This is a genomic window from Photorhabdus kayaii (genome assembly GCF_025384895.1).
Classification (GTDB): domain Bacteria; phylum Pseudomonadota; class Gammaproteobacteria; order Enterobacterales; family Enterobacteriaceae; genus Photorhabdus; species Photorhabdus kayaii.
This window is the reverse complement of the sequence record NZ_JAJAFZ010000008.1, coordinates 1-115,343: the sequence shown is the minus strand read 5'-3', so window position 1 is coordinate 115,343 and position 115,343 is coordinate 1. Positions and strand designations below refer to the sequence as shown.

The 115,343-nt window shown below is 41.2% G+C and carries 101 protein-coding genes, 4 pseudogenes and 1 CRISPR repeat array (1 of these 106 running past the window's edge); of the genes and pseudogenes, 48 read left to right on the top strand and 57 right to left on the bottom strand.

The features are described from left to right. The 4 genes from LGZ98_RS05245 to LGZ98_RS05230 all read right to left on the bottom strand — a co-directional run. Positions 1–703, bottom strand: partial view of an Insecticial toxin gene (locus LGZ98_RS05245; RefSeq protein ID WP_229015781.1) — the 5' portion only. The gene continues 140 nt to the left of window position 1, outside the view; only the first 703 of its 843 coding nucleotides appear in the window; its start codon is at positions 701–703; its stop codon lies beyond the left edge, outside the window. Positions 704–920: 217 nt separating this feature from the next. Then, complete coding sequence (locus LGZ98_RS05240) at positions 921–1,823, bottom strand: Pvc16 family protein (protein ID WP_113043172.1); 903 nt, start codon at positions 1,821–1,823, stop codon at positions 921–923. A 21-nt stretch (positions 1,824–1,844) separates the two neighbouring features. Further along, positions 1,845–3,929 carry an ATP-binding protein gene (locus tag LGZ98_RS05235; protein WP_113043171.1) on the bottom strand — a complete coding sequence of 695 codons (2,085 nt, stop codon included), beginning with the start codon at positions 3,927–3,929 and terminating at the stop codon, positions 1,845–1,847. 9 nt (positions 3,930–3,938) lie between these two features. Continuing rightward, complete coding sequence (locus LGZ98_RS05230) at positions 3,939–5,891, bottom strand: contractile injection system tape measure protein (protein ID WP_262977797.1); 1,953 nt, start codon at positions 5,889–5,891, stop codon at positions 3,939–3,941. A 23-nt stretch (positions 5,892–5,914) separates the two neighbouring features. On the opposite strand from LGZ98_RS05230, the gene LGZ98_RS05225 reads away from it, so the two are divergent. Then, complete coding sequence (locus LGZ98_RS05225; RefSeq protein WP_262977796.1) at positions 5,915–6,073, top strand: hypothetical protein; 159 nt, start codon at positions 5,915–5,917, stop codon at positions 6,071–6,073. Between the two features lie 106 nt (positions 6,074–6,179). Here LGZ98_RS05225 and LGZ98_RS05220 read toward each other — a convergent pair whose 3' ends face one another. From LGZ98_RS05220 to LGZ98_RS05075, 32 genes and pseudogenes are all read right to left on the bottom strand, one after another. Continuing rightward, positions 6,180–7,217 carry a phage tail protein gene (locus tag LGZ98_RS05220; RefSeq protein ID WP_262977795.1) on the bottom strand — a complete coding sequence of 346 codons (1,038 nt, stop codon included), beginning with the start codon at positions 7,215–7,217 and terminating at the stop codon, positions 6,180–6,182. A gap of 165 nt (positions 7,218–7,382) precedes the next feature. Next, positions 7,383–7,607 carry a hypothetical protein gene (locus tag LGZ98_RS24115; RefSeq protein ID WP_315901984.1) on the bottom strand — a complete coding sequence of 75 codons (225 nt, stop codon included), beginning with the start codon at positions 7,605–7,607 and terminating at the stop codon, positions 7,383–7,385. Beyond that, the gene (locus tag LGZ98_RS05215) at positions 7,564–9,093 is read right to left on the bottom strand and encodes a baseplate wedge protein (protein WP_315901983.1); all 1,530 of its coding nucleotides are present in this window, start codon (positions 9,091–9,093) and stop codon (positions 7,564–7,566) included. Before LGZ98_RS05215 ends, LGZ98_RS24115 begins: the two co-directional genes overlap by 44 nt. 35 nt (positions 9,094–9,128) lie before the next feature. Beyond that, positions 9,129–9,689, bottom strand: a complete 561-nt coding sequence (locus tag LGZ98_RS24110) for a baseplate wedge protein (protein ID WP_315901982.1) — start codon at positions 9,687–9,689, stop codon at positions 9,129–9,131. After that, a pseudogene (locus LGZ98_RS05210) lies at positions 9,672–12,151 on the bottom strand (hypothetical protein); the annotation flags it as partial. The pseudogene LGZ98_RS05210 and the gene LGZ98_RS24110, both read right to left, overlap by 18 nt. A gap of 58 nt (positions 12,152–12,209) precedes the next feature. Continuing rightward, a pseudogene (locus tag LGZ98_RS05205) lies at positions 12,210–12,458 on the bottom strand (hypothetical protein); the annotation flags it as partial. Then, complete coding sequence (locus LGZ98_RS05200) at positions 12,455–12,901, bottom strand: GPW/gp25 family protein (RefSeq protein ID WP_113043168.1); 447 nt, start codon at positions 12,899–12,901, stop codon at positions 12,455–12,457. The gene LGZ98_RS05200 and the pseudogene LGZ98_RS05205, both read right to left, overlap by 4 nt. Positions 12,902–12,913: 12 nt before the next feature. Beyond that, positions 12,914–14,515: a phage baseplate assembly protein V gene (locus tag LGZ98_RS05195; RefSeq protein ID WP_113043167.1), complete on the bottom strand. Its 1,602-nt coding sequence runs from the start codon at positions 14,513–14,515 to the stop codon at positions 12,914–12,916. Further along, complete coding sequence (locus LGZ98_RS05190) at positions 14,512–15,195, bottom strand: CIS tube protein (protein WP_046975698.1); 684 nt, start codon at positions 15,193–15,195, stop codon at positions 14,512–14,514. The genes LGZ98_RS05195 and LGZ98_RS05190 overlap by 4 nt, the downstream gene beginning before the upstream one ends. Continuing rightward, on the bottom strand, positions 15,182–15,361 hold the full coding sequence (locus LGZ98_RS05185; RefSeq protein ID WP_113043166.1) for a DUF5908 family protein: 180 nt from the start codon (positions 15,359–15,361) through the stop codon (positions 15,182–15,184). Before LGZ98_RS05185 ends, LGZ98_RS05190 begins: the two co-directional genes overlap by 14 nt. Beyond that, positions 15,358–15,816 (bottom strand): phage tail protein, encoded by a 459-nt coding sequence (locus LGZ98_RS05180; protein WP_046975700.1) that lies wholly within the window; start codon positions 15,814–15,816, stop codon positions 15,358–15,360. Before LGZ98_RS05180 ends, LGZ98_RS05185 begins: the two co-directional genes overlap by 4 nt. 18 nt (positions 15,817–15,834) lie before the next feature. Then, a complete protein-coding gene (locus LGZ98_RS05175; RefSeq protein WP_113043165.1) occupies positions 15,835–17,010 on the bottom strand; it encodes a phage tail sheath family protein in 1,176 nt (391 codons plus the stop codon). Between the two features lie 63 nt (positions 17,011–17,073). Then, a pseudogene (locus tag LGZ98_RS05170) lies at positions 17,074–17,550 on the bottom strand (phage tail sheath family protein); the annotation flags it as partial. Beyond that, complete coding sequence (locus LGZ98_RS05165; protein WP_113043164.1) at positions 17,525–17,974, bottom strand: phage tail protein; 450 nt, start codon at positions 17,972–17,974, stop codon at positions 17,525–17,527. The pseudogene LGZ98_RS05170 and the gene LGZ98_RS05165, both read right to left, overlap by 26 nt. Positions 17,975–18,427: 453 nt before the next feature. Continuing rightward, positions 18,428–18,706 (bottom strand): type II toxin-antitoxin system TacA family antitoxin, encoded by a 279-nt coding sequence (locus LGZ98_RS05160; protein WP_113043163.1) that lies wholly within the window; start codon positions 18,704–18,706, stop codon positions 18,428–18,430. Positions 18,707–19,038: 332 nt separating this feature from the next. Further along, entirely contained in the window at positions 19,039–19,977 is a 939-nt protein-coding gene (locus tag LGZ98_RS05155) for a hypothetical protein (protein ID WP_262977794.1), read from the bottom strand. A 65-nt stretch (positions 19,978–20,042) separates the two neighbouring features. Continuing rightward, on the bottom strand, positions 20,043–20,945 hold the full coding sequence (locus tag LGZ98_RS05150; RefSeq protein ID WP_113043160.1) for a Pvc16 family protein: 903 nt from the start codon (positions 20,943–20,945) through the stop codon (positions 20,043–20,045). A gap of 24 nt (positions 20,946–20,969) precedes the next feature. Then, entirely contained in the window at positions 20,970–23,036 is a 2,067-nt protein-coding gene (locus LGZ98_RS05145; RefSeq protein WP_262977793.1) for an ATP-binding protein, read from the bottom strand. Between the two features lie 9 nt (positions 23,037–23,045). Next, positions 23,046–24,695, bottom strand: a complete 1,650-nt coding sequence (locus tag LGZ98_RS05140; protein WP_262977792.1) for a contractile injection system tape measure protein — start codon at positions 24,693–24,695, stop codon at positions 23,046–23,048. Positions 24,696–24,758: 63 nt separating this feature from the next. Continuing rightward, a complete protein-coding gene (locus tag LGZ98_RS05135) occupies positions 24,759–25,982 on the bottom strand; it encodes a tail fiber protein (protein WP_113043157.1) in 1,224 nt (407 codons plus the stop codon). A gap of 196 nt (positions 25,983–26,178) precedes the next feature. Then, entirely contained in the window at positions 26,179–29,073 is a 2,895-nt protein-coding gene (locus LGZ98_RS05130; RefSeq protein ID WP_262977791.1) for a baseplate wedge protein, read from the bottom strand. Beyond that, complete coding sequence (locus LGZ98_RS05125) at positions 29,070–30,896, bottom strand: baseplate J/gp47 family protein (protein ID WP_262977790.1); 1,827 nt, start codon at positions 30,894–30,896, stop codon at positions 29,070–29,072. Before LGZ98_RS05125 ends, LGZ98_RS05130 begins: the two co-directional genes overlap by 4 nt. Positions 30,897–30,938: 42 nt before the next feature. Next, positions 30,939–31,355, bottom strand: a complete 417-nt coding sequence (locus tag LGZ98_RS05120; protein ID WP_113043154.1) for a contractile injection system spike tip protein — start codon at positions 31,353–31,355, stop codon at positions 30,939–30,941. Then, positions 31,352–31,873: a GPW/gp25 family protein gene (locus tag LGZ98_RS05115; RefSeq protein ID WP_113043153.1), complete on the bottom strand. Its 522-nt coding sequence runs from the start codon at positions 31,871–31,873 to the stop codon at positions 31,352–31,354. The genes LGZ98_RS05120 and LGZ98_RS05115 overlap by 4 nt, the downstream gene beginning before the upstream one ends. A 12-nt stretch (positions 31,874–31,885) precedes the next feature. Beyond that, positions 31,886–33,487, bottom strand: a complete 1,602-nt coding sequence (locus LGZ98_RS05110) for a phage baseplate assembly protein V (RefSeq protein ID WP_262977789.1) — start codon at positions 33,485–33,487, stop codon at positions 31,886–31,888. Further along, the gene (locus LGZ98_RS05105) at positions 33,484–34,167 is read right to left on the bottom strand and encodes a CIS tube protein (RefSeq protein ID WP_113043151.1); all 684 of its coding nucleotides are present in this window, start codon (positions 34,165–34,167) and stop codon (positions 33,484–33,486) included. Before LGZ98_RS05105 ends, LGZ98_RS05110 begins: the two co-directional genes overlap by 4 nt. Then, positions 34,154–34,333: a DUF5908 family protein gene (locus tag LGZ98_RS05100; RefSeq protein WP_113043150.1), complete on the bottom strand. Its 180-nt coding sequence runs from the start codon at positions 34,331–34,333 to the stop codon at positions 34,154–34,156. The genes LGZ98_RS05105 and LGZ98_RS05100 overlap by 14 nt, the downstream gene beginning before the upstream one ends. Further along, positions 34,330–34,788: a phage tail protein gene (locus LGZ98_RS05095; protein ID WP_113024977.1), complete on the bottom strand. Its 459-nt coding sequence runs from the start codon at positions 34,786–34,788 to the stop codon at positions 34,330–34,332. The genes LGZ98_RS05100 and LGZ98_RS05095 overlap by 4 nt, the downstream gene beginning before the upstream one ends. A 13-nt stretch (positions 34,789–34,801) precedes the next feature. Next, the gene (locus tag LGZ98_RS05090; protein ID WP_113043149.1) at positions 34,802–35,995 is read right to left on the bottom strand and encodes a phage tail sheath C-terminal domain-containing protein; all 1,194 of its coding nucleotides are present in this window, start codon (positions 35,993–35,995) and stop codon (positions 34,802–34,804) included. Positions 35,996–36,043: 48 nt separating this feature from the next. Then, positions 36,044–37,441 carry a phage tail sheath family protein gene (locus LGZ98_RS05085; RefSeq protein WP_113043148.1) on the bottom strand — a complete coding sequence of 466 codons (1,398 nt, stop codon included), beginning with the start codon at positions 37,439–37,441 and terminating at the stop codon, positions 36,044–36,046. Positions 37,442–37,452: 11 nt separating this feature from the next. Beyond that, positions 37,453–38,529 (bottom strand): phage tail sheath family protein, encoded by a 1,077-nt coding sequence (locus LGZ98_RS05080; RefSeq protein ID WP_113043147.1) that lies wholly within the window; start codon positions 38,527–38,529, stop codon positions 37,453–37,455. 53 nt (positions 38,530–38,582) lie between these two features. Beyond that, positions 38,583–39,032 carry a phage tail protein gene (locus LGZ98_RS05075; protein WP_113043146.1) on the bottom strand — a complete coding sequence of 150 codons (450 nt, stop codon included), beginning with the start codon at positions 39,030–39,032 and terminating at the stop codon, positions 38,583–38,585. 405 nt (positions 39,033–39,437) lie between these two features. Here LGZ98_RS05075 and LGZ98_RS05070 point away from each other — a divergent pair, with 405 nt between their 5' ends. The 15 genes and pseudogenes from LGZ98_RS05070 to LGZ98_RS05000 all read left to right on the top strand — a co-directional run bounded on the left by LGZ98_RS05070 (position 39,438) and on the right by LGZ98_RS05000 (position 55,326). Continuing rightward, positions 39,438–39,593, top strand: coding sequence for a hypothetical protein (locus LGZ98_RS05070; protein WP_158536578.1), 156 nt, complete (start codon positions 39,438–39,440; stop codon positions 39,591–39,593). Between the two features lie 1,613 nt (positions 39,594–41,206). Next, entirely contained in the window at positions 41,207–42,490 is a 1,284-nt protein-coding gene (locus LGZ98_RS05065; RefSeq protein ID WP_262977788.1) for a glycosyltransferase family 4 protein, read from the top strand. After that, positions 42,491–43,564, top strand: a complete 1,074-nt coding sequence (gene cobT, locus LGZ98_RS05060) for a nicotinate-nucleotide--dimethylbenzimidazole phosphoribosyltransferase (RefSeq protein ID WP_113043200.1) — start codon at positions 42,491–42,493, stop codon at positions 43,562–43,564. It begins immediately after the preceding gene. A 362-nt stretch (positions 43,565–43,926) separates the two neighbouring features. Further along, the gene (locus tag LGZ98_RS05055; RefSeq protein ID WP_113043201.1) at positions 43,927–44,592 is read left to right on the top strand and encodes an HAD family hydrolase; all 666 of its coding nucleotides are present in this window, start codon (positions 43,927–43,929) and stop codon (positions 44,590–44,592) included. Beyond that, on the top strand, positions 44,585–46,030 hold the full coding sequence (locus tag LGZ98_RS05050) for a class I adenylate-forming enzyme family protein (RefSeq protein WP_158536581.1): 1,446 nt from the start codon (positions 44,585–44,587) through the stop codon (positions 46,028–46,030). Before LGZ98_RS05055 ends, LGZ98_RS05050 begins: the two co-directional genes overlap by 8 nt. 15 nt (positions 46,031–46,045) lie before the next feature. Further along, a complete protein-coding gene (locus tag LGZ98_RS05045; protein ID WP_113043203.1) occupies positions 46,046–46,303 on the top strand; it encodes an acyl carrier protein in 258 nt (85 codons plus the stop codon). Beyond that, a complete protein-coding gene (locus tag LGZ98_RS05040) occupies positions 46,278–47,036 on the top strand; it encodes a WbqC family protein (RefSeq protein WP_146748109.1) in 759 nt (252 codons plus the stop codon). Before LGZ98_RS05045 ends, LGZ98_RS05040 begins: the two co-directional genes overlap by 26 nt. A gap of 889 nt (positions 47,037–47,925) precedes the next feature. Further along, positions 47,926–48,900: an ABC transporter ATP-binding protein gene (locus tag LGZ98_RS05035; RefSeq protein ID WP_113043205.1), complete on the top strand. Its 975-nt coding sequence runs from the start codon at positions 47,926–47,928 to the stop codon at positions 48,898–48,900. Between the two features lie 40 nt (positions 48,901–48,940). Then, positions 48,941–49,753 (top strand): ABC transporter permease, encoded by an 813-nt coding sequence (locus LGZ98_RS05030; protein ID WP_229015774.1) that lies wholly within the window; start codon positions 48,941–48,943, stop codon positions 49,751–49,753. Position 49,754: 1 nt separating this feature from the next. Then, entirely contained in the window at positions 49,755–50,543 is a 789-nt protein-coding gene (locus LGZ98_RS05025) for an ABC transporter permease (protein WP_113043207.1), read from the top strand. 28 nt (positions 50,544–50,571) lie between these two features. Next, positions 50,572–51,483 (top strand): glycosyltransferase, encoded by a 912-nt coding sequence (locus LGZ98_RS05020; RefSeq protein WP_113043208.1) that lies wholly within the window; start codon positions 50,572–50,574, stop codon positions 51,481–51,483. A gap of 14 nt (positions 51,484–51,497) precedes the next feature. Beyond that, the gene (locus LGZ98_RS05015) at positions 51,498–52,532 is read left to right on the top strand and encodes a glycosyltransferase family 4 protein (protein WP_113043209.1); all 1,035 of its coding nucleotides are present in this window, start codon (positions 51,498–51,500) and stop codon (positions 52,530–52,532) included. Positions 52,533–52,536: 4 nt separating this feature from the next. Continuing rightward, on the top strand, positions 52,537–53,403 hold the full coding sequence (locus LGZ98_RS05010; RefSeq protein ID WP_113043210.1) for a hypothetical protein: 867 nt from the start codon (positions 52,537–52,539) through the stop codon (positions 53,401–53,403). 317 nt (positions 53,404–53,720) lie between these two features. Continuing rightward, complete coding sequence (locus LGZ98_RS05005; protein WP_113043211.1) at positions 53,721–54,410, top strand: PIG-L deacetylase family protein; 690 nt, start codon at positions 53,721–53,723, stop codon at positions 54,408–54,410. A 106-nt stretch (positions 54,411–54,516) separates the two neighbouring features. Continuing rightward, positions 54,517–55,326, top strand: a pseudogene (locus tag LGZ98_RS05000) (helix-turn-helix domain-containing protein). A 62-nt stretch (positions 55,327–55,388) separates the two neighbouring features. Here LGZ98_RS05000 and LGZ98_RS04995 read toward each other — a convergent pair. Continuing rightward, positions 55,389–55,739: a hypothetical protein gene (locus tag LGZ98_RS04995; RefSeq protein ID WP_113043212.1), complete on the bottom strand. Its 351-nt coding sequence runs from the start codon at positions 55,737–55,739 to the stop codon at positions 55,389–55,391. Between the two features lie 600 nt (positions 55,740–56,339). Here LGZ98_RS04995 and LGZ98_RS04990 point away from each other — a divergent pair. The 11 genes from LGZ98_RS04990 to LGZ98_RS04940 all read left to right on the top strand — a co-directional run bounded on the left by LGZ98_RS04990 (position 56,340) and on the right by LGZ98_RS04940 (position 67,749). Next, entirely contained in the window at positions 56,340–56,912 is a 573-nt protein-coding gene (locus LGZ98_RS04990) for a type 4 pilus major pilin (protein WP_113043213.1), read from the top strand. 157 nt (positions 56,913–57,069) lie between these two features. After that, a complete protein-coding gene (locus LGZ98_RS04985) occupies positions 57,070–57,864 on the top strand; it encodes a prepilin peptidase (RefSeq protein WP_113043214.1) in 795 nt (264 codons plus the stop codon). Positions 57,865–57,901: 37 nt separating this feature from the next. Then, on the top strand, positions 57,902–59,497 hold the full coding sequence (gene pilV / locus LGZ98_RS04980) for a shufflon system plasmid conjugative transfer pilus tip adhesin PilV (protein WP_113043215.1): 1,596 nt from the start codon (positions 57,902–57,904) through the stop codon (positions 59,495–59,497). A 68-nt stretch (positions 59,498–59,565) separates the two neighbouring features. After that, positions 59,566–60,090 carry a hypothetical protein gene (locus LGZ98_RS04975; RefSeq protein WP_113043216.1) on the top strand — a complete coding sequence of 175 codons (525 nt, stop codon included), beginning with the start codon at positions 59,566–59,568 and terminating at the stop codon, positions 60,088–60,090. A gap of 85 nt (positions 60,091–60,175) precedes the next feature. Continuing rightward, entirely contained in the window at positions 60,176–60,517 is a 342-nt protein-coding gene (locus tag LGZ98_RS04970) for a toxin co-regulated pilus biosynthesis Q family protein (protein ID WP_113043217.1), read from the top strand. Between the two features lie 4 nt (positions 60,518–60,521). Continuing rightward, positions 60,522–62,126: a PilN family type IVB pilus formation outer membrane protein gene (gene pilN, locus LGZ98_RS04965; protein ID WP_262977787.1), complete on the top strand. Its 1,605-nt coding sequence runs from the start codon at positions 60,522–60,524 to the stop codon at positions 62,124–62,126. Between the two features lie 3 nt (positions 62,127–62,129). Next, positions 62,130–63,422: a type IV pilus inner membrane component PilO gene (gene pilO2 / locus LGZ98_RS04960; RefSeq protein ID WP_262977786.1), complete on the top strand. Its 1,293-nt coding sequence runs from the start codon at positions 62,130–62,132 to the stop codon at positions 63,420–63,422. Then, positions 63,409–63,951 carry a type IV pilus biogenesis protein PilP gene (gene pilP / locus LGZ98_RS04955; protein ID WP_113043220.1) on the top strand — a complete coding sequence of 181 codons (543 nt, stop codon included), beginning with the start codon at positions 63,409–63,411 and terminating at the stop codon, positions 63,949–63,951. The genes pilO2 and pilP overlap by 14 nt, the downstream gene beginning before the upstream one ends. 21 nt (positions 63,952–63,972) lie before the next feature. After that, positions 63,973–65,535 carry a GspE/PulE family protein gene (locus LGZ98_RS04950; RefSeq protein WP_113043221.1) on the top strand — a complete coding sequence of 521 codons (1,563 nt, stop codon included), beginning with the start codon at positions 63,973–63,975 and terminating at the stop codon, positions 65,533–65,535. A 12-nt stretch (positions 65,536–65,547) separates the two neighbouring features. After that, on the top strand, positions 65,548–66,639 hold the full coding sequence (locus LGZ98_RS04945; RefSeq protein ID WP_229015575.1) for a type II secretion system F family protein: 1,092 nt from the start codon (positions 65,548–65,550) through the stop codon (positions 66,637–66,639). Between the two features lie 15 nt (positions 66,640–66,654). Beyond that, the gene (locus tag LGZ98_RS04940) at positions 66,655–67,749 is read left to right on the top strand and encodes an ATPase, T2SS/T4P/T4SS family (protein WP_113043223.1); all 1,095 of its coding nucleotides are present in this window, start codon (positions 66,655–66,657) and stop codon (positions 67,747–67,749) included. 343 nt (positions 67,750–68,092) lie between these two features. Here LGZ98_RS04940 and LGZ98_RS04935 read toward each other — a convergent pair whose 3' ends face one another. Continuing rightward, a complete protein-coding gene (locus tag LGZ98_RS04935; RefSeq protein ID WP_113043224.1) occupies positions 68,093–69,406 on the bottom strand; it encodes an FAD-dependent oxidoreductase in 1,314 nt (437 codons plus the stop codon). 160 nt (positions 69,407–69,566) lie between these two features. Here LGZ98_RS04935 and LGZ98_RS04930 point away from each other — a divergent pair, with 160 nt between their 5' ends. Continuing rightward, positions 69,567–70,241, top strand: coding sequence for a TetR/AcrR family transcriptional regulator (locus tag LGZ98_RS04930; RefSeq protein WP_113043225.1), 675 nt, complete (start codon positions 69,567–69,569; stop codon positions 70,239–70,241). A 115-nt stretch (positions 70,242–70,356) separates the two neighbouring features. Here LGZ98_RS04930 and LGZ98_RS04925 read toward each other — a convergent pair whose 3' ends face one another. Then, entirely contained in the window at positions 70,357–70,626 is a 270-nt protein-coding gene (locus LGZ98_RS04925) for a hypothetical protein (RefSeq protein WP_146748110.1), read from the bottom strand. Positions 70,627–70,672: 46 nt separating this feature from the next. On the opposite strand from LGZ98_RS04925, the gene ldtD reads away from it, so the two are divergent. The 3 genes from ldtD to LGZ98_RS04910 all read left to right on the top strand — a co-directional run bounded on the left by ldtD (position 70,673) and on the right by LGZ98_RS04910 (position 73,718). Next, the gene (gene ldtD, locus LGZ98_RS04920) at positions 70,673–72,397 is read left to right on the top strand and encodes a L,D-transpeptidase (protein WP_113043226.1); all 1,725 of its coding nucleotides are present in this window, start codon (positions 70,673–70,675) and stop codon (positions 72,395–72,397) included. Between the two features lie 79 nt (positions 72,398–72,476). Beyond that, the gene (locus LGZ98_RS04915) at positions 72,477–73,025 is read left to right on the top strand and encodes a peptidoglycan L,D-endopeptidase MepK (protein ID WP_113043227.1); all 549 of its coding nucleotides are present in this window, start codon (positions 72,477–72,479) and stop codon (positions 73,023–73,025) included. A 45-nt stretch (positions 73,026–73,070) separates the two neighbouring features. Next, positions 73,071–73,718 carry an MBL fold metallo-hydrolase gene (locus tag LGZ98_RS04910; protein WP_113043228.1) on the top strand — a complete coding sequence of 216 codons (648 nt, stop codon included), beginning with the start codon at positions 73,071–73,073 and terminating at the stop codon, positions 73,716–73,718. Between the two features lie 416 nt (positions 73,719–74,134). Here the strand turns inward: LGZ98_RS04910 and LGZ98_RS04905 are convergent, their stop codons facing one another. The 5 genes from LGZ98_RS04905 to pncB form a co-directional block, all read right to left on the bottom strand. After that, complete coding sequence (locus tag LGZ98_RS04905) at positions 74,135–75,325, bottom strand: amino acid aminotransferase (protein ID WP_113043229.1); 1,191 nt, start codon at positions 75,323–75,325, stop codon at positions 74,135–74,137. Positions 75,326–75,559: 234 nt separating this feature from the next. Further along, a complete protein-coding gene (ompC, locus tag LGZ98_RS04900) occupies positions 75,560–76,714 on the bottom strand; it encodes a porin OmpC (protein WP_271859138.1) in 1,155 nt (384 codons plus the stop codon). Positions 76,715–77,219: 505 nt separating this feature from the next. Then, positions 77,220–78,365, bottom strand: a complete 1,146-nt coding sequence (locus LGZ98_RS04895; protein ID WP_113043230.1) for a porin — start codon at positions 78,363–78,365, stop codon at positions 77,220–77,222. Between the two features lie 337 nt (positions 78,366–78,702). Further along, a complete protein-coding gene (gene asnS / locus LGZ98_RS04890; protein ID WP_113043231.1) occupies positions 78,703–80,103 on the bottom strand; it encodes an asparagine--tRNA ligase in 1,401 nt (466 codons plus the stop codon). A gap of 204 nt (positions 80,104–80,307) precedes the next feature. After that, on the bottom strand, positions 80,308–81,522 hold the full coding sequence (gene pncB / locus LGZ98_RS04885; RefSeq protein WP_113043232.1) for a nicotinate phosphoribosyltransferase: 1,215 nt from the start codon (positions 81,520–81,522) through the stop codon (positions 80,308–80,310). Between the two features lie 346 nt (positions 81,523–81,868). Here pncB and pepN point away from each other — a divergent pair, with 346 nt between their 5' ends. The 5 genes from pepN to LGZ98_RS04860 all read left to right on the top strand — a co-directional run bounded on the left by pepN (position 81,869) and on the right by LGZ98_RS04860 (position 87,205). After that, positions 81,869–84,481 carry an aminopeptidase N gene (gene pepN / locus LGZ98_RS04880; RefSeq protein ID WP_262977785.1) on the top strand — a complete coding sequence of 871 codons (2,613 nt, stop codon included), beginning with the start codon at positions 81,869–81,871 and terminating at the stop codon, positions 84,479–84,481. Between the two features lie 214 nt (positions 84,482–84,695). After that, on the top strand, positions 84,696–84,965 hold the full coding sequence (locus tag LGZ98_RS04875; protein ID WP_046396460.1) for a CCDC90 family protein: 270 nt from the start codon (positions 84,696–84,698) through the stop codon (positions 84,963–84,965). A 367-nt stretch (positions 84,966–85,332) separates the two neighbouring features. Next, positions 85,333–86,343: a quinone-dependent dihydroorotate dehydrogenase gene (gene pyrD, locus LGZ98_RS04870; protein WP_113043234.1), complete on the top strand. Its 1,011-nt coding sequence runs from the start codon at positions 85,333–85,335 to the stop codon at positions 86,341–86,343. Between the two features lie 204 nt (positions 86,344–86,547). Beyond that, entirely contained in the window at positions 86,548–86,670 is a 123-nt protein-coding gene (locus LGZ98_RS04865; RefSeq protein WP_262405170.1) for a hypothetical protein, read from the top strand. Further along, entirely contained in the window at positions 86,660–87,205 is a 546-nt protein-coding gene (locus LGZ98_RS04860; RefSeq protein WP_113043235.1) for a cell division protein ZapC, read from the top strand. Before LGZ98_RS04865 ends, LGZ98_RS04860 begins: the two co-directional genes overlap by 11 nt. A 472-nt stretch (positions 87,206–87,677) precedes the next feature. Here the strand turns inward: LGZ98_RS04860 and LGZ98_RS04855 are convergent, their stop codons facing one another. From LGZ98_RS04855 to LGZ98_RS04845, 3 genes are all read right to left on the bottom strand, one after another. Continuing rightward, positions 87,678–88,973: a glycosyltransferase gene (locus LGZ98_RS04855; protein WP_113043236.1), complete on the bottom strand. Its 1,296-nt coding sequence runs from the start codon at positions 88,971–88,973 to the stop codon at positions 87,678–87,680. Between the two features lie 226 nt (positions 88,974–89,199). Continuing rightward, on the bottom strand, positions 89,200–90,498 hold the full coding sequence (locus LGZ98_RS04850) for a glycosyltransferase (RefSeq protein WP_228899377.1): 1,299 nt from the start codon (positions 90,496–90,498) through the stop codon (positions 89,200–89,202). Between the two features lie 275 nt (positions 90,499–90,773). Beyond that, a complete protein-coding gene (locus LGZ98_RS04845) occupies positions 90,774–91,889 on the bottom strand; it encodes a YcbX family protein (RefSeq protein WP_113043238.1) in 1,116 nt (371 codons plus the stop codon). Positions 91,890–91,990: 101 nt separating this feature from the next. Here LGZ98_RS04845 and rlmKL point away from each other — a divergent pair, with 101 nt between their 5' ends. The 6 genes from rlmKL (at position 91,991) to rmf (ending at position 100,005) form a co-directional block, all read left to right on the top strand. Then, a complete protein-coding gene (gene rlmKL / locus LGZ98_RS04840; RefSeq protein WP_113043239.1) occupies positions 91,991–94,108 on the top strand; it encodes a bifunctional 23S rRNA (guanine(2069)-N(7))-methyltransferase RlmK/23S rRNA (guanine(2445)-N(2))-methyltransferase RlmL in 2,118 nt (705 codons plus the stop codon). 5 nt (positions 94,109–94,113) lie between these two features. Then, a complete protein-coding gene (locus tag LGZ98_RS04835) occupies positions 94,114–96,030 on the top strand; it encodes an ABC transporter ATP-binding protein (RefSeq protein WP_113043240.1) in 1,917 nt (638 codons plus the stop codon). An 83-nt stretch (positions 96,031–96,113) separates the two neighbouring features. Beyond that, on the top strand, positions 96,114–97,361 hold the full coding sequence (gene pqiA, locus LGZ98_RS04830) for a membrane integrity-associated transporter subunit PqiA (protein ID WP_262977784.1): 1,248 nt from the start codon (positions 96,114–96,116) through the stop codon (positions 97,359–97,361). A 20-nt stretch (positions 97,362–97,381) separates the two neighbouring features. Continuing rightward, the gene (gene pqiB / locus LGZ98_RS04825) at positions 97,382–99,031 is read left to right on the top strand and encodes an intermembrane transport protein PqiB (RefSeq protein ID WP_113043242.1); all 1,650 of its coding nucleotides are present in this window, start codon (positions 97,382–97,384) and stop codon (positions 99,029–99,031) included. Further along, positions 99,028–99,591: a membrane integrity-associated transporter subunit PqiC gene (pqiC, locus tag LGZ98_RS04820; RefSeq protein ID WP_191214914.1), complete on the top strand. Its 564-nt coding sequence runs from the start codon at positions 99,028–99,030 to the stop codon at positions 99,589–99,591. Before pqiB ends, pqiC begins: the two co-directional genes overlap by 4 nt. A gap of 246 nt (positions 99,592–99,837) precedes the next feature. Beyond that, positions 99,838–100,005 (top strand): ribosome modulation factor, encoded by a 168-nt coding sequence (gene rmf / locus LGZ98_RS04815; RefSeq protein WP_112876661.1) that lies wholly within the window; start codon positions 99,838–99,840, stop codon positions 100,003–100,005. 465 nt (positions 100,006–100,470) lie between these two features. On the opposite strand, the gene LGZ98_RS04810 is transcribed toward rmf, so the two are convergent. From LGZ98_RS04810 to LGZ98_RS04800, 3 genes are all read right to left on the bottom strand, one after another. Continuing rightward, entirely contained in the window at positions 100,471–100,809 is a 339-nt protein-coding gene (locus LGZ98_RS04810) for a hypothetical protein (RefSeq protein ID WP_113043243.1), read from the bottom strand. A 549-nt stretch (positions 100,810–101,358) separates the two neighbouring features. Then, on the bottom strand, positions 101,359–101,877 hold the full coding sequence (gene fabA / locus LGZ98_RS04805) for a bifunctional 3-hydroxydecanoyl-ACP dehydratase/trans-2-decenoyl-ACP isomerase (protein WP_113043244.1): 519 nt from the start codon (positions 101,875–101,877) through the stop codon (positions 101,359–101,361). Between the two features lie 83 nt (positions 101,878–101,960). Continuing rightward, on the bottom strand, positions 101,961–103,691 hold the full coding sequence (locus tag LGZ98_RS04800) for an AAA family ATPase (RefSeq protein ID WP_113043259.1): 1,731 nt from the start codon (positions 103,689–103,691) through the stop codon (positions 101,961–101,963). Positions 103,692–103,897: 206 nt separating this feature from the next. Between LGZ98_RS04800 and matP the strand changes: the two genes are divergently transcribed. After that, complete coding sequence (matP, locus tag LGZ98_RS04795) at positions 103,898–104,353, top strand: macrodomain Ter protein MatP (RefSeq protein WP_113043245.1); 456 nt, start codon at positions 103,898–103,900, stop codon at positions 104,351–104,353. A 139-nt stretch (positions 104,354–104,492) separates the two neighbouring features. Here the strand turns inward: matP and ompA are convergent, their stop codons facing one another. The 3 genes from ompA to LGZ98_RS04780 all read right to left on the bottom strand — a co-directional run bounded on the left by ompA (position 104,493) and on the right by LGZ98_RS04780 (position 106,780). Next, the gene (ompA, locus tag LGZ98_RS04790; RefSeq protein WP_228899383.1) at positions 104,493–105,593 is read right to left on the bottom strand and encodes a porin OmpA; all 1,101 of its coding nucleotides are present in this window, start codon (positions 105,591–105,593) and stop codon (positions 104,493–104,495) included. A 550-nt stretch (positions 105,594–106,143) separates the two neighbouring features. Further along, positions 106,144–106,587, bottom strand: coding sequence for an SOS-induced cell division inhibitor SulA (gene sulA / locus LGZ98_RS04785; RefSeq protein ID WP_113043247.1), 444 nt, complete (start codon positions 106,585–106,587; stop codon positions 106,144–106,146). Next, positions 106,568–106,780, bottom strand: a complete 213-nt coding sequence (locus LGZ98_RS04780; RefSeq protein WP_262977783.1) for a hypothetical protein — start codon at positions 106,778–106,780, stop codon at positions 106,568–106,570. The genes sulA and LGZ98_RS04780 overlap by 20 nt, the downstream gene beginning before the upstream one ends. Before the next feature lie 201 nt (positions 106,781–106,981). Between LGZ98_RS04780 and LGZ98_RS04775 the strand changes: the two genes are divergently transcribed. Further along, positions 106,982–107,584 carry a TfoX/Sxy family DNA transformation protein gene (locus tag LGZ98_RS04775; RefSeq protein WP_113043248.1) on the top strand — a complete coding sequence of 201 codons (603 nt, stop codon included), beginning with the start codon at positions 106,982–106,984 and terminating at the stop codon, positions 107,582–107,584. Positions 107,585–107,649: 65 nt separating this feature from the next. Here the strand turns inward: LGZ98_RS04775 and yccS are convergent, their stop codons facing one another. Continuing rightward, the gene (gene yccS / locus LGZ98_RS04770; RefSeq protein WP_262977782.1) at positions 107,650–109,785 is read right to left on the bottom strand and encodes a YccS family putative transporter; all 2,136 of its coding nucleotides are present in this window, start codon (positions 109,783–109,785) and stop codon (positions 107,650–107,652) included. Here yccS and LGZ98_RS04765 point away from each other — a divergent pair. Together LGZ98_RS04765 and helD are read left to right on the top strand one after the other, a co-directional pair. Beyond that, positions 109,695–109,997 carry a hypothetical protein gene (locus tag LGZ98_RS04765; protein ID WP_191214916.1) on the top strand — a complete coding sequence of 101 codons (303 nt, stop codon included), beginning with the start codon at positions 109,695–109,697 and terminating at the stop codon, positions 109,995–109,997. The two genes, yccS and LGZ98_RS04765, sit on opposite strands and share 91 nt — an antisense overlap. Before the next feature lie 31 nt (positions 109,998–110,028). Beyond that, positions 110,029–112,083 (top strand): DNA helicase IV, encoded by a 2,055-nt coding sequence (gene helD, locus LGZ98_RS04760; RefSeq protein ID WP_262977781.1) that lies wholly within the window; start codon positions 110,029–110,031, stop codon positions 112,081–112,083. A 123-nt stretch (positions 112,084–112,206) separates the two neighbouring features. Here the strand turns inward: helD and mgsA are convergent, their stop codons facing one another. Beyond that, the gene (mgsA, locus tag LGZ98_RS04755) at positions 112,207–112,665 is read right to left on the bottom strand and encodes a methylglyoxal synthase (RefSeq protein ID WP_113043251.1); all 459 of its coding nucleotides are present in this window, start codon (positions 112,663–112,665) and stop codon (positions 112,207–112,209) included. 123 nt (positions 112,666–112,788) lie between these two features. Here mgsA and LGZ98_RS04750 point away from each other — a divergent pair, with 123 nt between their 5' ends. Beyond that, the gene (locus LGZ98_RS04750) at positions 112,789–113,202 is read left to right on the top strand and encodes a CoA-binding protein (protein ID WP_113043252.1); all 414 of its coding nucleotides are present in this window, start codon (positions 112,789–112,791) and stop codon (positions 113,200–113,202) included. A 422-nt stretch (positions 113,203–113,624) separates the two neighbouring features. Continuing rightward, positions 113,625–113,893: direct repeats of the CRISPR family, unit length 29 nt; unit sequence AGTGCACTGCCGCACAGGCAGCTTAGAAA. Between the two features lie 37 nt (positions 113,894–113,930). Here the strand turns inward: LGZ98_RS04750 and hspQ are convergent. After that, the gene (gene hspQ, locus LGZ98_RS04745; RefSeq protein WP_011146062.1) at positions 113,931–114,251 is read right to left on the bottom strand and encodes a heat shock protein HspQ; all 321 of its coding nucleotides are present in this window, start codon (positions 114,249–114,251) and stop codon (positions 113,931–113,933) included. A 222-nt stretch (positions 114,252–114,473) separates the two neighbouring features. Here hspQ and yccX point away from each other — a divergent pair, with 222 nt between their 5' ends. After that, the gene (gene yccX / locus LGZ98_RS04740; RefSeq protein ID WP_113043253.1) at positions 114,474–114,752 is read left to right on the top strand and encodes an acylphosphatase; all 279 of its coding nucleotides are present in this window, start codon (positions 114,474–114,476) and stop codon (positions 114,750–114,752) included. A 13-nt stretch (positions 114,753–114,765) separates the two neighbouring features. On the opposite strand, the gene tusE is transcribed toward yccX, so the two are convergent. Further along, positions 114,766–115,095, bottom strand: a complete 330-nt coding sequence (gene tusE, locus LGZ98_RS04735; protein WP_036783230.1) for a sulfurtransferase TusE — start codon at positions 115,093–115,095, stop codon at positions 114,766–114,768. Positions 115,096–115,343: the final 248 nt, after the last annotated feature.

Sequence of the window (115,343 nt, the reverse complement as noted above, 5' to 3'; positions counted from 1 at the left end):
TATTGGCAATTGTCCATTTCCCTTTACTGACAATAGCAACCGGAAATTCCCCTGGTTCAGCAACCGCTTTGACAATTCCCCCGTGTTTCTTTATCTCTTCTTGTTCTTTATCCATCGCAAAAGCAGGGTAGCTTACTTGAGGACCATGCCTGATAACATTGTGCTCTATATCTTCAAATGGCCGGTTTGAATCAGATTTAGCGATATATTTGTTAATGCGATCGATGATTTTCTTTTCTTCTGATGAATTGGATGGCACTGAATGTGGTTGCGTTGTAAAACTAATCATGTCGTGCATATCATAATCACCGGTGAAAGGCAGTGCAGCCCAATTCTTTTTTTCTTTCAAAGGAGCCAGACTTGCTTCGAGATTGTTTAAATCTATGGGATAAATTTTCCCATTGACCTGTTTATCTGATAAACCGTGACCGCTGCTCATATAAATACCCTTGAGACGTCCCGTTTCTTTATTCCAGTGACCGACATAGCCTTCAATACCCGCCTCCTGCACTTTCTTTATCACATCTGAAGCTTCGTCTATGGGATAAGCTTTGTTAATTGAACCGGGTTTAATGGTTTTTTCCAGAATATCATGCCCCTTGGCCGCGGCGCCTTTACCCAAGGCTCTGAGTGTTGGTTCACCTGCTGCCCGAAAACTGACAGCAAAATTACCTATTCTGGACGCTTTTTCAATTGCCTCCATATGGCCTTCCCAGATAAATTGTCTCTTAACTTCTTGGCGAACGGAGGAGTCGCTAGTCAGATTATTTGAAAGTGAAAGATGTCCATCGGAAGGGGGTGGTAATGGAAATGTTCTACGGCTATTTTTACTATTCTGTATGGGTATTCTCTGAGAATTAGAATATTTTGGCATATTTATAAATCCTTTATTATTAGTTTGATTTATTATCTGTATAATTTTATATTGACATTAAATTATCAGAATTTTCTTTAGCGATAATAATACCTGTCCCATTTACTTTAACCACGATTTCTTGGCTATTTACCCATGTAGAAAGAATATCTTTTATTTTAGCTAAATAGGTTGAGAGAGTAATACCCGAAACTTCAAGAATAACACTTTCATTTTCCTGATTATAATTATTATCTGTTGTGGATTCGGTTATCAGATTCACTTTAGCTATGGCAAGGCGAATATCTTCGGTACCGCCTAAATCTGCACATAATTTATCTGCCAGAGCTTGGCTTATTTGTGAATTATCCAGACTGGGTTTTTGAACCACAGAAGTGGATATTTGGCTAATTGGTTTAATATTGTCTTTAATATCTTGCAGTTTCATCGGTACAGTAATGGAATACATTAAAGAGAGGCGAGGGCGATTACCAAGAGCTTGCCAAAAATTACCTAAACTATTTAAGTTTTCCTGCTGGGGAATAACTTGGGTATAGGCACCGGGAATACCGGTTAATTGACGATTATTGATTAATGCATTTAAAACCCGTGTCATCACTTGTGCGGCTTGATTATTGGGTTGACTGTCCGGGCTGGAGCTATCACTAGAGGGCTTACTCGCATCCCAGTAGGTAATTAAATAATTACAATTGATATTGACCCATCCCGGCAATAATGTGCTGCTCATCGGGTTATAACGTCTTGGTTCCGCAGAACGTAATTGTAGATCTTCATGTATATCATAAAGAAATACACTGACCGTCGGTTCCGATTGAATAGAGTTAATTTCAGGTAGATCAAAACGAATATTAATTTTCTGACCGGAAATATCTAAATATTGAGATAAAATAGTATTTAATGCTTGATTAATTTCGATAATCGCATTGTCAGAAGCAATGATGGTTGTCATATTTGTTCCTATTCTATTTTTTTAAAAAGCTAATCGGCCCGTTTTATTTAATTCAAGTATCACGGCTCGATCTATATGTTTATTTTCGATTTGTTTGCAGTTATCATCTGCGGATAATAGTGATGATAATAGAGCAATATTTCTAATATTCGCTCCGGTCAAATCGGATCGTTTAGCCAGATGCTCAAAATCAATTTCGTTGGACAATGTTAGTTGCTTAGGCCAAATTTTTTGCCACATTTTTTTACGTAATGCTTCATCAGGGTAAGTAAAGCGGGTAATAAAGGTAAAACGGCGGTTAAACGCGCTATCTAAATGGGTGCGGTTATTGGTGGCTAAAATGACTAATCCCGGATAATTTTCCAGTCGTTGTAGCAGATAAGAAACTTCAATATTAGCATGTCTGTCTTGGGCGTCTTTGGTTTCACTGCGTTTGCCAAATAGGGCGTCGGCTTCGTCGAAAAATAGTACCCCGGAATCGGCTTCGGCCAGATCGAAAATACGGGAGATATTTTTTTCGGTTTCACCGATATATTTATTTACCACGGTAGAGAGATCGACTTTAATTAGATCAACGCCAAGATGTCCGGCAATCACCTCAGCGGCCATGGTTTTACCGGTACCCGATTCTCCGTAAAATAGTGCACTAATACCGGTGCCATAACCGATTTTTTCCTGAAAGCCGGTAGCCAGAATTTGATCACGGTGATAAATGGCGGCAATAATTTCTTTTAATTGTTGCGCTAATACGTCTGAAATGACTAAATCATTAAGGCTGCGTTTGGGCGTTATTCGCTGAGCTAATTTACCGAAATTCTGTTGAGCGCGGAAACTTAATGCTTTACGCAGATCGATTTCTTCCAATTGGCCTTCTGGTTGTCGGATCATTTGATATTGATAAGCTTCTTCAACAATGAGCGGTAATGTTTCCGCAGTAAATGAAAAACGCTGACATAGCTGAGTAATATTAATTTTTTGAGCGATACTCTCCGGTAAACTTGCTTTTAGCAAGGTTTTTTTATCCACCAATGTTGCAACGGGCATATTAATTTGCACTATTGGCAGGTGTTTAATCCAGATGAATGCCTCTCCCGGTTCTACCAGACAAACTACGCGTAATTTTGGCTGATTCAGTAAAATAGATAAATCACGGTGTAATATTTTCTTTTCTTCTATGAGCAAAGAAAAATTGCGAATTAATAAACAAGCGTTATGTAGCCGGGTTTCTCGTATTGCATCCGCCAGCAGGCCGGATATTTTGGTTGTATTTTCTTCATCGATTAGGTGGGTTAAATCAAGCGTTAAGGTATGAATACCATGAGATTCCATAATATTGCTGACCGCTAATTCTCTGGCGCTGCCTTCTTTACCTCTGAGTATTATTAATGGTCGTATTTTGTCGGTTTCATTCAATAATATCTTCTCAAATGAGTGATAAAGGGTTTGCGGATACCCGTTATGTAAGGCAGGTGTTTGCCAGTTAGCACAGGTTATCAAGGGGGATAAAAGGGTTCGTTGTCCCGATAAAAAATGCCAGACCGCATTGTGAGTTAAAAATTGCGTTTGTAACCAGATAGATTCTTCGTGATTATTGAGTCGTAATAATTGGTTACTGATTAACGGTGTTTGCGGTAAAAAGCTATTTTGCAGTAATTGCCGATCACTTTGACGTTGGCTAAATAATTCAATGGCTAAAGCGAAGCTGGGCCACTGTTTTTTACTGCTACCATTTAGAGTAGCAAATAATGCATGATAACGGCCATCGAAATGGGGTAATAGACCTAATAATAAAACATCACGCTCAAATTCAGTCAGTTCAAAACGTTCGACCAACAATGATAATGCATCAAGGGCAGGGCTTGCCTCGATTTCTGGATGAAGAATAGGATTATTCGTTGTAGCCAGCCAATGAGGTATACCTTGCGGTGATATTAAACACTGTTCTATTTCCTCTTCGGTCAGTAAAAAGCTTTCCGGTAATGCATCGTACTGATCTCCCTTTTGATAATAGTATTGCTGTAATAGCAGATCGATACGTTCAAAATGGGGATAAATCCAGCGTAATTCAGCTCCGTTACAGGGGTTATTTGTGAGTAGGTAGTCCATATAAACCTTCTAAATATTTTTCCAGTCAATTTTTAAAGGGTGATTCAGCCAGGGAAGCTTGGCGATATTTAATGGCCACGGCCAATCGGTTAATAGCATATCGAACGGCTGATGCTCTACCATGATTTTGATTTCCTGTTCATTTATCAGCAATTCACCGGGCCGTTGTAAAAACAACTGACGAGCGTCATTGCGGCTTAACTTTTTCCAGCCGGGAAGTTGGCTAATAATGGCATCTAGCCATTGATCTATGATCAATTGTTTTTCTGGTTCAAGAGGGGTTAATTCAATCACTTCGTCAGCCATTAATCCACACAGAACGTTATTCAATATATTTTGCTCTGTCTGTATTTTTTCGTTTCCCCAAATTAGATAGTTAAGGAAATTAACCGCGCTAAATTGGGCTTGACGATGAATAAATTTTTGCTCTTCAAGTAAGCCCAGTTGATTAAATAATGCGGGTAGCATCGGCCATAAAATCAATATTCCAGCGTTATTCACCTGATATGAAAGAATTTGTCTGGATAATAAAGTTGATTCAGGCGGTACTTTTCTGATAGTTCGGAATTGGCTACATTTATTATCTTTAACAGATAGATTATTTGATGCTGCTGATATCTTATGGTTTTTTGATATTAATTCTTGATTTGTCGAATGTTGATATTTATGAATATTTTGAATGTCAACGTGAGTAAAGACTAATTTCTTATTAGATTTGTTTTTATCTGCATGGTCTGAAATAAAATGTTCAGGTAAATATTGCTTTTCCTGAATATTGATGCTGTCATGATTGGTAATAATTGATTTTTTACCAAGTATATCTTTATCCGTATGATTTGAAAAATAATGCTCAGGTAAATATTGATCTTCCTGAGTATTAATGTTGTCATAATTAGTAATAATTGATTTCTTACCGAGATCCATATGATTTGAAAAATAATGCTCAGGTAAATATTGATTTTCCTGAGTATTAACGTTGTTATGATTAGTAACAATTAATTTTTTACTGAGTATATCTTTATTCATATGATTTGAAATAAAATGCTCAGATAAATATTGATATTCTTTAGCTGATAGATATTTTTTACTGAATGTTGCAACAGTAATAGTTTGCCATAACTGTTTTAACCAATTATTTAATGGAATATTGTGAGTGATAATCTGACGAAATAACGTAATAATAGATGTTGCATTAAGTGTACCATTATCTAATTCAGTGGTGAGATGTGATAGCACTTTCGCATCCAGTTTAGGTATCTCCTGTGTATGATTTAGCTGTATATATTGCAACGCATTGAGTATTAGTTGTCCGGGGGAGGCAGGCTCCCCCAAATATTGTGATTTGTTTATCCTTTCGGATAGTTTGTGGTTAATAGCGCTTAATAAAGTGGGTTGCTTGAGCGCTAATAACCGTTGTAGACTTGGTTCAGATAAACAGCTTTTTGCTAAAAATAAAGCTAATTTATCTTCTATTCCAGCTAATTGATTAACTAATTCTTGGATATTGATGTCAATATTTTGATGATGAGTTTTAATCTCTATTGAATTCAATGCGGAATTCTTTTGATTTAAATAATGAATGAAATCTTCAACATTAATTGAATTGTTGACATATAATAAAGAAGGTTTGTTGGTTATTTTTTGCGATTTTGATTCTATTAGGGGTGTTTTTTTCTCCTGATGATTAATTTGATAATGGCTTAATGCTTTATTTAGTGCAGTATTAAGCTTTACAGGGAATAGTGAATTAAAGTTATGTAAATTTATTTCACCAAGATCCAGAGTTAATGTTTCTAAATAGATATCCTGATTAATGGGATGTTGAGTAAAGAATGTGTTAAATAACTTATTGATATCAGTTTGATTAAGCAGGGAGCCATGCAATACCTTTTTAGCCACCTGTTGATTATTAGCCTCAATAGTAATGATAATCCGGTTTAACAGATTTGGCTCCTTAGGCATATTAATATTTCCTCTGTCGTGAATTGATATATACTCTATGGATTTCAAGATGCATCGCGACGGCAAGGGAGCGAATCCCCGGGAGCATAGATAACGATGAGACCGGGGTGAGTGAGTGCAGCCAACAAAGAGGCAACTTGAAAGATGACGGGTATAATAAATGTGAGGTGGGTTTTATATAGAATATATCACTATGATTAACTAATTTATTTTTTCATAATGTATCTCATAAAATATATATTTGCTGCTACATGTGTTCCATAATCTAACTGCCAATAATTAGTCCTTTTATCTCCCCCACCTGAAATTAATATAGTCAACTGAGTCATGATGATTACTATTAGTATTTAAGTCAGGCGTGCCATTACTTCCATCACACCATACCCAACCAGAAGGGGGACTATTATAATTGCCATAAAATGGCACAATTGTTCCTGGTGGAATAATTAGGTCAGCGAGTGCTGATGCAATTGATTGTATATCAATGCTTACGCCATCACTGTCTACTTTAATACCATTACCAGCCTTAGCTTTTACAGAGACGCCATTACTATCAACGTGAATACCATTGCTGGCCTTAACATCTAATCCATCACCTATTTTTATTCCCCAACCAAGTCTTACTGATATCCCTGTAGATTCGACGTTTATTGTATTATCTTTGGCTTTTACAGCGACACCATTACTATCAACATTAATACCGTTACCTGCTTTAACTTTTACACCTTCGTTAACTATTTCAATCCCGTCATGATTATCCACTTCAAGTTTATCGTTATTAATCCACAACCCTCTGCCGGTATTTACCGCTAATCCACCAGCGTCAGTCAGTAGGCTTTTATCTTTGACTTTTACAGCGACACCACTACCATCAACATTAATGCCATTATTTGCCTTAATTTTTACACCGTCTGAACCCAAGCTTAATCCACTTACACCACTCCAACCATTACCGGTATTGCCCCCTGCTAATTTTAAATAAAGACCAGAACCGTCAGTGACTGTAATACCACCGCTCGGCCAACATTTAACAGCTATGCCACTCGAATCAACGGAAATACCGCCGGTAGGGTTAGTTTTCACTGATAATCCATGATTATTATCCAGTTCTAGCCCTGAATTTGGATTGTCCGTCTGATCCGGTGCTTTGCCTACTGCCCGGCGACCGATATCAGCAATATCAATCAGGTCTGAATAATCGGTTTGTAGGGGAATACTGCCTTCTTTAAAACGATTTTTTAGTTCATCTGCTGAAGGTCCTATTGATTTAGGATTGGTATTTTCTGTATTGGATTGCGAAGTAGACAGATTATGTTTTTTTTCCATTTTAATGACCTTGTATATAATATTGAATTATTCTGTTTTAAATATCCTGTCAATATTGCCGTATAATGAAATGGCAATCAGGGAGAATATTTTATTTAACTCTGAAATCGATATTATTCAACTAATCTATTTTTGCTATTATGTTTACTCAAATGTAGTATTAATTTAAATTTTTGGTACATATAGTAACTGATTATCTTCTATTACCTTTTCGTTCCATTCAGTTCCAGAGTCGCCAATAACCTCTTTGCGCTGCTGTTCGGTGGCAATGCGCATATTACCTGTACCCGTTGCCGTTGAAGGTAGACGTCCTAACGTTAAGGTTTCTAAAATATTATAGGCTTCATCACCCAAGGGAGCGCCATTGTTCTGCCAACGCGTATTTTTCATTGGAAAAATACCAACGATAGCGCCATGCATCTTCTGGTTTCGGGAAATCATATTGTTGGCCGGATATTTTTTTAAGTAATATTCGGCCTTGAATACTATCGAACTTCACTACCTGTGCTTTAAGTTCATAACCGGCGGGAGAATCACTGTTAGCTAATATTGTTGTCGGCGGCCTATCGGGGGTAATGACATATTTCAGGGTGATTTCATCATGTTCTTCGATCATAGCAGGGAAGGGACTTTGGGTGCTGGAGGTGATCCAGCGTTCATCTTCTGTTCCCGTTTGATATGTCTCACTGGCATAAACCAGTTGATAATCCATATCTTCCATCCATACCGGGCTATTACACCAGCGTAAATTACCTTGTTCAAACGTGGTTTTCACACGGTCTAAATTACGCTCTAGATCAGTGCTATTACGGGTGTCAAGCGAGAAGGCGTCTCCTGTAATATCGGTGATCATTTGGCCCCGTAATGTGAATTTTCTGTCGCCCTCAATAATAATTAGATTAATCACTTGACCATGCAATAATTGGCCTGCCGTTCCTTTCTGGGTAATGACTAATTGATGATTTTTAGCATTGGTTTCACTGTTTATTGCCAGATTATCGGGCTTTTGCTCACTATCGAATTTTTTGTCAGGTTTTACCGGTAATAGCTGACGATGTTCAATCAGATAGAAAGGCAAATTAGCCAAGTTGGGGTTGTCTTTAAAACACTCTCCACCTAAGCCAATACGGGCGGCAATTCGTTTTTGCAGCGCTGACACTTTATCAATACGAATATTATTACGCTGGTAGGTCAATTCAGGTTGTTGAGCCAAATAACCGCGCTGAGTAGAGAGAAAATCCAATGAATCCAGAGTGAGTGGTCTGGCCGCGCGATGGGTACCAAAATATTCCAATAAGTCATTCAGGATTGATAATTCTTTTGCATAATTTTGTGGATGGATACCGTTACCATTATTAATAATAATTTGGGAGTCATCATTTAGTTGTTTGATTATATCAGGCATGATTTCCTGATGGACTTTCTGACCGACAGTATTGGCTTTAAAAGGCCATTGTATACCGTATATTGCATTTCCCCGTTGTTTAAAGGCTAGTAATTTCGGTAAAAGGTCGAGTTCGGCGCAGCCGTTAGCCAGCATCTGTTCAAACGGCAACATAAATTGGTGCAAGTGTACTTGCTGTTGAGTCTCGGCGTAGGTCTGTAATCCATAGCAGGCGGGTAATTTATTGCTGACTGGATAGTAATCCAAAACTTTACGATGTTTGCCCCAGTTTAATAATTCGGCCTGTGTCTCAATCAATGGCTCAGCAATAATTTTGCTCGCTATATCTTGTTTAGAAACAGCGACTTTTACTCCACCTTTGGCGGTAATAATGAGTGGGCTTGCTGGTGAGGAAATTAAGCTTAAGGGATCGTTACCCCATAGCCTGGGATAATATCCTTGAGTGATTGTCCAGGACCAATTATCGTCCACCAGCGGAGAAATGTTTTCATCGTGTTGGCCTAATGCTAATCGGGTAATTCAGGTATCCAGCCGTGATGTAAATAAGGTCCCGCGAATATTTCTTCATTGCTGTAGCCTGATTCTTTCATGGCTTGAGTGGTATAACGTAATGGTGTTGCCAGTACCGTCTGTGCGGTTGTCATATAGACTTTGGCGAAGATGTCATCAATATCTCTCACATCATCATCCAGCTCAATATTAAGCTGCAATAAGAAATCCGTGGGTTGTAGCCAGATAATTTTACTGACGGATTCCCCCAGATTACGGTTGTTTTTTAAGAAAGCCGTCAGACTTTGCTGCACTAATGTCTTATTGATCTCAGTTTCCCGACTAGGAAGTAGATAAAGCCAGTAATTGCCTCTCAGCGTTAATTGTTGGCTATCTGGCGTTTTAATAAAACTATATTCACGTTTCTGTTTGTTATACCAGTATTCATAGCGTTCGCTTTCAGGCTCACGAACTAGCTGTACATCGTTAAAGAAAAAATAATCTGCATTGTTGTCGTTATTGTTATCGCTACTGTGCAAATCCAGTAAGGCGCGGCGATAATCTTCTGCCCACGGCATATATTTTCGGCTGAGTTCCTGCTGTAACTGATGACGGCCATAGTCAGGATTAACCCCTGTGACAAACACCGTTGATAGCTGATCAGCACGTCAACATAGGTGGGGTTGTCGATTTTGAGGGTGGTCCAGGGACTGCTGAGTTGACTTATCCAGTGGACCATTTCTGCCAGTCGGGCCGGGTTCAGGATCGGGCGCAGTGCATCATCGTTGTCTTTGTAACGACTGTCAGGGATCACAATCAGTTGTTGCGTTTCCGGGGCCGGGATTTTGGTTAATTCATTGGCGGAAGGGTATTTGACATCAAATATACTCGTAAAATTCTCTTTCAGTAGCGTGACAATGTTATTCCAACTTAAAGCACGGTTACGATGGGACAACCGAGGTGGAATTCGTGTGAGAAACGCGGGTTCTGTTTCTTTCGGACGCCCATTCCAGGAAGCCCAAGGTTGCGTCACACGGCTAATGGCGGCGGATGTGCTGACTGTCTGCTTGATACTGTCGGCAACCAAGCCATTGATAAAGTGATCATTTTCAATGCCTGCCGGGTTGATTAATGTGGCGGTGGTGGCGTTGTACAGTATGCCTTGCATTCTTGGGTAATCTTGAGGGGCGGTCTGCTGAGTTATCTCTGTTTTCAGCCAGTATCGTCCTGCCGGCATCAAGGCTGCTTGATTTGATGCATCCTGTGGCAATAATGTACTCCATATCCCCCGGTCAAACAGATTATGAGTTTGATCATGAACCAGTTGATTTAATGGTTGCCAGATGTTTTGTTGATTCAGATAAGACCAAGATAGCGTGAGTTCTTGAGTACCGACCAATTGCCAGTATAGGGATAAGGTTTGTCCCGGTAACACGTTGGTGAAGCCCAAATAGAGTGTGTCATTGGCGAATGAAGGGAGTTCTGCGTTTGGGTTTCCCCAACCAAAAGGCGTCAGGGGATAAACGGTGTATTGCTCAGTTTTTACTTTAGCGCTGAATATGATTTGCAACGCACTGATTTGTGGGGTGTAGGGTAAATTTTTACCGGTCGGATCTTTCCAGTATTGGGTGTGCATAAAATCTTGTTCAGTCAATTCTATGCGCACTGACGCAGGCCAGTCATTGGGGGATGGGCTATCAGTAACGGAATAGTCCATTGCCGGTAAGGTAAAACTCAGGCTTTGCCTTTGAGGTGCATCGGTTCCGCCAAATAATGATGGGGTGCCAGTGAGCTTCTTTCTTTCCTGAGACGTGACTAAATAGCCTTGGACTTTAAACGCGCTATTATCAGGTTCAGGGGTGTACCCTTTATACCACGCTTTAAAATTCATTGTGGGTAAACCAACCCATTGTGGCGTCAGGGTAAGCGTCGCGTTTTCAGAACCGTACCATTCAGGGGCGATCAGATTAAAGCCGGAACCCAACGAGGGAAATTGTCCGAAGGGGAAACTGGTTTTATCTGTTTGTTCAGTTCCGCCATCGGAAGCATAGCGCACACTGCGGTTACCGTTAATCTTGATTTCAACGCCGGTAATTTTGGGCAGTGTGGGTTGCTGAGTTGTGCCTAATTTTAATACCGGCACGTCGAATGTCATACCATCAAGGTTATCTGGCGGGCTGATAGGATCAGCCGTGGATGATAATCCCAGTTCAATATTCTTTTTGTCGATAAGTTTTACCGACAACGATAACCAGTGATCTTCTGCACTGATTTTAGCGGTGAGATGTTCAGCTTGACCTGCCCAATCGTTTTCCAGCGTCAATGTGATGTGACGTTCTCCAGCGGACATAGCAAATAAAGATGAAGTAATCAGATAACCGGATAGCACCGCCACATCATTGGCTGTTGGGCTAAAAAGTTGAATGCCGTTTTCGGGTAATGCCATGTTATCCGAAAGGCTAAAGGGGATTGCCGATTGCCAGCCATCCTTATCTTTTCGGTACCAACGCAGGTCGGTCAGTGCTCCTTGATTCGCCAATAAATCCGCGTCTGACGCATACTGTAACGAATTACCGGCGCTATCTTGCCCGGCATCAAACAGCGTGCCTTGTGCTACCAGAAATTCTGCGTTATCCGTATTCAGGCTAACGCTGATGGCAACGCTATCCGCTTGGGCGTTTTTGGGGTTTAGTCCCAGTAATTCTCGATAATAAAGATCACGGTGTCGCGCTGGGAAAGTGTTTAATAAGCGTTTGGTTGTTTCTAATAGTTTTAAAAAAGCCAATATAAACGCCTGATGTGGCGGTAAAAGGCCATTGGCTTGATTAACTTGTTGGTAAATACAAGCTAATTGCTGAGGATTATTTGCCTGAATAAAGTAAAAACTGTCCCAGAACTGTTTTTTATCTTGATCGAAAGGAATGATGGCGGCGTATTTTTTAAGCCAGTTTAAAATATCCAGCGTACTTCTTTCATCAAGTTTAAAAGCAGTATTTGGCACGATAGCGGAGAGTTTATTATCTAACTCGGCTTGTCCCATATTTATACCACCTGTTATTTAAAAATAAGGTTGAAAAGGTTATTTATCCGACACTGACGATATATTGGCTGGCATCCAATTGAGCAATGGTGACCATTCCCATACCGGGTATTGGGTGGCTCGGAGTAATATATTGCGCTTGAAATTGGACCTTTTTTTCGTCACCCACAATGGCGATCTTTTTGCCTTGGATCTGGGCGTGCCCACTGCCTCTAATGGTTGCCGGTCCCAGAAGGGTGACTTGCCGGTTGCCGAATAACGGTTCAAATAGCAGATTGTCGCCATCCACCACACATTGTTTACTCATAGGTTCACCCACACCTGGCCTTCGCTAACCTCAAGGATGCCATCAATTTGTTGGTTGATTTCGCTGCCTCTCAGGGCGTAAGTCACCTGAACATGCAGGGTATTGGGTAAGTCTGTTCTTTGATTTACCTGAATCATCGTGATTTGCGCGCGCGGTTCATAGCGCAGTACCCGTTCTTCAATTCGAGTTTGGATTTCTGCTATCAGTGCATCATTAATATTGGCAAACAGATAATCATTCAGGCCACAACCGTAATCTTCACGCATAATGCGTTCACCGGGTTCAGTGAGAAAAAGAATTTTCATGCTTTGGCGAACATTCTCTGCACCTGATGCCATTTGGACTCCGGTAGGTATTTCTGGATGCGTATTATCTTTAATAAAAAACTGTGGCGGAAAAGCCCAACCCCGGCCATAAATATCGGCTAATATGTTGTTTGTCATTTCGCTGTCCTATTATTGTGTTAAGTTAATTTTCGCACCTTTAATATCGACGCCGGACTTTCCAGTGGCTGACAGGGATTTTTCAGCCTGTAGGTTAATTTCCTGAGCTTTGGTGATAATATTCTTCGCTGAATTTATCGTAATATCTTTATCCTGTTGCAGTGATAACGCATGTTTTCCGCTATTAAGGGCGGCGATTTTATCTTGATGATTGAACACTAATGCTTGTTGATTATCCCCTTGTTTAATGATCAGGGTTTTTATTGGATTTTTTTCACTGGGTTCTATTGGTGTTTTATTTTTCGGGTTGTGCATAGCGCCTAATATCACCGGGAAGCGGGGATCGCATTCAAAGAAACCGATAATCACCTCATCCCCCGGTTCCGGGTAGAAACAGAACCCGCTTTCATGACTGGCATAAGGTTTACCCAGTCGGGCAAAAAGTACGCTGTTGGTTAAGTTTAACGCCGGTATCCTGACCGGAATTCTGTCCAGTGACTGCTTGTCTTGTTGGTATTTTTCCACAATCCCCACATGTAGTTCTTTAACCTGCGGAACAGGCGGTTCTGTTTCCGGCAACAGGCCCAGAGTTAACCGGGTGCGCCAGCCTTGCCGCTGATTGATGGTCTGACTGACGCCGGTGATAACGCTTTTACCATCCATTGCCTGACCAAAGCCGCTTAACGTCAGAACATCCCCCGGTTGATAGCGGCTATTCCCTGCAACTTCAACATTGCCGGAGACGTTATGACTGCGTAGGTTATTCATCATGCCTTGAGCAAGGTATTTGGCTTGTTCATTATCTTGCGGATAGCTAAAAACCCATTGCCATGTCTGATCAGTTAAGGTTGCCAGACTGTCTGGCGCGAGTTGACCACTGCCAAGCCGACTGTTTTTTGCCTGAGTGGCTTGAGACAGTTTTTGTTGTGCGATATCCCAGGATTGTACGCTCACCGTTTTGGGGCTGTGCCGGTTATCCCATTGCAGATCTGCCTCAAACAGCACAGTGTCTTGATCGCTGGCACGTTGTTTAATGGTGTGCATGGTTGATTGATTAAGTGATTCTGGCGTCGTCAGCGTGACCGTCTCGTTACCGGGTAATAACCAGATATTGGTAGCGGCCAGCCGGTTTTTTAAGAATTTCCAGTCATGGCAGCGAAACTGGACCATCTGCTCATGTTCAGTTTTAAGCTGAGGTGCCTGTTTTATCGTGACCGGTATACCCGCCTGACTGAATAGTTTTCTGATAATGGCTTCGTCACTTTGTTGGCTGAATAGCTGTGAATGGAAATTGTCAGTGAGTTTTTGCAGTGGATGTTTCGCTATTAGGGTAACCAGACTGTCCTGACCTTTGAACTTAAGCGCTTGCCGAACAATGATCCCCTTAAACAACACGGTTTTTTGCAGTTGCACGATCAGTTCTTGATTGGGCCGACAGCTTGTGAGTTCAGCTTGCGCTTTGGTGGCAAAAATCGCGTTGGCGTCACCGGCTACGCTAAGCGTGATATTGGCTGTGGGGATACCGTTGATTTGGTGGTTTACGGTCAGACTAATGACAGAAAATTGGCTGAGTGTTTTTCCCGCTATTTTAACCTCTATCACCGGTATCTTCATGCGTCCCCCTGTGCCTGTAGCGTTTGCCCGGGGGTGAAATCATCAAGATTATCCAGATTGTTTTGCCAGGCGAGGGTGAGGTAATCAATGCCGCCTGCCAGAGAAGCCCCGGCGCCTAAGGCGATTAACGGCAGAGAGAGCATATCGGTCACGCTGACTGCGGTGATCGGCGGTGATTTTAACTGCTGTTCAGTGGCTTGAATAACAAAGCTTTCATCCGCGATCAGCGATAAAGTCGCGCTGGCTCGCAGCGGAGTGGCGTCCCGATCAAACAGGGTGTAATTGATGGTGAGATCACTGGCCCGGCAAGCGAAATAACCTTTGTTTTCCCAACGCATTTTGCCCCATTTGATTTTGAGGAAGTGGGGCACGTTGGTGCTGGCATCCACCGTACACAGGGCTTTCAGGGTTGCGAGTTGGGTTTCTACCGGGATAGTGTTGCCCGGCATAGTGGCGTCAAATAGCAGGACTAACGTCAAACCGGCGGGTTGTGATAGTACATAGCGGCTGCTTTGGCTGGTATTGTTAACGCTTGCATCCTGTTGGTAGCGGGTTTGATAATCGAGCTGAATCCCATCAGGGTTATACATCGCCTGTAAGCTGCCTACGGAGATTTTCCCCTCCCGGTCTTTAAAGGCGGTCAGGGTGAGTTTGGACAGGCTGCGTTCAATTAAGCTCATGATAGCCTCCTGTTTCACGCAACGCCTCTAACACTTCCCGTTTGACTATCTCGATCAGGCGGGCGTTATCCAGCGTCTCTTGGGCTAATGACGGCGGCGTGATGGGATTACGCTCGGGATCAGTGACTTTGGCCTGAATAATCAGCTGCTTAATTTCGACGGTCATATTTTCACTCCTAACCAGCGCATATCTTGATAACGCAACTCAAGTGAATTCACCAAAACGGCGTTGCTATTGGCGTCAAAGTCGCCGGTGGACCAGCGCACCGGTAGCGCGTTGCTTAATGTCCAACTTGCCACGGGTAATGAATTTTCATTCAGTAACATAATCACGACATCGGCATAGACCGCTTTTTCGCCACGCAGGACACGATCAAACACCAATGTGAGGGGGGTCACTGTCATCACGCCACGCTCTAACATCAGACTGCCATGTTGGATTTTTTCGGCCAGCCAGGTATTTCTGGCGTTTTCCCCGCCCTGGCTGTGTTGGCTAGTTTGCAACTCACGGCTCAGGCCCGATATCCGTTGAAAGGCGATATCCAGCGGGCTGGGAATGTTGTTAAAAAGAAAACTGGCGATAAAACGGTGCGACACTGCCGGGGTGTAGAGGTTGTTCATATTTTGCCTCTGTTTAACTTAGCGGGTGATACCGATATAGGTATCGAATGTCAGGTTTAGCTCAATAAATTCTGCTGGAATTAAGACCGCAAGGCTGATTTTGATGATCATTTTTCCGGCCTGTATATCGGCTTCACTCATTGATTCACCCACACCCAATAACACCTTGAACGCTTGATCTTCTTGGGTTCCTCGTAGCCCGCCGTTTAACCATAACTGGCGCAGCCAGTTATAGGCTTGCCCTTTAAACTTCATCCAGGTGATGGCGTTATTGGGTTCAAAAACGAAAGCCCGGCCGAGTTGAGTCATATGGGTTTCGATATAAGAAACCAGACGACGGATCTGGATATAACGCCAGAGGGAACCGGGGGTGTTGTCCAAAGTTCGGCATCCCCAGATCCTGATGCCTTTGCCGGGAAAACTGCGGACCAGATTCAACGAGGCGCCATCCGGGTTAAAGAATGCATTCGCTTCAATATAAGCGCGTACCGGGCTAATCACTTTGGCTAACGCGATGTTGGCCGGAGCGGTCCATACGCCTTGTTGATTATCGTTGCGCTGGATGACGGCAGCCACTGCGGCGGTCGGTGAAAGTACGATAGGATTTTGCGCATTATCCTGATAGGCGCTTTTTAGTCGCGGCCAGTATACGGCACCCCATTGTTGATCTGCGGAAGAAAACTGTTTTAAACATTCAGCGGCTAATGTGGGGTTGTCCGGGGCATCCAATAACCCGATGATACCGCGTCGGCTCTTGCAAAGATTGAGTACCGATTGCCAAAATTGTAACCAGAGATCTCTTTGAGTATAGGAAATATCTGTCTGATTAAAGCGGATAACATCCGGGGTGATAATCAGGGTAATGTCGTTTTCTGCGGAAATCGTTTGTGTCAGCCACGCTTGTTGCAGAGCGGTGATCAATGACGGAAAATCGCTCAATTGTTTTTCGGTACCCAGTGACAGCACATAAGCTTGTTGACCGCCGTTTTCAAAGAAATGGCGCACGGAATAGTACATTAATCCTGACTCAGGAAATGACCGGGCAAAATCGGCCAGACTGTTAAGTTTGATAGCCGTTTTATTGACCATCGATAAGGTATAACCAATAAAAACCGGTATACCGATAAACGTGTCATCTTGCTTTGGGGATATCAGGTTTTCTGTGACGGTGACGCTCGGCTGTGTTATCTCCATTTATCGTCTCCTTAACGACTGAATAGACGCGGTGTTTAACCGCGTCTCAGTACGATTACTGGAAGTGGCAGTATCTTGGGGATTCGCAACCGGCAGGATATAACAAGGTCCACCGCCATTTTGAAAATAAAGTTTTACCGCATCACTACTTGTTGTGTAGGTACCGACAGCTACAGCGTAATTGTAACCGGAGCTTGTATCACCCGCGTTAAGAGCGATATTGGTTGTAGCAACAACTGTTGTATCGCCCACAACTTTCCCGGAAGGCGGAGTGGGAGGCGGTGGCGTTGGTTTGGTCGATGTGATGGCGATTGACGTAATACAACCGACATTAAACAGATTGGTAAAATCCAGCCAGCTACTAACACGTATCGCTTTTGGTGTTGCGCTGGTTTTTTTAGGCTGGAAGCGGCCAATAAAAACAGGTATTGCGGTGTTCCCGTGGCTGATAGAGAGCGATAGTGACGCATCTTCTTCAATATAAACGCCGGGATAGGTCGTTATTGTCGATCTATTAAGGTGCTTGAATGGTGACTCGATCCGCGACCAGCGCGATTTCTTGAATGGCAATATCATTGCTGGTGGCGTCAAAAGAAGGGGAGGTGAATGACGTTGGGAAGGCATTTGTCACATTCCAGGTCATTAGAATTTCGGTGCCGGCTTCGTTGGTCAGGCTAATGGCGATATCTTTTTTCTCAACTTGATTAAGTTGAATAGAATTAATCCAGTCAAAAAGCTTAGTGTCGCCGGAGAAGACTCCTTTACGCAGGGTAATATTGATCGATTGACGTTGGCCCGGCATTTTATAGTAATTACCGGTACCATCTTTATATTCGATGACGTCATGAGAAATATCGAGCCCGGAAACGTTGTTAAAAGGGATCTTCTCATCACCAATAGAGACAACAAACCGATAAGCAGGAATGGGATAGTCAACAGTAATTTGTTCTGGAGTTATAGCCATGATTTTTTCCTTGATTGTTTACATTTGAAATATAAGGAAAACGTCTATTATTTTGTTTTCCTTAGTACCTAACGATTGGGTATAGCTACCGCAACAACCTGATTTAGAGAGGTTATTTTTTATATAAAATAATTTAAAGCCTATTTCTCTTCATTACAAAAAGGCCAAGTAAAATAGCCTCAATGTGCTAGGTAGTTATTTGACGATTATTTAAATCACCTCTCGTGAAACGAAATAATTATAGATACGGAATTTCCAAGTGCGATTATCAATTAATAATAATAAAGATTGTTAATTGATATAGCAGGTTTTGATAATTTTATGCATCAGCATATCTTGATTGATTTCTATAAACAGGGAAATAAAAACGCCCGTAACTTTAATCTGGATTAATACTTCAAATCCATAGGGTATATCACTATTTCATTTTGGTACAATTGACGCTATGTAACGTCATGGCAGTTCCGGCAAAGCAAAGGCAACAGCCATGAGCTTATTGTTGGGAGCCGGTGGATTATCCAAAAGGTCCAGTACATATAAACTGTCTTTCTCTGTCAGTTCAAGCCGTTCGTTCTCATCGATAATCTTCCGCGCTGCCGAGACGACGTTGCGGATCACAAATTCGGTCAGATTGGTGTGTTGTATGGCTGCTGCACGCATCAACAGTGATTTTTCTTCAGAGGCAATACGCAACGATATACGGTCATTGGTTTCTACTGGGATTTGAGGCATGATTGAAGTTCTCCATTTTGTACGCATTAAAATAGTACATTAGATGTGGGTATATATCCTATGGATTTCAAGTTGCCTCTTTGTTGGCTGCACTCGCTCACTCCGGTCACATAGTTACCTATGCTCCCGGGGATTCACTCCCTTGCCGTCGCGATGCATCTTGAAATCCATAGGGTATAATTAATTAAATTTGCTACGTTTAAGATTTATCTGAAAATAATTATTCAGATGATCTGATGCTATGAGTTTGAAATCCATAGGGTATATGTATTTAATCATAAATTTGAAGAGTAGGTATTTAATTGAGATCTATTTTCAGATTTGTCTTATTTTTACCACCAATAATACCCAGAGACTTTCATATCTTTGGAGGTAAAGGTGTTTGCTTCAATTGAGGGCTTATTGAATGGCAACCAACTAGATTTAGTTTTTATATTTATGATATTAGGGGCTGCGGCTATTTTCTGATAGTGAAGTTGCCATTGATTTTCCTCTGGGTTAAATTTTAAGAATGCAAAACCATAGGTATTTTCCATAACTTTGTCATCAGCTTCGTGATATCCATAATCGCGGAATTCCATTGCCGTAATCATACCCATCCCGTGATCAATATTTTGATTATTATATTCAACGTCTTCTTGACCACCTTGTACGTGCCGAACCCGGAGAGTATCTTTATTCATTTTATCGACCACAAATGAACATCCACTGAAATTTGGGGTAAATACATATTGTGGATGGCGACTGAGATTGGGTTGTACCGGGATATCAACATATCCTCCTTGTGGTGCCCAATAAGCTGAAATAGACATCTCTTTATCCGGCATTTCTTCTTGATAGGTATCGACAATTTTTAATGCGTTGAATGGCAGAGTTTCATCCGATGGTTTAATTTGTAGTGCCTTGAACACCAGATCTCCGCCTCCTTCTTTGTTATTTAAAATATCTTTTACTCCTTCTGACATTTTTATTTTTTGCGGATTAATTAAATCGGTAATAATCGGTTGTGAAGTCAGTGTGCTTTCACTTAATATATCAGACATTGCTATGGAATTGGCGCTATATTGTTTTTGTTTCGCGGGGGATGGAATAAAAGGTTGTGCGCCTTTTATATTTCGTTCATTCCCTGTTCTTAATTTTTTCTTTAACGGTAAATCTAATCCTAATCCCAATGTGCAACTATTCATATTATATTGGTTAGAATGTGTCGAATATTTTTTCGATCTGTTTCCTGAATGGTTAACTTTTTCACTATATTTGCTGTTTGGCATATTATTACCTGTTAGTTTTTGGTGAGGGATTTATTTTATTATCATATGATTGAATGGAAATAAAATTAAATACCAATTAATTTTTCAGAATTTTCTTTGGAGATAATAATACCGACGCCATTTATTTCAATAACAGTACTCTGGCTATTTTGCCATTTTGAAAGAATATCTTTTATTTGTGGTAAATAATTTGAATAGGTAATGCCTGAAACAGCAAGTGTTATATTTTTGTTTTCCTGACTTTCATTATTGACTGTAGCGAATTCAGTAATCAGATTAACTTTAGCCAAAGCAAGACGAGCATCTTCTGTACCACCTAAATCGGCACATAATTTATCTACCAGAGCTTGGTTGATTTGTGAATTATTTAGGTTGGGTTTTTGATCTACAGAAGCGGAAATGTGGTTAATTGGTGTAATATTGTCTTTAATATTTTGCAGTTTCATCGGTACGGTAATGGAATACATTAGAGATAGGCGAGGGCGATTACCGAGAGCTTGCCAGAAATTACCCAAGCTATTTAAATTCTCCTGTTGGGGAATAATTCGAGTATAGGCACCGGGAATGCCGGTTAATTGACGGTTGTTAATTAATGCATTTAGAACACGAGTCATCACTTGCGCCGCTTGATTATTGGGTTGGCTATCCGGGTTTGAACTGTCGCTTGATGGTTTACTGGCATCCCAGTAAGTAATTAAATAGTTACAATTGATATTGACCCAACCCGGTAATAATGTGCTGGTCATTGGGTTATAACGTCTTGGTTCGGCAGAACGTAATTGTAAATCTTCATTGATGTCATAAAGAAATACACTGACCGTCGGTTCCGATTGAATAGAATTAATTTCGGGTAGATCAAAGCGGATATCAATTTTATTGCCATTGATATTTAGATACTGGGATAAAACAGTATTTAATACATTATTTACTTCAATAATCGCATTGTCAGAAGCAATTAGGGTTGTCATGTTTATTCCAATTTTGTTAAATGTTTAAAAAACCAATCGGCCAGTTTTATTGAGTTCGAGTGTAACGGCTCGATTTATATGTTTATTTTCGATCTGTTCACAGTGGTCATTTTTCGCTAACATTGATGCTAATAGCGCAATATTTCTGATATTAGCCCCGGTTAAATCAGCTCGTTTAGCCAAATGGGTAAAATCAATGGTATCGGATAATTTAATTTTTTCCGGCCAAATGACTTGCCACATTTTTTTACGTAATGTTTCATCAGGATAAGCAAAACGGGTAATAAAGGTAAAACGGCGATTAAAGGCGCTGTCTAAATGGCTACGATTATTGGTGGCTAAAATCACTAATCCCGGATAATTTTCCAATCGCTGTAATAAGTAAGAAACTTCAATATTAGCATGTCGGTCTTGAGCATCTTTGGTTTCACTGCGTTTGCCAAATAGCGCATCCGCTTCATCGAAAAATAGCACGCCGGAATCTGCTTCGGCCAGATCGAAAATACGGGAGATATTTTTTTCCGTTTCACCGATATATTTATTCACCACGGTAGAGAGATCCACTTTAATCAAATCAACGCCAAGATGCCCGGCAATCACTTCGGCGGCCATGGTTTTGCCGGTACCTGATTCTCCATAAAATAGTGTGCTAATACCGGTGCCATAACCGATTTTTTCCTGAAATCCGGTAGCCAGAATTTGGTCGCGGTAATGAATGGCGGCAATAATCTCTTTTAATTGTTGCGCTAATGTGTCTGAAATGACTAAATCATTAAAGCTGCGTTTGGGGGTTATTCGTTGCGCTAATTTACCGAAATTCTGTTGAGCACGGAAACTTAATGCTTTACGCAGATCGATTTCTTCCAATTGGCCTTCCGGTTGTCGGAGTATTTGGTATTGATTCGCTTCTTTAAGGATTTGCGGTAATGTTTCTGCGGTAAATGAAAAACGTTGGCATAATTGAGTAATATTTATTTTCTGGGCGATATTATCCGATAAATTGGCTTCCAGCATGGTTTTTTTATCTGCCAGAGTCAGGGCTGGCATATTAATTTGCACTATTGGTAAGTGTTTAATCCACACTAATGAATCTTGTGGTTCTGCCAGACAAACCACGCGTAATTTGGGCTGATTCAATAAAGTGGAGAATTCGCTATGCAATATTTTCTTTTCATCTTTTAGCAAAGAAAAGTTGCGAATTAATAAACAGCCATTATGTAATCGTGCTTCCCGTACAGCATCTATCAGCAAGTTAGGGTTATTTTCTTCCGGCAGTTGAGCTAAGTCTAGAGTTAATGTACTGATATCATGAAATGCCATGATATTGCTTACCGCCAATTCTCTGGCGCTATCTTGTTTTCCTCTGAGTATGACTAGCGGGCGTAGTTCATCGGTTTTATTTAATAATATCTTTTCAAGTGAAGAGTAAAGGGATTGTGGATACCAACAGTGTGAGGCAGGAGAATGCCAATAAGCACAAGTTGTCAGGGGGGGTAAAATAACCCGTTGGCCTGATAAGAAATGCCAGACAGCACTGTGAGTTAGAAATTGAGTTTGTAACCAAATAGATTCTTCGTGGTTATTAAGCCGTAATAGTTGATGACTGATTAATGGTGTTTGCGGTAGAAAGCTATTTTGTCGTAATGGCCGATCACTTTGGCGTTGGTTAAATAATTCAATGGCTAAGTCAAAGCTAGGCCACTGTTTTCTACTGTTACCGTGCAGAGCCGCAAATAACGCATGATAACGGCTATCGAAATGGGGTAATAAACCTAATAATAAAACATCTCGTTCAAATTCAGTGAGTTCAAAACGTTCAACTAATTGTGATAATGCATTGGGGTTTTCGTCGATTTCAGGGAAATTAATAATATCATCCTGTTTGGTGACCCAATGAGGAATGCTTTGTGGTTTTGCCAGCCGCTGGTTTAATTCATCTTCGGTAAGGAGAAAATTCTCCGGTAAATAATCGTATTTTTCTCCATGTTGGTAATAGTAATATTGTAATCGTAGATCAATACGTTCCAGATGGGGATAAATCCAGCGTAATTCTGTTGCCATGTAATGGTTGTTTTTAAGTAGAGAATTCATATAAACCTGTTAAATATTTTGCCAGTCGATTAATAAAGAGTGATCCAGCCAGGGAAGTTTGGCGATATTTAATGGCCACGGCCATTCAGTCAGCAATGCATCAAATGGCTGTTGCTGGATGGTGATTTTAATTTCTTGCTCATTTGCTAATAATTCACCCGGTCGTTGTAAGAATAATTGGCGGACATCATTGCCGCTTAATTTTTTCCAGCCGGGAAGTTGAGCAATAATGGTATCCAGCCATTGCGAGGTGATTAATTTTTTTTCTGGTTCAAGCAAGATTGATTCACTGTTTTCATCAGCCGTTAATCCACATAGAACGTTATTGAGTCTATTACGTTCTATCGATGTTTCTTCGGTTTCCCAAATCAGATAGTCAAGGAAATTAGCAGCATGGTATTGGGCTTGTCGATGGATAAATTTTTCCCCCTCAAGTAGACCAAGTTGATTAAACAACGCGGGTAGCATCGGCCAGAGAATTAATATTCCGGCATTACTGATTTGATATGGAACGGTTTTTTCTGGTAATAAAACCGATTCAGATTGTGGCTTGTTGATAGTTTGAAGTTGATTGCGGCTATTGCTTGTAATATGTGTATTATCTGATGTTGATAGTATTTTCTGATCTTCGGTCATGACCTTCTGATTTACCAGAGATTGATGTTGCTGAACGTCTGAAAAATTAACATTATTCGTGGCTGATTTTTTACCGGGTGTATTTTTATCTATGCGGCTTGGCATAAAGCATTCCAATAGATATTGGTATTCCTCAACCGACAGATGTTTTTGGCAAAGCTGTGAAACAGAAATGGTTTGCCAGAGTTGTTTTAGCCAACTATTTAATGGCGTGTTTTGGCTCATAGCTTGGCGAAATAGCTTAATAATAGGATCGGTATTAAGTACGCCGTTATTAAGTTCAGTGATAATACGTGAAATGATTTTAGCATCGGGTTTAGGTATTTCCTGAATATTATGCCGCTGTAGATATTCCAAAGCGTTGAGTATCAGTTGTGCGGAGGAGGCAAGCTCCTCCTGATGTTGTGGTTTGTTTACTTTTTCGGATAATCTACGGTTAATGGCAATGAATAAAGCGGGTTGTTTGATAGCCAAAAGTCGTTGTATACCGTGTTCAGATAGACAGCTTTTTGCCAGTAGCAATATCCATTTGTTCTCTATCTGTGTTAATTGGTGAATGAGTTTATTAATATGAATGTCTTTATTATGTGTTATTGTCTCTAGTGTATTTGGTTGGGAATCTTTTTGATATAAAAAATGAATGAAATTCTCCGCATCAATTAAATAATTATCGCAGAATGCGGAAGAATTATCGGTAAATTTATTAAATGTTGGTTTATTCAGTAGAGTTTCTTCCTGATGGTTGTTTATCTGATATTGGTTAAGTGCTTTATTCAGCTCAACCTTGAGGCGAGCAGGGAATAATGAATTAAAGTCATGGAAACTTATTTCACCAAGGTCCAGAGTTAATTTCTCTAAAGAGATATCCTGATAAATGTTATATTCATCAAAGTATGAATTAAGTAATTGATTTATATTGGCCTGATTAAGCACGGAGCCATGCAATACTTTTTTAGCTAGCTGTTGATTATTAGCTGAAATAGTAATGGTAATCCGGTTTAACAGATTTGGCTCCGAAGTCATATTAATATATCCTTGGTAATGAGTAAATAATAGGTAATTTAAATCTGTGTTCGTGGAATGAAATTAAAGTTTCATAATAAAGGCTAATAGATAATAAGGCGGAACTACATCAACGCTATGATAATGTGAAGGGGATGATGCTGTTGCTTGGTGATTATGTCCTTGTCCTCCCCCTGTGTCTGATGTGTATGCGTAATAAGGATTACTATCTTCAGTCATTATTCCAGAATTAATGTGATTATTTATTTCTTTTGTTTGGCTCCACCATTGTGAATAATTATATCTTATTCCATCACCATACCGATAAGCCATACCTCCAATATGTTTATGACTAGGTATTTGTGACTCTGTTAATGTTGTATTTTGCACATTAACAGTGACAGAAACTTGAGTTGATTTTGTATTTTGGGGATATTCTTTTTTATCACCTCTACCTCCGGCACAATAATAGCTTTTTCCTTTATCAGAAAAATCATTTCCACACATGACAAAACGATTTCTTAAGTCTGGGGTTCCATTATTACCATTACAGAAAGCCCATCCAGTAGGAGCGCTATCACCAGAAAACATCACAATCATTCCTCTGGGAAGTACTTTAGTGGGATCAATACTGACACCATTGGAATCAACGGTAATACCATTACCTGCTTTGACAGCCACATAATCGTAACCTACATCAATGCCATTACCATGGCAAATTGATATTCCATTGTCTCTGTCAACCAAACCATCACCCATCTTTACAGATAAAACATCATTTTTAGGTTCTAATATTAATGGAGAATAGGCTACGTTGATAGGTTTTCCCATTTTCAAACTGACACCCTTATCGTCTACCTTAATTCCCTCACCAGCTTTAACTTTTACACCTTCATTAACTATTTCAATACCGTGATAATTACCGACTTCAAGTTTGTCGTTGTTAATTCTCAATCCTCTGCCAGCATTGACTGCTAATCCGCTATTATCAGCTAACAGGCTTTTATTCTTGATTTTTACACTTAATCCATTTTCATCTGCCTTTAAACCGCCGTTGTCGTTAAGTTTTACTGCTAGTGCATCGTTATTATCCAGTTTCAGGGCTGAATTTGGGTTATCCGTTTGACCCGGAGCTTTACCAACAGCCCGGCGACCCATATCAGCAATATTAATCAGATCGGCATAATCGGTTTGTAATGGAATACTGCCTTCTTTAAAGCGTCTTTTTAAATCATCTGCTGATGGGCCATTTGATTTGATATTTTCCATATTGGATTTTGCATTAGATAGATTAGATTTTTTTTCCATTTTTATCATCCTATGTGATGTTAAATTATTATGATTTAAATATCTTGTAGATGTTTCTGTATAATTAAGCATAAAAAAATATTTAATCTTAAAATAAGCCTTTTGTGGTGCTATATTAATTCGTTTTTATATTGGATAAATTAGTTTCTATTTTTGCTACTGTCTTTATTAATAATTGCATTGAGTTTAGTTATGCCTACGGCTTAGGCACATATAATAATTGATTACTTTTTATGACTGCTGCATTCCATTGATCGCCAGATTCACCAATGACCTCGATACATTGCTGTTTAGTGGCAATTCGCATATTACCAATACCGGTTGCATCAGAAGGCAGGCGTCCCAAGGTTAAGGTCTCTAAAATATGGTATGCTTCGTCTCCTAAAGGGGCGTCATTGTTCTGCCAGCGTTTATAGGTGCTGGCAAAATCTTTAAAATGCTCCGGTGATAACCAGTGAATAATCATTGAAATATGTGCGGGGAATTCAGCTAATATTTCTGTTTTCACCCAAGATTCCAACTTATAAGGATCAACTTTGTCATTCTCAATTAACTGACGATTCACTACCACGCTAACCACAAATGAAAAGCGGTCAGCCAAGGCATATTTTTCATTGGAGAAGTACCAGCGATAACGCCATGCTTCGGCCTCTTTTGGAAAGTTTTTATTCGGTGAGTCTTGGTTGCGTTTAATTAATATCTTGCCTTGAATACGATCAAATTTAACCACCCGCGCTTTGAGTTCATATTCGGGTGGTTCCGTGAGAACTGTACGAGCTGATATTTTTAGGTCTGGCTCAGAGGGGGTAATCACATATTTCAGCGTGATTTCGTCACCTATTTCAATCATGGCCGGGAAGGGGCTTTGAGCACTGGAACTAATCCAACGTTGATCTTCGGTAGCATTTTTAAACTTTTCATCGGCATAAACCAATTGATAATCCATATCTTCCAGCCACACCGGGCTATTTTGCCAGCGCAGATTACCATCATTAAATTTCTGTTTTATTCTGTCCAGATTGCGTTCCAAATCGCTGCTGTTACGGGTACTAAGGGAAAAGGTATTTCCTGTTACTGCGGTGATCATTTGGCTCCGTAATATAAACTCTCTATCACCTTCAATAATAATCAGATTAATTACCTGACCTTGTAATAACCGACCTGCAATACCTTGCTGTGTGATGATGAGTTGATGATTATTAGAGCCTGAATTCTCTTCAATTATCTTTAGAGCATCAGGTTTTTGTTTATCGTCGAATTTCGTGTCGGGTTTTATCGGCAAAAGTTGACGATGTTCAATTAAATAAAAAGGCAGGCCATCCAGATTAGGTGTTTTACTGAAACATTCCCCGCCCAAACCCAATCGGGCAGCAATTCGTTTTTGCAGTGCCGACACTTTATCAATCCGAATATTATTACGTTGATAGGTCAGTTCCGGTTGTTGAGCCAGATAGCCGCGTTGGGTGTTTAGAAAATCGAGTGTGTTTAGTGTCAATGGTCTGGCTGCGCGATGAGTACCAAAATAGCCTAATAGGTAATTCAGAATTGTCAGTTCCTTGGCATAGTTTTTATCTTTATTATTGCCTTTATCATAATGGATTTGAGAATCATTATTGAGCTTTTCTATTAAATCAGTTTTTATGTTTTGATGGGCTTGTTGGCTGACAGTATCGGCTTTAAAAGGCCATTGAGCACCGTATACGTCATCTCCCCGTTGTTTAAAGGCTAATAGTTTTGGTAAAAGGGCGAGTTCGGCACAGCCGTTAGCTAGCATTTGCTCGAAAGGCAGCATAAATTGATGCAACTGTATTTGCTGTTGGTTGCTGGCATAGGTCTGCAATCCATAGCAAGCCGGTAATTTATTGCTTACCGGATAGTAATCCAGAACTTTACGATATTTACCCCAATGCAGTAATTCAGGTTGTGTATTAATCAGTGGTTCTTCAATTATTTTTTCTTCCACCTGTTGTTTGGAAACGCTAATTTTAACGCTGCCTTTGGCAATAATGGTAAGCGGGCTGTTTGCTGAGGTAATTAATGCCAGTGGATCGTTACCCCATAATCTGGGGTAATATCCCTGAGCGATTTTCCAAGACCAATTATCATCCGACAATGGCGTAATAGTTGTGTCGTGATGAGCTAATGCCAGCCGGGTGACACTCTGAATGCCTTTAATCGCTAATAATCGGTTAACCAAATGACTGAGATTTAATATGGTAGCGCTGGTGTAGTTTTTGGCTTGAGGTAAGGTCGGTATCCAACCGTGATGTAAATAAGGGCCGGAAAATATCTCTTCATGACAGTGACCCTGATCTTTCATGGCCTGAGTGGTATAACGTTCGGGCTTTGCCAGTACTATCTGTTCCGCCGTCATATAAATTTGGGCGAAGATATCAGCAAAATCGATGACGTTATCTTCAAGTTCAATATCAATCTGCAAGGGGAGATCGGCAGGTTGCAGCCAGATAATGTTACTGACGGATTCTCCTAAATTTCGGTTGTCTTTTAGGAAAGTTTTCAGCCTCTCCTCAGCCAGTGTTTTATTCGTTTCAGTTTCCCGACCAGGCAGTAAATAGAGCCAGTAATTTCCTCTTAGTGTTAATTGGCTATCTGATCCGGAGTTTTTAAAACTATATTCACGTTTCTGTTTGTTATACCAATATTGATAACGTTGATTTTCAGGTTCACGAATTAATTGGACATCATTAAAGAAAAAATAACCTTCGCTTGTTTCATTAACCGTGTCGCTGCTATGTAAATCCAATAAAGCCCGGCGATAATCTTCCGCAGTGATCGGGCCACAGGTCAGCGTTTGTTGTGGGCCGAACTCCTGAGGAAAAATACCGTCGCCGGGTGTTTGGTCCTCTGGTCTTGGCGTTAGAAGGTCTCTCAGTGGTAATGTGTGGCGATAGGCCAGATCGGAGGCGCCATAACAACAGGCTTCTAATAAGGTGATACCGGGATCATTTTCACTGGTATTGCTCCAGCATTGGCCGGATTGCTGCTCAATCACTGTTTTGGCCTGAGCGAGTAAGGCATCGAAGGTAATATCGTCTTTGACGATGGGAAACAGGGCATCCTGATGATTCATTGGTTAACTCCTTGGTTTGAGGGACGCTGCTCTGACCAGACTAAAATTAGCACTTCATTATCGGCGGCTTCGATACTTTTACCCACGGCACCTGTGGTTCGGTTAGCGATGGTTAGGCTTAAATCGGTGACACGTTCCACCAGAGGCGATTGTTGGATGGTGGCTAACAACTGGTAGTAGTCAATGTGATTACCGACTGTCACGCCGATAGCCCTATTTTCGCCCCACGGCATATATTTGCGGCTTAACTCCTGTTGTAGCTGATGATGGCCGTAGTCGGGGTTAACGTCAGTGGTAAAAGTCACTTGGTAGTTCACATTAACGTCAACGTAAGTGGGATTGCTGATCTCAAGGGTTGCCCAAGGGCTGCTGAGTTGTTTGATCCATTCGACCATCTCTGTCAGCCGAGCGGGGTTTAACGTTGGACGCAGCGCATCATTGTTATCTTTGTAACGGCTGTTAGGGATCACAATCAGTTGTTGCTTTTCCGGTGCCGGGATTTTGGTTAATTCACCGGCAGACGGGTATTTGACATCAAACAGGCTGACAAATTGCTCTTTTAATAAGGTGACAATGTTGCCCCAACTCAGCGCCCGGTTACGGTGAGATAAACGGGCCGGGAGCCGCGTCAGGAAGGCTTGCTCGGTTTCTTGCGGCTGACCATTCCAAGAGGCCCAAGGTTGAGTTACGCCACTGATTGCAGGGGATGTATTGACCGGCTGTTTAATGTTGTCGGCAGCTAATCCGTTGATAAAGTGATCCTGTTCAACGGTTTCTGCGTTGATCAACGTCGCCGTGGTAGCGTTATACAGTAGACCTTTAATGCGTGGGTAATCTTGGGGGGCAGTCGGATGAGTTATCTCAGCTTTCAGCCAGTAGCGGCCCGTTGGCATCAGAGCCGCCTGATCTGCCGCATCCTGTGGCAATAAGGTGCGCCAGATACCCCGGTCAAACAGGTTATGGGTTTGATCGTGAACCAGTTGATTGATTGGCTGCCAGATATTTTTCCGATTTAGATAAGACCAAGATAAATTAAGTGCTTTAACACCTTCTGACTGCCAGTATAAAGATAAAGTTTGTCCCGGTAATACATTGGTAAAGCCTAAGTAGAATGTGTCATGGGTTAATGACGATATATTTGCTTCGTCCCAATTCCGGTGGCCAGATTGAACTTCAAGATCATTGGATGTTTCGCTAAAAAGTTGAATACCGTTTTTGGGGAATTCAATGTTGTCTGAGTCGCTTAATAGTATTGCTGATTTCCAGACATTACCAACTTTCCGATACCAACGCAGATCGATTAACTTTCCCTGATTCGCCAGTAAATCCGTATCTGACGCATAGTGTAACGAGTTACCGGCGCTGTCTTGCCCCGCATCAAACAGTGTGCCTTGGGCTACCAGAAATTCTGGGTTGTCAGTATTCAGAGTAATTTCGATAGCAACTTTATCCGCTTGCGCTTTTTTGGGTTTCAGCCCTAATAATTCCCGATAATAAAGATTGCGATGCCGGGCCGGAAAGGTATTTAATAATCGATTAGTTGTTTCTAATAACGTTAAAAAAGCCAAAACAAAAGCTTGATGGGCGGGTAATCGACCATCGGCTTTATTCACATTTTGGTAAATATCCGCTAGTTGTTGAGGATTATTTTCTTGAATAAAGTAGAAACTGTCCCAGAACTGTTTTTTCTCTTGATCGAAAGGAATTTCTTTAGCGTAAGCTTTAAGCCAATTTAAAATATCTAGCGTACTTCTTTCATCAAGTTTAAATGCAGTATCCGGCACAATAGCAGAGAGTTTATTTTCTAACTCGGCTTGTCCCATATTTTTACCACCTGTTATTTAAAATAAAGTTGAAGAGGTTATTTATCCGGCAGTGACCGCATATTGGCTGGCAATAAACCGACCTTTGCCCATACTGGGGGCTGTCACATCCGGGCCGCTCGATGGATTATTGGCTGGTTGTGTCGGGGTAAAACGGGCGATAAATTGTTGCCCGACAACAATCACTGTGACTGGACTACGGCAGAAGTTGACCTGCTGGCTGGCATCCAATTGAGCAATGGTGACCATCCCCATGCCAGGAACCGGGTGGCTTGGGGTAATATATTGCGCTTGAAGTTGCACCTTTTTTTCATCACCGACCACGACAATCTTTTTGCCCTGAATTTGAGTGTGTCCGCTACCCCGGATGGTCGCCGGCCCCAGAATGGTGATTTGTCGGTTGCCAAATAACGGCTCGAACAGCAAAGTGTCGCCATCCACCACCAGTTGTTTGCTCATAAACTCACCTGTACCCGGCCTTCATTAACTTCAAGAGCGCCTTCAATCTGCTGGCTGATTTCGCTGCCTCTCAGGGTGTAAGTGACCTGAATATGCAGGGTATTGGGGACATCCATTCTCTGGTTGACTTGGATCTCGCTGATATCGGCGCGGGGTTCATAGCGTAATACCCGTTCTTCAATCCGAGTTTGAATTTCTGCCATCATTTCGTCACGGATATTGGCAAACAGATAATCATTCAGGCCGCAACCATAATTCTCTCGCATAATTCGTTCGCCGGGTTCGGTGAGAAAGAGAATTTTCATATTTTGGCGAACGTTTTCTGCCCCTTCCGCCATTGTGACGCCGGTGGATATTTCAGGATGCGTGCTATTTTTATACGTACTATTTTTATACGCACTATCTTTATACGTACTATCTTTAATAGAAAATTGCAGCGGAAAGGACCAACCCCGACCGTAGATATCGGCTAATACTTTATTAGCTAATGCTTTATTGGCTAATGTTTTGTTTGTCATCTCATTACCTTATTATTGGGTTAAGTTAATCTTCGCACCTTTAATATCAACCCCTGATTTCCCGGAGGCGGCCAGAGACTTTTGCGCCTCTATTTTAATTTCCTGAGCATGGGTAATAAGATTCTTAGCGGAATTAAGCGTGATATCTTTATCCTGTTGCAGAGATAAGGTATTTTTTCCGCTATTCAATGCGAGGGTTTTATCTTTATTATTAAATAGTAATGCTTGCTGATTTTCTCCCTGTTTAATCACTAAGGTTTTCACCGGATTTTTTTCACTCGGTTCTAACGGCGCTTTATTTTTAGGATTGTGCATCGAGCCTAATATCACCGGGAAGCGAGGATCACATTCAAAGAAGCCGATAATCACCTCATCCCCCGGTTCAGGGTAGAAGCAAAATCCGCTTTCGTGGCTGGCGTAAGGTTTACCCATACGGGCAAAAAGGGTGCCGTTGGTTAAGTTTAACGCCGGTATTTTGACCGGAATACGGCCTAATGATTGGCTATCTCGCTGATATTTTTCCACGATCCCGATATGCAGCTCTTTTGCCTGCGGTATAACTTGCTCTGTTTCCGGCAGTAGCCCCAGCGTTAGCCGAGTGCGCCAGCCTTGCCGTTGATTGATGGTCTGACTGACACCGGTGATCATCGCCTGACCATCCATCCCTTGACCAAAGCCGTTTAACGCCAGAACATCCCCCGTTTGATAACGGTTATCGCCTTCGACCTCAAAATTGCCGGAGACGTTGTGACTTCGGCGGTTGTTCAGGATGCCTTGAGCAAGCTGTTTGGCTTGTTCATTGTCCAACGGATAGCTGAAAACCCATTGCCATTGTTGGTTGGTTAATGATGTCAGGTTGTCTATGGCGAGTTGATTGTGACCAAGACCGCTGTTTTTTACCTGATGAGCAGGAGACAGTTTTTGTTGGGCGATATCCCAAGACTGTACACTCACGGTTTTGGGGCTGCGTTGGTTATCCCATTGCAGATTCGCTTCAAATAACACCGCATCCTGATGGTTGGCTCGCTGGTGGAGGGTATGCACGGTTGACCGATTAAGGGATTCCGGGGCGACCAGCGTCACGCTATCGTTGCCGGGCAGCAGCCAAGTATGGGTCGCGAACAGCCGGTTTTTTAGAAAAGCCCAGTCATTGCAGCGAAATTGCACCATTTGCTCATGCACCGTTTTAAGCTGAGGGGCTTGTTTTATCGTGACAGAGATACCCGCTTGGCTAAACAACTTCTTGATAATCGCCTCATCACTCTGTTTGTTGAACAGTTGCGAGTGAAAGTTGTGAGTTAATTTTTGCAATGAATGTTTGGCGGTCAGAGTAATGATGCTGTCCTGACCCTTAAGCCCCAATGTTTGCCGAACGATGATCCCCTTAAACACCACGTTTTTTTCGATCTGCACGCTAAGTTGGTGATTGGGGCGGCAACTTGCCAGTTCAGCTTGCGCCTTGGCATCAAAAATATGGCTGGCATCACCGGCGATCCCTAGCGTGATGTTAGCCGAGGGGATGCCATTAATATGATGGTTTACTGTCAGGCTGATAACCGTAAAGTGGTTAAGCGTTTTGCCGTCTATTTTGATCGTTATCGTCGGTATCTTCATGCTTTCCCCTGTGCTTGCAACATTTGTCCGGGGGTAAAGTCATCAAGATTATCCAGACCGTTTTGCCAAGCCAGCGAGAGATAATCAATCCCCCCCGCCAGAGAAGCGCCGGCGCCTAAGGCGATCAACGGCAGGGAGAGCATATCCGTGACGTTAACCGCAGTAGCCGGGGGCGATTTTAATTGCTGCTCGGTGGCTTGAATCACAAAGCTTTCATCTGCCACCAGAGATAGGGTAGCGCTGGCCCGCAACGGTGTGGCATCCCGGTCAAACAGGGTGTAATGAATGCTGAGACCACTGGCCCGACAGGCAAAATAGCCTTTGTTTTCCCAACGCATTTTGCCCCATTTGATTTTAAGAAAGTGGGGAACGTGAGTACTGGCATCCACGGCACACAAGGCTTTTAGCGTTGCTAATTGCGTTTCTACCGGGGTGTTATGGCCGGGCATGGTGGCATCAAATAACAGGACTAATGACAGGCCCGCCGGTTGGGATAACACATAGCGGCTGCTTTGGTTGGCACTGTTAACGCTTTCATCCTGCTGATAACGGGTTTGATAATCGAGCTGGATGGCATCGGGGTTATACATTGCCTGTAAACTGCCTACCGAAGTTTTCCCCTCACGGTCCTTGAAAGCGGTGAGGGTGAGTTTGGACAGGCTGCGTTCAATTAAGCTCATAATGACCTCCTGTTTCACGCAATTCCTCTAATACTGCTTGTTTCACCTTTTCAATCAGGTGGGCGTTATCCAGCGCTTCCTGCGCCAGTGTTCGTGGCGTGACCGAGTAACTGGCTGAATCGGTCACTTTAGCCTGAATAATCAGCTCCTTAATTTCAACGGTCATGCTTTCACTCCTAACCAGCGCATATCCTGATAACGTAATTCCAGCGCGTTCACCAGCACCGTATTGCTATTGGCATCAAGGTCGCCAGTGGACCAGCGAACCGGCAACGCGTTACTTAATGTCCAGCTTGCCACGGGAATTGAATGTTCATTCAGTAGCATGATGACCACATCGGCATACACCGCTTTCTCGCCGCGCAGGACGCGATCAAACACCCAAGTCAGCGGCGTGACGGTCATAACACCACGTTCCAGAACCAAACTGCCGTGCTGGATCTTCTCGGCTAGCCAAACATTTCTGGCATTTTCTCCGCCTTGACTGTGTTGGGTGGTTTGCAGTTCACGGCTGAGTCCCGATATCCGCTGGAAAGCAATGTCGAGTGGGCTGGGGATATTGTTAAACAGAAAACTGGCGATAAAACGGTGTGACACCGACGGGGTGTATAAATTGTTCATATTTTGCCCCTGTTTAATGGGTGATCCCGGTACGGGTATCAAATGTCAGATTCAACTCGATAAATTCCGCCGGAATGAGTAGTGCCAGCCTGATCTTCATGATCATTTTCCCGGCCCGTAGATCTGCTTCGCTCATCGATTCATCAACCCCCAGTAGCACCTCGAAAGCTTGATCTTCCTGCGTACCGCGCAGTCCGCCATTCAGCCATAACTGACGTAACCAGTTGTAAGCCTGACCTTTCAACTTCATCCAGGTGATGGCGTTATTCGGTTCAAACACAAAGGCTCGGCCCAGTTGAGTCATATGGGCTTCGATATAGGAAACCAGACGGCGTGTCTGGATATAGCGCCAAGGGGAGCCGGGGGTGTTGTCCAGCGTGCGGCATCCCCAGATCTTTATCCCTTTGCCGGGGAAGCTGCGAACCAGATTCAACGAAGGGCCATTCTGGTTAAACAGGGCATCGGCTTCAATGTGAGAGCGTATTGGGCTTATCACCTTGGCTAACGCGACATTCGCGGGTGCGTGCCAGACCGCCATTTGGTTATCGTTACGCTGAATAATGGCGGCCACCGCCGCAGTCGGCGAAAGAACAATAGACCGATCTTGTTCCTGATAGGCACTGTTCAATCTTGGCCAGTATACGGCGCCCCATTGCCGATCACTGGAAGAGAGCTGCGTTAAACATTCCGCGGCCAGTGCGGGATCATCGGGGGCATCCAGCAATCCCATGATGCCACGTCGGCACCGGCAAAGGTTAAGTACTGATTGCCAAAATTGTAGCCAGAACTGAATCTTGTCGTATTGATCGATTTCTGAATCGGGAGCATCCATCTGATTCAGATAGACAATATCGGGGACCACAATCAGCGTGATAGCACTCTGTGCCGAAATCGCTTGTTTAACCCAATTTTGTTGGAGAGTAGAGCTTAATGATTGAAAATTGCCGCGTGGTTCATCAGATCCTAACGACAGTACATAGGCTTGCTGACCGCCGTTGTCAAAAAAGTGACGCACGGAATAATATGTTAATCCTGATTCACCAAATGACAGGGTAAAATCGGTCAGGCTGTTTAACTTGACGGAGGTTTTGTTGTCTGGACTTTTTTCGGTATAACCAATAAAAACCGGTACACCGATAAACGCCTCATCTTGTTGCTGGGATATCAGGTTCTCCGTGATGGTGACGCCGGGCTGTGTGATTTCCATTCTCGGTTCCTCAATAGAACAGGCGCGGCGAACCGCGCCTCAGTACGGTTACTGTGTTACATTTTGCGAAAATTGCAGGATGATAAATTCAGCCGGACGGACTGCCGCCATCCCAACCTTAACCACCATTTTGCCTTGTTTAATGTCAATATCGGATAGGGTGACACCTTGACCAATCTGGACAAAATAGGCTTCCTGCGGGCTATTACCGGCCAGTGCCCCTTGCTGCCAGAGTTGATGGAGATAGTTGTCAATGGCTGACCGGACCCGTTCCCAGGTGGGCTGACTGTTGGGTTCAAAAACGGCAAATCGCATGGCTTGCTTGATATCCCGTTCTGCCGCATTAAATAAACGTCGAACCGGAATGTAGCGCCAGTTGTCATCATCTTGCAGAGTACGTGCGCCCCAGACGACAAATCCTTTGTTACTGAAATAACGGATGGCATTGATACCTTTTCGATTCATGGTACTTTGTTCATTGTCGCTGAGCCGATCCGCTACATCATTAATTCCGCTGAGAACAACATTCGCCGGTGCTTTCCAGACGCCACGACGAGCATCGGTAGCACAGTACACGCCTGCCATGACTGCACTGGCGGGAATGATATTTTTGTTATCAGCAATTTTTTGTTTTATTGCCTCGATAACTTGCTTATAGAGTCCTGAGTTTTGCTGTTTGAGTTCTGCCAGATGGGTAACTTTTGCATCCTGATAACCTGAAACCGTGACGCTACTCTCCTCCATCTGAATAAGTTGTGAGACTTTCACTGCCGGATAATAAGTCGCGGTTTGTGATTGCAGGCTAACGTTAAGTGTGGTTTCTTTATCCTGATTATCCGCGATAAGGAAATAGCCCTCATTTAATAATGAAGATGTCAGACTGTTATATATTTTGCTCTGGTAATGAGAATCTTGTTCAGGGCAGACGATCAAGGTAATTTCTAAAGCCTGCTTAATTAACGCAGGGATTAATGCCAGCATATTAGGATCTTCTGGATTAGAAATTGGCAGGATATAACAAGGACCGCCACCATTTTGGAAATAAAGCTTTAAGGCATCACTGCTTGTTGTATAGGTGCCGATAGTTATATTGTAAGAATCACTGTTATTTTTATCGTCTGTATCAAGCGTAATATTTTGGGCGGCAAAAGTTTTTACATTATCTTTGGCTTTTGCATTGCCTTCGTTTTTCTCAGGATCGGAAGGGGCAGGTGGTGGAGTAGGTTCCGTTAATTTGACTGCTACCGACGTAATACAACCCACATTGAACAGATTAGTGAAATCCAACCAGCTACTCACGCGTGTTATTTGTGGCGTTGCGCTGATTTTTTTCGGTGAGAAACGGCCAATAAAAACTGGGATTGCCGTATTCCCTTGGCTAACGGAGAGAGCCAGTGATGCATCTTCTTCAATATAGACGCCAGGATAAGTTGGTGTTGTTGGCATGTTGCCTCCGATTATTGAGCGATGTTCTGCGTAAACTGCAAGATAATAAATTCGGCTGGACGAACTGCCGCCAGACCCACTTTGACAATCATTTTGCCCTGCTTGATATCGTCATCGGTCATGGTGAGACCTTTACCGATTTGGACGAAATAAGCTTGTTCGGCTTTATTGCCCATCAACCCGCCTTGCTGCCACAAAGTATGGAGATAGTTATCGATAGCGCGGTGGACGGCTTTCCACGTAGGTTGGCTGTTGGGTTCAAATACCATAGCACTCATGGCATTTTTAATATTTTGCTCTGCACTGTTAAACAGGCGGCGAACCGGGATATAGCGCCAGTTATCGCTGTCCTCAAGTGTACGAGCCCCCCAAACCAGCGTACCGCTCTTAGGAAAGGTACGGATCATATTCAGTGCCTTGCCTTGGTTATATTGCGTTTGCAGATCATCGGTTACCGGGTATTTAGGTTGTAATCCCCCTTGAATAGGAACGTTAGCGGGTGCTTTCCAGACTCCTCGGCTATTATCGACACTGGCATAAATACCGGCCATAACCGCACTGGGTGGAATATCAATGGCGGCTTTATTTTCTCCCCATTCAGCGGTTAGCCAAGGGTAATAAACTGCGCCATAAGCGGTAGGGGAATAAGGCTTGAGAGCTTTTTCTGGTTCTTTTATATCGGTATCACTTTGTGGGCCATCAAAAATGGCAAATAATCCTTTGCCCGGCTGACAAAGTTTTCCTGCCACCTCGTTGATCTCTTCTCCGGCGGCAACCAGTAATGTCACATCGTCAAGTTTTGGCACTTGTGTTTCTAACTCTTGAGTTTTGACGAGATAGCAATATCCACCACCGTTAATAAAATAAGCACGCAGTGAAACGTCAAGGATATTCTTGGGATTAAATGGTTCGCCTTTTAGTGTCAAATAGTTCATCCAACTACTAACACGAATATAGGGTTTATCTGATATTAATGAACCGTTGTTTGTAACAGCAAAGACCGGCACAGCCGTTGCACTGGAACGAACGGAGAGTGCGGGTGAAGCGTCCTCTTCAATATAAACGCCGGGATAAGAATATGTTGGCATGTTGCCTCCAATTATTGTGCAATATTCTGAGTAGATAGCTTGATAAATAAGTCTTAAGCCGCTTGAATAGTGACTCGATCTGCGGTCAGGCTAATTTCCTGAACCGCAACTTCATTGCTGGTGGCATCAAAAGCAGGAGCGGTTAATGAAGTTGGGAAGGCATTTGCCACGCTCCAGGTCATTAAAATTTCAGTACCGGCTTCGTTAGTTAGGCTGATTGAAATATCTTTTTTCTCGATCTGATTAAGTTGAATAGAATTAAGCCAGTCAAAAAGTTTAGTATCACCGGAGAAGACACCTTTACGTAGCGTAATATTGATCGCCTGACGTTGGCCGGGCATTTTATAATAATTGCCTGTACCGTCTTTATATTCGATGACGTCATGAGAAATATCGAGCCCGGAAACGCTGTTAAAAGGGACTTTCTCATCACCGATTGAGACAACGAAGCGGTAAGTAGGGATCGGATATTCAACAGCGATTTGTTCAGGAGTTGTAGACATAATTTTTCCTTGATTGGTTATTTACGTTTAAAAGATAAACAGGGTGTTATTGCCTTGTTTTGATTAACACCGAGGTTTTGATTAGCTCCGAGCTATGGCTATAGCTACCGCAGCAACCTGCCTTATGGCGGTTATTATTTATGCTGAAAAAATTTACTTCGCGATTATTTAGTTCGCTTTTAATAAAGCGGCATGATTATAAGTAATGAATCTTTTGAGGGAATACTAATTAATAGTGAGTGATAATTATTAATTGGTATGGCATAGGTTACTCATTTTAGGTATTAGAGCCGTTTTATTTGGTTTTAGGGGATAGGAAAATTATGAATGGATAATTATTTTCTCTTTTATCGATTAATTGATGATCAAAAGAGTGGGTAGAGAAGATCGTGTTGAGCCTATGGTTTGATTTTTTATGAATATACCCAATGGATTTCAAGATGCATCGCGACGGCAAGGGAGAGAATCCCTGGGAGCATAGGTAACTATGTGACCGGGGTGAGCGAGCGCAGCCAACAAAGAGGCAACTTGAAAGATGAAGGGTATAGTCAGTATTGGTGATTTTATGTATTAGCATTCTTTATTGCTTGTTTTTTGCCAGGTGATTTTGTTTGATTTTTTTGGGTGTTTGTTTTTTAGAATAATAAAGTCAGAGATTGGGGGAATTGCTTTATGTTTTATTTGTCAGTAATCGACCAATCAATAGATAAATGGTTGTTATTATATTGAATTTGATCATAAGAAATTGATTAATACAACCACCTGAGTATCAGTAATGAATATGGGATATTAGAGATATTAGGAGCAGATATTATCTTGCCTAAACTGGTAGTACAGTAATGAAAGGAGTGAGAAAGAAAGTTCAGAGCCAGCTTTGACAGTTATTGGATTACAGGCATGAATATATTGGTGCTACATATCTGGATCTTAAAACCCATTTTATGTGAAATTTATAACCAAGTGGAGTTATTGCATTGGTTTTTATTAAATGATAGTAATTTACTATATTAAAAGTGTTCTAAATTTCGATAGCATCTCGAAGAAGAATATATGGATAAGAACAGAATTATTGTCTTTGAAATAAAGAAGTTCCAAGCGAGTAAGAAGTCTATAGGTTTTTTAGGAGTGCTTTAGTTAGCAAGGGCGGTAGCGTTAATAGTTTAATAACCTCAATCTTCTAATGAGTTATCATTAAAATATAATTTCAACGTGTTTTTAAAGGAGAATCAAGCAGCTTTTATAAAGTTGTAGCTTTGATATTATGTGTTGTAGATGATGAATACCTTATTGTTTATTCTGAATATGGAATAGCTTGTATTCTAAGAGAATACTATGAATGTTAAGTATAGGTATGAACTTACTTTGTTTATAAAATAAAAGTTCATTCTTTGTAAATTATTAATGGAGAAATCTCTTCAGTACAATCGATTATAATTAACTATAGGAACTATCCAATGGTTATACTCTATAAATTCAATAGATATAATTAGGCATGATGTTATTGTACAATGATAGGCAAGAAATAAGTGTTGGTTCCTTGAGAAAGGTAGTTTGTATTGCACGATTTTCTATCATAGTTTGGAGCCTATAATTTGATTTTGAGAGAGGTAGAGTGTTAGACAATCACGGTCTGAGATAATGATTGATACAGTGTTCGAGTAGTGAATCAATCTTATCGTATTTACATAGAGATAGTATTTAAAATTTGGTTAAATATGATTCTGATATTCTAATAATTATTGAAGAATGATTTTATTCAGCAACTGAGATACAGTTTTGGTCCATATATTCGATTTAATACGCGGTTTTTTATATTTGGCTAATTAATTATGAAATAATCCACAAGAATATCGAGGCTCATGGAATTCTGGTTCTTTTCCGAATAAAACTAATAATGTTCATCAATTTTGTAAAGCGGTCGTTTTAGCGTGGGGTGTTGGTGAACTTCGAATAGAAGCTGTTGAAGATTTTCCATTTGAACATGGCATTCTACATTTAAACATCGATAAAGCGAACTTAAAGCTTGGGATAGAAACCGTATTTTTATTTTAAAAGAGCGATTTTTAAAACGGTTACTTGGTATAAACGTGTGTATCAAGATGAAAACGCATATCAGGTATCTAATAAACAAATAGAAATATATTTGAATTTATTGGAATAGAAGGAAAGGTTGGGTGGGTAAAAAAATGATGACTATTTTTATTTTATCAAGAGAATATCCTCCTTTTACAATAGGTGGAACCGGTACCGTTGCATTTTCTTTAGCTAAAGGTATTTCGTCATCGTGCGATGGGAAAATTGGAGTCATAACGAATACTACAAAGAAAGTTAATTCTCACGAAGTATATGGTAATCTTCATATCTATAGAGTAGCGAATGAAAAAATATACATCAATCACTCCAATTTATCGGATGCTATTATCAGATCACATCATCGCCTCTTAAAAGGAGTGAATTATTTAGTAAGTAAGTTGGGTATACCCGATGTAATACTATTACCAGATCTGTTTTGTTTTCCAGAAGCGAAGGTAGTGTCAAAATTATATAATTGTCCAATTGTTAATATTCTATCACAAGATTTTAGGCAAATAGTTCCATATGATAAAAGCACATTTCATATGGTTTCAAATGCAATATCAGCAAGTCACAATAGTTTATTTGATTTGGAGGAAAAGTCGTTACGAATGTCGGATTATAACGTTTTTATTAGTAACTCGATCTTTAATAGTATAAATGAAAATTACAACCTTGAACCTAATAACCAAAGTGTAGTTTATTTAGGAGTTATACTTGAAGAAATGACTCCACTAACTGTAGAAGAGTATGCAAAAAGGAGAGAAAACGTAGTCAGTACTCAAGAAATCTTGATTATTGCATGTGGTCGCTTAGTACCTGTAAAAGGAATGAATTATTTGATTGAGGCAGTTTTTCTATTGAAACAAAAGGTTTCAAATATAAGATTGTTAATTATCGGAATTGGGCCAGAGCTCTCTTATCTACAGGAATTAGTTCATCAATTTGAATTAGAGGAACAAGTTATATTCTTGGGTGATATACCAAGAAAAGATGCTTTAGTATATTTTAAAATAGCAGACATTGCAGTGGTTCCATCCATATGGGAATCGTTTTGTTACGTGGCAGCGGAATTTATGGGAATGGGTAAACCGATAGTTTGCACAAGTGTTGACTCATTAAATGAACTAGTTAGGGATGGAATAGATGGAATAAAGGTGGCCGTATATTTGAAAGATGGAAAACGAATATTGAATCCAGAAGATATCTTTCGTGGAATACTGCGTTTTATTGAAGAACCAGATTTAGCTAGAAAAATGGGGGAAAGCGCGAGGGAAAGAGTATTGACAAATTTCAATAATACTTTATTTGTTAATGGGATTATGGATGTATGTAACAAGTTATTGTCTAAACGAAATATACAAAAAATTGCTAGGTATGATTGAATGATAAAAGAAAAGATAGTTAAAGATTATCTGAAACAGATAAAACCTGTTGATCATATGGCTAAAAGAAGAATTATGTTAAAAGAAGCAAAGTCTTTAAAGATATCTGGCAGTCTGGGGATTCTCGACACAATTGCTAAACAGGTTTTATCAATTAAGGAAGAAATAAATCCATATAACTTTAGAAAATCTATTGTTGTTATGGCTGGTGATCATGGGGTTGCTAAAGAGTCCATCTCCGTTTTTAAATCAAGTGTCACAGGAAAGTTATTGCAGAAAATCGGTGAGGGAAAGGCTCCTATTAATGCGATTGCTAATACTGTAGGCGCATTCTTAGTACCTGTAGACATGGGTGTTACTGAGATTGTTAAATCATGTCCGACTGTTCTTAATATGAAGTTGGGATATGTCACGAATAACATATCTAAAGGACCTGCTATGTATAGGGAACAAGTAGTTGAGGGGATTTTGAGGGGAATCCAGCTTGTTTCCTCAGAGTTGCTTATTCACAGTGACATTATTGCAGTAGGGGAGATTGGTATAGGGAATACGACATCAGCCAGTGCAATTACAAGTTTGTTGTGTAGGGTGTCTCCTGAGGAAACTGTAGGACAGGGAACAGGAATCGCCTTGGATGTTCAAGATCGCAAAATAAATATTGTAAAAAAGAGTCTGCTCATTAATATGGCAAATCCTGACGATCCAATTGATATCCTTACTAAATTGGGAGGATTTGAAATAGTTGGTGTAGTTGGTGTGATATTGGGTGCTGCGATTAATAAGATACCTGTTGTTGTTGATGGATTTATTAGCAGTGTAGCTGGGCTCCTTGCCTACAGAATGTCACAAATTGTATCAGAATATATGATTATATCGCATTTATCTGCAGAACCAGGCCATAAATATGTAGTACAAGAGTTAAATAAATCACCTTTGTTAAGTTTAGGAATGAGGTTAGGACAAGCATCAGGGGCTGGACTTACCTTACCGCTGATTGAATCTGCTTGTGCTGTGTATCTGAAATCAGCGACTATTCGTGAGTCTGAAATTACGGCTGAAGATAAAAATATATGATTTTACCCAACAACTGAAGATATAGTTCTATAGGAAACGCTGAAAGTTTACGGTACGGTTTACTGAATGAGTGCTAGGGGTTGTTTGTTATAATAATGCAGTAATGGAAATTTTATCATACGTTAAAAGCGAAGCTGATGCAGGGAAAAATGTTTGTCAGTTGGGAATAGACGATAAATACAATATTTGATTTATATCGAGTGTCATATAATTGCAGTTGTAAATATTCTATTTTTGGTTATCTGTTATCAATAGCTTGTGAAAGACCAATGTAATTAGGTGGGGATGATATCAGGCATAGATCACTTAACAGTGTATCTATTAATGGTCGGTAAGATTATACAAGTTATAAGGTGTATTTAATGGATAATAGGAATGACAAGCCGTGTATTGTATTTGATTTGGACGGAACGTTAGTGAATACGTGGAATATTCATTTGAAGACGTGTTATGAGACTGCACTAGAAGTAACAGGAATACAATATAGGAAATTGGATATCATTCGTGCAAATAAAGTGACCGAAAGGGAGACATTAACTGCTTTATTGGGGAAGATGGACAATGATAAGGGGTTAAAATTCTATACTGCAAAGTTTATCGCTAATCTTGACTTATATAGAGTAGAACGATTTGAGGGAATAGACAGAATATTAGAATTTTTAAACTATAGCGGCAGTCCGGTTGGGTTATTTACAGGCAGGAAGAGAGAAACCGCTATGGCCTTGTTGGAAAAGACAAATCTTACTCGTTATTTTCGAAGTGTTATAACTACTGACGATGTGGTTCGCCCTAAACCATTTGAAGAAGGCCTGATAAAAACCATTGAAGAGTTGAAAGGGAGTAATGAAAGAAGTTTGTATATAGGTGACACATCAACTGACATAGAGATTTCTAATAAGCTAAATGTTTCATCTGTTTTAGTTAGTTGGAATCGAGGGCTGTTACCATCACGGGAAAAAATAAAAACGATCATTATTAATGATCCTGATGATCTTTTTGAACATATCAAGAGGTTTATTGATGAGTGAAAAAAGTAAGATGTATGAATATTTTTTGAAAGTTGCTAATGTTAGATCTAATAGAACTGCTATTAATAGCAAAAAAGAGTCTATGACATATGGTCAATTAAACGAATACGTAAATAAATTGGCGAGATACTTAAATCATCATGGAATTGTTCGTGATACATCTGTGGGCATTGTTCTAGTAAATAGCATATTGAACGTAATTAGTGTGCTTGCATTATCAAAGATAAAGGCAAAAATGATGTTTTTTCATCCAAAAATGACTGCTCAAGAATGTCAGAAGATAGGTTTATTTTCACCAGAATATATTATTTTTGATGAAAATGAGTTTTTTAAAACGGATGATATTTTTTCTTTAGCTGATTATGAGGGTCGTTTTGGCATGTATTTAACTGACTTTCGTGAATCTACGATATTTCAAATGGGTTATAAACACGATATAAAAGGAAGTATGATATTTTTTTCTTCGGGTTCAGCTGGTAGCCCAAAGGGAATTGTGAGAACTGAAGAGCAGATATTGGTGGAAGCAGAACAAATAGTTTCTACATTAGAAATCAAAGAATGTGACCGTATTGTTTGTTCTGCCCAATTATGTCATTCGTATGGTTTCATGTTTGGAATGATGATACCGTTGCTGAATGGTTGTGAAATAACTTATACAGATCCAATTATATTAGTCTCAAAGTTAGAGAGTTTGTTGAAAAGCAATACGATTTTTATTGGGTTGCCTATCCACTATCGATTGCTATGTGAGTATAGTAATCAAAAATTTGGCAATATTAGAATTGCGTTGTCAGGTGGTTCAGTCATGTCATTAGAGGAGAAAAGTAAAATTGAATTGCTTGATATTCAAATAAGCAATGTCTATGGTATGTCTGAAACAGGTGCTCTCATGATTGAGAATAATAAATACAATGATAGGAATTTATTTACGTATCCCTATCGTCTTATTACAGGAGTAGAAATGAAACTAGACTATAGTGAATCATATGATTTTCGAGGACAATTTGCTTATGAGCTCCTAGTTAAAACAAGTGCTCTATGTGTTTGTATAATAGATGATGGGAAAGTTAAAGAAAACCATTTTGATCAATGGTTTCCGACTGGAGATTTGGCAGTTACAAATGAAGAAGGGTTCCATATTGTAGGAAGAAAGGATTTAACAATCAATGTTGGAGGAAAAAAAGTCAATCCATTTGAAATTGAGTTTGTACTGAAAGAACATCCTAGTGTGAATGAAGTGATCGTATATGGTATATCGGATGTAAAGAGAGGTCAGGCCCCTATTGCACTTGTAACGGTTAAGCAAGAGGTTGATAAAAAAGAATTATTTGCTTTATGTCGTGAAAAATTATCAGTACATAAGATACCCCAAAATATAGAAGTAAGAAGTTCATTACCAACTTCTTCAATGGGAAAAATTTTAAGAAAAATTAAATGAATATAGGTGATTATTATGATAACAAAAGATTATATTAAATTGAAACTTGCTCAAATGCTTAAAGAAATTCTTGAACTAGAAAGTGTTCCTGAGATAAAAATAGATAATGTAATGGAGCAATTTAATATTGATTCTATTGCAGCATTGGAATTATTGGTTAGAATAGAGCAAGAATTTCATATCCAGATTCCAGATGAGGAGTTAAGTGTTAATTTGATTAACTCTTTTCATGGTCTAGTTGTTTATATTGAAAGAAAATATAATAAAAATTAGAAAAATGCGTATATCAATACATCAGCCACATTATCTCCCTTGGTTGCCATTGATTTATAAGATTATAACTAGTGAGGTATTTGTTTTTTTAGACCATATCAATTACTCCAAGAATGATTGGGTAAATAGAAATAAATTAAAGAATGCTAATGGATCTTTTATTCTGACGATTCCTATAAAGAAAAAAAGTAGTAAGGTAATTAAAGAAATATCTATTTATGGAGATGGGTGGAGAGACAAACATCTAAAGGGGTTTTATTATAACTATAATTCAGCAATGTATTTTGATGATATATTCCCATTTTTAGAGGAAGTATACCGAAGAGAGTGGATACACGTATCTGAAATAAATTATTTTATGCTAAAATGGGTTATTAATTTTTTGAAGTCAGATGTAATGGTCATAAAGTCTTCAGAGCTGGGATTATGTAGCATGAAAAACGATTTGTTAATTGATATTTGTAAGATCATAGGAGCAACAGAGTATATTGCTGGTAAATATGGATATGAAAATTATTTAGATCGTCAACTTTTTAAAAAGAACGATATAAGTATAAGGCCAATAGAATGGAATTGTCCTATTTATACACAATGTTATGAAAATAAAGGTTTTATTCCTAATCTATCGATATTCGATTTACTTATGAATTATGGCTCGGATTCAAAAAGCATCTTGCTCCAAGGTGGTACATTGGAATATGCTACACGGTGCGACACCGATGATTCAGGGTAATTGTCTTACGTAGTATCTGTTACAGTCGCCCAGCGCGGTTACCTCACAGGCGAATATACTGGCTGATAAATCAATTCTAAATCTGCTTAGGGTGATGTATTTCTGTTGTCCATTCAACTGTTAGTTAGCACCGATTTGGGGGAAGAGCAATGTCTACTTCATCTTTATAAAAAACCAGATATTCTGTACTGCGTTGGTACAGGACATCATCATGATGTTTATCCCATGTTTTGTGAGTCGTTTTCTGCATCATTTCCGGTTAGAGATTTGTTTTGATTTGGTAATTAATCAGATCGCTCAATTCAGACTGAGTTCCTTTCATGTGATTTATTATTTTGAATAGCTATTTAGCCCGTTTTGCTAACAGAGGACTCTTGTTTTATCGATATAATCTGCGATAGCTTACAATATTGGGGCTTGTTGGGGTATTATATTCAATAATTAATTGGAGAGGAGTAAAGCTATTGTGTGTTAGCGAATGAATGACGGAATTTAGAGAATGTGAATCAATCAGTGTTACTATTAGTGTAGTGAGGATGGTTAATAAGTTGGGGTGGATAATATGGAGGATCCTGCCCATAACTCTAGATGTACCAGAAAGATTACGCCAGTGTCAGACTCTTTTAATCTGATATCAGGTAAACATTAACGCTTAATAAAGGGTGAATGTAGAAAAGTTTCATGAGCAGCAGTAAATGATGTTAAACATAGGTAAGAACGGGGTTTGCTTCTGATCGGCTTAAAATTCGTCAGACAAATAAAGGTGTGAGTCAGCGGATTTCATCAAGGTTCGTGAAAGGTCGTACCATAGATGATAAAGTTGTAATCTACCCGTCAATGTCAACATTAACTGAAGCTTTGTAAACGGAAGGCATTCATTATAAAAGTCATGCAAATAATAGATGTAAAAAATTTAACTAAAATGTATCAGTATCATAAAAAAGAACCCGGTTTTATGGGTTCAATTAAATCATTAATTAATAGGAAATATGAATATAATAATGCTGTTAATAATATTTCTTTAAAAATTAATAATGGCGAATTCGTAGGGTTAATTGGTCTCAATGGTGCTGGAAAAACAACAACACTTAAAATGTTGAGTGGATTACTTACACCAACGAGTGGAACGGCTACAGTTTGGGGAGAAATACCTTGGGAGCGTTCTTTGAAATACCGGAATAGAATCTCTATGGTGATGGGGAATAAAATTCAATTGATATGGGATTTGCCACCTATGGACTATTTTGGCCTGCTTAAAGATATCTATAATATTTCCACAAATGATTTTAATAACAGAGTAAATAAACTTTCAGAATTGTTGGATGTTACAGATTTGTTGAAAGTGCAAACGAGAAAACTATCATTAGGAGAAAGAATGAAAATGGAATTAATTGGTGCAACATTGCATAATCCGGAAATCTTGTTTATGGACGAGCCAACGATTGGTTTGGATATTTTTGCGCAAAAAAATATTAGATCTTTTTTGCGGGAGTATAATAAGTCCTATCAAGCAACGATCTTGTTAACGAGTCACTATCTTGAAGATATAAAAGAATTGTGTGATCGATTGATCATTCTTCATCAGGGAGTTATTATCTATGATGGGAAAACTATTGATATCATTAATGTATTTAGTCGCTATAAATATATAAAGATGAAGTTAAAGAGTGCGGTTACTAATGGAGAGCTTGAACTATTTGGTGAAATTACGCATCAGGAGGATTTGGACGTTACATTGAGAATTGACCGTGAAAGAATACCGCAAACAGTAGCAAATATTCTAGAAAAGTTCTTAGTCGAAGATCTAAATGTGGAAGAGTTATCAATGGAGGATATCATTTCTAAGGTGTATTCGAAAGAATAATAAAAATAAAAAAACCTCAAGAACTGAGATGGAGGTCTATATGGATAATAAGTTGTCAATAAAAAAATATTTACATGTTTTTTATATCACTTGGCAAAAGGGTATTGAATATCGTTTTAGTGTATTTTATATGATTATTGAAGCATTAATTCCAGCGATCGCAATGATTTTTTTGTGGAAAGCCATTTATGCAAATGGTGATACGTTGGAAGGATATACATTTTCTGAGTTGGTTATGTATTTTATCGGTGCCAGGCTTATTAACTATTTTGTATGGTATGCAATTGATTGGAAGCTGCATGAGCAAGTTCACGAAGGAAACCTTAGTACGCTATTACTAAAGCCTATAGATGTGCAAATCTACTATTTTTGGGAAATGATTGGAGATCGATTGGTCAACATTATTTTAGGTGTTATTCCGCTCGTATTATTGATGGTTATATTTGGAAGTTATTTTGATTTCAAAGTATCTATTTATAATCTATTTTCGGGTTTCTTATCTATTATCTTGTCTTGTATCTTGTGGTTCTTAGTATCTTGGACGATAGGTTGCTATGTCTTTTGGACCCAAAAAGCGGATATGATTTTATTTGTGAAGGAAGTAGTTATTATGAGTCTGGCTGGAATATTTTTTCCAATAGATATTCTTCCCTCACACTTTGTTGAAATCATTGATAAAACTCCTTTCCCATATCTTGCATACTTCCCATTAAGAGTATTACTTACTGATATAGATGAAATCAATGTGATATCTGGATTAATTACACAGGCTATTTGGTGTCTTATATTTCTCTTTTTGGGGAGGATAGTTTGGAGACAAGGATTGAAAAAGTATGTAGAGGTAGGAGGGTAACATGTTTCGATATCTAAAGCTTATGAAAAAGATTCTTATGTTAAGTCTGCAACAAGATATGGAATTTCGTCCTAATTTTATCGCGGCAGTTTTTTCGTCATTATTATGGATTTCGGTTCCTATTATTCTTTTTAAAGCCATTTATGGACATGTTGATAGTATTGCAGGCTGGGCATGGGAAGATATAATTATATTACTGGGTACTTACGTCATTATTGATTCTGTGATGATGGGATTATTGATAAACAATATGGGGGAGCTTCAAGATGATATTATGGAAGGAAGGCTTGATACTTATTTGACCAAACCAATCGATTCCCAATTTTATGCATCTTTTAAGAGAATTGACTTCCCACAATTAACAAATACAATCAGCGGTGTATTTATTGTTATGTATGGATATTATTCTGCTTCATTGAGCTTTCATTTTATCAATTTACTTCTGTATATTTTTCTGTTGTTGACTGGAATGATAACGTACTACAGTATTTGGTTTATTTGGACTGTTACTTCGTTTTGGTGGCCTAGCAATGAACACAGAGATTCTTTGTTTTTAAATAATATTATTATTGCGCGTTTTCCTATTGATATCTTTAATGGAGGATTCGGTTTTATTTTTAAGATGATGGTTCCTCTGGCATTAATTGCTAATCCTGCTGCTATGGCGTTAATTGGAAATATTGGATGGGAATTAGGGATAATGTCGGTTTTCATTTCGATTTTTTTCTTAACTCTATCAAGAATAATTTGGCAATTGGGATTAAAATCATATTCCAGCACTGGTAGTTGAGAGAAGGTTGAAAAAGGAGGGATGTATAATGTATCAGGTATATGCAAGTGTTCTTATCATTACGAGGAATAAGCCAGAACGTCTCGATATTACGTTACAATCCCTTGTAAATCAAGAGGCAACGGAAGCTCCATTTGAGGTAGTTATTATTGATGATGGTTCTGATATTGACTTATGCGTAATAACAGATAAATTTGCAAATCATCTGGCAATTCAATATATAAAAACGGTACATCAAGGAATTGCTGTTGCGAGAAATATTGGTATCCATGCTGCAAAAGGTGAAGTTATTATTCTTACAGATGATGATGTAATAGTAAATTCTACATTTGTTAGAGCTCATATTTCTGAACATCGTAAAGAAGAGAGTTTAGTTGTTGTAGGCGACCGTTATAACGTGTATTGCTCTAATCTTATGAGAGATTCTGTAAAGAGTTCGCTTGTTAGGGCATTACATGGAGATATGGAAGGATTATTGAAACAAATTCGCAGAGATTTCTATGGAAAACAAACGTTACGATTATTTGATAGCGAATATCAAAAGAATGATCAGGCTAGATGGATTTGCTTTGTAGCACGTAATGTTTCAGCACGGAAAAATGATCTGATAGAAGTAGGTGGATTTGATGAAGGCTTCATAGGATGGGGGATAGAAGATATTGAGTTAGGATATCGTTTAGCTTTACATGGTAATCGTTACAAATACAGATCTGACGCAATAGTTTATCACCTAGAGCATACAGTTGGAAATGACAGGGTAAGAGATATTAATAAAAATTTTGAATATTTTATACAAAAGCATCCAACAATCGCTCCTGTCATCTATAAGGAATTTACGTTTGGAGAAATTAGTTTGGAAGGATTTTGTTTATCTTTAGAAAATGGTTTTCGGACAGAAGTGGAAGAGTCTAAGAGAACTTATTATAAGATGATTAGATAAAAAGGTGAATTATAATGGAAGAAGGAAAAAATTTCTTATCTAAGAAACTAAAAGTACTACATTTAATACAACATATGAAGGTTGGAGGGGCTCAACGGGCTCTAATTAATATCATGATCTCCACATCGTTATGTTTTGAACATATAGTGGTGAGTACTTTAAATCAATATGAATCTGAGCTTAAGGAGTTACAGATTATATTCATAGATTATGCACAAAAAAATATTATAAAAATAATCATGGAGGAGGTACCTGATATTATTCACTATCATTGGTGGCCTGGATTTAAAATGATACCTAAGAGCCGAATGCCTCATAATTGTAGTGTCATAGTAACAATGCAAGATCCTGCTCCAGTTGAAGATATTCAAGCAGATGTTTATGTTTCAGGAAGCGATTTTATTGATAGCTTTCAAGAGCATATTGGAATTAATAAAAGAATTGTGATTAAAAGTTATATTGATATACAACAATTTATTTTAAATAGAGAAAAAATGGAGAGAGTTATTATTGGGAGACATAGTACTATTTATGAAAATAAGATACCAAAAAACTATATAGCTAATTTGGTCGATTTCAAACTAGACGCAAAATTTATTATAGTTGGTGATGGAGATCCTATTCTTATCGATAAATTAAATGAAGAAATAACTATATATCAAGCGCAAAATATGATTGAAATTTGGCCTGGAAGTAAAATAAGAGAAATGCTTTCTATATGTGATATATTCCTTTATCTTACACCTGATGATAGCTTGGAAGGATTTGCTAATGTAATTTCTGAAGCGATGGTTGCGGGTATTCCAGTTATTGCAGAAAAAAAAGGGGGGAATCCAGAACAGATTATTCATGGAAAAACCGGTTTTTTGTGTACTGGATATCAACAAGCAAGAGATTTTTGTCAGCTTCTTATTCAAGATGAGATTCTGCGTATGAAAATGGGAGAGAATGCCAAAAAGCGCGGAGTAACGTTTGATCGCCATATAATGGGGAGATTATATGATCAAGTGTATGTTAATTTAGCAGAATTAAATGAATATTCAAGGTGAATAGATGAGTAAACATATTGATTTTATAGGTAATTATTTTGAACATTTAGGCCCATACGATTGTTTCTTTAATGCACTTGTTTATTGGATGGAATATCATAATATATGTACTAATGAGCTTCATACGTTTAACTTGGATATTTCTTATCATTCGCCAACAGGAATTTTTTCTGGAAGTGCTGAACCACATATATTTTTCATGTTTTTACGAGAATTTTTTCATATAGAAACAAATGTATATTATCTACAAGAGTTAAATGAAATTCCATTAAATGAACTTTTCATTTTAGAATCTAATTCATATTTTTTTCCAAATGAATTGGACTATCATCAGAAAGCAGATCATACAAAATATGTTGTTTCTAAACGAGTTGAGCCAAATAAATTGTTAATGTGGGATCCTTATGATAATGAAACTATTTTCTCATTTATTTCGGACTTGCGTAACAGAGATAATTTCAAAATCAACGGTTTTTATTTATCTAGAACGAGATACAAACCAAATACTGCAATGATAATTCCTTATCTGTTGAGTAAGGATTATATGAAAGAATATATTATTGTTTTTAATCATGCGAGGAAGCAGATTTTATATATGAAGGAAAATAACTTTGATAAATTTCTTTTGAAGAATCATTACGTATTTAGAAAATTCTATGGTTGCTTTCGGGGTATTTTTATGGCAAGAGAACGTCATTTCAGGAGCAAAACAACGTCGGAGAATGGAGTCGAAATTTTAACTGGATGGAATCGAGTACAGAAAAATATGACTAAATTTGGGTTGCAGTTTGAAGATAGTGTTAGTGAACTCATGATTTCTTTGGAACATGTTTTTGATAAAGAAATAAAATATTTGGATTCCTATAAATAACTTGTTAATGTGATATAGTTTTATCTAGTAAAATCTTGCTATTTCCTACATCTGTGATCCGAAAAATATACTATTGAGATATTCTTATCTGTATAAGTTGGAATTTAAATCTTGCTTTTATGCAGTTTTTTAATGCTGTTTTTATCATATAGGATCTATTTGAATATAAATATATATACTGTATAGGTCATGATATAAATTGGATTAATACAATATTAATTTCTTCTCAAGACGAGTTAGAACTGATTAATCGGTAATAAAAGAAAACTTATTAATTCTTAAATATTACCATCCAAACTACCCAAGGAATTGTTTCTGTGAAATTAGTAAATAAAAACGCTAGAGTACTTGTTATTGCAGCACACCCTGATGATGAGATTCTAGGATGCGGAGGAACAGTTGCTCTATATCGTAAAATGGGTATTTCAGTAACAAGTGTGATCTTTTGTGAAGGAGTATCTTTGCGTTACACTAATCAGAATATTGATATGTATTCTTTTGCACAAAGCGCAGCTAATAAATTGGGAGTAACAGATATTCGTTATTTGAATTTTCCTGATCAACGGTTAGATCAATTTAATCTTGTTGAAATTATCCGACCATTGGAGGAAATAATCAGAGAAATACGCCCGACAATCATTTATTGTCAATATGGTGGTGATATAAATTATGATCATGAGCTTCTATTTAAAGCCACTTTGGTTGCTGTAAGGCCTATTGAGAAGTATATAAAAGCGGTTTTTGCCTTTGATACTGCAAGTAGTACGGAATGGGCTTATCCCCGAACGTTTATTCCCGATACATGGGTGGATATCACATCCACTTTAGAAATAAAACTTCAAGCAATAGCTTGCTATATTACGGAGATTCGTGACTACCCACATCCGAGATCATTAGAAGCATTACGAAATAGAGCTTATTCCTGGGGAAATCAAGTATGTTCACCTGCCTCAGAGGTTTTTATGACGGTCAGAAGTATTTGCCGTGATGGTATAGTTCCTCTATAGAGTATCAAGGTTTATTGTTTTAATGTTTTTTCCACCTTAAAGTGTGACTTTTTAGGCTTCGATTGACAGCTTTATGCATGTTTAACAGGTGTTAGTTGAGGTTAATATGAACAAGAAAGAAGAACAGGAAGTTAGAAAAAAGTTCAAAATATTGGTTCATGCTCAAGAAGGCAATAGTGTCAGCAAAACTTGTCGTTATTGGGGAATATCTCAGGATATTTTTTCCGCTGGAAAAAAGACTATGCCGTCAAAGGAAAAAAGGGTTAATTAATAGCAAACCGTGCTCGAAAAATCCTACTATTCGTGTTGCTCCTATCATTGAAGAGAAAATTTTATATCTGCGCAAAAATTACCATTTTTGGTGGCGCTAAAATAGGTCTGGTGTTTGGTTCGATATCATGACTTGAAAATCTCCCTGCTAGGAGTCTTAGTGCTTTATGTCGTCATGGCCTTAACTGGCTCTCTCAAAACCTCAGAAAACGCCAAGTCAAATCGATTAAACGTGATCGAGTAGAAAATACTAGGGTATCACGTTCAAGTGGATGCTAAATTCCTAAACTTCAAAGATGAGAATAGAAATAAGGTACGCAGACTCCAATACACAGCCATTGATGATGTAACGTGTATTTAGGGCACTGAAAGTCTATGAAAAACATAACCAAGCATGTGCCATTGATTTTATTAATTATGTCGTTGAAGAATTCCCTTTCAGGATCAAAATGATCCGCACAGATAACGGTCATAAATTTCAATCCAAATTCCATTGGCATTGTGAAGACTTGGGATTTGAATATGTGTATATCAGACCTGCCAGTCCTAATCTGAATGGGAGGAGTTTTACAACTATTACAGACCACGCGGTGGCTTGAAAGGTAAAACTCTTTATGAGATTTTTTTTGGAAAAATGAGAACGTAAAAATGTTCTATCCTCCGTCAGTGAGTATGTACACTATCCTATGCTACTCCCTAACAATAGGATTATTTGCTTTTTTTATTGTCGGCAGCAATACGAGCTTGTATCCCCTTCTGGGATAATTGGGTTGTAGTGGGTGATATTCGTGGTGTAATATCAAAAATATTCATATCATAGAATTCTGGATTATTAATAAATGGAAAATATCCGGCAGGGACAATGATATTGTATTTATTAACCACATCTCTTAATTTTCGGTTCGTTGGTACTCTATCTAAAATAGCCATTAGCCTTGATATTGCTAACTCTAGCTTATCTAGTGGTGAAAGAGTGACTATTGTTACCTCATCTTCTCCACTTAAATGGGCATAATCATCCTTTTTACTTATTGAATAGAAAAATGAGTCATCTGCCATTTTATTATAAATAGTTATTTAATTGAGTATTTAATTCCCTATTCCTTTCTCAATAGTATTCCTTTCTCAATAAATAGCGAGCAAAAATTCTCTGTCGGCATTTAAAAAACCTTGGTTAATGCAAGGCGTTTTTCTTCAACAAAGAATATTCAGAGTTGAGCACTGTTGTATGCCCCATTTTTACGAAAATGTGATCTGTGACAGGCTCAGTACAACAGTAAGTCTTAACAACAATCTAATTTTATATATAAATAATTCTTATTTATTGTCATTTGCTGCTAATTGACAGAATGAAATCCATTGACTTTTTAATGAGCTGTATCATTAGTTTTAATCGATACTTTCGATCTAAATTAATAAATTCGATAGTTTTTATCGATCGATTGTGTGATTTTTGAACGATTTAAACAATTTTATTTTCTAAATGATAACTTATAGTATTAATTTCATAACGAAATATTGAAATTTTATAAATACTTTTATCAATTAAATCATAACGCAAATATTTTATTTCTTTTGTAAGTATATGAGTGATTAGCAAATAACAGTTCTTAAGTACGAGTTGTAACACATCTATATTTCGATTTTGGAGTTATCAGCATGAATAAGAAAGTCAATGTATTGCGTGGCGCCAGGTATCAATTAGGTTTTACGCTGATTGAAGCATTAGTTGTGATGATTGTTGGGATTGTGATATTAGCCGCCGCCGCCGCGGGGATTGGTAAGTTGTTTCGGGCTTCGGAAATTTCAACCGAATCGTCGAATATTACTCAGATGGCCGCAAATTTGAAATCAATTAAAAATGGCGCCAAAGGTTATGACAGTTTGGATAACAAGATTGCCATCCATTATAAGGTTGTTCCGGCCAATATGACTCAGGATGGTAAGTCCGGGATTATTTTTAATAGTTGGAATGGCAAGGTAATCATTTCTCCGGGAGATACCACCGCTCAGACCTTTAAGATTGAGTATCAAAATGTGCCTGATGAGGCTTGCCAGCAACTTTCGTTGAAATTGCGAGTGGCGGGTTGGTCGAAAATGACCGTGGGTGGTGGAGGTGGGAAAGGACAGCAGTCAGCCACGGAAATTAAACCAGATTCGACTTTGGCGCAAATTGAAGCGGCGTGTAATGCCAATGATGCGAATACCGTGACGCTTGTTTCTGCCAGTTAGAGTTTGATTGATGTTTTGATGTGGATGTGTGGCTTGGCAGGCTCGGTGAAGGCTTCTCAAGCTGCATTTTCTTGGTGAGGGAAGTTGCCGGTTTCTCTGGTTCTGTTGTTGTTTCCCTTATCTAATCGTTGTGTGCTGAATCTGCCGGGAGATCATCATGATGATAGGGTGGTTGCAATCTTCTACCGGGTGTTTGGTCCTGGCATCCGGGTTGCTAGGGCTGTGTGTCGGAAGTTTTCTTAATGTGGTGATCTGTCGCCTGCCGATGATGATTTTCTCTGAAATCAATAATGAGTCTGTCAGCTTTAATCTCTGTTTTCCTGGTTCCCATTGTCCACGTTGCAGCCACGTGTTAGCGGCCCGCGATAACATTCCCCTGTTGAGCTATTTGTGCCAGAAAGGGCTCTGTCGATACTGTAAGGGTGCGATTTCTATACGTTATCCACTGGTTGAAGGCACGGTAGCGGTGCTCTTTTCCTTACTGGCTTTGGACTTGGGTTGGAGTTACTCGTTGTTGGGGTTTTTAGTGTTCAGCTCGATGTTGGTCGTACTGGCGGTAGTCGATTTCGAATATATGCTGCTGCCCGATCAACTGACACTTTCTTTGTTATGGCTAGGGTTGCTGTTTAATTTGTCATCCGCCGGTTTTGTCGCGTTGCCTTTGGCTGTCATTGGCGCAGTTTGGGGATATCTGTTTTTCCGGCTGGTTGAGTGGATCGCCCGGCGATTGACTCGACGCGATGCATTAGGCATGGGAGATGCCAAGTTTCTGGCGGCGCTCGGTGCCTGGTTAGGGTTGGAAGCGCTGCCAGTAGTGATTTTGCTGGCGGTGGAACTCACGCTGGTAAGTTATCTGGCAATGCGGTGGTTACGCAGAATTAAAACACCGCAGATACCTTTCGGGCCAGGTCTGGCAGTAGCTGGATTGATTGTCGCGCTTTGTCATCGGTAGCTAGCCGTGGTGCAGTTTTATAATAGAAGGGCTGTTTATGCATGATGGTAAGTCTGTATCCATATTGATGATACGTCGTCGTAATGCCGGTTTCACTCTGTTGGAAGTGACGATTGCACTTATGGTACTGGCGTCAATGATGGTGGTTGGTGTGATTTATCTGAATAGGCAGAGTGATATGTTGGTGAATCAGGTGGTAGCCGGGCAAATCCAGCACCTCGGCGATGCCGTAGTGGATTATGTGAATAATAATTACACCGCTTTAAGTCAAGGACCCACGTCAGCACCAATCCATTGGGCGGAGATGCGTCCTTATTTGCCCCCCGGATTGGATCAAAATACAGTCAATCCGCTTGGTCAGAAATATGATGGCGTATTACGTGTCGTTGTGCTGCCTAATGGCAAAAAACGCATCGATCCGCTGATTTACACCGTTCCAGCAATAGAAGGCGGAAAACAGCCGGATGTGGCGGAACATGCAATGAAAATCGTGCAATTGATTGGCGTTGGCGGCCTCTATCTCGATTACCGGGATCGTGACAGTAACAATCCAGTCACTTATTGGAACAGTTACGGTCAGGTCGATTCCCTCGAATCTTTTGCTGGTTTTTTCAATGAACAACCTACTGAAATTGGACGCATTTTTTACGCTCCATTTGTGCGGGATGCATCAACTTATGGTCCCGGTACCTTGGCCGGTGATTTGCTTCATCGGCAAAAAATAGATGGGCATCCAGAGTGGAATAAGATGGAAACCAGCATCAACATGGGGGGCAATCACCTTGATCAGGTCGATACGCTGTCGATGCAAGGGAGCGGTGTGGTTGATGGGGTGAATAAGGTCGCTTTCTCTTCCCGTTTTCAGCAAAAACAATCTTATATCGCGCAAGGTAATGATGGCGCGATGGTTGTTAATCCAACACATGGCACGCTATTTATTTTGGATGGTAATGCTAATCCCGCTAGGAAAGGCACTTTGGCTGCCGGTGATGTTCATGCAGATCAGAACGTGGTTGTTGGTAATAACCTGGTGATAAATACGAAAACGGGCAGTTTTGCCGGTAGGGGATGTCCAGCGTTAGGGAGCGTATCCATGAGTAAACAGGGAGAGTTGTTGATTTGCCAGCATGTGGGTTTTGGTATCCCGATTTTGCAATGGAAAGATGTCGCAGGGAATAAACGATTGTTTGAAAATCAAATGGTTATGGGAAGTGGTGACGGGCCTGCGTCAGGGATGTCGTCTGCTGTGGCGGGGAGGAGAGATACCGATTATCTCAGTCGTGGCGGTAAGGAAAGCAGCCAGCCCTTTTTGAACAATTCAGATTCTCCTGTGTTGGTGACGGCTTCCATACCATCCCTTTCTCATGGTTATCACCGGCGTTGTGTGTTGGCGGTGTATGAAATGAATGTGCATGGTAACGACCAACAATATAACTTTCCGCTGGTTTCTCAGGGAGCGGGGTTGATGGATAATTCCGGCGCTAATGCTCGTGTCACTCTACGAGAGGCAGCGCCTTGTGCCGTGACATTCATCGCCAAGCCGCATAGGAAATATAATATTATCAGTATGTTACACGCTGCGTACAGAGTACGGAAAACGGAGGACAGAAAACAGAGTATAGGGAGCGGATGATTGGCTGTATCCAATGTTGATTTTTCTGGTGGGTGGATTTTTACGTTTTTAATTTGCGGAGAACGAAAATGTGGCCATTAGCGATTGTTAGCGTTGTCGTTGTGTTTTTCATGCAACTGATTTTTGGTCAGTTGTTACATGAAGTGCGTGTGCAGTCAGTGCGTGCCAGGACAGATGTCGCAGCGTTGTTTCGTAGTTATGCTTCAGCCGGTGTGCAATTACTTAATCATCATTCTCAAGGAAAGATCAGGCGCCGGAATATGCAGCAGGCATTAACTGCTTTGCATATGGAGTGGGTAAACACCGGTGCCTGGTGTGACAACTTTTCCAGTCAGTGTCTTTGGGGGGGATTTATTTCAGGGGCCCATGTCTATATTTTCCGCAAAAATATCAGTGCTAGTGACAATGTGTTGTTGCACGGGGCTTTCGCGGAATTGCTGAGATGGGGAGCAGAACCCGATCAGATAGGTTTCAAGCGTGGCTCTTGGCTTATCGATGGCAAGGGAAAACGCATAGAAAGCCAACTTGCCAGACGATTACCGGGTGATGTTCGGGAATTTGTTTCTGACGGAGCGCTGGTGGAAATATTGTAGTTGCTATTCCGCAAGCGGGCTTTCTTCGGGTAACTGACCCATTAATGGGTTGTTTGGCGACTTATTTTCCTTTGGAGAAAGATCGATGAATAAAATAATCGCATCTGTTTTTATGGCGCTTGTCTCTCTGTCAAATGTCGCCGTTTACGCTACACCTGTGCCAACATCGGTTCCTCTGGCGGCAGTGTGGACAGCAACGTCGGGGCAAACGCTGCGTGATGTTATACAAGCGTGGGCCAGTAGGTCCGGTTATGAGGTGGTGTGGGATGCTTCCTATGATTTTCCGATTCGGGCTAATCTGCGTTTCAGTGGCACGTTCATTCAAGCGGTGAGTGCGTTGTTCGACGCCTACACAATGGCGAATCGCCCTTTCAACGTCGATATTTATCAGGAACAGCGGCTTGTCCATGTTCAGGCTCAGGGGTAATAACATGTCTATTCAGTTTTTGACGTTTTACAGAGGGTTATTGTTGCCCTGTGTAGCCGTTGGACTGTCAGGTTGTGCGGCAATCGCTAAGGTCGATCAGCAGGCAGATACCGAGATGGCGCAGGCGACTAAGGTTATTCAAGGATTACGTGATAGTGCCGCCGCAATGTCGGTACATGTGCATGAACATGGTTATTGGGTGTCAACTAAGGAGATCCCTTCGAAGAAGGAGAGTGAAACCGTCTCTTGTCGGTTGACCCTTGAGGAAGCTGAGCCGATTACCTTGGGTGAGTTCGCGGATAAGATCAAACGTATTTGCGGTGTACCGGTGGTGATCAGCGCCGATGCCCGGCTCGCTGTCTATCCCGGTTCGACATCGGGTGAAAAAGGGAGTGAGGGGGGAGTTGTGGTGGTCAATTCAGGCACACAGCCGGTATCTGGAGAGGGGGAGCCGGAGGTGTTGAAAATTCATGTGAATTGGCATGGATCGCTAGTGGGGTTGCTCGATTCGGTTGTTTCGTCGTCCGGTTTGCATTGGAAAGTACATAATGGCGCAGTGCATATTTTCAAGACAGAGACGCGGGTGTTTCAAATATATGCATTGCCGGGTACGGATGCATTGTCTTCCAGCGTGACTGCGACGACGAGTGCGACGTTCGGCAGTGGAGTCAGTGAGGGTGATAGTGGTAATAGCGGTAGTACTCAAACCCTTGCAACTTCTTTGACACGTTCGGTGATGGATGAGATCCAAAAAACGGTATCAGCCATGCTGACGCCGGGGGAAGGTAAGCTAACTCTATCGATGGCGACAGCATCGTTGGCGGTAACCGATTCACCCGAAGTACTCGATAGGATTAAGGATTACATTGATCAACAGAATAAATTGCTGACCACCCAGGTGGTGCTTAATGTCAAGATCCTGAATCTGACTTTCGATCGCACTGATCAGTATGGTGTCGATTGGTCGCTAGCTTATAAAAGTGCTCGTATAGGATTGAGTAATGAGAGCAGGAATAGTGTTAGTGATGACGGCGGAATCAGTACCAATATTCACATCCTCAAAGGGCCATTCAGTGACAGCGCTTTGCTAATTAAGGCGTTATCAGCGCAAGGTAAAGTATCCATAGTGACTCAACCCTCTGTGACTACGTTGAATTTGCAGGCAGTACCAATGCAGGTGGCAACTCAGACCGGTTATGTTGCATCCATTTCCAATACTTCAACGCCACAAGTCGGTACTTCGGTGGGGATTGAGCCTGCAACAGTGACGACGGGTTTTAATATGTTGATGCTGCCTTATGCTATGGCTGACAAGCAAATATTGTTGCAGTACAACATTAGTTTGAGCGATTTAAAGAAGCTGGAGAAATTTGGCAAGGAAGAGACCGGTCAGGTGCAGTTGCCGACGATAGATTTACGCGCATTCAGTCAGAAGGTGCGGCTGCATTCTGGTGAAACGCTGGTGTTATCAGGGTTCGAGCAACAGTCAGATACCAGTGATCGCAGTGGTTTAGGTAGCCCGGATAATCAGCTCTTGGGAGGGAGCCGTCAGGGTAAAAGGAATCATAATGTGATCGTAGTCATGATTACGCCTATAGTGGTAGATTAAAAGATGACCGAGATAGGCGTGGAGCATGTCATGCAAATCAAGTTATGTGGTAAGACTCTGGTGGCTGGCATCATCTGGCGGCCGCCGGTAGCTGTACTGGCGCGGGCTAACATGCGCAGAAATGGGATTGCAGCGGGGTTTACCCTAGCCGTTCGCCATCGTGTTGGACGAGGTGTTCAGGTCGGTTATGCGCCAAAGGAGGCAGGAGAACCCGGTTATTATTCATTGGCTGCTGTCTTGGCTAAAGTGGTGGATAAATCTAACTGGATCGGTGCGTTTCGTTTGTCTGATGCGTGTTATGCGTTAGTGGCAGTACATCAGGGTGCAATCATGGCTGGACGTGATTTGATCGGAACTCGCGAAGAGATCGAGACGAAGTTGCGTGAGACGGTACAGCTAGTCGAGGATGCTAATGGGGTGTGGCATGCCATCTATGCGCCGAAGGAGTTTGAATCGCTGTGGCCGGAGATGCCATTAGAGCAGCTATTATCGAAATCGATATTGAAAAAGTCTGTCGGTCAGCTAGAAAGTTTAACCGGTGAAATGTCGAAGTATCAAATTAAGGTCTTTGTCATGACCGCCGGTTTAACACTTTTGTTGGGGGGCGGTTGGTGGATGTGGCATACCTATAAGCAGAATAGGGTGGTGGAACTACCTGATTTACCCCGTGAGGTAGTGGAAGCCCTACCACCGCATCCGTGGCTTGCACAACCGCAAATGGCATGGCAATTCTCTACATGGAAGAGGGTGTTAGCCAGAGTGCCCTTGTCGCTGGCAGGTTGGCAGGTTGAATCGATTAGCTTGGATACTGATACGGTTTCCGTGAGCTATCAACGTCATGAAGGCATGCCGATCAATATCTTTCAGGTCGCTGCCATCAATATTTTCCGAGCTGGTCCGGTTATCTCCAATGGGGGAGAACAAGCACAGGTATTGATACCGATTGAGCAGCAGAGTGAGGATCAGGCAGGTAATGATGATGTATTGCAGTCATCCGATCAGGCGTTGGTTGAATTGATCTCTTATTTTCAGGCGCTAAATTTGCCCCCTCCGGTTTTGACTGAGAGTGCTTCCGTCTTGCCCCCACCACCGCCTCCCAGAGCAGAGGGAGAGACACAGGTGTGGGCCAATCCTGATTGGCAGACTTATAGTTGGACGCTCTCTTCTCAGTTACCTCCAGATGCTTTGTTTTCAGGTAAGCCTTTCCCTGGACTGAGGGTCACTAGTGCCAAAGTGGTGTTAGCTGATGGTTTCCCTCAGTGGGAACTCAATGGAGTTTTCTATGCAAAAAATTAGTCAGTTTATGATCAGTCTGTTGATGGTGTCGGTATTTTCGTTGGCATATGCACAAGTATCATCCACTGAGCGTTCAGCAATTCAGGCGAAACCTGTTGCACAGAAACCGGTATTGTCAGAGGTGACGGCGAACAATAGCGTTGCTGCGCAATTGGAGAAATTACAGACGGATGTGATGTTACTTAAAGCCGAAACTGCAAGGGCAAATGCGCAGGCTGAACTCGATAAAATTTCCAGAATCGTGAATAGAGGCAGTGTTGTTAATAACGATTTGCCTTTAGTCAAGTCAATCTTTGGACGTAACGGTGTGTTGATTGCCACGCTCCGGTTTCGTTTGGGTGGCATTATGGATGTGAAAGCGGGTGATTGGTTACCGAATGGTTATAAGGTGATCCGCATTAATTCCGGGGTGGTGACTTTCGCTAAACAAGGACGATGCTATGACGTGGGCCTTACCGCAACCAATGATGCATCGTTGTTAGATAGTCTTGATTTAATGGTAGCGCCACCGTTGCCGTTAAGTCGTTAATTGCTGAGTAGGCGGTTTCCTATGGAAATAACAAGCTCCGATCTGCTGTGTATGGTCAGGCAGGGCGCAAAAGTTTTATCCGCCCTGAGCGGTGCACTTGAAATCGAGTCAGCGAACCGTAGTTTGATCTGTCTGATTGAGTTGCCTCAGCAAAAGGGGCAGTGTGTGCTGGCGGTATCTGCTTCCCATCGCCTTGATCCCCATGTGCTGGCCTATGAGGAAACCGTTAAAAGACACGGTCTTACCTATCAGATTGTCACCTGTGGAATGGGGAGCATATTGGAGTTGTACCGTCTTAACAAAAGCCATAATCATAGTCATGGGTTAGGCGGAACGGAATCCGATGTTCAGCGTTATATCATTCGCTTAATTGGTGAAGCCACTGAGGAGCGCGCGTCGGATTTACATATCATCGCTCGTCATAATTATTGTGAGGTTCGTTGCCGTATCGATGGTTATTTACGGCCAGTGGGACAGTTGCGCCCAGAGGAAGGATTGCGGCTGTGTGCGACGATTTACCAAAGTATGTGTGATGTGGCGGAGCCGACTTTTAAGCCGATGCAAGCACAGCGTGCGCGAATGAAGGATGAATTTCTTGCCGAGTGCGGGCTTTCTGGGGCACGAATTAATACACGTCCTCTTGATCGTGGCATGTTAATGGTGTTGCGATTGCTGTACGCGGATAGCCCCGGAACCGTGCGCACCTTAAGCGATCTTGGCTATTTGCCGGAACAGTGTCAGATATTGGAAGCGCTGATGGACCATCGGGCCGGTGTGGTGCTGCTATCCGGCGCGACGGGTAGCGGCAAGAGCACCACTTTGAAAGTCGTGATGCAGAAGATGATAACCGAGCAAGCTGGCATTCATCTGCTGACACTTGAAGACCCTCCTGAATATGAGATTGAAGGGGCTAATCAATCGCCCATCACCGGTGATCGTGGTGATAGCGTGGTTATCGAACAAGAATGGGCAATGGCAATCGCTGATGCAATGCGACTCGATCCTGATGTAATTATGGTCGGTGAGATACGCGATGCAGTGACGGCAAAGATGACTTTCCGGGCAGCCATGACCGGCCATCTTATTTGGACCACGATACATGCAAACGATGCGTTAGCGATTTTGCCCCGCTTGCAGGATGAGGCGGTAATGGAATCACTGTTAATGGATTCGCGGTTGGTCATCGGCTTAGTCAGTCAATCGCTGATTCAGGTGTTATGCCCTCATTGCAAAATTCCTTTGCAAGGGCATGAGCAAGAACTCTCCGAGCGTTTGTTGAAACGGCTAAATCTTTATTGTCAGCCGGAATCGGTTTGTCTACAGGGGAAGGGTTGTGACTATTGCAAACAGTGCGGTACCGTGGGCCGAACCGTCGTGGCGGAAGTGGTTCAGACTTCTCCTGGCTTAATGCAAGCTTATCGAACCGGTCATCATCATGAGGCAACCCGATATTGGATTACGGAGATGGGCGGTATCAGTAAGATCGACGCACTTATTCGCAAAATAAATGACGGAATGATTGATCCCCGTGCCGGAGAGCGTGTGATGGGGCCGATTGTCCCGGTGGGCTATCAAATCGAGTAAAACGATATGTCAATGACCGATTTTGTTGCAAGACTGAACTATCGAATGGCGAAGATACAGTTCAGTAAGAAAGTGCGGGCCCGTTTCTATGAGCATCTTATTATGATGCTAGAGAATCGTGTCATGCTGATTGATGCATTACGTGAAATGTACAATGTTGCCAGCAATGAAGGCCATAAGCCTAACGGTGGTTATGCGTTGGTGTTGAGTAGTTGTTATGAATCTGTGAGTCAGGGCAGCACCTTGTCAGAGAGTTTGCAACAATGGATTGGTCCTAATGAAGTGGCGGTGATTGCCGCGGGTGAGCGCTCCGGTGATATACGTAGTGCTTTCACGGATGCGATCGCCATGATCGAAGCGGGTAGTAAAATTCGTCGTGCGGTTATTGGTGCATCTATTTATCCTGCGGTACTCATTGGGATGATATGTGTATTGTTGCACATTGTAGCAGGCAGTCTGGTACCGAAATTGGCTGCGGTTTCCAAGCCAGAAACTTGGGATGGTGCGGCTTATACCCTATATTTGATGGGAACATTTGTTAATGACTATGGGCTGTATTCACTGATATTCCTGGTGATATTGTTCATGTTAGTAGCATTATCGTTACCTTTTCTTGGGGGACGATTGCGAACGGGACTTGACCGGTTTCCACCGTGGTCACTGTACCGAACCATTCATGGCAGTATGTTTATACTGAATGTATCGTTGTTGATCCGTTCAGGGATGATGTTGCAATCGGCACTAGAATTGCTGCTGGAACAGGCGGGTTCACGCTGGCTGTATGTGCGTATCGCTGCCACGCTTGAACACATCTCAATAGGGACCGGTTTTGGTGAGGCGTTGCGCGATACCGGTTACCGTTTTCCTGATAATGAGGCGATCAGTTATCTGCGGTTGTTGTCACGGTTACAGGGATTTGATCAGTCAATGGCAAAGTTCGCACGGCACTGGCTGGATGAAACGATCATTAAAGTCCAGATCGTGACGCGTGGGTTCCTGTTCGTTTCGATCCTCATGATCGGTGGTATGTTGATGCTGGTGGTTACCGCGGTGTCTGGCATTGAGAATGCCATTGAGCAGTCGCTCTCTCTGCCCTCTGTTTAATGTCGAGGCTAACTGATGAAAATTCGCCAAGACATGGAAACTGAAACTCGTGCATGTCGCGAGAAAGTGCTGGATGAGCTGAGAAGAGCTTGCGGACCGATTATCCTCCAAGCGCTTGATGACAAGGATGTGGTGGAAATAATGATTAATCCTGATGGAAAATTGTGGATTGAATCGTATAACCAAGGCATGAGTGAAGCGCAATCTGATTTTCCGGTAGAGGCGTCAGAGCGGATTTTACTGATTTCGGCAGCACTGCAAAAATCGGATATTGGGACTGATATGGGCCTCATTGAAGGGGAATTTCCGTTGGGGAGTGCGCGTATTGCCGGTGTCTTGCCTCCGCTGGCAAATGCGCCGACTATTGCCATTCGTAAACACTCTCCGGTGGTATTATCGCTGTCTGATTACCGCAAAAGCGGCATTATTAAACCGATAGGCATTACCGCCATGCGGTTGGTATCCGGGATAGCGAGCTATAAACGCAGTTTTGAACATCCCATTGAAGCAATTCGCGAAGCCGTGGTTATGCGTAAGAATATTCTAATCGTTGGGGGTACCGGCAGTGGGAAGACGACGCTAGCTAATACTATTTTGTACGAGATTAGTCTGCAATGCCCGCATGACCGTATCGTGGCGATTGAGGATACGATGGAATTACAGCTTAACAATGCTAACCGAGCGCTGTTACGCACTAGTCAAGATGTGGATATGCGTCGTTTGTTGCGGACTACGATGCGTTTGCGTCCAGATCGTATTGTAGTGGGGGAGATTCGCGGCGGTGAAGCTTATACTTTGCTCAAGAGCTGGAATTCCGGCCACCCTGGAGGGGTAACAACAATGCATGCTAATTCATCTGAAGAGGGGCTACAAAAACTGGCGCATTACATTTATGAAGATGAGACTGCACAGGGTTTTACTCCTGATACTATCGGTTGGATGATCGCCAAAAGTGTGAATCTGGTGGTGGTAATAGAAAAGATCGCAATGGAACCGGGAAGAATGGTGACAGAAATTTGTGAAGTTTCCGGGTTTATGAATGGTCGTTACAATATGAATGTTTTGTGCTTACAAAGTAATGGGTATTGTGAATTCAAACCACGTATTTAAAGGTGTGATGTTATGGTATGGTATATTATGTGAATCTACCATTTAAAAATATATAATTTCATAAGTTTTTGTAGCCCGGATAATATAGAATTAAGCCATTGTAAATTTGGCAAAAACCTATCAAGTAATCCGGGCATGGATTTTTTATTATTTTTTTAGACAAAAATCTTACGGTCGATTCGATAGAAAATAATCGTATCTCCCTGATTAAGTCTTTATTTTTCAAAAAGAAGTTCTCACCGGTTTACCAAAACCAGACTCTATTCTTGAGCCGACGCAATATTACCGCAAATTCTTTGCTAATCGTTCATTTAAATTATCTGGAGGTAAAGTGAAAGCCTCTTTATTGCGTACTACTAAAAGAATGTGTAGTACCTAATTTTATTTTTCCCGGGTGTTGCGCAGATTTTGTTATCGGGAATAACACTCGCTTTATTGGCGGTAAAGTTTGTGCAACCCGAAGTACAGTTCGAAACAGTATTCGCTTGATCATTGAGCGATCGGCTGCATTTAGCGCGGTACGTAACGAAATCTCAACGGCCTCATTAGCATATGTCCGCATTTGTTGTTCATAATCTGAAATCGCCTTGATTAAGTCTTCATGACCAGATGCTACGCGAGTTAGCGTCTGTGTGAGTAAAAGTGCGTCTCGAAGCGCTATGTTTGCTCCCATTCCTACCATTGGCGTCATGTTGTGAATAGCGTCGCCAAGTAGAGTGACAGCGCTGGAACGCCAGGGTAAGAGATGCTCCATACTGCGTAACGGAATCACAGAGATGTTTTCCATATCACTCTGCTTAATCAGGGTATGCAGGTTCGGGTCCCATGCAGCAATACGGGTACAGATCAGATCACACAGAGATTCCGCGGGAAAATCGGTAATCGTATTCGGATAGCTATTCGTTGCTGCTGCGTAGGCCCACATGACAAAATCACCAATTTCTGTCGATGTGGCCTTTACCTGGGTATTGATTGGAGCACGCCATAGAGAGACAAACAATCCACCAGAGCTTTTAGGCACGATATTGTTGGGCGACCCATCCAGCAAATATGGAGGCAATGAGGCAGCAAGAGCTTGGGTAAGGCGCACACGTCCAACGGTGAGCGTGACGCCAATATCAAGCCTTTTTATCGCGGGGAGGTACTGCTTGCGTACTTTTGAATTGCTTCCATCTGCACCGATAAGAACATCAACATCTTCGTGACTTCCATCGGTGAAAAAAAGCCTGACTTTACCGTTTTGCATGTGTTCATAACGCTCGAACGTTTTGTTCCATTGAACGGTATCTGAGAGCCCATCGTTTAGTACTTCTATAAGTTCAGATCTGCTGATTGACATCCGATCTTCGGTAATGATCTGTCCATCCTCCTGATGGATATCTCTCTGAGCTGCGAGAAGAAGACGTAGATGTTCATCATAGAATCTTGTCTGTCCACCAACAGGCTTTGAAATCTTTTTAAAGGTTAGCCAGTTGGTTTCTGGGAGGCATTCCTGCATTGCTTGCTGGCCGAATGTATCGACGTAAATTCCATAACCGGGAAGTATGGATGATGTGGCAGAGCCTCGTTCATAGACTTTTACTTTTATTCCGTTTTTGCGCAAGCCATGTGCCAGGCATGCTCCACCAATCCCTGAGCCAATTATTCCAACGTTCATTTCTTTTTTCTCCATAAGTAGTACGATGTGATTCTGAAAGAATCATGGTGACTGTAGCTGGCCAGGACCATTTGATCACAGCCATCGGTTGTGTTACTGCTATAGTCTTAATAATAGTATACCGTACCGTTCGGTACCAATAAAAATTTAGGTTTTTTACATGACAAATACACCTAAAGCCCAAACAGATCACAAAAGAACCCGTTCGTACTCTAGAATTTCAGGAGAACGAGTTAACGAGCTGTTAAAGATTGCTGCTCAGGTATTTGCAGAACGGGGTTTTGATGGTGCCAGTATCAATGAGATGGCGAAACGTGCTAATGCTTCGAAGGGAACCTATTATAGTCGATTTCCTTCTAAAGAAGAGCTGTTAGTCGCTGTTGTTAAGCAGAGAATAGAAGAAGTTGAGGGCGGTCTGGACAAGACCATGAACCCCGAGCCAGATATTGGGAAAGCATTAACCATTTTTGCAGAGGAAATTTTCACGGTAATTCTTTCAGAAACAATGATTGCAAATTACCGGGTGGTCACTCTGGAGGCCCAACGTTTTCCGCAATTAGGTAAAATCTATTATGAAAAGGGTGTCAAAAAGATAGTAGATTTTCTTGTCGAATATCTGGTACGAAAGATGAAGGAGGGAAAATTGAACATAGTAGACCCAAAAATCTCCGCAGAGGTGTTTATCGATGGCATCATTGGAACGCCAAGGCTTAAGGCTACTTTGGGCATTGGTTTACCTACTCCAGAGGAGCAATCTCAGCGAATTGCCATTGCTGTTCAGTCATTTCTCGCTACATATGGTACTTCCTCATGTGATAGCACTTCTTCATCATGATAGTCGCGCTGTAGTAAACCAGATGTAGTAAATCAGAAATTATCGTTCAGAAATTATCATAGGAATAGCGTTGAATTAAGGGCCTGCCTGTTATCAGGTAGGTCTTTCTGTTGAATTAAGGAAGCGGTTTGAATGCCTTGGATATATACCCGTCATCTTTCAAGTTGCCTCTTTGTTGGCTGCACTCGCTCACCCCGGTCACATCGTTATCTATGCTCACTCCCTTGCCGTCGCGATCCATCTTGAAATCCATAGGGTATAGACGAAACGCTTTGGCGTCTTTTTGGCTTGGTTGGTGATGGCTTATTATATTTCCTTTGTAAGTAAATAGTTTACAATGTAAATAACTTGTTGTTTTTCTTTGATTAGAGTTTGAATTTGTCATAATTAAAATTAACTCATGAGAATGTTATGAAGGTGGGGATGTTGATATGGTAAAAAGAGCGATAAAGCCACTGTGTATTTCGGTTATTTGTAGCACATCGGTAATAGCTGGATATGCTTTAGCTAATCATCAGAATAGGCTTATTGAAGGTGATATTCAAAATCTGCCAAAAATGCAGATTGAAAAGATATCTGAGACAACAACACCTGAACAAGTACAAATTCAAACTGCTACAATTTCAGAAACAGAACGCCGTAAGATGCTGCGAAGTTGGATACCAGCACAAATTAAGCCCGTTTTCTTTGACCGATTGGTTAGTTTGTACTCCTCTAACCAGATGCAACCTTTGTGGCAAGATAAACTCGCGGTTCAATGCTTTGAACAGCAACTTTCAGAACTGGCCTTGGCTGGGTTTCAGCCGCAATTTGGTCAATGGCTGATTGAACTCAATGATGCTCAATTGAGTCAGATGGGACGTGATCTCATCTTATCGGATGCTATGCTAGGTTATTTACAATTTGTCTCAGATGTCGGCCATCAGGGCCAACGCTGGCTCTATCGCACTATACCATACAAAATACCATACAAAATTGTATTACCTTCACCAGTCGTTATAGATCAGTGGCAGCAAGCTATTATCAATCACAATGTGGCCGCTTATATCGCAGCATTGGCACCACAACATCCTCAATATGAAAATATGCGCAAGGAGATGATGAAACAACTGGCTGATAGTAAACCGTGGCCACAGCTTTCTGACAAAAATGCGCTAAAACCGGGACAGAATAGCGCTGATGTCGCTGTGTTGAAGGAAATACTTATTCGTCTTGGTATGTTGAGCGAACTGACAACTCAATCAGATAATATCTACGATCCTGAACTGGTGACTGCGGTGAGAAATTTCCAGCATTGGCAAGGGTTGGCACCGGATGGTGTAATCGGTAAACGCACAAGAGATTGGCTAAATACTTCTCCTCAAACCAGAGCAGGATTGATGGCGCTTAATATCCAGCGTTTACGTATTATCCCAGGATATGTGTCCACAGGAATTATGGTCAATATTCCCGATTATTCATTGCATTATTATCTTAATGATCAGGAAGTATTGGACTCGAAAGTGATCGTTGGTCGCCCAAGCCGTAAGACACCCATTATGAGTAGTGTGTTGAATAATGTGGTGATTAATCCTCCCTGGAGTGTGCCAACTAGCCTGGCAAGAAAAGATATCGCACCACGGGCGGTTGATGATCCCGGATATTTTCAACGGCGAGGATACGTTATCTTTTCAAATTGGCGTGCTGATGCCAGTGTAATCGACCCTTACACTATTGATTGGAACGTGATTACGCCTGCTAACTTTCCTTATCGAATATGGCAAGCTCCGGGGCCGACTAACTCATTAGGCCGTTATAAATTTAATATGCCAAATTCTGATGCTATCTATTTGCATGATACGCCGAACCATAACCTGTTTAACAAAGACATTAGAGCGATCAGCTCTGGTTGTGTGCGGGTTAACAAGGCTTCAGAATTAGCAAGTATGTTATTGGAAGATGTAGGTTGGCATCAGAGTAAAGTGAATAATACCCTGAAACAGGGTAATACCGTTTATGTTAACATCCCACAGCGTATTCCAGTTTATTTGCATTATTTAACTGCTTGGGTAGATGAGCAGGGGGTACCTCAGTACCGTACCGATATTTATGACTACGACAATAGTGTGAGACAAGGTACCCAGTTTTTGTCAAAGTTGTTACCTTTACAAAACTAAATGCAACTAATTTTTGTTATTAATTGTCATAGTGACCAGTTGGCCTATTGTTTCTATAATTTGGGTATGATGTTTCTTCATGGATATAATCGATCATAATCGCCGCAAGTGGCTTAGTGCGGGAGCCGCTGCTTTAGGCTTGAGTTTGTTGCCGGGGTATACTTTTGCGACTCTGGCCACTCCACGTCCACGAATTTTACGTTTTGACAACTTACATACGGGTGAAACGATTAAAGCTGAATTTTTTGACGGCTATCGTTACAACAAAGAAGAGCTGGCCCGTTTGGATCATCTGTTTCGAGATTACCGTCAAAATAGAGTTAAGACTATTGATCCTAAATTATTTGATCAGATTTATTTGCTGCAAATGATGATAGGGATTAATAAGCCTGTACAACTCATTTCTGGTTATCGTTCACTGGTAACCAACAATCAGTTGCGCAAGCAAAGTAAAGGCGTGGCTAAACAGAGTTACCATATTCACGGGCGGGCGATGGATTTTCATATTGAAGGTATTGAGCTTAGTCGTATCTGCAAGGCTGCTCTGAAAATGAAAGCGGGAGGGGTAGGATACTATCCACAGAGTAATTTCGTTCATATTGATACAGGTCCCGTCAGGACGTGGTAATCTGGTGAGTAACTATTTTGTTTTGACTATGGAGTAAATGAAATAATGAAATACCAAATTATTCCTGTTACTGCTTTTATGCAGAATTGTACCCTTATTTGGAATGAAGAGAGTAAGGAAGCGGCAATTGTTGATCCGGGTGGTGAAGCAGAAAAACTGATCGCCGAGATAGAACGTCGTGGTCTGAAATTGACTCAGATTTTATTGACCCATGGTCATTTTGACCATGTTGGCGCAACAGCGGAAGTCGCTGAACATTTTAATGTGCCGGTCTACGGGCCACAGCAGGAAGATGCTTTCTGGATCGAAGGCTTGCAAGCTCAAAGCCGGATGTTTGGCATTGAAGAATGTCCATCATTTGAACCTGATCGCTGGTTAAATGAAGGTGATGAGCTGCGGGTGGGGGGCGTTGATTTATCTGTATTGCACTGTCCGGGACATACACCAGGGCATGTTGTGTTTGTGAATCATGTAGATAAGCTGATTTATATGGGAGATGTTTTATTTAAAGGAGGGGTTGGGCGTAGTGATTTTCCACGCGGTAATCACCGGCAGTTAATTAACTCAATTAAAGATAAACTTCTGCCACTTGGTGATGATTATGAATTTATTCCGGGGCACGGGCCAATGTCGACGCTAGGTCATGAGCGGCAGACTAATCCATTTTTACAGGATGAAGTATCAGGTTGGTGATGTGGCGTAGCGTTTATATTCAATATACCCATCATCTTTCAAGTTGCCTCTTTGTTGGCTGCACTCACTCACCCCGGTCACATAGTTATCTATGCTCCCGGGGATTCGTTCCCTTGCCGTCGCGATGCATCTTGAAATCCATAGGGTATAAGTGTCAATTTGAGGGCTGGCTGATAGTTGTTTGATGGCAACTATAACTGGTTGGAGACTTCAGTCAGATTTTGATCCAGATCACGAAAATAAACGGACATAATGACTCCGTTTGCTCCGGTACGTTTAATCGGCCCTTCAAGGATTTCAACTTCATTCTGATGTACTCAATAAGATTAATATCACAATTGTGTCGGACATCGAATCTTCTGAATGATAAAAGCCGCTGAATTTCAGCGACTTTTCATCGTGAGGTAAATGTTAATTTAGAGTACTGCAACAATGGCTTCACATAGTGGAGCCATGTTTTCTAACGTCAAGCCAGCGACGTTAATACGACCGGAACTGACAGCGTATATGCCAAACTCCTCACGCAGACGTTCTACTTGTTCTTTTGTCAGGCCACTGAATGAGAACATACCATTTTGGCTAATAATAAAGCTGAAATCCTGTTTTGCCCCTTTTTCCTGCAAGGTATTGACAAACAGTTGACGCATACGCTGAATACGTTCGCGCATGGTGGTCAGTTCCTGTTCCCAAGCTGCTTTCAGATCTTCATTTGATAAAATGGTAGTGACAACAGATGCACCATGAGCGGGTGGGTTGGAATAGTTAGCACGGATAATCGCTTTAGCTTGGCTAAATGCTTTTTCTGCTGTATCACTGTCACTAGCAACAATAGTACAGGCACCGACACGTTCATTGTATAGGCCAAAGTTTTTGGAGTAAGAGCTGGCAACAATCAGTTCATTATGATTTTTCGCAAAAATACGTAGGCCTTCTGCGTCTTCGTTCAGGCCCTTGGCAAATCCTTGATAAGCGAAATCAAAAATAGGCAACCAGCCTTTCTCCGCAGACATTTCTGCCAGCTTAGCCCATTGTGCCGGGGTTGGATCGATGCCCGTCGGATTGTGGCAGCAACCGTGGAACAGAACAACATCACCTGGCTGAGCTTCAGACAGGCTTGCTAGCATGTCTTCGAAATTCAGCGCGTGTTTTTCAGCGTCATAGTATTTATATTCACAGACTTCCAAACCGGCGGCGGAAAAAACGTTTTTATGGTTTGGCCAGGTTGGGTTGCTAATCCAAATGCGTTTAGCATTAGTCTGTTTGGCAATGAAATCCGCAGCAATACGTAAAGCACCTGTACCGCCTGGGCTTTGTGCTGTGCGGGCGCGTTTATCTGTGACGACTGGGTGATCTTTGCCAAACAGTAATTCTTGAGTTACGCGGCCAAATTCAGCTAAACCGCTAATCGGCAGATAATTCTTTGTTGTTTCGTTTTCCAGCAAATATTGTTCAGCTTTTTTAACACTACTCAGAACAGGAGTTTTTCCTGTTTCATCTTTATAGACACCGATACCAAGGTTGATTTTATTTGTACGAGGATCAGAACGGAAACTATCGGCTAAGCCAAGAATAGGGTCGGCAGGCGCTGCGGTAATTTTCTCAAACATGTTTGTAATTCCAAAGCTCAGAGTTAAGCCCAAAAGGGTAGTCAGGTTAACGCCGCTAAAACGGTTTGCCAACTATTTGTCGTAAAAAGAAGATAATCTTGTGAGGCAGTTTGCGGAGTGAGAAAAAGTTGGAATAGTAGAGAGAAAACATAAGACTAAAAAAGCAGCACCTAAGCGCTGCTTTCTCTTCATGATGCTTAACTTGTTCAGCTAAATCTAATTTACCAACGGTAATTAGAATTGGTAAACCATACCTACGCCAACAACGTTATTAGTGTTGATACCACTCTCTCTGGTGAATTCATTGCTATCCAGCAGGTTGATTTTGTAATCAATATAGGTAGTCAAGTTTTTGTTGAAGTAGTAGAAAGTACCGACCGAGATATATTTTACGAGATCGCGGCTGTTGGATTCTTTCCCGTCATGATCGAGGTCACCAAGCAGATTTTTACCTTTGGACTGAACGTATGCCAGAGATGGACGTAAACCGAAATCGAACTGATATTGAGCAGTCAATTCGATGTTCTGGGTTTTGTTAGCGATATTTTCCATATTATCTTCACCAACTTTTCCACCGAAGCGGGTCATGTTACGGGTTTCACCGTACATGGCAGCCAGGTAGATGTTGTTGGCATCGTATTTGGCACCAATGTTCCATGACTCAGCGCGATCACCCAAGGCAGTAGAACCTTTATTGGTATCAATATCATAGGCAGTTTTTTGCGCAGAAGTACGGGCAGAGTTAGAGTATGCACCACCGACGCTAATACCATAACCTACGTCATAGGTTGCAGCGAAACCGTAACCATCACCGTTGTCTTTACGGTTGATACGGCTATTAGCCGTGTTTTCACTATTTTCACCCTGATATTGCAGGGCAAAATTCAGGCCATCAACCAGACCGAAGAAATCGGTATTGCGGTAAGTCAACAGACCAGTAGAACGGCCGGTCATGAAGTTATCAGTCTGCGCCATTGAGTCGCCACCAAATACTGGCAACACATCGGTCCAAGCGTTGACATCATAAACCACACCGTAGTTACGGCCGTAGTTCAGTGAACCGTAGTCAGAGAGTTTCAAACCAGCGAAAGCTAAACGCGTTTTGGTTTCTTCGTCAGTACCTTCTGCGCGGTTACCTTTGATATTGTATTCCCAACGGCCAAAACCGGTCAGTTGGTCATTAACTTGAGTTTCACCTTTGAAACCCAGACGGGCGAAGGAGTTATCGCCATCTTCGCCACTTTTGTTGTTAGCGAATTTGTGCTGGACTTCAACTTTACCGTATAGGTCCAGTTTGTTGCCGTCTTTATTATAAACTTCAGCTGCATTTGCTGCCCCAGCAGCTAACAGAGCTGGGATTACTACTGCAAGAACATTGCGTTTCATCATTATTATTACCCTCATTGGTGTTATTCGGACACCTGCCACTGCCAAAAATAATTCTTTAAAAATCTACGGAACTATTTGTGAGAGTTTAGTGTCGTCTGTTTCGCTGTCAAGTGTTTCATTGGTTGTTATTTTTATCCACTCACAAAATGCTATAAAAAAGAAAATTTAGTAAAAATGTGAAATAAAGTGTTTCAAAATGTAAATGAGAGATTATTTTTTAATCTCTGGTTGGTCCAGTTGATCAAAAAAGTGAAAAATGACTCGAAGTTAGTGGCGGAAGAAAATTACCTGTTGATCTTAATAAAAAGAGTAAAATGTGGTGTTTATTTCATCAATCATATTTCTTATATGTAACTTACTGATATGCTTGTCGATGTGTTGCATATCATTTTTTAACAGATACCTGATAATGATTCTTCTTGGAAGAAGTAGTGCTCACTTTAAGTGAGCACCATACACATGTTAATTGGATTTTCTATTAATCTACCTAATTCATTTCAGATTGTTAGAATTGATATACCAAACCTATACCCACAGCGTTATTCGTATTGACATCGAGATATTTGGTGAAGGGGGTGTCATGGACTAAGTTGATTTTGTAATCAACATAGGCAGACAAATTTTTGTTAAAGTTATAATAAGAGCCAATAGAGAGATATTTTACCCAGTCTTGATGAGTGAAAAAAGTTGTTCCCCTGGATTGAACATATGCCAGAGATGGGCGCAGACCAGAATCCAACTGATATTGGGCAGTTAATTCGATATTACGAGTTTTTGCAGAGACAATATCTTGGTAGCCGAAAGAGGTCATATTGTGAGTTTCGCCATACATGGCAGCCAGATATAGGTTGTTTGCATCATATTTGGCCCCAACGTTCCACGCCTCAGCCCTTTCACCACGAGCGACAGAGGTAACGAGTCTTTCATGTGTAATAGGGCGGTCAGAATTGGAGTAGGCTCCTCCTACGCTGATACCATTACCGATATCATAAGTAACGGAGAGGCCGAAACCGTCACCGTTACTACCACCGTTGGGCTTACTACGACTACCGTATTTACTGTGTGAATTGCGGCTGTTTTTGCTGTCTTCGTCGTTCTTACCTTGGTATTGCAGGGCGAAGTTCAGACCATCAACCAGGCCAAAGAAATCCGTATTGCGATAAGTCAAGACACCGGTAGCACGATTAGTCATGTAGGTGTCAGCTTGCGACATGGAATCAGCGCCGAATACTGGCAGTACATCAGTCCAGGCATTGACGTCATAGAGAACACCGTAATTACGACCATAGTCTAGAGAACCATATTTAGCCAATTTTAGACCCGCGAAACCTAGACGGGTTTGATTACCTTCGGAATCATTTGCCTCAGCTTTGTTGGCCTGAATATTGTATTCCCAACGACCATAACCGGTCAGTTGGTTATTGATTTGGGTTTCACCTCTGAAACCCAGACGAACATAGCTTGCATCACCATCTTCACTATATATAGGATATGTATCTGATTTTTGGGTAATTTTAGCGAATTGATGACGTACATCAACTTTGCCATAAAAATCCAGTTTATTACCGTTTTTGTTATAAATTTCAGCGGCATTTGCTACACCAGCAGTCAACATCACTGGGATGACCACGGAAAAGATACTACCCTTCATTATTGTTACCTTCATTTAATTACTATTGTTAATGACCATCATTGGCGTTATTCGGACATCTGTTACTGACAGAAATAATTCCTTTAAGAAACTCGTTGAAATTATTTATGAAAATATCGTGCTGTCCGAGTCGGGGCACAGTTTTTCATTAGCTGTGGATTTTATCTATCATTTAATTGATACAAAGTGACGATTTTTGTAATAAAGTGAAAATAATATATTGCAAAATGTAAATGAAATAGGATTTTTGATCGTGTCTTGAATTGGAAGCATAAAAAAAGCCAGCTTTTGCTGGCTTTATACATAATGATTTTTTAATGTTTGTTTTACGCAATCATTAGAAGTTTGCGCTTCTTGGTGTGCGTGGGAATGGGATGACATCACGTACATTTGGTACACCAGTCACGTAAGCAACCAGGCGTTCAAAGCCCAGCCCGAACCCGGCGTGAGGTACGGTGCCATAACGACGCAGATCACGGTACCACCAGTAATCTTCTTTATTAAGCCCCATCTCTTCCATACGCTTATCCAGCATATCCAGACGCTCTTCACGCTGTGAGCCACCGATAATTTCGCCAATGCCTGGTGCAAGTACGTCCATTGCCGCGACAGTTTTACCGTCGTCGTTCATTCGCATATAGAAGGCTTTAATATCTTTTGGATAGTTTTTCACGACAACCGGAGCTTGGAAATGTTTCTCTGCCAGATAACGTTCATGTTCCGAAGAAAGGTCAACTCCCCAGAAGACTGGATTTTCAAATTTCTGGCCGCAGTTTTGCAGAATTTCAATGGCACTGGTGTAATCAATCTGAGCAAAGTCAGAATTGATAAATTTTTCCAGGCGGGTGATAACATCTTTATCTACGCGTTCAGCGAAGAATTGCAGATCATCAGCACGCTCTGCCAATGCGGCTTTGAAAACATATTTCAGCATATTTTCAGCTAATGTGGCGGCATCATTGAGGTTAGCGAAGGCGATTTCTGGTTCAAGCATCCAGAATTCTGCCAGATGGCGGCTGGTATTAGAGTTTTCAGCACGAAAAGTCGGGCCGAATGTGTAAACTTTGCTTAATGCACAAGCGTATGCCTCACCGTTCAATTGTCCGGATACGGTCAGAAAAGCTTCGCGGCCGAAAAAATCTTGGTTGAAATCCACTTCACCTTTGTCAGTTAAAGGCAGATTTTGTAGATCCAGCGTAGAAACGCGGAACATTTCGCCAGCACCTTCTGTATCAGCAGCTGTTATCAATGGGGTGGAAACCCAGAAGTAACCATTTTCATGGAAGAAACGGTGTAGCGCTTGAGCAAGGGTATGGCGCATACGAGCAACGGCACCAATCAGGTTGGTACGTGGACGCAGGTGAGCCACTTCGCGCAGGTATTCAATGCTGTGGCGTTTAGCGGCCATGGGATAGGTATCAGGATCTTCAACCATACCGATCACGACGATTTTCGTCGCTTGCAGTTCAAAATTCTGCCCTTGACCAAGGGAAGCAACGACTGTTCCTGTCACTTCGACAGAACAACCGGTAGTTAAATGCAGAACTTCATCCTGATAATTGGGCAAATTATTATTAACGACGGCCTGTAATGGATTAAAGCAGGAACCGTCATAGACGGCGAGGAAAGAGATGCCAGCTTTAGAATCTCTCCTTGTACGTATCCAGCCGCGAACGGTGACTTCACTATCAACCGCAACCCGGCCTTGCAGTACGTCGACTACAGGCGCTACGCTCATAGATTTCTCTCTTCTTTATCAGTTCAAGTTTATGAAAATGAATATCCCCACAAGGGGCAACTTATTCTATGTTACTTGCCCTGTTTCAGGAAACAAGGGGAAATCATCAATTTAAACGGTGAAATAGAGGGGAAAGCGCACTTTTCAGATGTGCTGCTGCCTTATTTGCCAGCAGCACAGTGGTATTTTTTAATGAAACTTGAGTTAACAAGCTTGTTTAACCTGGGGTATATCAAAAGCGGCGCGTAGCCTGTTAACAAACTCGTTATCTTCGCAAATGGTTTTGCCAGGGCTGTCTGAAAGCTTTGCGACTGGTTTGCCATTACACTCGATAAGTTTGATGACGATATTCAGTGGCTTAACCCCTGGGATATTGCAGGTAAGCTGTGTACCGATACCGAAAATCAGGTTTATTCTGTTGTGGAAATGACGATAGAGCGCTAGCGCTTTTTGGAAGTCCAGGCTGTCAGAGAACACGAGGGTCTTCGTCATTGGGTCGATACCCAGTTTTTGGTAGTGAGCGATCGCTTTTTCACCCCATTGAACGGGATCACCCGAATCATGGCGTAAGCCTTGATAATTTTTGGCAAACTGGGCATCAAAGTCCCGCAGAAACGCGTCCATTGTAATGCAGTCAGTCAAGGCAATACCTAATTGGTTAGGATATTCTTTCAGCCAACTCTGTAATGCTTCTCGTTGACTGCTAGCCAGATCCGGGCTGATTTGCTGATGAGCTTGAAACCACTCATGCGCTTGTGTTCCAACAGGAGGGAGTCCAAGCTGTTGTGCAAGTTGGTAATTGCTAGTGCCAATCAGATAAGGGAAATGCTGTTGCAGCTCACTGACGATAGCGTGTTGAACATGGTGTGAGAAACGACGGCGTGTACCGAAATCCATCAGTTTAAAACTGGAGAGATCGATTCCTTTATTTTCAGCATGTTGATAGAACAGTTTGATCAATTTGCGTAGCTGGTTGACTGCATTTTCCACTGCGTTATCGGGTAAGTGATGACGATGAATTAATTCACTGATTAACGCCAGTAATGGGACTTCCCACATAATCACTTCATGCCATAATCCTGAAATATGGATAGCTAATTGACCGCCATTTGTAACAGAAATATTGACTTGCTGTGGATTAAAACGAAAGGTTTTTAACCAGCCCAGATAATCAGCCTTGAAAAAAGGCAGACTGGAAAGGTAATTAAATTCAGCATCGGTTAATGCCAGATCAGCCATCATATTAACTTGATGACGTAATTCTGTGGCATATTCACCTAGCAGTTCATCGCCGCGGCAGCGAAACTCCGCAACAACAGGAATGTGGCTGTAGCGGTGGTACACTGCTTGTTGCATATGAAGTTTATAAGCATCAGTATCAAGCAGTGATTTAATAATTGGGGTAGCGTCTAGTGTCATAGCGCGTTATGCATCCTCACGGAGCGTATTCGTATTAGCTAAATCGATAAAGTTGGAAGAGTATACCGGGATTATTTTGTTATTGAAGTCACATAACGTCATATAGTTCACCAAAATATCGAAGCTAAAAAGGGTCTTTGGTTAAATGCTATCATGTTATTTGATCATTAAGTGATAACAAGCACCAAAGAGTAAACATATTCCTTACATAACATCATACTCGTTCTTAATGAATGTTAAATGCCAGAAGGTGCGTTGTTCACTCTTGAAATTCAACCTCTTTCTATGGCAGCGTAAGGTCTAGTATTGAATTAATTCCATCAGGTATGAAACAAAAAGGTTTCTTATGACACAACAGCGACAAGCTAAGTACCGCCGGGATTATCGCGCTCCCGACTATACGATTTCTGATATTGAACTCGATTTTAATCTTGATGCCGATAACACGGAAATCACTGCAATCAGCCAGATAAAACGTTTGAGTCACGAAATAACGCCATTAGTGTTGGATGGTGAAGATTTGATATTGAAAAGTCTTCATGTGAATGGTCAACCGTGGGCGCATTACCGTGAACAGGAGGGGGCGTTAGTCATTGAGCAGTTGCCGGCTCAGTTCACTTTGAAAATTGTCAATGAGATCCATCCATCGAAAAATACGGCGCTGGAAGGCTTGTATGTTTCTGGTGATGCACTTTGTACTCAGTGTGAAGCAGAAGGGTTTCGCCACATTACTTATTATCTCGATCGGCCTGATGTATTGGCTCGTTTTACAACACGTATCACAGCCGATAAAGCCAAGTATCCGTATCTGCTTTCAAACGGTAACCGGGTTGAGCGGGGAGAAACCGATGATGGACGTCATTGGGTGAAATGGCAAGATCCATTCCCAAAACCATGTTATCTGTTTGCTCTGGTCGCAGGTGATTTTGATGTGTTGCGCGATATTTTTACGACGCGTAGTGGCCGTGAAGTTGCATTGGAGCTGTTTGTTGATCGTGGCAATCTCGATCGGGCTGATTGGGCAATGATCTCCCTGAAAAATGCTATGAAGTGGGATGAAACCCGTTTTGGCCTTGAGTATGACCTCGATATTTATATGATTGTTGCGGTGGATTTCTTTAATATGGGCGCTATGGAGAATAAAGGGCTGAATGTCTTTAACTCCAAATATGTGCTGGCAAAATCTGAAACTGCGACTGATAAAGATTACCTTAATATAGAAGCTGTGATCGGCCACGAATATTTCCATAACTGGACCGGGAATCGCATTACTTGTCGCGATTGGTTCCAACTGAGTTTAAAAGAGGGATTGACGGTATTCCGTGATCAGGAATTTAGCTCTGATCTTGGCTTTCGTTCTGTTAATCGTATTAATAATGTGCGTGTTATGCGTTCGGCACAGTTTGCGGAAGATGCCAGTCCAATGGCCCATCCAATTCGCCCGGATAAAGTGATTGAGATGAATAATTTCTATACCCTGACTGTGTATGAGAAGGGCGCGGAAGTTATTCGTATGATTCATACCCTGCTAGGTGAAGAGCAATTCCAGGCAGGGATGCAGCTTTATATCCATCGTCATGATGGTAGTGCTGCAACATGTGATGATTTTGTTCAGGCAATGGAAGATGCATCAAATGTGGATTTGTCACTTTTCCGTCGCTGGTATAGCCAGTCTGGTACACCAGTATTAACAGTCCGCGATGAATATAATACAGAAAAGCAGCAATATAAGTTGCATGTCAGCCAGATGACACCCACTACCGCCGATCAAAAAGAGAAGCAGCCTCTGCATATTCCCCTGGATATTGAGCTTTATGACAGCAAGGGTCATGTGATTCCGTTACGTTATGATGGTCAACCGGTTCACAATGTATTGAATGTGACTAATGCAGAACAGACGTTTGTATTTGATGATGTGCCATCACTGCCGGTTCCCTCTTTATTGCGGGAATTCTCAGCACCAGTGAAACTGGATTACACATTCAGTGATCAGCAATTGGCATTCTTGATGAAACATGCTCGCAATGCGTTTTCACGTTGGGATGCGGCTCAGTCGTTGATGGCAAACTATATCAAACTGAATATTATCCGTTACCAGCAGAAGCAGCCGATCGAACTGCCAATGCATGTGGTGGATGCTTTCCGCGCGGTGTTATTGGATAAAGAGATTGATCCGGCTCTGGCTGCTCATATTCTGGCTTTACCATCAGAGAGTGAGATAGCAGAACTGTTTACGATTATTGATCCTAAAGCGATTCATGAAGTTTTGGATACCATCACCCGTACTTTGGCTCAGGAAATGGCTGATGAATTTGCGGTGGTTTATAACGCTATCAAGATCGGTGCATATCGCGTCGCTCATCAGGATATTGCTAAGCGCTCTCTGCGTAATATCTGTCTATATTATTTGGCTTTTGGTCATCAAGAGCAGGCTGATAAAGTGGTATCAAATCAATATCATCAATCTGACAATATGACTGATGCACTGGCGGCATTATCTAGCGCGGTGCTGGCAGAGTTGCCTTGCTGTGATCAACTCATGGCGGAATTTGATGGTAGATGGTATCAGGACGGCCTGGTGATGGATAAATGGTTCAGCTTACAGGCAAGTAGCCCGGTGGTAGATGTTTTGGCTAATGTACGCCATCTTCTGAATCATCGTTCATTTAGTATGAGTAACCCAAACCGGGTGCGTGCTCTGATTGGGACATTTGTTAACAATCCGGTTGCATTCCATGCTGAAGATGGCAGTGGTTATCAATTCTTGATGGAAATTTTGACTGATCTTAACAGCCGTAACCCACAGGTTGCTTCCCGTTTAATTGAACCGCTGATTCGTCTGAAACGTTATGATGAAAAACGTCAAAACATGATGCGTAGTGCGTTGGAGCAGTTAAAAGGATTGGAAAATCTGTCTGGTGATCTGTTTGAAAAAATTACCAAGGCATTAGAAAGCTGATAGCTATTTATTTATCGGGCTTATGGTTATTTAGCCCGATATTTTTTCCAATTTATCTTCTGGATAATAAATTTCTTCTTGCAAGCATTGGGTTGGAAGTAAAATGCAGTGGTCAGTATCTTATGGTAAAACTGATATGTGGTTAATTTTTATGTCTCTATGGTATTATCGTTAATTTAAGGGTGGTCAACCAGTAACTTTAGAGGATAAAAGAATGGCTTTACTTACAATGGATACACATACAGCAGTTAAGGCACTCAAAGCGTCTGGTTTTAACGATGAGCAGTCTGAAAAAATCGTTGAAGTTATTACAGAACTGCAAAACATAAGCGTTGTCACCAAAGCAGATCTAACAGTTGCTACTGAGAGCATTAAAACCGATATTGGTACTATAAAAACAGATTTAGATTGGATTAAGAAACTGACATTAGCAGTTGGTATTGCTGTTGTTATTGCGGCATTGAAATACATTTTTATTGGTTGATGCTTGATACTTATAGTATGAAAATTGCTCAAGATATTAAAGAACATCCATTGGTTTGCTCTCCTTTGAGTTGTTCGAGGGAAGCAAAGTATCTTGAGCAAAGACGTCAACGATTGTCGTCACTAGTGTATTCTTGTTATACCAATGCATTTTCCCGACTCTCACGCGCAACATCTGGGAGAGATTTGCTTCTAATTAGCATATTTCTGTAGATTCAGCCCATGTCATTCGGTTACTCTACTTGCCGAAATATTTTTGGGGATTAAAAATGAGTGTTTTTTAGCTCAAAAATCTTCAAATGGTATCTGAGTGTGTATAGAGACATGTGTAGTTTAATGTTTATAAATTAATTAATGGGTTTAGAATTATGTGCTACCCACTAGTCAGGAAAGCGTTGTTCCAGCTTGATCCGGAACGAGCACACGAATTAACCTTCCGCCAGCTCAAGCGTATTACCGGTACTCCTTTCGAGTTTCTGATCCGCCAGTCAGTTGCGACGAAGCCTGTTACTTGTATGGGCCTGTCATTTAAAAATCCCCTCGGTCTGGCCGCGGGCCTTGATAAAGATGGCGATTGTATTGATGCATTTGGTGCAATGGGATTTGGTTTTATTGAAATTGGCACCGTAACCCCACGCGCTCAGGCAGGAAATGATAAGCCGAGATTATTCCGTATCGTTGAAGCAGAAGGGTTAATTAACCGTATGGGCTTCAATAATCTTGGTGTTGATAACCTGGTAGAGAATGTCAAAAAGGCAAAATATGGTGGAGTTATTGGGATCAATATTGGCAAAAATAAAGATACACCAGTAGAGCATGGAAAAGATGATTATTTAATCTGTATGGATAAAGTTTATCCTCACGCTGGTTATATCACAATTAATATCTCTTCGCCCAACACTCCGGGCTTAAGAACACTGCAATATGGCGAAGCGTTGGATGATCTATTATCTGCGATTAAAAATAAACAGGGTGAACTTCAGCAAAAATACCAAAAATATGTCCCTGTTGCGGTGAAAATCGCACCGGATCTTTCTGAAGAAGAGTTGATTCAAATTGCAGATAGTTTAATTCGTCATAATATCGATGGTGCTATTGCCACTAATACAACGTTAGATAAGAGCTTAGTTGAAGGGCTTAACTATTGCCAACAAGCTGGTGGGTTAAGTGGTCGGCCGGTTCAGTTACGTAGTACAGAAGTTATTCGTCAGCTCTCTCAAGAATTAAGAGGTAAAATTCCTGTTATCGGTGTTGGTGGAATAGATTCACTTATCTCTGCCAGAGAAAAAATAGCGGCGGGGGCTTCTTTAATACAGATTTTCTCTGGATTTATCTATTATGGTCCAAAATTAATCAAAGATATCGTCAATCATATCTAGATCTTTCTGTTAATTTATCATTGGGGGTTTATTTTTACCCCCAACTCGTCTATATTCATTCTGATCGCCTAAATTTTATCTGTATCTTCGCATATCTTTTAATTATGGCAGGACTTATTTTACTGAATAGCGGGCAAGTTATTTACAATCTGTTTGGCGATGTAAACTTTCCTGGTATATACCCTATGGATTTCAAGGTGCATCGTGACGACAAGGGAGCGAATCCCCGGGAGCATAGGTAACTATGTGACCGGGGTGAGTGAGTGCAGCCAACAAAGAGGCAACTTGAAAGATAACGGGTATAAAAGGATAATTCATGAATATTAAACCCGATGACCAATGGCGCTGGTATTTTGATGCTGACCATGACCGTGTGATGCTCGATCTGTCTAATGGTATGGTTTTTCGTTCCTGTTTTCCTGCTAAGATGCTGATACCCTATGCAATGGGAGAAACTTCATTTTCTGTAGAAGATGCGACGCTTTATTATTGTTTTGAAGAGCAGACACGCCGAATTAATATTTCAGATGAGTCCAGGGCTGAATTAGTTCTTAATGCGTTAGTGGCGTTCCGCTTTATTAAGCCACAAATGCCAAGAAGCTGGTATTTTTCTCGTTTTGCCATGATAGAGAAGCCGGTACAAGGAGAGCTGATTCAGGTACGGCTCCAGGATTGCGGGACAGATGCTATATTCTTAGTAGTAGAGGTCGGGGATAGTGCGAGCCTTTGTCTGCTAGCTCAATCGCAATTAAAGTTATCCGATCGGGTAATGAATTTTTGTGATCCAATTAAGATTATGAATGATCGATTGATGCCATTTGTGGAACCTATTTATACGCCAATTTATGGCACTGCGATTTGATTTGGGTTTAAGATCCCATTGTTCTGTGATTTCCAAGAGTAAAGACACTTTTTGAAAATAGAGCGACAAGTCAGAAGATAATCACTGTTTTTAATTAAGAAAATTGTTCTTTATCATTTGAGGAAATTTTATCGCATTCACATCTTCCCATCTGATTATGAGTAAGTCACTCTTTTCTTGTGTTCTAAAATCTCCTGTTGGCTATTATCACAGAAATTTGCCTATTATACCCTATGGATTTCAAGATGCATCGCGACGGCAAGGGAGTGAATCCCCGGGAGCATAGATAACTATGTGACCGGGGTGAGCGAGTGCAGCCAACAAAGAGGCAACTTGAAAGATGACGGGTATATATGTAATAGCTACAGCTCACTCATTTGAAGCAGGCATGAAAAATAGATAAGAAGCGCTTTTATAATTTCCTCCCCTCTGGATAACATTAGTTCCGAGATGGGGAGGAGAGATAATGAAGTTAATTAGCACGATTTTCGAAGATTAATTGTTCTGCGTGATGGGATATTGCCGCTAATGCGTCGTGACTGGAGTAATCGTCTTGGACGATTTGTGCGCGTTGTTTAAACAAGTTTGTACGTAGCATATTTTCCACTGTTTGCTTAAGCTGAGATTCAGTAGGTTGTGCTGTATCCAGATTAATACCGCATCCAGCCCATACGACGCGAAACGCTGTTTCCTGTTTGCCTTCTCCTGTATCGGCAATGAGCACTGGTGTACCGTGGTTAAGGGCATAATTAATGGTTCCGTAACCCCCGTTGGATATTAGCAATGAAGCTTTTGGTAGCCAGTGCTCAAATGAGATAAATTCTTCGATACGTGCGTTGTCGGGGATGTTCTCTGGCTGTATTTCTACTGATCTACCACCGGTAGTTGCTAATACACGCACAGGTAATGTAGCCAGTGCACGCAATGTGGGGAAAACTAACTGGTTTAGATCGGTATTAGACATAGTACCTTGAGTGACTATAACCAATGGGCGTGGATCACCTTCTTCCCATAATTGAGGTGATTCTGTTATCGGTGCGGGGTTGGGGAGTGGGCCAATAAAATGGACTGTATTAGGTAATCCTTCTCGTGGGTATTCAAATGCCAGGGTTGAAAGTTGCAAAAAGCGGTCAGAGCCCAAAATGACTTCATCGTTGAAAAATCTAGTTAACGTAGCGCATCCTGACTGCGCTAACGCATCGTTGAAGCTATCCTGTACTTCGGTTATTAGTTGTCGGGTTTCCTCATCTACGAGTTGTTCATGTGTCAATTCTGATGGTAATAATGCGGGTGGGATACGTGGCCCCCAGAAAATTGAATCTTTCGAAGAGTAAGCCAGAGGCGTTATGCCAATTATGATCACGGGAAGGCGATGAGCTTTTTCTTTTTGCAGTAGTGGCAATATGCCATAAAAGCAATTCTCGGCTATCAGTAATTCTGCTTGCTGCTCATGGATGATTTGTTGTAGTTGGCGGTCGAGGAATGGGATTGGGCTACAGAAGAAATCTTTAAACGCTAGTGCCATTTGCAGATTTCCTGGCGGCAGGTGCGCTCGGTCAGGAAAACGTTGCTTTAAGTGGCGGTAATCAAAGTCTATCTGCTCATCAAAAGGGATAAATTGTGCGTTTAAAGCTTCTACTTGTTGGCGAAATAATGCGCCAGTGAAGACAGTTACTTGGTGTCCTTGTGTTATCAGTGATTGAGTTACCTTTAACATCGGATAGACATGCCCGGGTGTTGCAACCGCGGCAATGACAATTCGTGCCATAATTTGCTCCTTTGTACTGTTTTGATTTAATTACGCTAGTTAGCTCCTGACTCAGGGGGTGATTATTTTATGACTACTATTATAAATTAATTACAGAAATAATAATTAATTATTACAATAATCACTTTGATTTATTTTTTATGATGTAATGAAATATGCCGATTTCCTCTCCCTGTCGGTCTGTGTTAGCACCAAAACGGAGAGGAAAGAAGAAGGTATCTAGGGTTTAATTAATGTGGTTTTGTTCGAGAATTAATTGTTCTACGTGACGGGATATGGCTGCTAATGCATCATGTTTTGCGTAATCTTTTTGGACAATTTGCGCACGTTGTTTAAACAAGTCTGTACTCAGCATATTTTCCACTGTTTGCTTAAGTTGAGATTCAGTGGGATGTGCTGTATCCAGATTAGTACCGCATCCAGCCCATACAACACGAAACGCTGCTTCCTGCTTGCCTTCTCCTGCATCGGCAATAAGTAATGGTGTTCCGTGGCTGAGAGCATAATTGATGGTTCCGTAGCCCCCGTTGGATATCAGCAATGAAGCTTTCGGCAGCCAGTGCTCAAATGAAATAAATTCTTCGACGCGCACGTTTTCAGGTAGATCTTTACTCAGTGTTTCTACCGATCTGCCACCGGTGGTTGCCAATATACGTACCGGTAATGTAGTCAGTGCACGCAATGTGGGGAGAATCAACTGATTTAAATCGGTATTGGAAATAGTACCCTGAGTAACTATAACTAATGGACGTGGATCATCTTCTTCCCATAATTGAGGTGATGTTGTGGTTGGTGCAGGGTTAGGAAGTGGCCCAATAAAATGGACTGTATCAGGCAATCCTTCTCGTGGATATTCAAATGCCAGAGTTGAGAGTTGCAAAAAGCGATCAGCACCAAAGATGACTTCATCGTTGAAAAGTCTGGTTAATGCAGAGCCTCCTGACTGGACTAATGAATTATTGAAACTATCCTGCACTTCGGCTATGAGTTGTTGGTTGGCTTTATCGACGAGCTGTTCATGTGTCAATTCTGGTGGTAATACCGCAGGTGGGATACGTGGCCCCCAGAAAATTGAATCTTTCGAAGAGTAAGCCAGAGGTGTTATACCAATGACTATCACTGGAAGACGATGGGTTTTTTCTTCTTGCAGCAGGGGTAATATGCCATAAAAGCAGTTCTCGGCTATAAGTAGATCTGCTTGTTGTTCACGGATAATTTGCCGTAATTGGCGGTCAAGAACTGGGATTGGGGTGGAGAAGAAATTCTTGAATGCTAGTGCCATTTGTACATTTCCCGGAGGAAGTTGAGCACGGTCGGGAAAATGCTGTTCTAAATGGCGGTAGTCAAAATCTACCTGTTGATCAAAAGGAACAAATTGTGCGCTTAAAGCTTCTACCTGTTGGCGAAATAATGCACCGGTAAACACGGTTACCTGATGTCCTTGTGCTATTAGTGATTGAGCGATCTTTAACATTGGATAGACATGTCCAGGGGTTGCGAGCGCTGCAATGATGATACGTGCCATGACTTACTCCTTTGGTGTTTTGTCTGAGTGACTTAAGTTCCTGATTAGAGTGTAATCATTTTATGACAGTAGTTATAAATTCATTATGGTAATAATTAATTCATTATTGTAATAATAAATTCGTTATAATAATCACCATTGTGATTGATTTATAAAATTTATTGATTTCTTCTCCCTTTTAAGCGGTGTTAGCGCCAAAATGGGAAGGAAGGGGAGAGGAATTGGAGTTCAACGTGCCAACTTATGGCACGTTAGTCTGATTCTAATTTAAAAATCTATTCTTCGCTATTATTAAGAATAAGGTTGCTCTTTGGAACACAACAGCAAACTAAAATATGGCCGTCGTTTTTAATCGCCGTGGCTTTTAAAGGAGAAACCTCACCCTTAATTAAAGAAAGTTTACAGCATCCACATATTCCTGCCCGACATGAATAGGGTACTCTAATTTTTTGTTGTTCCAGTTGTTCTAAAATGATTTGTTGATTATTACCTGTAAAGGTTTTTCCATTATATTCAATAGTGACAGATTGCTCATTTATTTTTGGTAAATCAATATCTTCGACTTTTTCACTACTGCCATATTTACGCGGATCTTTTTTAGCTAATATAGTGACATTATCTCCGATTCTAATAATACCACTTGAACGGGCAATGAGATTCTGACCAAAATCGACATCACCATTTTCTGCTGTACGGAATGATTGCAATGTCGCTAATGGCTCTCCGTTAGGATTTTTAATGCCTTTATCAATGCTGACGGTGGTCAGAATACAGCGACTACACGGTTTGGGTAAATCAAAAATAACATCGCCAATCTGAATTGATTGCCAACTGTCTTCTGCAAATGCTTCTGCACCGGTAATAACAATATTTGGACGAAATTGTTCTAATTTAATACTGGCCGGGCAACGTTGTTGTAATAAATGAAATGAGGCTTCATTAATAAGAAGAAATGGATAACCATCCGCAAATGATAATGGAATTTCGGGGTGTTTTTTTACTCTGCGGGTTAATTCATGGCTTAACCAGCGTAATTGCACCGGAATGTCAAAGAAACTACTTAGCCATCGGTTAACGGTTTCTGGTGCAATGAGAGCCGTAAAATGGTTGCCCCATACTTCCGTAGGTTGCTGTTCAGGTAGGAAATCACTGTAAAGTACGGTGGCATTTTCTCCATTGGGCGCACGCAGATAAATACCGTTATTTAACATAGCCGGAGTAAATAACAACATCTGAGGATATTTACGGGCGGTAATAAAAGTCCCGTCTGTCATTGTGATCATAAAATTGCGATCAAATATAAGGCCGCTTTCACTGACTAATGCATGGGAAAGTTGTAAACCACGCATAGACTTTACCGGGTGGGTATACAGGCGAGACAGAGTGATCATCTGTTAATCTCCATGAAACATTTTTTACATGCGCAACTTTATGACATGTCACTTAGATTAGCTATAATGCGTAACAATTTTCTTTCTTGGTGATATGTAACATGAACTCTCTGTTTGCCAGCACGGCGCGTGGATTAGAAGAATTATTGAAGAACGAACTGGAAATGCTGGGTGCGCAATCATGCAAAATTGTGCAAGGCGGAGTTCATTTTCAAGGTGATGGCAAAGTGATGTATAAAAGTCTGATGTGGAGCAGGCTGGCATCACGTATTTTGCTACCGCTAAACGAATTTAATGTTTATAGCGATTTAGATCTCTATCTTGGCGTTCAGTCTATTGATTGGAGCCAGATTTTTTCTGTAGAAAGTACTTTCTCTGTGCATTTCAGTGGCACAAATGAAGAGATACGGAATACTCAATATGGCGCACTCAAAGTTAAAGACGCCATTGTCGATAGCTTTACTCGTAAGTTGGATCAACGCCCCAATGTGGCAAAGCAACAGCCGGATGTTTGCATTAATGTTTTTTTGAATAAAGAGAAAGCCAGTGTTGCATTGGATTTGAGTGGTGATGGTTTGCATATCCGAGGTTATCGCGATCTTGCTGGTCAAGCCCCACTGAAAGAAAATCTGGCTGCTGCGATTATTCTACGTTCAGGCTGGCAGATTGGTACTCCGATGGTCGATCCTATGTGTGGTTCTGGCACATTATTGATTGAAGCCGCAATGATGGCGGCTGATCGTGCTCCTGGGCTTCATCGTAACCACTGGGGCTTTATTGCTTGGTTGCAACATGATGAAGAAATTTGGCGTGAGGTGACCACAGAAGCGCAGATCCGCTTTCGTAAAGGTCTTCAGGAGACAGCTTCCCGTTTTGTTGGTTCTGATATTGATCGCAGAGTGCTGGATATGGCTCGGTCAAATGCTCGTAGAGCCGGGGTTGCGCAGTTGATAACGTTCCAGCAAGGTGATGCCAGTCGTCTGGAAAATCCGTTGCCAGAAGGCCCTGCTGGAACAGTATTAAGTAATCCACCTTATGGTGAGCGTTTGGAAAGTGAGCCGGCATTGATTGCACTACACAGTTTGTTTGGGCGGATAATGAAAAGCCGTTTCCCTAGCTGGCGTCTGTCTCTATTTAGTGCGTCACCTGAATTGCTGAGCTGCTTGCAATTACGGGCTGAACGTGAGTTTAAAGCTAAAAATGGTCCACTGGATTGCGTACAGAAAAATTATCAGTTGTCAGATAAACCGCACTCATCAGAGGTGAATGTGGCGGAAGATTATGCCAACCGCCTGCGCAAAAATGAAAAGAAATTAACTCACTGGGCAAAACAGCAAGGGATTAATTGTTATCGTCTGTATGATGCTGATTTGCCAGAATACAATGTGGCTGTTGACCGTTATGCGGATAAAGTAGTGATTCAGGAATATGCTCCGCCAAAAAGTGTTGATGCTAATAAAGCGCGTCAGCGTTTATTTGATGCTATCAGTGCAACGATGCAAATTCTTGGACTCTCATCAAATCAATTAGTACTTAAAACTCGTCAGCGTCAGAAAGGCAAAAGCCAGTATGAAAAAATGGCAGAAAAACAGGAATTCTTTCTGGTAAATGAGTATGACGCAAAATTCTGGGTCAATTTAACTGACTATTTGGACACTGGCTTGTTCCTTGATCATCGTATTGCACGAAAAATGCTAGGTGAAATGAGTGAAGGAAAAGATTTTCTGAATCTGTTTGCCTATACCGGAGCAGCGACGGTACATGCTGGATTAGGAGGCGCGCGTTCAACAACGACGGTTGATATGTCTCGCACTTATCTTGAATGGGCTGAACGGAACTTACAGGCTAATGAATTAACCGGGCGTCAGCATCGGTTGATTCAGGCAGATTGTCTCGCTTGGTTGGCACGGGCCAATGAACAGTTTGATTTGATTTTTATTGATCCGCCGACTTTTTCTAATTCTAAACGGATGGAAGATACATTTGATGTACAACGCGACCATATCATGTTGATGAGACAGCTTAAGCGCTTGTTGCGTCGTGGAGGAACGCTGATGTTCTCTAATAATAAACGTGGTTTTAAAATGGATTTTGCTGAGTTGGAAAAAGCTGGCTTGGTGGCAGAAGAAATCACCAGTAAAACCCAGTCGCAGGATTTTGCCCGCAATCGTCAGATTCACAACTGCTGGCTATTACGTCATGCTGGTGAGGAAAAATAATTACTATGTCATTGATAAATGTATCTGGTGCGTGGTTGTCGTTCAGTGATGCACCATTACTTGATAATGCAGAATTGCATATAGAAGAAAATGAAAGAGTTTGTCTGGTTGGCCGTAACGGTGCTGGAAAATCTACTTTGTTACGGGTATTAGCAAAAGAGCAGCCGTTGGATGATGGTCAGGTTATTTACGAACAGGATCTGGTTGTCGCCCGCTTACAACAAGATCCCCCCCGTAATATAGAAGGGACGGTTTTTGATTTTGTTGCCGAAGGCGTTCAGGAGCAGGCCGAATATATTAAATCTTTTCATCTGGTCTCCCGTTTGGTGGAGCAGGACCCAAATGAGAAAAATCTTAACCGCCTGGCAGAATTGCAGGAGGTGCTGGATATTCGTGGGTTATGGTCACTGGATAGCCGCATTAATGACGTATTGAAACAGCTCTCTTTACCTGCGGAAGCGAAGCTCTCTTCTCTTTCAGGTGGTTGGTTGCGTAAGGCCGCATTGGGAAGGGCGTTGGTTAGTTTGCCAAAAGTCTTGCTTCTTGATGAACCAACTAACCACTTGGATATTGATACGATTGAATGGCTAGAGAATTTCCTGAAAGATTTTCAGGGTAGTCTTGTTTTCATTTCTCATGACCGTTCATTTATTCGCAATATGGCAACCCGTATCGTCGATTTGGATCGGGGTAAGCTCGTATCGTGGCCGGGTAATTACGATAAGTTTCTTGAAGGCAAAGAAGACGCGTTGCGTGTGGAAGAGATGCAAAATGCTGAATTTGATCGTAAGTTGGCTCAGGAAGAAGTGTGGATACGTCAGGGGATTAAAGCGCGTCGTACTCGTAATGAAGGGCGTGTCAGGGCATTGAAGGCATTACGTATTGAGCGTTCACAACGCCGTGAAGTAATGGGAACCGCTAAAATGCAGATGGGAGAAGCGAGTCGTTCCGGCAAAATTGTCTTTGAGTTGGAAAATGTTAACTATCAAATTGGTGAAAGGAAACTGGTCAATAATTTCAGTGTGCAAATTCAGCGTGGGGATAAGATTGCACTGGTAGGACCAAATGGTTGTGGCAAAACAACTTTACTGAAACTGATGTTAGGTGAGCTGCAATCTGAGAGTGGCCGTGTTCATTGTGGTACTAAACTAGAAATTGCTTATTTTGATCAGCATCGGATAGCACTTGATCCGGAAAGAACCGTAATGGATAACCTGGCTGGAGGTAAACAGGAAGTGATGGTGAATGGTCGTCCTCGTCATGTTCTGGGTTATTTGCAGGATTTTCTGTTTCATCCCAAACGAGCAATGACACCGGTTAAAGCGCTTTCTGGTGGTGAAAGGAACCGATTGTTACTAGCGCGTCTATTCCTGAAACCCAGTAATCTGTTGGTACTTGATGAGCCAACCAACGATCTGGATGTAGAAACATTAGAGTTGCTGGAGGAGCTGGTAGACAATTATACAGGTACTGTATTGCTGGTGAGTCATGATCGTCAATTTGTTGATAACTCCGTGACAGAATGTTGGATTTTTGAAGGTAATGGTGCGATCAATAATTATGTTGGTGGTTATTACGATGCTCAGCAACAGCGCGAACAGGTTGTATCGTTGCGCCAGCAAAATAAGAAAAAACTTCAAACGGAAGTTAAAGTAGAAAAGATTAAGGAACCGCCAAAAAATTCTCGTAACAAAATGAGTTACCATTTATTACGAGAGTTAGAGCAATTACCATCATTGTTGGAGAAACTGGAAGAAGAGCTTGATCAGTTACAATCTCAAGTGAGTGATCCTGAATTTTTTAATCAGCCTCATGTAATAACCCAAAAAATATTGACTGAACTGTCTCAAAAAGAGCAAGCATTAGAAGCGGCTTTTGATCGCTGGCAGGAATTGGAAACATTGAAAACAGTTAATAGTTAACATAATTAGCAGAATCATACTGCGAAATTGTTCTGAGTATGATTCTGTGGATATTCCCGATTTCCTTAACAGGGAGAAAGATCTTGTGTTCCGGTAACCATCATCATGAAATGGTATTGTGCCCTCAATGTGATTTGCTGGTGACATTGCCAGAATGGGTTCAGGGAACGAAGGCAGTTTGTCCTCGTTGTAAGACGACATTAGTCACATGGTGGAAAGAACCTAAACATCAGCCAACAGGTTATGCAGTCAGTGCATTATTTATGCTGTTAATGGCTTGCCTGTTTCCATTTGTCAGCATGAGTGTGGCGGGAATTGGCAGTGAAATTACCTTATCTCAAATCCCTCAGGTGATGTTTAATGAAAATTACGTCAGTGTGGGAACATTCTTTTTGCTCTGTGTTCAACTGGTGCCTGCGTTTTGTATGGTAGCGGTTATTCTCTTGTGCCAGGGTGTTGTTACTTCTCAGAAGATAAAAGTCTGGTTGGCCAGGGTCTTATTCCAGATGAAAAGCTGGTGTATGGTTGAAATCTTTCTGGCAGGGGTGTTAGTCAGCTTCGTTAAGTTAATGGCTTATGGTGATATTGGGTTAGGTTTAAGTTTTTTGCCATATTGTCTGTTCTGTCTTCTCCAGGTGAGAGCATTTCAATGTCTGGATCGCCACTGGTTATGGAATCAGATAACCCTCGCACCTAGGGTGAATATACCGTTACAGGCAGGAAGATCGGGGTTAGTGCAGGGTGTTCGATTATGCCAGTGTTGTACGGCTATTTTACCGGCAGACCAATTGGTATGTACACGTTGTTATACTCGTGGGCATGCCCGTCGTCGCAACAGTCTACAATGGACAATGGCACTGATAGTGACAGCTTTAATGCTGTATATTCCTGCTAATATTATGCCAATGATGGTGACAGAATCGTTAGGTAATCGGAGTGACTCCACTATTATGGCTGGAGTGATATTACTATGGAGTGTAGGTTCATACCCGGTCGCTTTAGTCATTTTTATTGCTAGTATTATGGTGCCATCCTTGAAAATGCTGGCAATTAGCTGGTTGTGTTGGGATGCCAAAGGTCACGGTAAACGGGATTCCACCCGAATGCATTTTATTTATGAAGTTGTCGAATTTGTTGGCCGTTGGTCAATGATTGATGTATTTGTTATCGCAATATTGTCATCACTGGTACGTATGGGGAAATTGATGAGTGTCTACCCTGCTATGGGGGCAGTTATTTTTACTTTAGTTGTGATCCTGACTATGTTTGCGGCAATGACATTTGATCCGCGTTTAATTTGGGATAGGGCCAACGTTAAACATTCGTTATAAGGCAATGAAGGGGTGTCAAGGTGACGGATAAAGTTGAAGACCAGAGTCAGGCTAAAATCGATAAAATTAAAAGTTGGTCGCCAGTCTGGATTGTACCGATTGTGACAGTGCTTATAGGTGCTTGGATATTGTTTTACCATTTCAACCACCAAGGGCCGGAAGTGACGTTGATTACCTTCAACGCGGAGGGCATTGAAGCTGGAAAAACTAAAATTAAAAGCCGTAGTGTGGATGTCGGCGTGGTTGAGAGGGTCATGCTGAGTGATGATCTTAGTCAAGTTATTATTAAGGCTCGGCTGAATGATGGCATGGAAAATCTATTGCGTAGTGACAGCGCTTTCTGGGTAGTGAAACCGCAGATTGGCCGTGATGGAATATCTGGTCTTGGTACTCTTCTGTCCGGGGCTTTTATTGAGCTTCAACCGGGAACGAATGGTGATGAAGAAGATGAATTTAATTTGTTGGACTCACCACCATTGGCTTCACCTGATGCAAAAGGTATTCGTGTCATCTTGGTCAGTGATAAAGCGGGTCAGCTCAATCCGGGTGATCCGGTGTTGTTTCGTGGTTATCGGGTTGGTTCTGTTGAAACCAGCGAGTTTGAATCGAAATCTCATCTGATGAGATATCAGCTATTTATTAATGCACCTTATGATGGTTTGTTGACAACCAATGTCCGCTTTTGGAAAGAGAGTGGTATTACCTTTGATATGTCTTCTCAGGGGGTACGTGTTGAAATGGCTTCGTTATCAACGCTGTTTGGTGGTGGTGTCAGTTTTGATGTGCCTAAGGGTTGGGAATTGGGTGAGCCAATTAAAGAAAAAGCCACTTACAAACTTTTTGACAACCAAAGAAGCATTCAGGATTCTTTATATACCGAACATAAAGATTATCTGTTGCTCTTCTCTGATTCTGTTCGAGGGCTACAGCCGGGTGCGCCAGTAGAGTTCCGTGGTATCCGTATGGGGACTGTGGCAAAAGTACCATTCTATTCAGAGGGAATGAGACAGCGGTTAGATAACGATTTTCGTATCCCAGTACTTATCTCCATTGAACCGGAGCGCTTTGAGAAGGAGCTGGGAGAAGGGTTTGATGTTGAGAAAGAGCTGAATAGCATAACTAAACGTGGTCTGCGGGCGTCCCTCAAGTCAGGTAACTTGCTGACAGGGGCACTGTTTATTGATTTGGATTTCTATCCAAATGAAAAAGGGTGGGCCGGCCCGTATGAAATTGCAGGTTATCCGCTATTGCCGACAATCAGTGGTGGCCTTGCTCAAATTCAACATAAGGTTATTGCAGCGTTAGACAAAATTAATAATATGCCGGTTGAGCCAATGTTTAATCAGGCTATTCGCACTTTGGAAGAGAGCCAGAAAGCGATCAGAAAAGCACAACAGACCCTTGATGAATTGAATAAGGTGCTGGCGAATCCTGAAACCAAAGATCTGCCAAAAGATATACAGAAAACATTGCAGGAGTTTAGCCGCAGTATGCAAGGTTTCCAGCCTGGTTCACCGGCTTATAACAAGATGTTGGATAATATGCAGCGATTAGATCAAGTGTTGAGTGAACTGCGACCTGTTCTGAGGACGTTGAATAATAAGAGCAATGCGTTAGTTTTTGAGTCTAAGCCAATTGAAGATCCAGAACCGAAAAAGGCTAAAAAATGATGAGAAGATTGGCATTAATTTTAGTGATTTTTATTTCTGCTTGTAGCCGTCAGCCAGAAAAAACTTACTATCAATTGCCGGTAGTAGCAATAGCATCACAAAAGAGTGCTATTGTGCAGCATGATCGCCAATTATGGGTACAACGGGTTATGTTGTCCGATTATCTGTCCTCCTCCGGTGTGGTGTATCAAAGTAGTGATGTTAGTTATGTCAGTGCGGCGAATCACTTGTGGGCAAGTCCACTTGAACAACAGTTACAGCAAGTGCTGGTAGCTGAGTTAACTATGGCATTGCCTCAGCGTTTAGTTTCTGCTCAACCATTGGTTAATAAGCCAGATACACTAGACGTGACAGTCACCAGTTTTCATGGTCGTTATGATGGTAAGGTGATTTTGCAAGGTTACTGGACATTAACGCATCAGGAGAATGTCGTTAAACAGCCCTTTAATCTGGTGCTAAAACAGCAAGAAGATGGTTACGATGATTTAGTCCGCACATTGGCAAAAGGATGGAGTCAGTTGGCGCAAGCTATTGCCAGTCAATTAATTTCCCAACCGTAACCCTCTGTCATTCTCCGAGTGTAAAACTTTTGCACTCGGAGAAAATTGGTATTATCAATAGGATAAAAATTTCTCTTTATTATTAATACGTTATTGTTTTTTTTGTACTGATATAACAAATATTACATTAATATGAATTTCTTGACTTGATTTTCAAAATTTATAGGGGTATTTCTAAATTGTGGTTGGATAAATGGTGACCACTGTTTTCTTTCTACTGATCTAGCTTATGAGGTAAATAAAAGCATGAAGAGACAGAAACGAGATCGTTTAGCACGAGCATTATCGAGAGGGTACCATGCAGGTATTTTGGGGCGTCCAAGGGAGCATTGTCCCTATTATTCATTAGATGCCCGTTCTCATTGGTTAGGAGGATGGCGTCAGGCGATGGAAGACAGGTCGATGATGGCTTAGTCTGCCAAACTGATGGTATAGGTTAGGTGAGAAAAACCTCCATTCCTTATCAACGTGATATATATCCCAAATTTAATCTGACAGTGACTGATTGTTTATACAGATATCTGTCAGATTGAATCCTGTGAGTTTTCTCTGTCCAGATTTCCCTTTGGTTGTGACTAAAGTAAAAATGCCCGTGCTGTGTAAATAAGTTTTTTCTAGCGTCAATGGCTTACCAACTATTTGTTAAATTATTAAAGCATCGTGTGATGAAACCTTTGATGTATCGCATGTAATAAATCGGTAAGCATTAGCAATGTCAGGATTACAATTCTTTCATGTTGTTGTGCTGTTATTTGAGAATTCGGTAACATGTGAATGACTGGCCGCTAGGTGACATATCCTATTTAACCTATTCAACATGACGACTGAAATTGCGGCCATTAAGTAATCTACTTGGTAAATACGAGAGAAGATTGTAATTCAATAATTGCAGTCAGATGGGTTTGTTAAACATTTATGATGTAATTCAACCCAAAAGAGACGGCTATATTCTTCAATCCCATCGACTGATATGGTTATAGATTCATGGCTTGTATAGGCTGTTTGAAGCAATGATAATAGCGTCGATCCGCCATTAATCGTGCATACCCACCTAAATCCTTGGATACGGGTAGGAGTCGCTATTTTTCCATAGCAATCCCCATTTGTGTTAGGTGCTTTTAGCATTTCGACGGTACCGTCAATCCTATCGAGTTTTGCAATGGCAGTTGGTGTAAGAGTCAATGCTATGATTGTGAGCAGTATTTTTCTGATGTTCATATAATATTACCTCGGTGTGTTTGTTAATATTAATCATAAATCTTAATTATTATTAATGTTTTACCTGTCATCAGTATGCTTTGGGGAGCTTGTTTGATATATCAGGTCAATTTGATCATAGCACAATTTGCCAATTGTATACTGATTGGTCAGCGACAATTGGGTGTTTGTCATGCAGATATTCAGGTGTGGATTTGTGTTATTTCTAGTCGAGGTAGGTCAAAGTTAGAACTTGATTTGATTTTTTTCTGTATATACTCAATGGATTTCAAGATGGATCGCGACGGCAAGGGAGCGAATCCCCGGGAGCATAGAGAACGATGTGACCGGGGTGAGTGAGTGCAGCCAACAAAGAGGCAACTTGAAAGATGACGGGTATAGATATTGAATCTTATACTCTGAGATATAACCGGAATTACCTTTGAGGGAGAAAAAATAGCACCAAGTATTTTTTTAAGATATTGGTTACTTGGTGGTGTGCTTTTAGTGAAAAAAGGTGAAAAGCAATTAGCCAGTCACCTTCCTTTTCGATATGTTACTGATTATTGATTAGAAAGCGCTGGTATCTTTAAACAAGCCTACTTTCAAATCCGTTGCCGTATAGATGATTTTTCCATCTACTAACACTTCACCATCAGCCAGTCCCATAATCAATTTACGGTTAATGACACGTTTAAAGTTGATACGGTAGGTGACTTTTTTAGCCGTTGGTAATACTTGGCCGGTGAACTTAACTTCGCCAACGCCAAGGGCACGGCCTTTACCTTCACCACCTAACCAGCCAAGGAAGAATCCAACCAATTGCCACATGGCATCAAGGCCAAGGCAGCCGGGCATTACCGGGTCATCAATAAAATGGCAGTCGAAAAACCATAAATCAGGGGTAATATCCAGCTCGGCTTCTATGTAACCTTTATCGTAGGTACCGCCGTTTTCTGTCATTTCAATGATGCGATCCATCATTAGCATATTACCAGATGGTAATGGCGGCCCATTTTCTCCGAACAGCTCACTGCGTCCAGATGCGATAAGATCTTCTTTTGTGTAGGATTTACGTTTATCAACCATATTATCAGATAGCCTTATATTTAATGTAGGGTAAATAATAGAGTACACTTGTACGCTGAACAACTCCGATCAGACATTGTGAATTAACCCAACCAGCGAAGAAACCACGGGAATTTAGGTCGTTCCTGATTATTCGCCTGTGTTATACGTTCTTGTATCATAGCTAACAAGTGTGTTTCTTGTTGATCATAATAAGGGATACCTGTCAATAAAGGCAGCGCTTCAGAAACATGTTTTACTGACCATAAATGAAATTTTTGCGCTTTTACCGCATCTACAATGGCTTGATTAAGACATAAATGATGGATGTTCGCTGCGGGTAGGATGACTCCCTGTTGACCAGTTAGCCCTCTGCGGTGGCATACTTCAAAGAAACCTTCGATTTTTTCGTTAATACCACCGATGGGTTGAACATAACCAAATTGATCTACTGCACCTGTGACGGCCAGTTGTTGATCAATGGGTTGCAGGGAAAGAGCACTTATCAATGCGCATAATTCGGCAAGAGAAGCGCTGTCGCCGTCAACTTCACCATAGGACTGTTCAAATACAATAGATGCAGAGAAAGGTTGTGGTTGATCCAATTTTAGCTCGGAAATTAAAAATGCTTGCATAATCATCATGCCTTTCGCATGGATATTGCCACCTAACTCAACTTTGCGTTCAACATCAACAAATTCCCCATCTCCCATATGGGCCACGCAAGTGATACGGGATGGCTCTCCTACTGGATCAGGATGGCCGGGATACTCTAGCACAGATAATCCATTAATTTGGCCAATGACCATGCCTTGGGTGCGGATAAGAATCTGGCCTTTGTGAATTTCCTCTAAACTACGTTCAGGCAGATAATTGTGACGCCAGCGGCGATTTTCCTCTGCTTGTTTAATTGATTGAGCTGTAATCTGATTTTCTTGCTGATAGAGTGCCGCAGTAGTCAGTTGCCGTTGTAGCCAGAGAATATCTAAAGGCAGGAGGTGTTGATCTTCTACATGGCGGATTGCTTGTTGGACAAGCTCAGGCCAAGCATTGTGACTCAATGGAGGTAATTGCCATTGTTGAATGAGTCCATTGATATAATCGCACCACAGGCTTAAATCCTGCTCATTATGAAATGGCATATCCAGCTCAAATTCGCCATATAGAGCGCTTTTTGTTAATTCAGGTTCTGTAGCCTGAAACTCTTCAAGGCTTAGACGATCTCCAACCAGGATCAGACGTAGCTTTAATGGCATAGAAGGGATAGGTAATGGTAACGGTTTGTTGCTATCCGGAGACAACCATTCAAAGCGTTGCTGAATAATCATCTGTTTCAGGCGAACCCACATTAAGGGCTGAGACAGTAGGGTACGTAACGGTAGAATAAGTACACCGCCATTTACCTGATGAATCAGACCGGGTTGTAAGTGAATTTCTCCGTTGTGAGAATGGAAGCAGCCAAATAGTTGCTCTGCTTCTATCCATTCACGATAGGCGACGCGTAACTCAGGTGTGAAATGGCCTGCTGTTGATGGTTGCCAGCTAATTTTCTGTTGCTGTATGTGATAATTGCCACCAATTTGGGGAAGCTCTTTCGTGAGTAATGGACGGATAGACTCAGCTAATGCTGACAAATAAATATCACATTCTTCGGCTTTCAATAGCATAAAAGGCTGGCGGGAATCCATCCGGCAAAAAAGCTGTAAACCACTATGTAGCCGTGATTGAACGGCTTCCATACTGGCAGACGCCTGTTGGGAAGCAGAATGAAAAAGCGCATCATAAGGAACGCAATTCGGCAGTAATGCCTGCCAGTCTAGTTTGTTAGTGGTCAAAGTGATCGCTGTATGTTGTAAAGTAGGAAAGCGTCGATTATACAAGATTAAGATATAAACCAACATGCTTGAATGTTTGCTATTGCAGACACTTTATGTAAAAAATAATTTTTTCAAAAAACAGATATTAATCAGTTTGGCTATAAGCAATTTACTAAAATAGTTGTTATGCTTATTTTTAGTTACGCTGTCACTGAGAAAGTAAGATGAAATATCAACAACTGGAAAATTTGGAATGTGGCTGGAAGTGGGCTTATCTGATGAAAAAACATCAAGAAGGCGAGCCAATTACTAGATATATTGAAAACAGTGCAGCTCATGCAGCCGTTGATAAACTCATTGAACTTGAGAGTGAACCGGTAAGGGTACTGAAATGGATTGAGCAGCATATGAATCCTGATTTATCCAACCGGATGAAACAAACTATCCGCGCTCGGCGTAAACGGCATTTTAATGCGGAACATCAACATACTCGCAAGAAATCCATCGACTTAGATTTTCCTGTGTGGCATCGCTTATCTGCACTTTCTCAACGACGGGGTAATACACTGTCTGAAACTATTATCCAGTTAATTGAAGATGCTGAGCGGGAAGAAAAGTATGCCAATCAGATGTCCAGCTTGAAACACGACTTGGAAGCTATTCTGGGTAAGAAAGAGTAATTTCAGTTGTGATAGGCTGGTATCGCAACAAGCTCTTTTAATAAGTTTGATATAAAATTTCACTATCGGTAAAAGAAAACCCCATTTGACAATGGGGCTTTCTGAGCTTTCGATGATTAATTATAACCAAGAAAGGCTATTATTGAGCAGATTGTGCTTGAGTAACAACCTCTTTAGTACCTTGAATTTCGATCTCTACACGACGATCTGGCGCCAGGCAGTTGATTAGGTTAGGTTTGCGAACCTTATCACAAGTAGAACCAGTGATAGGGTTTGCTTTACCGTGACCTTCCGCGCTGATGCTGCCGGCAGGGATACCTTTAGATACCAGATAGTCAACTACGCTTTGAGCGCGTTTTTGAGACAGCTTCTGATTGTAAACATCTTTACCGATACGGTCAGTGTAGCCTAAAACCAGTACCTTGCCCTGATTTGGGTCGATATTTGCTAACTCAGTATAGAGTTGATCCAGATTGTGCTTACCTTCGGCTTTCAGCTCAGAACTTGCAAATTCGAACAGCACATCAGAACGCAGGGTAAAACGTTTATTTTCAACAACGGGGGTTGGAGCTGGTGTTGGAGCAACAATCGGAGCTGGAGCAACAATTGGGGCTGCTGCTTCATCTTGGCCGAAGCGGTAAGAAACACCTACGCTCAACAGACCGTTATCAGGACGTGCACCTACTGAACCTGCATCCCCGATATTGTTAACCCACTGGTAATCCAGACGAGTAGCCCAGTCTTTAGTTATTGCATACTCAACACCGATAGCTGCCAGTGGAGAAACACCGGTGTCATGATTTTTCAGATGAGTATTGGTTACGCTGTAAGTTGCTTTGGAATCTGCCCGCCAAACCATACCACCCAGGCGAGTATAGATATCCAAGTCATCCATAATTGGATAGCTCAGTTTGGTTGCCATTTGGAAACCGTGGGCTTTGAAGGCACCATTATTGACGCTGCCTTTGTAAGGCATACGACCTAGCCAGTCGTAACCTATTTCAAAACCTAGGTACGGATTGGCTTGATAACCTAAGAAAGCACCCGTACCCAATTGGTTTTTGTGAGTAGGGCCATTACCGATTGCACTGGTATAATCGTTACCGTAGAAATTCACGTCATGGTATTGGGACCAACCCAACTTACCACCGGTATACCAAGTGTTGTCTTTTGGAGCTGCTTGCGTTGCAGTTGTGAAAGCGGCCACTGCCACTGCTACCGCGATAGCTATCTTTTTCATTTTAACGCCTCGTTATTATCATCACCCAATAGGCAATTGGCTTTGGGAGCCTTTTTACTTACTGCCTACCCCATTAGGCTATTTCATTTGCCATTCTTTGTAATAAAAGCGAACACTGAGTTGTGTTCAAATTCTTCGGTACCGTTATTGTGTGTACGCTTTGAATTTTACGCGTTTCCGTGTTCACTATTTATCCATAAGAATGGCCTGCACTAATTTAATATCTACTAAGATAGGCTGTTGAGCCATATTGATTAAAAAACTCAGTTAGGAATACTGCACTTTCATAAAACCGATGGACTAAAACAATACAAGGGTACTAAGTGCAGTAACCTTTAATGGTGTAAAGTCTACAACGAAGTTAAAAAGTTACAAGTGCCCCTTGATTAATAGAGTAAAAAATTTAAAAGATAATGCATGATTTCAAAAAAACTTTACTATTCTTTACAACTAATCTTACCTTAATTAATTGATTTTAATTGTGATCAGGGGTTCTTGGTCTGAATTGGTTATTTTGTGTTATGAATATTGCGATAATGCTTGGTTTTAGTCAATGGTAGTGAATGGAGTGGATTTTTAGTAAATTTGATCGCGATTCAGCATGGTTGGTTTCTTTACTTACATCTTGTGGGCGCATAATAAAGCCCAGAGCATTACCTTTTTGTGCCGCCGCCTGTAATCTTACGGTATCTTTTTCCGATAACTTTGGTAGCCAGCCAAGTACCACGCTGTAATTACCACTCGCCAATGCTCTTTCCATTGCCTCTACCGTTGTAATGGAGCTAATGCGATTTAATTGGATAATCTTATCTAAAGGTAATCCAGAGTTAATTAACCATTGGCGGCTCAGTTTTTTATGTGGACTAACCCATAGCAACCAGCGGGCTTCATTTCCTGATTGGCGTAACAAAGGTAGCAATATACGATTAATGACCGCTTGGCTATCGCTATATTGGTTATCACTATAAATCAATTCACTCACTATACCCGTCATCTTTCAAGTTGCCTCTTTGTTGGCTGCTCTCACTCACCCCGGTCACATAGTTCTCTATGCTCCCGGGGATTCGCTCCCTTGCCGCCGCGATGCATCTTGAAATCCATAGGGTATAGAAGGGTAAACCCAGGGTGATTGAATGCCCATAATGAACCTCGCCACAATTAACTGTATTAATATACAGTATCTTCATACCAAGCTAAGATCAAGTCTATTTTTTCAAAGAGCTTCGCAAATATTGACTGTAAATGGCTGTAAACTCATTTAACCATTGGCAGATAAAATTGGATTGCGTATGTTTTTAATTGCTTGTTCCTGTTATTTATTTTACTAGTAATTGGGACAAATCTATGGATAAGAGATTTATTTGCACAAAACTCATGGAGTGATCTGTATGTTTTTGTCTGAGGTACGTTTTACTCAACTCAAAAATGGTTTTTCTTCGTTTGGGGCATTGACAAGGAAGCCACAGTTTGGTGGTTACAGCCTGTTAGCTGATGGGATTATGTTCGCTATTATTGCTGATGGAGAATTATATTTAAGGGGAAATGGCCATGCTGAAGTATTATTTAAAGCCAGAGGAATGAAAAACTATATTTACTCGAAAAAAGGAGTGCCTGTAACTTTGCGTTATTATCAAGTTGTTGAGTCACTTTGGCAAGATCAAGAGTTGTTATCTCAATATGCGTATTTGGCTTATCATTACTCATTTATTGAAATGGTGGGTAAAAAGAAGATGCCAGAGCGTTTGAAGGATTTACCTAATCTTGGAATGTCTTTGGAACGTCAGTTATGGAAAGTCGGAATATGTAAAGTTGAAGATTTGCGGTTGTTAGGTGCGAAAGCCAGTTATTTAAAATTGCATCAATATAAAAGAAATTCTAATGTTAGTTTATTGCTTGCTTTGGCTGGTGCAATTGAAGGATGTCATTCAGCCGTTTTACCGGTACAGATTCGTAATGATTTATTACGCTGGCACAAGGAATTGGCTTGTTAGATCTTTATCGTGAACAGCTAAAGAAAGGGGCAGTCAACTGCCCCAGTATGTCAATCTGGTTATGTTTAATTAATTTTTTTAATGATACTGGCGATTTTAGGTAGCAATGCTATTAATAAACTGATTTGTTGCAATACCAGTTGTTCTTTACTATTTCTTTCTGCCGGCGCTTGCTCAATTCTTTTCACTATGTTGACAGGTATTTGCTTAATTCTATCATCGTCTATTAATATCGATTTTAATGCTGTATCGACATAACAAACAGCATCATTAAGAATATCCAAAATAGCTTTATTATCCAATTTATCTCGATGTGCTCCCAGCGCAGAGATGTAACTTAGCATGGTGTGATTTAGGCACAATAGCTGGAATGCTTTTTCTTGAGAAGTCTGGTCACTTTTCGGCTCGGCAGACATGTTTGAAATAACGGATACCAGTTCTGCATCACTATTATGGGCATCACGGCGGGCAATTCGATAGGTCAATCCATTATCTTTTCCCTGATAATATTGAACTAAAATGGTATCAAGGTAGCGACAGTTGGTATTCATCGTCCGGTTTATCACTTGTGATAACTGGCGGAATTTCCAGTCTGGCCAAATGAAATTTACGGCTAACCAGGCGCTACCACAACCGATTAATGTGTCAATAATTCTTGGTAATGCGACTTCAAAGCCTTCATCTAATAAATTGAAGCATAATAATACCAGTAATGTGATAAACAGGGTTGCATGTGCATATTGGGTGTTACGGAAGACGAAGAACAATACACCAGAAATGACAATTAACACCAGTTGCCCCTCAATAGATGGCACAAAGTAAAGGATTGGTAAGCCAATCAATACCCCGGCAACGGTTCCTATTATTCTCAGTATCAAACGGCGGTGAGTAGCGCTGTAGTTGGGTTGGCAAACGAATAGACTAGTTAGTAAAATCCAATACCCATGTTGTAAATCCAACAACTGGATCATGGTGTAGCCACTACATAGCAGAACAGACATACGGATTGCATGGCGGAACAGGGCTGATTTTGGGGTTAGATGGCGGTCGAGTCTTAGACAAATATCACGCCAGCCAGTTAAAGTTTCGTCAGATAGTTGAGTCTCATCTTCTCTGTCTTTGGAAAGATTATATCGTCCAGAACTCATGCTTGCTAATTGTGCATCAATCGCGCGCAGGTTTTTCAGCAAATTATATAAGGCGGTAATCTTGAGGTTATGTTTCTGTTGCTTACTGAGTTGTTGTAGGGAACTTTCCAAATAGTTAAATGCACGTTCAATACGTGGATTGTGCTGGTATGGTTTATGCCAAAGTATCGATTGAGCAATCTGTTCACATACATGGGCTTGTATAGAGAGAAGACGTTGAAAACGGAACAGAATATCGCTGTAACGGAAAATATGTAGTAGGCTCTGATATTGCACATGAGATGAACTTGCCCGTTCGTGAATATCTTGTGCAACAAAGTAATAATGCAGAGTGTGGTGAGTTCCGCGTTGGCGGCTATCGCCTTTCAGACGGGTCAGTAGGGAGGTTTTGGCTTGATTTAGCGTGTTAACTAAGACACTGTTTGCCATTGCCACATTAATGACGGATTGCTGATATCCTTCTTCTATTATATCGGGATCAAACAGATTAGCTTTAGCGTCAAGGTAAACTGCGAGTTGTTGGTAACAACGTGCTAGATTGTCTTGTAATGGGCGAATAGGGAACAGTAAATGGCCCGTTAGAGTTAGCAGGTTATACCAGATTGCACCTGTCAGCAGTAATAGGGGTTGTTGATACCATAGTGGGAAAATAGACGAGCCAAGCATGGTATAAATTGCGATCAGCAACGCACCAAATGCAATAGTGGCATAACGTTGTCCGAGGGCTCCCAGTAAGATAAAACTGCAAGTGGATAACGCCAGTCCAATGGTAAAAAGCCAGGGATAAGGGAACAGTAATTCAATAGAGGCTGAAGCGATAAAGAAAGAAATCAGCGTGATCACTAGATTACGTAAACGTCCAGTTAGACGATCATCAAGATCAGCGAGTGCTGCGGCAACAACGCCCAAGGTCAATGAGATAGTTATTTTAGGCTCTTTATTCAGAAGCCAAGGCACTAGTGTTGTTCCAGCCAAGGCGATTAGGATACGGTTATAGTAGAGAAAATGACTGTTATAAAGAAAACGGCGCAGACCGGAGAAAACAGTTAGCACAAGATACCTCTGAGGTAATAATAACGGCCATAAATAACTATACCCTACGGATTTCAAGATGCATCGCGACGGCAAGGGAGCGAATCCCTGGGAGCATAGGTAACTATGTGACCGGGGTGAGTGAGTGCCGCCAACAAAGAGGCGACTTGAAAGATAACGGGTATATTATGATAAAAGGTTTATTGGTGATAAAAAACTCTTATAAGACATAATTCAACTATTTTTTAGGTACGGCGCTCGATAATGGAACTTAAAGCAACACAAATTGGCCAACGCCTTGCTCAGCATCCTTATAATCGGGTGCGCTTGCTGAATGCGGGTATTGAAGTCAGTGGTGAAAAGCATCAATACCTGATCCCATTTAACCAGTTAATTAATATTCAGTGTAAACGGGGTATCATCTGGGGTGAGTTAGAGTTTGAGCTATCCGATGGAAAAGCGGTTCGCCTTCATGGTACTGAATGGCAGCAAACTCAGCGTTTTTACCATTATCTGCTTGGTGAATGGCAGAAATGGAGTCAGGAAATGAGTGATATTAGTGCTAATGTACTGACAGCTCAGGTTAGTGAAATCAACAGAATTGGACAACAGAATCGCTGGTTGAAAAAAGCTGATTTGTTCCAATTACAACAACAAATTCAAGCAACATTTCAGGCTTTACCGTTGCCATTACAACGTCTGGAACAATTTGATCATTGCCGGGATGAGTATCAAATTTGTTTGCGTTGGCTTGAGAATGGCGAAAAGTGCGTTGAAAAAATCAATCTGCAATGGACAGAACGTATGTTGGAGCAACACCGTGACTTTTTTCAGCGGGTAGAAACATCTCCTTTAAACCGTTCTCAGAGTCTGGCTGTTATTAATGGTGAAAATTCAGTTCTGGTTCTTGCTGGCGCGGGTAGTGGAAAAACATCGGTGTTAGTAGCGAGAGCGGGTTGGTTATTACTTCTCCAACAGGCGATTCCCGAACAGATATTATTGTTAGCCTTTAGTCATCAAGCCGTAAATGAGATGAATGAAAGGATTCAGACGCGTCTTGGTGTGAATGAGATTAAAGTAAAAACGTTTCATACTTTGGCGTTGCATATCATTCAGCAAGGGAGTAATAAAGCGCCAAAAATCAGCGTGTTGGAAACAGATGGACAAAAAAGAAAAGATTTTCTGATTAAACACTGGCAACAACAATGCAGCGAGAAGAAAGCACAGGCCAAAGGTTGGCGGGAATGGCTGACAGAGGAGTTGAAATGGGAAGTGCCGGAAGGTGAATTTTGGCACGATGAACAGCTTGTTAATCGTTTGTCAGATCGGCTTGAGCGTTGGTTGGGGTTGATGCGTATACATGGTGGTAGTCAGAAAGCAATGATAGAGCAAGTTCAGGAAGAGTACCTGGATCGGTTTCAAAAATGTATTCGCCTGATGGGGCCTTTATTAAAAGCGTGGAAATCTGAATTAAAAGCAGAAGGTGCTGTTGATTACTCAGGGTTAATCCATCAGGCAGTGAATATTCTGGATAAAGGGCGGTTTATCGGCCCGTGGAAGCATATTCTGGTCGATGAGTTTCAGGATATTTCACTATTAGGGGCCAAATTGCTCACTGCAATGCGAACCCAAAATAGCCAAAGCTGTCTGTTTGCCGTAGGGGATGACTGGCAGGCAATTTATCGTTTCAGTGGCGCGGAGCTGATGTTGACTACCGCATTTGCTAATTATTTTGGCAAAGGTGCTGAATGTGTACTGGATATCTCTTATCGGTTTAATGATAAGATTGGTGAAATTGCTAACGCGTTTGTGCAACAAAATCCGAATCAGTTAAGGAAGTCACTAAATGGTTTGACTAAAGGTAATAAAAAATCAATTGTTATCTTGCCAGAAGACCAGCTTGAACCTTTATTGAATAAAATGAGTGGCTATGTCACTGAGCAGGAAACGATTTTATTGCTGGCGCGTTATCACTATTTGAAACCTGAATTACTGAAAAAAGCAGCAACTCGCTGGCCTAAATTGAAAATAGAGTTTATGACTATCCATGCATCTAAAGGACAACAAGCGGATTATGTGATTATTCTTGGTCTGCATCAGGGGCAAGATGGTTTTCCTGCACCAGCAAGAGAATCTGTGATGGAGTGGGTTTTATTGCCACAGCCAGAAGATTTTTCGGATGCGGAGGAGCGTCGCCTTTTGTATGTTGCATTAACACGGGCGAAGAAGCAGGTATGGTTGATGCAAGACAAGAAGAATCCATCGGTGTTTGTACGTCAGTTAGAGCAGTTAAGTGTGCCTGTTCAACGTAAACCTTGAGATTTTGCGTTGGCTGAAATATTCAGTGCCATCATGGGATACCTTTTCTGGAAATCCCACTCTGTTTTTTCTAAGGATCTGACGTGGAGAGAGCACGTAGTTACAGGTATATATTATAAAGACTTATTTCAGACGTTCATTCAGGTAATGTTGATAATCAGGCACTTGAATATCTACTGAGTCAGAAAATAGAGGAGAACTAACAATAAAATCCGCAGACGCTAGATTAGTTGCAACAGGGATATTCCATACTGTAGCAAGGCGTAGAAGTGCTTTTACATCAGGATCATGAGGCACGGAATTAAGTGGATCCCAGAAAAATATCAACACATCAATTTTCCCTTTTGAGATTAGAGAACCAATTTGTTGATCTCCACCCATTGGACCACTAAGCATATTGGTAACAGATAATCCGGTTTCGTTCTGAATCAGATTACCGGTTGTGCCGGTAGCGTATAAATGGTGTTTCTTGAGTAAACTTTTATGTTTTTTGGACCAGGCTAGCAGCGAAGTTTTACAGTGGTCATGTGCAATAAGCGCTATATTTTTATAGGGAGACAGCGTACGGGTTGTTAATTCCATGCAGATACCTTTGATAATCGTTATTGTGTTTTCGATCGTAGTGAGTTCAATTGATAACAACGTTTATCATATACATTGCAATAAATAAACAAAGTAAAAATATCGTATTTTAAGGAGTAAAAAATGAGTGATCAGCAAATTGCGGACATACTGAAACGAGTAAAAACTATCGCGTTGGTAGGTGCGAGTGAAAAAACTGCTCGTCCAAGTTATAAAGTTATGGCTTATTTACTGGAACAAGGCTATCAGGTGATTCCTGTCAGCCCGAAGCTTGCCGGACAAACACTGCTTGGGCAACGAGTGTATGCACAATTGGCAGATATTCCACAGGCTGTTGATATGGTTGATGTATTCCGTAATGCTGACGCTGCATATGACATTGCGCAAGAAGCTATAGATATCAAAGCAAAAGTGCTCTGGTTGCAACTTGGTGTTATTAATGAGCAAGCAAAAATATTGGCAGAGGAAGCAGGTCTGGATGTTGTTATGGATCGCTGCCCAAAAATTGAAATTCTAAGATTGGGACTCGAAAAATAATATTTGTCAGCTTGTAATTATTTGGTTTCTAATTAGTGGATGAAGGGCGCCAGGCACCAATATCTAATGCAAACTTAAGGAGTTGGGTGAGAAGTGGTATCTGGGTTCCAAGTGTTCAAATAATGTTTGAGCTGGATATTAAGTTTACTTTTCTAGACATCTTATAAAATCTATTTTTACAGTTATTACAATATATTAAGGCAAGTTTAGTTGCTCTTATGGCTGCTAAATTTTGTCAGAATCTACACTTTTATTGCTATAAGATATGGTGCTTTTGTTGTGCCTCAGTTTTGACCCTTTTTTATCATCAAAAAATAACCTATTGATTTAAAAGCAAAATAAAATATCTCCTGAAAAAAGGGTTTTTTCATTTTTTATCACTATATTCTTTAACTGTCAGCAACTTAAAGTTAATATGTAACAGTGCACTGCCGCACAGGCAGCTTAGAAAAAGGGGCCAAGCATTACACGTTCTGAGGCATAGTGCACTGCCGCACAGGCAGCTTAGAAACACGTTCGCAGCAAAATGTCCGGCTTCACCAAGTGCACTGCCGCACAGGCAGCTTAGAAAATGAGAAATTCACCCGTCACTACGACCTTGATGTGCACTGCCGCACAGGCAGCTTAGAAATGGCATGTCATTCGCTCATATCCAATCACAGTGTGCACTGCCGCACAGGCAGCTTAAAACACGATAACTGCCTAGGTTGTTTGGTATAAATAGAGGATTAATTGCGCAGTCTTGGGGCCAGTAGTTGATGGCGGATGGATTCTGCTAGCTCATCGAGAGAAGGTTGCTCTGGATGTTCATCGGATGTTTCATAGGCTAATTGTGCTTCGGCCAGATAAGTATGTACAGGTTGACCATTGTCGTCTTCCATCACAACGTGATACCAGGGAGCGGAACGCAGGGTAGCATTGGATGCAATGTCATCCTCTTGGGGTTGTTCCAGCGAGTATTCCACATCAATATCCACGATGACTCCCAAATAACCCAGAAGTTTGTGGCGTACTTGTTGGCCGATACCGAATTTGCTGGCGATAATCATAGTCACCTCCAAAGAAGTCTTGTATTGACATTGATATAAGGGCAGTAAGGTGAATTACAAGAGCCGTACCCGTTGGTTGAAGTCTTTTTTTTGCTTTAATTGCGAGTGTGACTCCATCTATTTCAGGTTAGCTGTAGTAAATATAAAACACAACCAACAGTCGTATGCTTAACTATATATGTGAGCGATACCGCAAGGTGATTGGGTTGATAGGGGGTAATTATGATTAAATATGGGATAACAATTTGTGTTTATGGACGGGTTCAGGGAGTTGGATTTCGCTATCAAACTTTTCGTTGGGCGAAATTTAATAAGCTGACAGGTTATGTCTGTAATTTGCATGACGGTAGTGTCAAAATCGTAGCTTATGGTGACAGTGAGCAACTAAATAAATTAACCCATTGGTTAGAGCAGGGTGGTCCACCGGGAGCACGAATAGATAATTTTTCATCTCAACCCTGCGCAGTGGAGGATGTTGTAGATTTTAGTGTCCGCCACTGAGCTAGTTTATTAATTAGATACATTTTACCGGTTTCGGCAGCCCGGCAATTTTAGTTGCCTGCTTTGCTGGCCCTTTGGGAAACAGACGGTAAAGATAGCGGCTGTTGCCTTTTTCTTCGCCATACTTTTGTGCGATTGCTTTTACTAACATACGGATAGCCGGGGATGTATTAAACTCCTTATAAAATTCCCGGATAAAACGAATGACTTCCCAATGCTGTTCAGTCAAAGTGATTTCTTCCTGTTCGGCGAGGAGTAAAGCAATTGCTTCCTGCCAGTCACTACTGTTTTTCAGATAACCTTGCGCATCGGTTTCGATTTCTTGACCTTCGAATACCAGCATAATCATTAATAACCATTAAAGAAAAGTCGCCGTAATTTAGCAAAAATCACTTCCATACCCAAGGATGGTATGCACATGTGCGGATAAAATAAGCCAACAACCATGAAAAAGGGTAAATTTACGGCAATCGAACAGAAGGATACTTTACATCTGTCTCGGTGCTGTTTATAGTGCACGCCATTGCGGAGGGGTGGCCGAGCGGCTTAAGGCAGCGGTCTTGAAAACCGCCGATGGGAAACCATCCGAGA

Excerpts from the sequence above, each read along its gene's own strand:
- LGZ98_RS05240 (WP_113043172.1), bottom strand. The coding sequence starts at position 1,823 with ATGACAACCATCATTGCTTCTGACAATGCGATTATCGAAATTAATCAA.
- LGZ98_RS05235 (WP_113043171.1), bottom strand. The coding sequence starts at position 3,929 with ATGGACTACCTACTCACAAATAACCCCTGTAACGGAGCTGAATTACGC.
- LGZ98_RS05230 (WP_262977797.1), bottom strand. The coding sequence starts at position 5,891 with ATGCCTAAGGAGCCAAATCTGTTAAACCGGATTATCATTACTATTGAG.
- LGZ98_RS05220 (WP_262977795.1), bottom strand. The coding sequence starts at position 7,217 with ATGGAAAAAAAACATAATCTGTCTACTTCGCAATCCAATACAGAAAAT.
- LGZ98_RS24115 (WP_315901984.1), bottom strand. The coding sequence starts at position 7,607 with ATGAAAAATACGCGTTGGCAGAACAATGGCGCTCCCTTGGGTGATGAA.
- LGZ98_RS24110 (WP_315901982.1), bottom strand. The coding sequence starts at position 9,689 with ATGCCGTGGGCAGAAGATTATCGCCGCGCCTTACTGGATTTGCACAGT.
- LGZ98_RS05200 (WP_113043168.1), bottom strand. The coding sequence starts at position 12,901 with ATGACAAACAACATATTAGCCGATATTTATGGCCGGGGTTGGGCTTTT.
- LGZ98_RS05195 (WP_113043167.1), bottom strand. The coding sequence starts at position 14,515 with ATGAAGATACCGGTGATAGAGGTTAAAATAGCGGGAAAAACACTCAGC.
- LGZ98_RS05190 (WP_046975698.1), bottom strand. The coding sequence starts at position 15,195 with ATGAGCTTAATTGAACGCAGCCTGTCCAAACTCACCCTGACCGCCTTT.
- LGZ98_RS05185 (WP_113043166.1), bottom strand. The coding sequence starts at position 15,361 with ATGACCGTCGAAATTAAGCAGCTGATTATTCAGGCCAAAGTCACTGAT.
- LGZ98_RS05180 (WP_046975700.1), bottom strand. The coding sequence starts at position 15,816 with ATGAACAACCTCTACACCCCGGCAGTGTCGCACCGTTTTATCGCCAGT.
- LGZ98_RS05175 (WP_113043165.1), bottom strand. The coding sequence starts at position 17,010 with ATGGAGATAACACAGCCGAGCGTCACCGTCACAGAAAACCTGATATCC.
- LGZ98_RS05165 (WP_113043164.1), bottom strand. The coding sequence starts at position 17,974 with ATGGCTATAACTCCAGAACAAATTACTGTTGACTATCCCATTCCTGCT.
- LGZ98_RS05160 (WP_113043163.1), bottom strand. The coding sequence starts at position 18,706 with ATGCCTCAAATCCCAGTAGAAACCAATGACCGTATATCGTTGCGTATT.
- LGZ98_RS05155 (WP_262977794.1), bottom strand. The coding sequence starts at position 19,977 with ATGCCAAACAGCAAATATAGTGAAAAAGTTAACCATTCAGGAAACAGA.
- LGZ98_RS05150 (WP_113043160.1), bottom strand. The coding sequence starts at position 20,945 with ATGACAACCCTAATTGCTTCTGACAATGCGATTATTGAAGTAAATAAT.
- LGZ98_RS05145 (WP_262977793.1), bottom strand. The coding sequence starts at position 23,036 with ATGAATTCTCTACTTAAAAACAACCATTACATGGCAACAGAATTACGC.
- LGZ98_RS05140 (WP_262977792.1), bottom strand. The coding sequence starts at position 24,695 with ATGACTTCGGAGCCAAATCTGTTAAACCGGATTACCATTACTATTTCA.
- LGZ98_RS05135 (WP_113043157.1), bottom strand. The coding sequence starts at position 25,982 with ATGGAAAAAAAATCTAATCTATCTAATGCAAAATCCAATATGGAAAAT.
- LGZ98_RS05130 (WP_262977791.1), bottom strand. The coding sequence starts at position 29,073 with ATGAATCATCAGGATGCCCTGTTTCCCATCGTCAAAGACGATATTACC.
- LGZ98_RS05125 (WP_262977790.1), bottom strand. The coding sequence starts at position 30,896 with ATGGGACAAGCCGAGTTAGAAAATAAACTCTCTGCTATTGTGCCGGAT.
- LGZ98_RS05120 (WP_113043154.1), bottom strand. The coding sequence starts at position 31,355 with ATGAGCAAACAACTGGTGGTGGATGGCGACACTTTGCTGTTCGAGCCG.
- LGZ98_RS05115 (WP_113043153.1), bottom strand. The coding sequence starts at position 31,873 with ATGACAAACAAAACATTAGCCAATAAAGCATTAGCTAATAAAGTATTA.
- LGZ98_RS05110 (WP_262977789.1), bottom strand. The coding sequence starts at position 33,487 with ATGAAGATACCGACGATAACGATCAAAATAGACGGCAAAACGCTTAAC.
- LGZ98_RS05105 (WP_113043151.1), bottom strand. The coding sequence starts at position 34,167 with ATGAGCTTAATTGAACGCAGCCTGTCCAAACTCACCCTCACCGCTTTC.
- LGZ98_RS05100 (WP_113043150.1), bottom strand. The coding sequence starts at position 34,333 with ATGACCGTTGAAATTAAGGAGCTGATTATTCAGGCTAAAGTGACCGAT.
- LGZ98_RS05095 (WP_113024977.1), bottom strand. The coding sequence starts at position 34,788 with ATGAACAATTTATACACCCCGTCGGTGTCACACCGTTTTATCGCCAGT.
- LGZ98_RS05090 (WP_113043149.1), bottom strand. The coding sequence starts at position 35,995 with ATGGAAATCACACAGCCCGGCGTCACCATCACGGAGAACCTGATATCC.
- LGZ98_RS05085 (WP_113043148.1), bottom strand. The coding sequence starts at position 37,441 with ATGCCAACAACACCAACTTATCCTGGCGTCTATATTGAAGAAGATGCA.
- LGZ98_RS05080 (WP_113043147.1), bottom strand. The coding sequence starts at position 38,529 with ATGCCAACATATTCTTATCCCGGCGTTTATATTGAAGAGGACGCTTCA.
- LGZ98_RS05075 (WP_113043146.1), bottom strand. The coding sequence starts at position 39,032 with ATGTCTACAACTCCTGAACAAATCGCTGTTGAATATCCGATCCCTACT.
- cobT (WP_113043200.1), top strand. The coding sequence starts at position 42,491 with ATGATAAAAGAAAAGATAGTTAAAGATTATCTGAAACAGATAAAACCT.
- LGZ98_RS05055 (WP_113043201.1), top strand. The coding sequence starts at position 43,927 with ATGGATAATAGGAATGACAAGCCGTGTATTGTATTTGATTTGGACGGA.
- LGZ98_RS05050 (WP_158536581.1), top strand. The coding sequence starts at position 44,585 with ATGAGTGAAAAAAGTAAGATGTATGAATATTTTTTGAAAGTTGCTAAT.
- LGZ98_RS05045 (WP_113043203.1), top strand. The coding sequence starts at position 46,046 with ATGATAACAAAAGATTATATTAAATTGAAACTTGCTCAAATGCTTAAA.
- LGZ98_RS05035 (WP_113043205.1), top strand. The coding sequence starts at position 47,926 with ATGCAAATAATAGATGTAAAAAATTTAACTAAAATGTATCAGTATCAT.
- LGZ98_RS05030 (WP_229015774.1), top strand. The coding sequence starts at position 48,941 with ATGGATAATAAGTTGTCAATAAAAAAATATTTACATGTTTTTTATATC.
- LGZ98_RS05025 (WP_113043207.1), top strand. The coding sequence starts at position 49,755 with ATGTTTCGATATCTAAAGCTTATGAAAAAGATTCTTATGTTAAGTCTG.
- LGZ98_RS05020 (WP_113043208.1), top strand. The coding sequence starts at position 50,572 with ATGTATCAGGTATATGCAAGTGTTCTTATCATTACGAGGAATAAGCCA.
- LGZ98_RS05015 (WP_113043209.1), top strand. The coding sequence starts at position 51,498 with ATGGAAGAAGGAAAAAATTTCTTATCTAAGAAACTAAAAGTACTACAT.
- LGZ98_RS05010 (WP_113043210.1), top strand. The coding sequence starts at position 52,537 with ATGAGTAAACATATTGATTTTATAGGTAATTATTTTGAACATTTAGGC.
- LGZ98_RS04995 (WP_113043212.1), bottom strand. The coding sequence starts at position 55,739 with ATGGCAGATGACTCATTTTTCTATTCAATAAGTAAAAAGGATGATTAT.
- LGZ98_RS04990 (WP_113043213.1), top strand. The coding sequence starts at position 56,340 with ATGAATAAGAAAGTCAATGTATTGCGTGGCGCCAGGTATCAATTAGGT.
- LGZ98_RS04985 (WP_113043214.1), top strand. The coding sequence starts at position 57,070 with ATGATGATAGGGTGGTTGCAATCTTCTACCGGGTGTTTGGTCCTGGCA.
- pilV (WP_113043215.1), top strand. The coding sequence starts at position 57,902 with ATGCATGATGGTAAGTCTGTATCCATATTGATGATACGTCGTCGTAAT.
- LGZ98_RS04975 (WP_113043216.1), top strand. The coding sequence starts at position 59,566 with ATGTGGCCATTAGCGATTGTTAGCGTTGTCGTTGTGTTTTTCATGCAA.
- LGZ98_RS04970 (WP_113043217.1), top strand. The coding sequence starts at position 60,176 with ATGAATAAAATAATCGCATCTGTTTTTATGGCGCTTGTCTCTCTGTCA.
- pilN (WP_262977787.1), top strand. The coding sequence starts at position 60,522 with ATGTCTATTCAGTTTTTGACGTTTTACAGAGGGTTATTGTTGCCCTGT.
- pilO2 (WP_262977786.1), top strand. The coding sequence starts at position 62,130 with ATGACCGAGATAGGCGTGGAGCATGTCATGCAAATCAAGTTATGTGGT.
- pilP (WP_113043220.1), top strand. The coding sequence starts at position 63,409 with ATGCAAAAAATTAGTCAGTTTATGATCAGTCTGTTGATGGTGTCGGTA.
- LGZ98_RS04950 (WP_113043221.1), top strand. The coding sequence starts at position 63,973 with ATGGAAATAACAAGCTCCGATCTGCTGTGTATGGTCAGGCAGGGCGCA.
- LGZ98_RS04945 (WP_229015575.1), top strand. The coding sequence starts at position 65,548 with ATGACCGATTTTGTTGCAAGACTGAACTATCGAATGGCGAAGATACAG.
- LGZ98_RS04940 (WP_113043223.1), top strand. The coding sequence starts at position 66,655 with ATGAAAATTCGCCAAGACATGGAAACTGAAACTCGTGCATGTCGCGAG.
- LGZ98_RS04935 (WP_113043224.1), bottom strand. The coding sequence starts at position 69,406 with ATGAACGTTGGAATAATTGGCTCAGGGATTGGTGGAGCATGCCTGGCA.
- LGZ98_RS04930 (WP_113043225.1), top strand. The coding sequence starts at position 69,567 with ATGACAAATACACCTAAAGCCCAAACAGATCACAAAAGAACCCGTTCG.
- LGZ98_RS04925 (WP_146748110.1), bottom strand. The coding sequence starts at position 70,626 with ATGACAAATTCAAACTCTAATCAAAGAAAAACAACAAGTTATTTACAT.
- ldtD (WP_113043226.1), top strand. The coding sequence starts at position 70,673 with ATGGTAAAAAGAGCGATAAAGCCACTGTGTATTTCGGTTATTTGTAGC.
- LGZ98_RS04915 (WP_113043227.1), top strand. The coding sequence starts at position 72,477 with ATGGATATAATCGATCATAATCGCCGCAAGTGGCTTAGTGCGGGAGCC.
- LGZ98_RS04910 (WP_113043228.1), top strand. The coding sequence starts at position 73,071 with ATGAAATACCAAATTATTCCTGTTACTGCTTTTATGCAGAATTGTACC.
- LGZ98_RS04905 (WP_113043229.1), bottom strand. The coding sequence starts at position 75,325 with ATGTTTGAGAAAATTACCGCAGCGCCTGCCGACCCTATTCTTGGCTTA.
- ompC (WP_271859138.1), bottom strand. The coding sequence starts at position 76,714 with ATGATGAAACGCAATGTTCTTGCAGTAGTAATCCCAGCTCTGTTAGCT.
- LGZ98_RS04895 (WP_113043230.1), bottom strand. The coding sequence starts at position 78,365 with ATGAAGGGTAGTATCTTTTCCGTGGTCATCCCAGTGATGTTGACTGCT.
- asnS (WP_113043231.1), bottom strand. The coding sequence starts at position 80,103 with ATGAGCGTAGCGCCTGTAGTCGACGTACTGCAAGGCCGGGTTGCGGTT.
- pncB (WP_113043232.1), bottom strand. The coding sequence starts at position 81,522 with ATGACACTAGACGCTACCCCAATTATTAAATCACTGCTTGATACTGAT.
- pepN (WP_262977785.1), top strand. The coding sequence starts at position 81,869 with ATGACACAACAGCGACAAGCTAAGTACCGCCGGGATTATCGCGCTCCC.
- LGZ98_RS04875 (WP_046396460.1), top strand. The coding sequence starts at position 84,696 with ATGGCTTTACTTACAATGGATACACATACAGCAGTTAAGGCACTCAAA.
- pyrD (WP_113043234.1), top strand. The coding sequence starts at position 85,333 with ATGTGCTACCCACTAGTCAGGAAAGCGTTGTTCCAGCTTGATCCGGAA.
- LGZ98_RS04860 (WP_113043235.1), top strand. The coding sequence starts at position 86,660 with ATGAATATTAAACCCGATGACCAATGGCGCTGGTATTTTGATGCTGAC.
- LGZ98_RS04855 (WP_113043236.1), bottom strand. The coding sequence starts at position 88,973 with ATGGCACGAATTGTCATTGCCGCGGTTGCAACACCCGGGCATGTCTAT.
- LGZ98_RS04850 (WP_228899377.1), bottom strand. The coding sequence starts at position 90,498 with ATGGCACGTATCATCATTGCAGCGCTCGCAACCCCTGGACATGTCTAT.
- LGZ98_RS04845 (WP_113043238.1), bottom strand. The coding sequence starts at position 91,889 with ATGATCACTCTGTCTCGCCTGTATACCCACCCGGTAAAGTCTATGCGT.
- rlmKL (WP_113043239.1), top strand. The coding sequence starts at position 91,991 with ATGAACTCTCTGTTTGCCAGCACGGCGCGTGGATTAGAAGAATTATTG.
- LGZ98_RS04835 (WP_113043240.1), top strand. The coding sequence starts at position 94,114 with ATGTCATTGATAAATGTATCTGGTGCGTGGTTGTCGTTCAGTGATGCA.
- pqiC (WP_191214914.1), top strand. The coding sequence starts at position 99,028 with ATGATGAGAAGATTGGCATTAATTTTAGTGATTTTTATTTCTGCTTGT.
- rmf (WP_112876661.1), top strand. The coding sequence starts at position 99,838 with ATGAAGAGACAGAAACGAGATCGTTTAGCACGAGCATTATCGAGAGGG.
- LGZ98_RS04810 (WP_113043243.1), bottom strand. The coding sequence starts at position 100,809 with ATGAACATCAGAAAAATACTGCTCACAATCATAGCATTGACTCTTACA.
- fabA (WP_113043244.1), bottom strand. The coding sequence starts at position 101,877 with ATGGTTGATAAACGTAAATCCTACACAAAAGAAGATCTTATCGCATCT.
- matP (WP_113043245.1), top strand. The coding sequence starts at position 103,898 with ATGAAATATCAACAACTGGAAAATTTGGAATGTGGCTGGAAGTGGGCT.
- ompA (WP_228899383.1), bottom strand. The coding sequence starts at position 105,593 with ATGAAAAAGATAGCTATCGCGGTAGCAGTGGCAGTGGCCGCTTTCACA.
- sulA (WP_113043247.1), bottom strand. The coding sequence starts at position 106,587 with ATGACGGGTATAGTGAGTGAATTGATTTATAGTGATAACCAATATAGC.
- LGZ98_RS04780 (WP_262977783.1), bottom strand. The coding sequence starts at position 106,780 with ATGAAGATACTGTATATTAATACAGTTAATTGTGGCGAGGTTCATTAT.
- LGZ98_RS04775 (WP_113043248.1), top strand. The coding sequence starts at position 106,982 with ATGTTTTTGTCTGAGGTACGTTTTACTCAACTCAAAAATGGTTTTTCT.
- helD (WP_262977781.1), top strand. The coding sequence starts at position 110,029 with ATGGAACTTAAAGCAACACAAATTGGCCAACGCCTTGCTCAGCATCCT.
- mgsA (WP_113043251.1), bottom strand. The coding sequence starts at position 112,665 with ATGGAATTAACAACCCGTACGCTGTCTCCCTATAAAAATATAGCGCTT.
- LGZ98_RS04750 (WP_113043252.1), top strand. The coding sequence starts at position 112,789 with ATGAGTGATCAGCAAATTGCGGACATACTGAAACGAGTAAAAACTATC.
- hspQ (WP_011146062.1), bottom strand. The coding sequence starts at position 114,251 with ATGATTATCGCCAGCAAATTCGGTATCGGCCAACAAGTACGCCACAAA.
- yccX (WP_113043253.1), top strand. The coding sequence starts at position 114,474 with ATGATTAAATATGGGATAACAATTTGTGTTTATGGACGGGTTCAGGGA.
- tusE (WP_036783230.1), bottom strand. The coding sequence starts at position 115,095 with ATGCTGGTATTCGAAGGTCAAGAAATCGAAACCGATGCGCAAGGTTAT.